The organism is Thalassovita taeanensis (genome assembly GCF_900110775.1).
Lineage (GTDB): Bacteria > Pseudomonadota > Alphaproteobacteria > Rhodobacterales > Rhodobacteraceae > Litorimicrobium > Litorimicrobium taeanense.
This window is the reverse complement of record NZ_FOEP01000010.1, coordinates 1-110830: the sequence shown is the minus strand read 5'-3', so window position 1 is coordinate 110830 and position 110830 is coordinate 1. Positions and strand designations below refer to the sequence as shown.

112 protein-coding genes, 1 tRNA gene and 1 pseudogene are annotated in these 110830 nt (G+C 61.2%); 69 read left to right on the top strand and 45 right to left on the bottom strand.

The genetic code is table 11. The annotated features are described in order from the left end of the window. Window positions 1-67 precede the first annotated feature (67 nt). On the top strand, window positions 68-934 hold the full coding sequence (locus BSF79_RS13830; RefSeq protein ID WP_090270416.1) for a calcium-binding protein: 867 nt from the start codon (window positions 68-70) through the stop codon (window positions 932-934). Here the strand turns inward: BSF79_RS13830 and BSF79_RS13825 are convergent, their stop codons facing one another. From BSF79_RS13825 to ccmI, 3 genes are read right to left on the bottom strand one after another with little or no spacing between them, the layout of a single operon-like run. After that, the gene (locus BSF79_RS13825; RefSeq protein WP_090270415.1) at window positions 935-1168 is read right to left on the bottom strand and encodes a DUF1289 domain-containing protein; all 234 of its coding nucleotides are present in this window, start codon (window positions 1166-1168) and stop codon (window positions 935-937) included. It lies immediately after the preceding gene. Beyond that, the gene (gene ruvX / locus BSF79_RS13820; RefSeq protein ID WP_090270414.1) at window positions 1165-1641 is read right to left on the bottom strand and encodes a Holliday junction resolvase RuvX; all 477 of its coding nucleotides are present in this window, start codon (window positions 1639-1641) and stop codon (window positions 1165-1167) included. The genes BSF79_RS13825 and ruvX overlap by 4 nt, the downstream gene beginning before the upstream one ends. Beyond that, on the bottom strand, window positions 1638-2867 hold the full coding sequence (gene ccmI / locus BSF79_RS13815) for a c-type cytochrome biogenesis protein CcmI (RefSeq protein ID WP_090270413.1): 1230 nt from the start codon (window positions 2865-2867) through the stop codon (window positions 1638-1640). The genes ruvX and ccmI overlap by 4 nt, the downstream gene beginning before the upstream one ends. Window positions 2868-3055: 188 nt before the next feature. Here ccmI and BSF79_RS13810 point away from each other — a divergent pair, with 188 nt between their 5' ends. From BSF79_RS13810 to rarD, 8 genes are all read left to right on the top strand, one after another. Continuing rightward, window positions 3056-4300: a sarcosine oxidase subunit beta family protein gene (locus BSF79_RS13810; protein WP_090270412.1), complete on the top strand. Its 1245-nt coding sequence runs from the start codon at window positions 3056-3058 to the stop codon at window positions 4298-4300. A gap of 115 nt (window positions 4301-4415) precedes the next feature. After that, a complete protein-coding gene (locus BSF79_RS19805; RefSeq protein WP_175545330.1) occupies window positions 4416-4592 on the top strand; it encodes a hypothetical protein in 177 nt (58 codons plus the stop codon). A gap of 210 nt (window positions 4593-4802) precedes the next feature. Then, window positions 4803-5132 carry a sarcosine oxidase subunit delta gene (locus tag BSF79_RS13805; RefSeq protein ID WP_090270411.1) on the top strand — a complete coding sequence of 110 codons (330 nt, stop codon included), beginning with the start codon at window positions 4803-4805 and terminating at the stop codon, window positions 5130-5132. A 76-nt stretch (window positions 5133-5208) separates the two neighbouring features. Further along, complete coding sequence (locus BSF79_RS13800) at window positions 5209-8220, top strand: sarcosine oxidase subunit alpha family protein (protein ID WP_090270410.1); 3012 nt, start codon at window positions 5209-5211, stop codon at window positions 8218-8220. Beyond that, window positions 8213-8794, top strand: a complete 582-nt coding sequence (locus BSF79_RS13795; protein ID WP_090270409.1) for a sarcosine oxidase subunit gamma — start codon at window positions 8213-8215, stop codon at window positions 8792-8794. Before BSF79_RS13800 ends, BSF79_RS13795 begins: the two co-directional genes overlap by 8 nt. A 125-nt stretch (window positions 8795-8919) precedes the next feature. Further along, window positions 8920-9522: a superoxide dismutase gene (locus BSF79_RS13790; RefSeq protein WP_090270438.1), complete on the top strand. Its 603-nt coding sequence runs from the start codon at window positions 8920-8922 to the stop codon at window positions 9520-9522. Window positions 9523-9667: 145 nt separating this feature from the next. Further along, a complete protein-coding gene (locus BSF79_RS13785) occupies window positions 9668-10126 on the top strand; it encodes a host attachment family protein (RefSeq protein WP_090270408.1) in 459 nt (152 codons plus the stop codon). Window positions 10127-10193: 67 nt separating this feature from the next. After that, window positions 10194-11144, top strand: coding sequence for an EamA family transporter RarD (gene rarD, locus BSF79_RS13780; RefSeq protein ID WP_090270407.1), 951 nt, complete (start codon window positions 10194-10196; stop codon window positions 11142-11144). Here the strand turns inward: rarD and BSF79_RS13775 are convergent. Beyond that, a complete protein-coding gene (locus BSF79_RS13775; protein WP_090270406.1) occupies window positions 11051-11602 on the bottom strand; it encodes an LOG family protein in 552 nt (183 codons plus the stop codon). The two genes, rarD and BSF79_RS13775, sit on opposite strands and share 94 nt — an antisense overlap. 109 nt (window positions 11603-11711) lie before the next feature. On the opposite strand from BSF79_RS13775, the gene BSF79_RS13770 reads away from it, so the two are divergent. The 3 genes from BSF79_RS13770 (at window position 11712) to BSF79_RS13760 (ending at window position 16670) form a co-directional block, all read left to right on the top strand. After that, window positions 11712-13163 (top strand): LysM peptidoglycan-binding domain-containing protein, encoded by a 1452-nt coding sequence (locus tag BSF79_RS13770; protein WP_139246444.1) that lies wholly within the window; start codon window positions 11712-11714, stop codon window positions 13161-13163. Window positions 13164-13236: 73 nt separating this feature from the next. Continuing rightward, window positions 13237-15039, top strand: coding sequence for an ABCB family ABC transporter ATP-binding protein/permease (locus tag BSF79_RS13765; RefSeq protein WP_090270437.1), 1803 nt, complete (start codon window positions 13237-13239; stop codon window positions 15037-15039). A 530-nt stretch (window positions 15040-15569) separates the two neighbouring features. After that, on the top strand, window positions 15570-16670 hold the full coding sequence (locus tag BSF79_RS13760; RefSeq protein WP_175545329.1) for a leishmanolysin-related zinc metalloendopeptidase: 1101 nt from the start codon (window positions 15570-15572) through the stop codon (window positions 16668-16670). 192 nt (window positions 16671-16862) lie between these two features. On the opposite strand, the gene BSF79_RS13755 is transcribed toward BSF79_RS13760, so the two are convergent. Then, the gene (locus BSF79_RS13755; RefSeq protein WP_090270403.1) at window positions 16863-20450 is read right to left on the bottom strand and encodes an efflux RND transporter permease subunit; all 3588 of its coding nucleotides are present in this window, start codon (window positions 20448-20450) and stop codon (window positions 16863-16865) included. Then, a complete protein-coding gene (locus BSF79_RS13750) occupies window positions 20447-21685 on the bottom strand; it encodes an efflux RND transporter periplasmic adaptor subunit (RefSeq protein WP_090270402.1) in 1239 nt (412 codons plus the stop codon). Before BSF79_RS13750 ends, BSF79_RS13755 begins: the two co-directional genes overlap by 4 nt. Before the next feature lie 204 nt (window positions 21686-21889). Here BSF79_RS13750 and BSF79_RS13745 point away from each other — a divergent pair, with 204 nt between their 5' ends. From BSF79_RS13745 to der, 3 genes and pseudogenes are all read left to right on the top strand, one after another. After that, on the top strand, window positions 21890-22573 hold the full coding sequence (locus BSF79_RS13745) for a hypothetical protein (protein ID WP_245776410.1): 684 nt from the start codon (window positions 21890-21892) through the stop codon (window positions 22571-22573). Between the two features lie 58 nt (window positions 22574-22631). After that, window positions 22632-23966, top strand: coding sequence for a PQQ-like beta-propeller repeat protein (locus BSF79_RS13740; RefSeq protein ID WP_090270401.1), 1335 nt, complete (start codon window positions 22632-22634; stop codon window positions 23964-23966). A gap of 50 nt (window positions 23967-24016) precedes the next feature. Continuing rightward, window positions 24017-25375: pseudogene (gene der / locus BSF79_RS13735) on the top strand (ribosome biogenesis GTPase Der); the annotation flags it as partial. Here the strand turns inward: der and BSF79_RS20315 are convergent. Continuing rightward, on the bottom strand, window positions 25329-25490 hold the full coding sequence (locus BSF79_RS20315) for a DUF3039 domain-containing protein (protein WP_425443244.1): 162 nt from the start codon (window positions 25488-25490) through the stop codon (window positions 25329-25331). The pseudogene der and the gene BSF79_RS20315 overlap by 47 nt on opposite strands. Window positions 25491-25557: 67 nt before the next feature. Between BSF79_RS20315 and BSF79_RS13730 the strand changes: the two genes are divergently transcribed. The 3 genes from BSF79_RS13730 (at window position 25558) to BSF79_RS13720 (ending at window position 28271) form a co-directional block, all read left to right on the top strand. Beyond that, the gene (locus BSF79_RS13730; RefSeq protein WP_090270399.1) at window positions 25558-26688 is read left to right on the top strand and encodes a DUF2235 domain-containing protein; all 1131 of its coding nucleotides are present in this window, start codon (window positions 25558-25560) and stop codon (window positions 26686-26688) included. Between the two features lie 148 nt (window positions 26689-26836). After that, window positions 26837-27073, top strand: coding sequence for an EF-hand domain-containing protein (locus BSF79_RS13725; protein WP_090270398.1), 237 nt, complete (start codon window positions 26837-26839; stop codon window positions 27071-27073). Between the two features lie 208 nt (window positions 27074-27281). Next, the gene (locus BSF79_RS13720) at window positions 27282-28271 is read left to right on the top strand and encodes a fatty acid desaturase (protein ID WP_090270397.1); all 990 of its coding nucleotides are present in this window, start codon (window positions 27282-27284) and stop codon (window positions 28269-28271) included. A 149-nt stretch (window positions 28272-28420) separates the two neighbouring features. Here the strand turns inward: BSF79_RS13720 and serS are convergent, their stop codons facing one another. Continuing rightward, on the bottom strand, window positions 28421-29713 hold the full coding sequence (gene serS / locus BSF79_RS13715) for a serine--tRNA ligase (protein WP_090270396.1): 1293 nt from the start codon (window positions 29711-29713) through the stop codon (window positions 28421-28423). A gap of 138 nt (window positions 29714-29851) precedes the next feature. Here serS and BSF79_RS13710 point away from each other — a divergent pair, with 138 nt between their 5' ends. From BSF79_RS13710 to BSF79_RS13660, 11 genes are all read left to right on the top strand, one after another. Then, on the top strand, window positions 29852-30547 hold the full coding sequence (locus BSF79_RS13710; protein WP_090270395.1) for a VIT1/CCC1 transporter family protein: 696 nt from the start codon (window positions 29852-29854) through the stop codon (window positions 30545-30547). A 146-nt stretch (window positions 30548-30693) separates the two neighbouring features. After that, entirely contained in the window at window positions 30694-30981 is a 288-nt protein-coding gene (gene yajC / locus BSF79_RS13705) for a preprotein translocase subunit YajC (RefSeq protein ID WP_090270394.1), read from the top strand. A gap of 34 nt (window positions 30982-31015) precedes the next feature. Beyond that, window positions 31016-32680 carry a protein translocase subunit SecD gene (gene secD, locus BSF79_RS13700; RefSeq protein ID WP_090270393.1) on the top strand — a complete coding sequence of 555 codons (1665 nt, stop codon included), beginning with the start codon at window positions 31016-31018 and terminating at the stop codon, window positions 32678-32680. A 1-nt stretch (window position 32681) separates the two neighbouring features. Further along, window positions 32682-33650, top strand: coding sequence for a protein translocase subunit SecF (gene secF, locus BSF79_RS13695; RefSeq protein WP_090270392.1), 969 nt, complete (start codon window positions 32682-32684; stop codon window positions 33648-33650). Next, window positions 33643-34395 carry a sulfite exporter TauE/SafE family protein gene (locus BSF79_RS13690; RefSeq protein WP_090270391.1) on the top strand — a complete coding sequence of 251 codons (753 nt, stop codon included), beginning with the start codon at window positions 33643-33645 and terminating at the stop codon, window positions 34393-34395. Before secF ends, BSF79_RS13690 begins: the two co-directional genes overlap by 8 nt. 10 nt (window positions 34396-34405) lie before the next feature. Then, entirely contained in the window at window positions 34406-34759 is a 354-nt protein-coding gene (locus tag BSF79_RS13685; RefSeq protein ID WP_090270390.1) for an Mth938-like domain-containing protein, read from the top strand. Window positions 34760-34866: 107 nt separating this feature from the next. Next, the gene (gene ccmA / locus BSF79_RS13680) at window positions 34867-35484 is read left to right on the top strand and encodes a heme ABC exporter ATP-binding protein CcmA (RefSeq protein WP_090270389.1); all 618 of its coding nucleotides are present in this window, start codon (window positions 34867-34869) and stop codon (window positions 35482-35484) included. Continuing rightward, window positions 35481-36137: a heme exporter protein CcmB gene (ccmB, locus tag BSF79_RS13675; protein ID WP_090270388.1), complete on the top strand. Its 657-nt coding sequence runs from the start codon at window positions 35481-35483 to the stop codon at window positions 36135-36137. The genes ccmA and ccmB overlap by 4 nt, the downstream gene beginning before the upstream one ends. Before the next feature lie 26 nt (window positions 36138-36163). Then, window positions 36164-36895, top strand: a complete 732-nt coding sequence (locus BSF79_RS13670) for a heme ABC transporter permease (RefSeq protein ID WP_090270387.1) — start codon at window positions 36164-36166, stop codon at window positions 36893-36895. Next, entirely contained in the window at window positions 36895-37050 is a 156-nt protein-coding gene (ccmD, locus tag BSF79_RS13665; protein ID WP_425443243.1) for a heme exporter protein CcmD, read from the top strand. The genes BSF79_RS13670 and ccmD overlap by 1 nt, the downstream gene beginning before the upstream one ends. Continuing rightward, window positions 37043-37582, top strand: a complete 540-nt coding sequence (locus BSF79_RS13660; RefSeq protein ID WP_090270385.1) for a DsbE family thiol:disulfide interchange protein — start codon at window positions 37043-37045, stop codon at window positions 37580-37582. The genes ccmD and BSF79_RS13660 overlap by 8 nt, the downstream gene beginning before the upstream one ends. Window positions 37583-37588: 6 nt before the next feature. Here the strand turns inward: BSF79_RS13660 and BSF79_RS13655 are convergent, their stop codons facing one another. The 3 genes from BSF79_RS13655 to acnA all read right to left on the bottom strand — a co-directional run bounded on the left by BSF79_RS13655 (window position 37589) and on the right by acnA (window position 42353). Continuing rightward, complete coding sequence (locus tag BSF79_RS13655; RefSeq protein ID WP_090270384.1) at window positions 37589-39034, bottom strand: TrkH family potassium uptake protein; 1446 nt, start codon at window positions 39032-39034, stop codon at window positions 37589-37591. A gap of 317 nt (window positions 39035-39351) precedes the next feature. Further along, the gene (locus tag BSF79_RS20105; protein ID WP_245776409.1) at window positions 39352-39522 is read right to left on the bottom strand and encodes a hypothetical protein; all 171 of its coding nucleotides are present in this window, start codon (window positions 39520-39522) and stop codon (window positions 39352-39354) included. 80 nt (window positions 39523-39602) lie between these two features. After that, on the bottom strand, window positions 39603-42353 hold the full coding sequence (acnA, locus tag BSF79_RS13650) for an aconitate hydratase AcnA (RefSeq protein WP_090270383.1): 2751 nt from the start codon (window positions 42351-42353) through the stop codon (window positions 39603-39605). A 383-nt stretch (window positions 42354-42736) separates the two neighbouring features. Here acnA and BSF79_RS13645 point away from each other — a divergent pair, with 383 nt between their 5' ends. Continuing rightward, window positions 42737-43435, top strand: a complete 699-nt coding sequence (locus BSF79_RS13645) for a DUF1223 domain-containing protein (RefSeq protein ID WP_090270382.1) — start codon at window positions 42737-42739, stop codon at window positions 43433-43435. Between the two features lies 1 nt (window position 43436). On the opposite strand, the gene BSF79_RS13640 is transcribed toward BSF79_RS13645, so the two are convergent. The 9 genes from BSF79_RS13640 to BSF79_RS13605 all read right to left on the bottom strand — a co-directional run bounded on the left by BSF79_RS13640 (window position 43437) and on the right by BSF79_RS13605 (window position 51178). Then, a complete protein-coding gene (locus BSF79_RS13640; RefSeq protein WP_090270381.1) occupies window positions 43437-44342 on the bottom strand; it encodes a lysophospholipid acyltransferase family protein in 906 nt (301 codons plus the stop codon). A gap of 9 nt (window positions 44343-44351) precedes the next feature. Beyond that, entirely contained in the window at window positions 44352-45239 is an 888-nt protein-coding gene (locus BSF79_RS13635) for a DMT family transporter (protein ID WP_217650076.1), read from the bottom strand. Beyond that, window positions 45236-45871, bottom strand: a complete 636-nt coding sequence (gene nthA, locus BSF79_RS13630) for a nitrile hydratase subunit alpha (RefSeq protein ID WP_090270380.1) — start codon at window positions 45869-45871, stop codon at window positions 45236-45238. The genes BSF79_RS13635 and nthA overlap by 4 nt, the downstream gene beginning before the upstream one ends. Next, window positions 45861-46151, bottom strand: coding sequence for an SH3-like domain-containing protein (locus tag BSF79_RS20280; RefSeq protein ID WP_090270379.1), 291 nt, complete (start codon window positions 46149-46151; stop codon window positions 45861-45863). The genes nthA and BSF79_RS20280 overlap by 11 nt, the downstream gene beginning before the upstream one ends. Beyond that, window positions 46129-46467 carry a ScnB-like protein gene (locus tag BSF79_RS20275; protein WP_342741876.1) on the bottom strand — a complete coding sequence of 113 codons (339 nt, stop codon included), beginning with the start codon at window positions 46465-46467 and terminating at the stop codon, window positions 46129-46131. The genes BSF79_RS20280 and BSF79_RS20275 overlap by 23 nt, the downstream gene beginning before the upstream one ends. A gap of 48 nt (window positions 46468-46515) precedes the next feature. After that, complete coding sequence (locus BSF79_RS13615; RefSeq protein WP_090270377.1) at window positions 46516-47595, bottom strand: flagellar motor switch protein FliG; 1080 nt, start codon at window positions 47593-47595, stop codon at window positions 46516-46518. An 87-nt stretch (window positions 47596-47682) separates the two neighbouring features. Beyond that, window positions 47683-47835, bottom strand: a complete 153-nt coding sequence (locus tag BSF79_RS19510) for an adenylosuccinate lyase (RefSeq protein ID WP_139246443.1) — start codon at window positions 47833-47835, stop codon at window positions 47683-47685. A gap of 64 nt (window positions 47836-47899) precedes the next feature. Beyond that, window positions 47900-49207 carry an adenylosuccinate lyase gene (purB, locus tag BSF79_RS13610; RefSeq protein ID WP_090270376.1) on the bottom strand — a complete coding sequence of 436 codons (1308 nt, stop codon included), beginning with the start codon at window positions 49205-49207 and terminating at the stop codon, window positions 47900-47902. Window positions 49208-49360: 153 nt separating this feature from the next. Then, window positions 49361-51178: a hypothetical protein gene (locus BSF79_RS13605; protein ID WP_090270375.1), complete on the bottom strand. Its 1818-nt coding sequence runs from the start codon at window positions 51176-51178 to the stop codon at window positions 49361-49363. Window positions 51179-51495: 317 nt separating this feature from the next. Between BSF79_RS13605 and BSF79_RS13600 the strand changes: the two genes are divergently transcribed. Continuing rightward, window positions 51496-52236: a heme-dependent oxidative N-demethylase family protein gene (locus BSF79_RS13600; protein WP_090270434.1), complete on the top strand. Its 741-nt coding sequence runs from the start codon at window positions 51496-51498 to the stop codon at window positions 52234-52236. Here BSF79_RS13600 and BSF79_RS13595 read toward each other — a convergent pair. The 5 genes from BSF79_RS13595 to BSF79_RS13575 all read right to left on the bottom strand — a co-directional run bounded on the left by BSF79_RS13595 (window position 52231) and on the right by BSF79_RS13575 (window position 56791). Beyond that, complete coding sequence (locus BSF79_RS13595; protein ID WP_090270374.1) at window positions 52231-52674, bottom strand: glyoxalase superfamily protein; 444 nt, start codon at window positions 52672-52674, stop codon at window positions 52231-52233. The genes BSF79_RS13600 and BSF79_RS13595 overlap by 6 nt on opposite strands. Before the next feature lie 220 nt (window positions 52675-52894). Next, window positions 52895-53704 carry a lytic murein transglycosylase gene (locus tag BSF79_RS13590; RefSeq protein WP_090270373.1) on the bottom strand — a complete coding sequence of 270 codons (810 nt, stop codon included), beginning with the start codon at window positions 53702-53704 and terminating at the stop codon, window positions 52895-52897. 117 nt (window positions 53705-53821) lie between these two features. Continuing rightward, window positions 53822-54673, bottom strand: a complete 852-nt coding sequence (locus BSF79_RS13585; RefSeq protein WP_090270372.1) for a hypothetical protein — start codon at window positions 54671-54673, stop codon at window positions 53822-53824. A gap of 341 nt (window positions 54674-55014) precedes the next feature. Then, window positions 55015-56421 carry a type I glutamate--ammonia ligase gene (gene glnA, locus BSF79_RS13580; RefSeq protein WP_090270371.1) on the bottom strand — a complete coding sequence of 469 codons (1407 nt, stop codon included), beginning with the start codon at window positions 56419-56421 and terminating at the stop codon, window positions 55015-55017. Between the two features lie 31 nt (window positions 56422-56452). Further along, window positions 56453-56791, bottom strand: a complete 339-nt coding sequence (locus BSF79_RS13575) for a P-II family nitrogen regulator (RefSeq protein WP_090270370.1) — start codon at window positions 56789-56791, stop codon at window positions 56453-56455. Window positions 56792-56964: 173 nt separating this feature from the next. Between BSF79_RS13575 and BSF79_RS13570 the strand changes: the two genes are divergently transcribed. After that, window positions 56965-58542 (top strand): NAD(P)H-hydrate dehydratase, encoded by a 1578-nt coding sequence (locus BSF79_RS13570; protein WP_090270369.1) that lies wholly within the window; start codon window positions 56965-56967, stop codon window positions 58540-58542. Here BSF79_RS13570 and BSF79_RS13565 read toward each other — a convergent pair. Beyond that, window positions 58539-59033 carry a Hint domain-containing protein gene (locus BSF79_RS13565; protein WP_090270368.1) on the bottom strand — a complete coding sequence of 165 codons (495 nt, stop codon included), beginning with the start codon at window positions 59031-59033 and terminating at the stop codon, window positions 58539-58541. The genes BSF79_RS13570 and BSF79_RS13565 overlap by 4 nt on opposite strands. Before the next feature lie 177 nt (window positions 59034-59210). On the opposite strand from BSF79_RS13565, the gene BSF79_RS13560 reads away from it, so the two are divergent. The 3 genes from BSF79_RS13560 to BSF79_RS13550 all read left to right on the top strand — a co-directional run bounded on the left by BSF79_RS13560 (window position 59211) and on the right by BSF79_RS13550 (window position 61218). Beyond that, a tRNA-Leu gene (locus tag BSF79_RS13560) sits at window positions 59211-59294 on the top strand. A gap of 23 nt (window positions 59295-59317) precedes the next feature. Then, window positions 59318-60652, top strand: coding sequence for a trigger factor (gene tig, locus BSF79_RS13555; RefSeq protein ID WP_090270367.1), 1335 nt, complete (start codon window positions 59318-59320; stop codon window positions 60650-60652). Window positions 60653-60801: 149 nt separating this feature from the next. Beyond that, the gene (locus BSF79_RS13550; protein ID WP_090270366.1) at window positions 60802-61218 is read left to right on the top strand and encodes a DUF1330 domain-containing protein; all 417 of its coding nucleotides are present in this window, start codon (window positions 60802-60804) and stop codon (window positions 61216-61218) included. Between the two features lie 69 nt (window positions 61219-61287). Here BSF79_RS13550 and BSF79_RS13545 read toward each other — a convergent pair whose 3' ends face one another. The 6 genes from BSF79_RS13545 to rpsF all read right to left on the bottom strand — a co-directional run bounded on the left by BSF79_RS13545 (window position 61288) and on the right by rpsF (window position 64555). Further along, on the bottom strand, window positions 61288-62163 hold the full coding sequence (locus BSF79_RS13545) for an acyl-homoserine-lactone synthase (RefSeq protein ID WP_090270365.1): 876 nt from the start codon (window positions 62161-62163) through the stop codon (window positions 61288-61290). A 99-nt stretch (window positions 62164-62262) separates the two neighbouring features. Continuing rightward, on the bottom strand, window positions 62263-62964 hold the full coding sequence (locus BSF79_RS13540) for a LuxR family transcriptional regulator (RefSeq protein ID WP_090270364.1): 702 nt from the start codon (window positions 62962-62964) through the stop codon (window positions 62263-62265). After that, window positions 62965-63090 (bottom strand): hypothetical protein, encoded by a 126-nt coding sequence (locus BSF79_RS20240; RefSeq protein WP_281248644.1) that lies wholly within the window; start codon window positions 63088-63090, stop codon window positions 62965-62967. It abuts the gene before it with no gap. 218 nt (window positions 63091-63308) lie between these two features. Next, window positions 63309-63923, bottom strand: coding sequence for a 50S ribosomal protein L9 (rplI, locus tag BSF79_RS13535; RefSeq protein WP_090270363.1), 615 nt, complete (start codon window positions 63921-63923; stop codon window positions 63309-63311). A 12-nt stretch (window positions 63924-63935) separates the two neighbouring features. Then, window positions 63936-64163 (bottom strand): 30S ribosomal protein S18, encoded by a 228-nt coding sequence (rpsR, locus tag BSF79_RS13530; RefSeq protein WP_090270362.1) that lies wholly within the window; start codon window positions 64161-64163, stop codon window positions 63936-63938. Window positions 64164-64192: 29 nt separating this feature from the next. After that, complete coding sequence (rpsF, locus tag BSF79_RS13525) at window positions 64193-64555, bottom strand: 30S ribosomal protein S6 (protein ID WP_090270361.1); 363 nt, start codon at window positions 64553-64555, stop codon at window positions 64193-64195. 247 nt (window positions 64556-64802) lie between these two features. Between rpsF and BSF79_RS13520 the strand changes: the two genes are divergently transcribed. Both BSF79_RS13520 and BSF79_RS13515 read left to right on the top strand, forming a co-directional pair. After that, entirely contained in the window at window positions 64803-65288 is a 486-nt protein-coding gene (locus BSF79_RS13520; protein WP_090270360.1) for a hypothetical protein, read from the top strand. Between the two features lie 108 nt (window positions 65289-65396). Then, on the top strand, window positions 65397-65975 hold the full coding sequence (locus tag BSF79_RS13515; RefSeq protein WP_090270359.1) for a YceI family protein: 579 nt from the start codon (window positions 65397-65399) through the stop codon (window positions 65973-65975). Window positions 65976-66041: 66 nt separating this feature from the next. Here BSF79_RS13515 and BSF79_RS13510 read toward each other — a convergent pair whose 3' ends face one another. Further along, complete coding sequence (locus tag BSF79_RS13510) at window positions 66042-67265, bottom strand: cytochrome b/b6 domain-containing protein (protein WP_090270358.1); 1224 nt, start codon at window positions 67263-67265, stop codon at window positions 66042-66044. Between the two features lie 185 nt (window positions 67266-67450). Between BSF79_RS13510 and fabD the strand changes: the two genes are divergently transcribed. The 3 genes from fabD to BSF79_RS13495 all read left to right on the top strand — a co-directional run bounded on the left by fabD (window position 67451) and on the right by BSF79_RS13495 (window position 69613). Next, a complete protein-coding gene (gene fabD / locus BSF79_RS13505; RefSeq protein WP_090270357.1) occupies window positions 67451-68392 on the top strand; it encodes an ACP S-malonyltransferase in 942 nt (313 codons plus the stop codon). Window positions 68393-68401: 9 nt separating this feature from the next. Next, window positions 68402-69139 carry a 3-oxoacyl-[acyl-carrier-protein] reductase gene (gene fabG / locus BSF79_RS13500; RefSeq protein WP_090270356.1) on the top strand — a complete coding sequence of 246 codons (738 nt, stop codon included), beginning with the start codon at window positions 68402-68404 and terminating at the stop codon, window positions 69137-69139. Between the two features lie 240 nt (window positions 69140-69379). Further along, window positions 69380-69613, top strand: coding sequence for an acyl carrier protein (locus tag BSF79_RS13495; RefSeq protein WP_090270355.1), 234 nt, complete (start codon window positions 69380-69382; stop codon window positions 69611-69613). Window positions 69614-69635: 22 nt separating this feature from the next. Here the strand turns inward: BSF79_RS13495 and BSF79_RS13490 are convergent, their stop codons facing one another. Next, a complete protein-coding gene (locus BSF79_RS13490; RefSeq protein ID WP_090270354.1) occupies window positions 69636-70526 on the bottom strand; it encodes a PilZ domain-containing protein in 891 nt (296 codons plus the stop codon). Window positions 70527-70701: 175 nt separating this feature from the next. Here BSF79_RS13490 and fabF point away from each other — a divergent pair, with 175 nt between their 5' ends. Both fabF and mltG read left to right on the top strand, forming a co-directional pair. Beyond that, complete coding sequence (gene fabF, locus BSF79_RS13485; RefSeq protein WP_090270353.1) at window positions 70702-71961, top strand: beta-ketoacyl-ACP synthase II; 1260 nt, start codon at window positions 70702-70704, stop codon at window positions 71959-71961. Further along, complete coding sequence (gene mltG, locus BSF79_RS13480) at window positions 71961-73115, top strand: endolytic transglycosylase MltG (protein WP_090270352.1); 1155 nt, start codon at window positions 71961-71963, stop codon at window positions 73113-73115. Before fabF ends, mltG begins: the two co-directional genes overlap by 1 nt. Before the next feature lie 346 nt (window positions 73116-73461). Here mltG and BSF79_RS20350 read toward each other — a convergent pair whose 3' ends face one another. The 4 genes from BSF79_RS20350 to BSF79_RS13460 form a co-directional block, all read right to left on the bottom strand. Further along, window positions 73462-73800, bottom strand: a complete 339-nt coding sequence (locus BSF79_RS20350; RefSeq protein WP_483887645.1) for a GFA family protein — start codon at window positions 73798-73800, stop codon at window positions 73462-73464. A 157-nt stretch (window positions 73801-73957) separates the two neighbouring features. Continuing rightward, window positions 73958-75127: a YbfB/YjiJ family MFS transporter gene (locus tag BSF79_RS13470; protein WP_090270351.1), complete on the bottom strand. Its 1170-nt coding sequence runs from the start codon at window positions 75125-75127 to the stop codon at window positions 73958-73960. A 247-nt stretch (window positions 75128-75374) separates the two neighbouring features. Beyond that, window positions 75375-76613 carry a saccharopine dehydrogenase family protein gene (locus BSF79_RS13465; RefSeq protein ID WP_090270350.1) on the bottom strand — a complete coding sequence of 413 codons (1239 nt, stop codon included), beginning with the start codon at window positions 76611-76613 and terminating at the stop codon, window positions 75375-75377. A 42-nt stretch (window positions 76614-76655) separates the two neighbouring features. Further along, window positions 76656-77753, bottom strand: coding sequence for a carboxynorspermidine decarboxylase (locus BSF79_RS13460; RefSeq protein ID WP_090270349.1), 1098 nt, complete (start codon window positions 77751-77753; stop codon window positions 76656-76658). A 344-nt stretch (window positions 77754-78097) separates the two neighbouring features. Here BSF79_RS13460 and BSF79_RS19800 point away from each other — a divergent pair, with 344 nt between their 5' ends. The 18 genes from BSF79_RS19800 (at window position 78098) to cysE (ending at window position 93023) form a co-directional block, all read left to right on the top strand. Beyond that, window positions 78098-78439, top strand: a complete 342-nt coding sequence (locus BSF79_RS19800; RefSeq protein WP_175545328.1) for a hypothetical protein — start codon at window positions 78098-78100, stop codon at window positions 78437-78439. Then, window positions 78348-79718, top strand: coding sequence for a DNA-packaging protein (locus BSF79_RS13455; RefSeq protein WP_090270348.1), 1371 nt, complete (start codon window positions 78348-78350; stop codon window positions 79716-79718). The genes BSF79_RS19800 and BSF79_RS13455 overlap by 92 nt, the downstream gene beginning before the upstream one ends. Window positions 79719-79862: 144 nt before the next feature. Continuing rightward, window positions 79863-81053, top strand: a complete 1191-nt coding sequence (locus tag BSF79_RS13450) for a phage portal protein (RefSeq protein WP_090270347.1) — start codon at window positions 79863-79865, stop codon at window positions 81051-81053. After that, a complete protein-coding gene (locus BSF79_RS13445) occupies window positions 81043-81276 on the top strand; it encodes a GTA head formation protein, RCAP_rcc01685 family (protein ID WP_090270346.1) in 234 nt (77 codons plus the stop codon). The genes BSF79_RS13450 and BSF79_RS13445 overlap by 11 nt, the downstream gene beginning before the upstream one ends. A 23-nt stretch (window positions 81277-81299) precedes the next feature. Further along, window positions 81300-81854, top strand: coding sequence for an HK97 family phage prohead protease (locus BSF79_RS13440; RefSeq protein ID WP_090270433.1), 555 nt, complete (start codon window positions 81300-81302; stop codon window positions 81852-81854). A 33-nt stretch (window positions 81855-81887) separates the two neighbouring features. Next, window positions 81888-83069, top strand: coding sequence for a phage major capsid protein (locus BSF79_RS13435; protein ID WP_090270345.1), 1182 nt, complete (start codon window positions 81888-81890; stop codon window positions 83067-83069). A 152-nt stretch (window positions 83070-83221) separates the two neighbouring features. Further along, on the top strand, window positions 83222-83818 hold the full coding sequence (locus BSF79_RS13430) for a head-tail connector protein (protein ID WP_090270344.1): 597 nt from the start codon (window positions 83222-83224) through the stop codon (window positions 83816-83818). Continuing rightward, the gene (locus tag BSF79_RS13425; protein ID WP_090270343.1) at window positions 83818-84156 is read left to right on the top strand and encodes a head-tail adaptor protein; all 339 of its coding nucleotides are present in this window, start codon (window positions 83818-83820) and stop codon (window positions 84154-84156) included. Before BSF79_RS13430 ends, BSF79_RS13425 begins: the two co-directional genes overlap by 1 nt. Further along, window positions 84153-84563 carry a DUF3168 domain-containing protein gene (locus BSF79_RS13420; RefSeq protein WP_090270342.1) on the top strand — a complete coding sequence of 137 codons (411 nt, stop codon included), beginning with the start codon at window positions 84153-84155 and terminating at the stop codon, window positions 84561-84563. The genes BSF79_RS13425 and BSF79_RS13420 overlap by 4 nt, the downstream gene beginning before the upstream one ends. 26 nt (window positions 84564-84589) lie before the next feature. After that, the gene (locus tag BSF79_RS13415; RefSeq protein ID WP_090270341.1) at window positions 84590-85006 is read left to right on the top strand and encodes a phage major tail protein, TP901-1 family; all 417 of its coding nucleotides are present in this window, start codon (window positions 84590-84592) and stop codon (window positions 85004-85006) included. Between the two features lies 1 nt (window position 85007). Continuing rightward, window positions 85008-85334 carry a gene transfer agent family protein gene (locus tag BSF79_RS13410; protein WP_090270340.1) on the top strand — a complete coding sequence of 109 codons (327 nt, stop codon included), beginning with the start codon at window positions 85008-85010 and terminating at the stop codon, window positions 85332-85334. Next, a complete protein-coding gene (locus BSF79_RS13405; RefSeq protein WP_090270339.1) occupies window positions 85331-85534 on the top strand; it encodes a rcc01693 family protein in 204 nt (67 codons plus the stop codon). Before BSF79_RS13410 ends, BSF79_RS13405 begins: the two co-directional genes overlap by 4 nt. Further along, a complete protein-coding gene (locus BSF79_RS13400) occupies window positions 85527-86186 on the top strand; it encodes a phage tail tape measure protein (protein ID WP_090270338.1) in 660 nt (219 codons plus the stop codon). Before BSF79_RS13405 ends, BSF79_RS13400 begins: the two co-directional genes overlap by 8 nt. 21 nt (window positions 86187-86207) lie before the next feature. Continuing rightward, a complete protein-coding gene (locus BSF79_RS13395; RefSeq protein WP_090270337.1) occupies window positions 86208-86840 on the top strand; it encodes a DUF2460 domain-containing protein in 633 nt (210 codons plus the stop codon). Next, entirely contained in the window at window positions 86840-87724 is an 885-nt protein-coding gene (locus BSF79_RS13390; RefSeq protein ID WP_090270336.1) for a DUF2163 domain-containing protein, read from the top strand. The genes BSF79_RS13395 and BSF79_RS13390 overlap by 1 nt, the downstream gene beginning before the upstream one ends. Continuing rightward, a complete protein-coding gene (locus tag BSF79_RS13385; protein ID WP_090270335.1) occupies window positions 87721-88161 on the top strand; it encodes an NlpC/P60 family protein in 441 nt (146 codons plus the stop codon). The genes BSF79_RS13390 and BSF79_RS13385 overlap by 4 nt, the downstream gene beginning before the upstream one ends. Continuing rightward, a complete protein-coding gene (locus tag BSF79_RS13380; RefSeq protein WP_090270334.1) occupies window positions 88161-92081 on the top strand; it encodes a baseplate multidomain protein megatron in 3921 nt (1306 codons plus the stop codon). Before BSF79_RS13385 ends, BSF79_RS13380 begins: the two co-directional genes overlap by 1 nt. Window positions 92082-92216: 135 nt before the next feature. Next, complete coding sequence (gene cysE, locus BSF79_RS13375; RefSeq protein ID WP_090270333.1) at window positions 92217-93023, top strand: serine O-acetyltransferase; 807 nt, start codon at window positions 92217-92219, stop codon at window positions 93021-93023. A gap of 68 nt (window positions 93024-93091) precedes the next feature. On the opposite strand, the gene BSF79_RS13370 is transcribed toward cysE, so the two are convergent. The 4 genes from BSF79_RS13370 to BSF79_RS13355 all read right to left on the bottom strand — a co-directional run bounded on the left by BSF79_RS13370 (window position 93092) and on the right by BSF79_RS13355 (window position 97200). Next, the gene (locus tag BSF79_RS13370) at window positions 93092-94387 is read right to left on the bottom strand and encodes a pyruvate dehydrogenase complex dihydrolipoamide acetyltransferase (RefSeq protein WP_090270332.1); all 1296 of its coding nucleotides are present in this window, start codon (window positions 94385-94387) and stop codon (window positions 93092-93094) included. Between the two features lie 10 nt (window positions 94388-94397). Continuing rightward, the gene (locus BSF79_RS13365) at window positions 94398-95768 is read right to left on the bottom strand and encodes a pyruvate dehydrogenase complex E1 component subunit beta (RefSeq protein WP_090270331.1); all 1371 of its coding nucleotides are present in this window, start codon (window positions 95766-95768) and stop codon (window positions 94398-94400) included. Between the two features lie 14 nt (window positions 95769-95782). Then, the gene (pdhA, locus tag BSF79_RS13360) at window positions 95783-96778 is read right to left on the bottom strand and encodes a pyruvate dehydrogenase (acetyl-transferring) E1 component subunit alpha (protein WP_090270330.1); all 996 of its coding nucleotides are present in this window, start codon (window positions 96776-96778) and stop codon (window positions 95783-95785) included. A gap of 122 nt (window positions 96779-96900) precedes the next feature. After that, complete coding sequence (locus tag BSF79_RS13355; RefSeq protein ID WP_090270329.1) at window positions 96901-97200, bottom strand: FtsB family cell division protein; 300 nt, start codon at window positions 97198-97200, stop codon at window positions 96901-96903. A 167-nt stretch (window positions 97201-97367) separates the two neighbouring features. Here BSF79_RS13355 and BSF79_RS13350 point away from each other — a divergent pair, with 167 nt between their 5' ends. Further along, window positions 97368-98981, top strand: a complete 1614-nt coding sequence (locus tag BSF79_RS13350) for an acyl-CoA dehydrogenase family protein (protein WP_090270328.1) — start codon at window positions 97368-97370, stop codon at window positions 98979-98981. A gap of 85 nt (window positions 98982-99066) precedes the next feature. Here BSF79_RS13350 and BSF79_RS13345 read toward each other — a convergent pair whose 3' ends face one another. Next, the gene (locus BSF79_RS13345) at window positions 99067-99960 is read right to left on the bottom strand and encodes a fructose bisphosphate aldolase (RefSeq protein ID WP_090270327.1); all 894 of its coding nucleotides are present in this window, start codon (window positions 99958-99960) and stop codon (window positions 99067-99069) included. Between the two features lie 118 nt (window positions 99961-100078). After that, a complete protein-coding gene (locus tag BSF79_RS13340) occupies window positions 100079-101272 on the bottom strand; it encodes a phosphoglycerate kinase (protein WP_090270326.1) in 1194 nt (397 codons plus the stop codon). A 125-nt stretch (window positions 101273-101397) separates the two neighbouring features. Between BSF79_RS13340 and BSF79_RS13335 the strand changes: the two genes are divergently transcribed. Together BSF79_RS13335 and BSF79_RS13330 are read left to right on the top strand one after the other, a co-directional pair. Next, complete coding sequence (locus BSF79_RS13335; RefSeq protein ID WP_090270325.1) at window positions 101398-101904, top strand: peptidylprolyl isomerase; 507 nt, start codon at window positions 101398-101400, stop codon at window positions 101902-101904. Further along, window positions 101897-102445 carry a peptidylprolyl isomerase gene (locus BSF79_RS13330; protein ID WP_090270324.1) on the top strand — a complete coding sequence of 183 codons (549 nt, stop codon included), beginning with the start codon at window positions 101897-101899 and terminating at the stop codon, window positions 102443-102445. The genes BSF79_RS13335 and BSF79_RS13330 overlap by 8 nt, the downstream gene beginning before the upstream one ends. An 80-nt stretch (window positions 102446-102525) precedes the next feature. Here the strand turns inward: BSF79_RS13330 and BSF79_RS13325 are convergent, their stop codons facing one another. Further along, on the bottom strand, window positions 102526-103704 hold the full coding sequence (locus tag BSF79_RS13325) for a pyridoxal phosphate-dependent aminotransferase (RefSeq protein WP_090270323.1): 1179 nt from the start codon (window positions 103702-103704) through the stop codon (window positions 102526-102528). A 235-nt stretch (window positions 103705-103939) separates the two neighbouring features. On the opposite strand from BSF79_RS13325, the gene cysS reads away from it, so the two are divergent. The 6 genes from cysS to BSF79_RS13295 all read left to right on the top strand — a co-directional run. Continuing rightward, window positions 103940-105322: a cysteine--tRNA ligase gene (gene cysS, locus BSF79_RS13320; RefSeq protein WP_090270322.1), complete on the top strand. Its 1383-nt coding sequence runs from the start codon at window positions 103940-103942 to the stop codon at window positions 105320-105322. A gap of 121 nt (window positions 105323-105443) precedes the next feature. Continuing rightward, the gene (gene cimA, locus BSF79_RS13315) at window positions 105444-107072 is read left to right on the top strand and encodes a citramalate synthase (protein ID WP_090270321.1); all 1629 of its coding nucleotides are present in this window, start codon (window positions 105444-105446) and stop codon (window positions 107070-107072) included. After that, entirely contained in the window at window positions 107072-108058 is a 987-nt protein-coding gene (locus tag BSF79_RS13310; RefSeq protein WP_217650075.1) for an alpha/beta hydrolase, read from the top strand. The genes cimA and BSF79_RS13310 overlap by 1 nt, the downstream gene beginning before the upstream one ends. Beyond that, entirely contained in the window at window positions 108048-108827 is a 780-nt protein-coding gene (locus BSF79_RS13305) for a squalene/phytoene synthase family protein (protein WP_090270320.1), read from the top strand. The genes BSF79_RS13310 and BSF79_RS13305 overlap by 11 nt, the downstream gene beginning before the upstream one ends. 180 nt (window positions 108828-109007) lie before the next feature. Beyond that, on the top strand, window positions 109008-109895 hold the full coding sequence (locus BSF79_RS13300) for a glycosyltransferase family 2 protein (protein WP_090270319.1): 888 nt from the start codon (window positions 109008-109010) through the stop codon (window positions 109893-109895). 384 nt (window positions 109896-110279) lie between these two features. Then, window positions 110280-110830, top strand: a 551-nt coding sequence (locus BSF79_RS13295) for an acetyl-coenzyme A synthetase N-terminal domain-containing protein (RefSeq protein WP_139246442.1), incomplete at its 3' end; no start/stop codon positions are given.

Below are 110830 nucleotides of genomic sequence, written 5' to 3'. Positions count from 1 at the left end.
AGAAAATCCTTGTGCCCCCCTGCGCACGGGCGCTACTCGCTCACTAACACTTTGTGAGGGCTGTATTATGATTGAACTCCTGTTGATTTTTGGTGTTGCTGCTTTGGCCTCGGCGTTCGGCTTTGGGGATGATGACGATGACGATAGCACCACACCCGATGAGGACAGCGGTGATGACATCATCGAAGGCAGCGATGGCGCCGACCTGATCGATTCCGGGACGGGCGACGATGTGATCTTGGCCCGCGGCGGCGACGACACCGTGCAGGGCGGCGATGGCGACGATGTGCTCAAGGGCGGCTATGGCGACGATTATATGACCGGCGGCAACGACGATGACGACCTGCGCGGTGGCGCGGGCGATGATAGCATCAACGGTGAAGACGGCGATGATACGATCGACGGCGGCACCGGCATTGACCTGATGGTGGGCGGCGCCGGCGACGACCTGATTCTGGGGCAGGAGGATAACGATTACATCTCCGGCCAAGCAGGTGCCGACACGCTGGATGGCGGCGACGGCAACGATTTTATCTCGGGATATTACGACGGCTCTGACGAGACCGGGTACGAGCTGCGCGACGAACTGGACCCGGATCAGATCGACGGCGGCGCGGGCAGCGATTTCCTTCTCGTCGGCAGCGGCGACACCGTCACCGGCGGCGCGGGCATGGATGTATTCGCCCCCGGTATCTGGATCGACCCCGAAAACCCTGCGGTGATCGAGGATTACAGTCAGGACGAAGACCAGATCGTGATGGCCTATCCCACAGACTATGCTGGTGATCTGAGCATTGAGATTGGCCAATCCTCCGACGATCCCGCTGACGCGACCGTGCTGGTCGGTGGGCAGGTCGCGCTGCTGGTGACGGGCGGCTATGGCACGCTGTCGGCGTCCGATGTGTCGCTGGTGGCGGTCGACGAATTCGCCTGATCAGCTGCGGTTCAGCCGCGCGGCCCGTCCACCCCGGCGCTTTTGCAACAGCGGCGCGCGCGCGGGCAGGGCCTCCATGACCTCGCGCCGGGCCTCGTGGCTCATCCGCGACCATTGCGCGATTTCATCCAGCGATCGCAGACAGCCGGTACAAATCCGCTCCTGCGGGTGAATAACGCAAATCTTGATGCAGGGCGACGCAATCTCGTCGCGCTTCCAGATGTCATCGCTCACGTCGTTGCCCTCAAGTGCCTCAGCCGGTCCAATACCCCTTGCAGGATATACGAGGCCGCAACGTGGTCGATCACCTCGGCGCGACGTTTGCGCGACGTATCCGCCTCCAGCAGCGCCCGTTCGGCGGCCACCGTCGACAGGCGCTCGTCCCAGAACCCGATCGGCAGTTCGGTCAGGCGGCTCAGGTTGCGGGCAAAGGCGCGGGTCGATTGGCACCGCGGCCCTTCAGAGCCGTCCATGTTGCGCGGCAGGCCCAGCACGATGCCGCCAATGCGCCGCGCCTCGATCAGCTCCAGCAGGCGGGCCGCATCCAGCCCGAATTTCTTGCGCCGCACGGTCTCCAGCGGCGTTGCGACCGAATGCATCAGATCCGACACCGCCACACCGATGGTCTTGTCGCCCAGATCCAGCCCCATCAGCGCCTGATGCGCGGGCAGGGCGGCGGCGAACTCGGTGATCTCGTCAAAGATCATTCCGCCACCCCGGCGCGCGCGGCACCGGCGCGCACCTCGGCCAGGGCGTTGGGTTTGTCCGCAAACACCTGCTGCGCCTCGGTCCAGATTTCGCGGGCGCGATCCGGTTCGCCCAGCACGCCGTACGCCCCGATCAGCCGTGCCCATTCCGCAGGCGTGCCGCCCTCGGTCGCCAGCCGCTCCGACAGCGTGCTCACCATGCCCCGGATCATCTCCTGCCGGTCCTCGGCCGACATTTCGCCCGCCGCCTGCACATCGGCCGCATCCGGCCCCTTCAGACCCTCTTCGGGCGGCAGGGTGAATTCGGCTCCCGCCAGCATCGCCAGCTCCTGGATCTGGCCGCGAATGGGCGCGATCCACGGCGCATCCGCTGGCCCTTCGCGCAGCAATTCTTCCCAGATCCGGAACGCCGTGTCGGGTCGCCCGGTCTGGGCAAACATCAGCCCCATGTAATATCGCGCAGCCCCCTGACGCGGATCGCGCGCCAGCGCCGCCAGCAGCGCCGCCTCGGCCTCGGGCGAGACATAGCCCCCCGTCGCCAGAATCAGCGTATCGGCATAGTCGACATAATCGTTTGCGGTCGCAGCATCGCCCAGCAGCGTCAGCACACGCGCCTGCGCCTCTTGGGCGGCAACGAAATTGCCCAACGCAGCCTCGTTGCGCGCCAGCAGCTTCACGCCCTGCAAATCATCCGGCCGCTCGGCCACGGCCTTGCGCAGCTTGTCCATCAGCGCGGCGTATTCTGGCGCGGGCTGGCCCAGCGGCGCATCAAGTGTCGCCCGGTTCGCCTCGACCTCAGCCTGCGAGGGGCGGTTGGCGCGGGTGTCCTTGGCCATCTCGATCCGGGTCTTCAGCGACAGATCATCATACCCCGGCGCGCCCAGCTGCCGGTAAAGCAGAAACGACCCCGCCAGCAGCCCCACAACCGTCAGCCCCGCAACGCCCATCGCCAGCGCCTTGGGCTGCCCGCCCGTGCGCCCGCCTTGCTGCAACTGCGCATCCGCCGCCAGAATCCGGCGTGAAATCTCGGACCGGGTGCGCTCGGCATCTTCCGCCGCAATCACCCCGCGCGCCAAATCACGCTCTACTTCCTTCAGTTGATCGCGGTACACCCGCAAGTCATACGCCGCCGGTGCCTCGTCTTCGCCGCGCCCGCGCGTCAACGCCAGCGCCAAAAGCACAGCAACAGTCAACGCCAGCGCGCCAGTGATGATCCAAAACAGCATGAGGCCTCCTGCAAGTTGGACAGACATGTATATGCGGCAGGCCTCTGGAAAAAGGGCAAACTGACGCAATGCCCCACCATGTCGCAACCGGGCGCCATTGTGACGTTTCAAAACGGGGCTGGACTGGCGTCCCGGTTCATTTATCTGATGCAGTACCCCGCACCGGATTCGAGGCTTGAGAGACGCAGATGAAACGCTATTCCGCCTTCGCCATCGCCCGAGAGGCCGCACGCTATCACTCCGGCTGGGGGCGCGCCTGGGCCGCACCACAGCCCAAAGCCAAATATGATGCGATCATCGTCGGCGCTGGTGGCCACGGGCTGGCGACGGCCTACTACCTTGGTAAAAACTTCGGCATCACCAACGTGGCCGTGCTCGAAAAAGGCTGGCTGGGCGGCGGCAATACCGGGCGCAACACCACCATCATCCGCTCCAACTACCTGCAAGACGCCTCTGCCGCGATCTATGAAAAAGCCCGCTCGCTCTATGAAACCATGAGCCAGGACCTGAACTACAACGTCATGTTCAGCCCGCGCGGCGTGATCATGCTGGCCCAGACCCATCACGAGGTCCGCGGCTATCAGCGCACCGCCCACGCCAACGCCCTGCAAGGCGTTGAAACTCAATACATCGGCCCCGACAAGGTCAAGGAACTGGTGCCGATCATCAACATCGACGGCCCGCGCTATCCGGTGCTGGGTGGCCTGTGGCAGCCGCGCGGCGGCACCGCCCGCCACGATGCGGTGGCCTGGGGCTATGCCCGCGCCTGTTCGGACATGGGCATGGACATCATCCAGCAATGCGAGGTCACCGGCGTGCGCCGCGATGGCGACCGCGTCATCGGCGTCGATACCACCAAAGGCGCGATTGATTGCGACAAGCTGGGGCTTGTGGTTGCGGGCCACTCCGGCGTGCTGGCCGAAAAGGCCGGCTTTCGCCTGCCGATCGAGTCGCTGGCGCTTCAGGCGCTGGTGTCCGAGCCGATCAAACCCTGCATGGATGTGGTCGTCATGGCCAACACCGTGCACGGCTACATGTCGCAATCCGACAAGGGCGAGATGGTGATCGGCGGCGGCACCGACGGCTTCAACAACTACACCCAGCGCGGCAGCTTCCACCACGTCGAGGAAACCGTGCGCGCCCTGATCGAAACCTTCCCGATGATCAGCCGCCTGAAAATGCTGCGCCAATGGGGCGGTATCGTCGACATGACCGGCGACCGCTCGCCGATCCTGTCCAAAACCCCGGTGGATGGCATCTTCGTCAACTGCGGCTGGGGCACCGGCGGCTTCAAGGCCATCCCCGGGTCGGGCTGGGCCATGGCCGAACTGATGGCCAAGGGCCACTCCCCCTTGGCTGCCGAATTCTCCCTAAACCGCTTCGCCGAAGGCCGCTTCATCGACGAAAGCGTCGCGGCAGGGGTGGCGCATTGATGCCCACGCTCTTCCCCTCCATGCCCACAAACGCGCACAAGACCGATATGGCCGGGAACCTTTTGCCCTCCGTCGCCGTTGTTTTGTCAGATCGACAGAACAAGGAGACAGAAAAATGGCCGACTTCAACCCTACCTCTTCGGGGCGCAGCACCACAGGCATGGCCTTCGTCCTCGGCGCCGTCGTCGTCGTCGTGGCCGGGCTTGCCTGGTATGTGGCAGGCGGCGACATGCCGGGCGACCAAGCTGAAATCCAGATCAACGTGCCGGACGAGCTTGTTCCGGGCGACTAAGCCCCGCCGCCCCACCTCTGACCTGCTCAACGCCGGGTGCCGTATGGTGCCCGGCTTTGGCGTTGGCAGACCGGCCAACACGCATCGCAAATTCGCGCAAAACTCCGGCGCGTACGCTGGATTTGTGCAAAAAACGCGCATGCATCAGATGTGCATGCCCCGTGCATGCCCTGTGCCCCCCTCCCTCCGCTCCAAAACCACAGGTGCATCATGCTGACCCTCCAATGCCCCTACTGCGGCGTTCAGGCCGAGGAAACCGAGCTTCACGCAGGCGGCGAGGCGCATCTGAAACGCTTCGGCCCCGGTGCGTCGGACGAAGATTTCGAGGCCTATCTGTTTATGCGCGAAAACCCCAAGGGGGTGCATTTCGAACGCTGGCGTCACGTCAACGGCTGTGGCAAGTGGTTCCACGCCGCCCGGTGCACCATGACGCTTGAAGTCTTCGGCACATACTCTGCCCAGACCTCCGAGCCGCCGCAATCCATCCGCGCCGCGATCAGCGCCAAACGCCCCGGCTGGCAGTGGAAAGACTTCGCATGAGCTTTCACATTTTCAAAATATCCACGCCGCTCCCCCGACCACAGGCGACCACACTGGCAACCAGAAGGGCACTGACATGAGCACCCGCCTCGCACACACCGGTCGCCTGTTGACCAAGGCCCGCCAGATTGCTTTTACCTTCAATGGCAAGCACTTGACAGGCTTTGAAGGCGACACGCTGGCCTCGGCGCTGCTGGCAAATGACCAGATGCTCGTGGGCCGTTCGTTCAAATATCACCGCCCGCGCGGCATCATCGCCAGCGGCGCCGAGGAACCCAACGCGCTCGTCGGCCTTGGCACCGGCGCCAGCTTCGAGCCCAACCAGCGCGCCACCACGACCGCGCTGTTTGACGGTCTCGCCGCCGCCAGTCAGAACCACTGGCCCAGCCTGGACTTCGACGTGGGCGCCATCAACAACCGCCTCGCGCGGTTCTTCCCGGCGGGGTTCTACTACAAAACCTTCATGGCCCCGCGTGCGGCGTGGAAACACCTGTTCGAACCGATCGTGCGCCACTCTGCCGGTCTCGGCAAAGCGCCCCGCGACCGCGATGCCGACACCTATGAACATTTCTATGCCTTCACCGATGTTCTGGTGATCGGCGGCGGCGTCGCCGGGCTTCAGGCCGCCCTCGCCGCAGGCCGCGCCGGCGCACAGGTTCTGCTGCTGGAACAGACCCCACACTACGGCGGCCGCGCCCCGGTTGATGGTGGTAAAATCAATGACTTACCTGTGGATAAGTTTGTGGAACAAATCGTTGCCGAATTGGAAACGATGCCCAATGTCACCCTGCGGCTGCGCTGCATGGGGGCAGGGGTTTACGACCACGGTTACGTGCTTGGGTACGAACAACTCAGCGATCACACCCCCGGCATACCGGGTCCGCGCCACCGCTTGTGGAAGATCCGCGCCAAACAGGTGATCACCGCCACCGGCGCGATCGAGCGGCCTTTGTCCTTCGCCGGAAACGATGTTCCCGGCGTCATGCTGGCCGCTTCGGTGCGCGATTATGCGGTCAATTACGGCGTTTCCGTCGGGGATCGCACCGTGGTTGTGACCAACAATGACGATGCGTATCGCACCGCGATCACCCTTAAAACACTGGGGCTCGAGGTGCCGGTCATCCTTGACGCCCGCACCAAGGGCGGCGGCGATCTGATGGTGCAGGCCCGCGCGCTGGGCGTCCGGGTCGAAACCGGCAAAGGCATTGCCAAGGTGCTGGGCACCAAGCGCGTCACCGGCGTGGCGATCTGCACCCAAGCAGGCGAAGGCGCCGTGCTGGAAGAGATCGCCTGCGACGCGGTTGCCATGTCGGGCGGCTGGTCGCCGGTCGTGCATCTGTGGTCGCATTGCGGCGGCAAGCTGATCTGGGACGCCGCGCAAGCGATGTTCCGCCCGGATGTGGACAAAGCCCCGACAGGGGCCAGTGGAGAAGCCTTTGTTCTGGCAGCAGGAACCGCCAATGGCGCCTTGTCGCTGGGCGCCGTTCTGTCCGACGCCGACGCCGCAGGCAAGGCCGCCGCCACCGCCACGGGCCACAAGCCAAAATCTGACAGCGCCCCGCAGGGCGAAACCCCGGCCGAGGCTCTGATTGAACCCGTCTGGATGATGCCGCAGGGCGCGGGCGTCAAACTGCGGATGAAATCTTGGCTCGATTTCCAGAACGACGTGAAAGTCAGTGATGTCCAACTGGCGGCGCAGGAAGGCTACGAAAGCGTCGAACATACCAAGCGCTACACCACGCTGGGCATGGCAACCGATCAGGGCAAACTGAGCAACATCAACGGGCTGGCCACGCTGGCCCGCGCGCTGAACGCTGATATCCCCGCCGTGGGCACCACCACTTTCCGCCCGCCCTATACGCCGATCAGCATGGGCGCGATCGCAGGCGAGGCGCGCGGCGAGATCTTCCAACCGCTGCGCCGCTCGCCGATGCACGCGTGGCACGAGGAAAACGGCGCCTATTGGGAACCGGTCGGCCACTGGCGGCGGCCCTATTGCTATCCGCGCAGCGGCGAAACCCATGCCGACGCGGTCGCGCGTGAGGTTAACCAGACCCGCGCCTCGCTGGGCCTGCTTGATGCCTCAACGCTGGGCAAGATCATCGTCAAAGGCCCCGACGCGGGCCGTTTCCTCGATATGCTCTATACCAATATGATGAGCACGCTGGCCGTGGGCAAATGCCGCTATGGGCTGATGTGCTCTGAGAACGGCTTTCTCAGCGATGATGGCGTTGTGGCCCGCATCGACGATGACACATGGCTGTGCCACACCACCACCGGCGGCGCCGACCGCATCCATGCCCATATGGAGGAGTGGCTGCAAACCGAATGGTGGGATTGGCAGGTCTATACCGCCAACGTGACCGAGCAATACGCCCAGATCGCCGTTGTCGGCCCCAACGGCCGCAAGCTGCTGGAGAAGCTCGGCGGCATGGACGTCAGCCGCGAAACGCTGCCCTTCATGACTTGGGCCGATGGCGCGCTGGCTGGCATCGGCTGCCGGATCTACCGGATCTCGTTCTCGGGCGAACTGAGCTATGAGATCGCCGTGCCCGCCAGTCAGGGCCGCGCACTCTGGGACAAGCTGCTGGCGGCGGGGCAGGAATTTGGCATCACCCCCTATGGCACCGAAGCGCTGCACGTGATGCGGGCCGAAAAGGGCTTCATCATGATCGGCGATGAAACCGACGGCACCGTGATCCCTCAGGATCTGGGGCTGAACTGGGCGATTTCGAAGAAAAAGTCCGACTATCTGGGCAAACGCGCGCAAGAGCGCAGCCATATGGCTGATCCCAACCGCTGGAAACTGGTGGGTCTGGAAACCGTCGATGGTTCGGTCCTGCCGGATGGGGCCTATGCGGTGGCCGAGGGCGTGAATGACAACGGCCAGAAGGCAACGCAGGGCCGCGTCACCTCGACCTATCATTCGCCGACGCTGGGCAAGGGGATTGCCATGGGGCTGGTGCTGCATGGCCCGGACCGGATGGGCGAGGTGCTGGATTTCCCGCGCATCGATGGCAGCGTGGCGCAGGCGCGGATCGTTGATCCGGTGTTCTTTGACAAGGATGGGGAGAAACAGAATGTCTGACGCAGTCAGCGCGCTGGATGGCGCCACCTATGACGGCCTTGTCCGCCTCGAGGATCTGGGCCTGCGGGGCATGATCACCCTGCGCGGCGATCTGGCCTCGGTCGCGTTGAAAAACGCGGCAACCGGCGTGGCAGGCGTGGATATGCCCGCACAGCGCCGGGCCAATACGGTCGGCGAACGCGGGCTGCTGTGGATGTCCCCGGACGAGCTGCTGGTGCTGGTGCCCCATGCCGAGGCCGATCAAGCCACGCGCACCATGCAGGCCACGCTGGCGGGCACGCATTTCCTGACCGAAAATCTGTCGGATGCGCGGGCGATGCTGCGGATCACCGGCACGCCGACCGCCGTGCGCGAGGTCATGGCCAAGCTGACCCCGGTCGATCTGTCCCCCGATGCCTTCGGTCCCGGCGATGTCCGCCGCACCCGTCTGGCGCAGGTCGCTGCCGCATTCTGGATGCCAGACCACAACACCTTCTGCATCATCTGCTTCCGATCAGTCGCATCCTACGTCTTCGACCTGCTGAAAGCCGCCGCAGCCCCCGGCAGCGCGGTCGGGTATTTCGACCAAAGCTGAGCGCCTAAATTCGCCCCGCCGCAGCTGTGGCGGGGGGCGCAATCCGCCATTGGGGGTTGACCTTGGGCGCGGAAGGCTACCATCTACGGCAGACCGAAACGCATGAACCAAAAGGGGGCCGTACCATGGCTTTTGAACTTCCTGATCTTCCCTATGCCCACGATGCGCTGGCCGATCTGGGCATGTCCAAGGAAACATTGGAATACCACCACGACCTGCACCACAAAGCTTATGTCGACAACGGCAACAAGCTGATCGAGGGCACCGAGTGGGAAGACCGCCGCCTTGAGGATATCATCACCGGCACCTACGCGGCTGGCTCTGTGGCGCAAAATGGCATTTTCAACAACGCCTCGCAGCACTGGAACCACACGCAGTTCTGGGAAATGATGGGGCCGGGCGGCGCGGCAATGCCCTCCGAGCTGGAAAAAGCCATCACCGAAAGCTTCGGCTCGGTTGATAAATTCAAGGCCGATTTCTCGGCCGCCGGTGCGGGTCAGTTCGGCTCGGGCTGGTGCTGGCTGGTCAAGGACGCCGATGGCGGCCTGAAAGTCACCAAGACCGAAAACGGCGTCAACCCGCTGTGCTTTGGTCAGACCGCGCTGCTGGGCTGCGATGTGTGGGAGCATTCCTACTACATCGACTTCCGCAACAAGCGCCCGGTCTACCTGTCCAACTTCCTGGACAAGCTGGTCAACTGGGAAAACGTGGCCGCGCGTCTGGGCTAAGCCCTCGCGATTCCACTAACTTATCAGGCAGCCTCGCATCATTCATGCGGGGCTGTTTTTTTATGCGCGCTTGACCCGTATCAAGGCGGCCCCCCTGATTAACCTATTTTGTCGTCCTCAATGAATACCAGCGAGGAGAGATACGATGACCAAACTGACGCAAGGCACATGGGTTCTGGTGGCCGATGGAAAAAAAGCACTGTTTCTTGAAAATATCACCGATGAAAAAGATCCGAACCTGAAGGTTGTCCGGGTTCAGCAGCAGGACAATCCCCGCGATGGCGAACAGACATCGGATCGTCCGGGGCACACCGTGACCGCTGGCGGGGGCGGGCGTCGCGCGGCGATGGAAGGGGCGGATTGGCACCAGATCGCCGAAGATACCTTCGCCGCCGAAATTGCCGATATTCTCTATCAGCGGGCACATGCCGGGGCCTTCCGGCACTTGGTTCTGGTCGCGCCGCCCAAAACACTCGGCGAGTTGCGCAAGCACCTGCACGCCGAGGTGACGGCCTGCGTCGTCGCCGAGATCGCCAAGGATCTGACAAACCATCCGATGCCCGAGGTTGAAAAACTGGTCAAAGCCGACATCGCCGAGGCCTAATTGGCTTGTGCCCATCCTCTGTTTCCTTCAGCACTAAGGCAGGACAACAGGGGATGGGCACGGGCGCATGACAGACCAAAGCAAAGGCGTTCTGGCCATGATCGCCTGCTGTACCGTGTGGGGGCTGTCACCGCTCTACTACAAGATGCTGGCGCATATCCCACCGCTCGAGGTGCTGTCACACCGCACCCTGTGGTCGCTGGTGTTCTTTGCGGTTGTGCTGGCCGTGCAGGGGCGGATGGGGCCGTTGCGCTCCGCGCTGTCCAGCCCGCGTTCCGTCGTGATCATCCTGATCGCGGCGCTGGCGATTGCCACAAACTGGTTTTTCTTCATCCTGTCGGTCCAGATCGGCAAGGCGGTCGAGGCATCGCTGGGCTACTACATCTTCCCGCTGGTCGCGGTTCTGATCGGCGTCGTCGCCTTTGGCGAGCGGCTGAACCGGGCGCAGGGGCTGGCGGTCGCGCTGGCGGTTCTGGCAGTGGTCGTGCTGACGCTGGGCTTGGGTGTGGCGCCTTGGATCGCCCTCATATTGTCTGTCAGCTTTGGTCTTTATGGTCTTGTAAAGAAAAGCCTTTCCATCGGCCCGGTCATTTCGGTCACAGCCGAGGTGCTGCTGCTCAGCCCCATTGCGCTGATCGTGATCGGCATGGCGTGGCAGCAGGGGCACGGGGCGTATGGCGCCTCATTGGGCGACAGCCTGCTGTTGATGGTCTCAGGCCCGCTGACCGCCACACCGCTGATCCTGTTTTCCTATGCGACCAAACGGGTGTCGATGGCCACCGTCGGGCTGGTGCAATACCTCAACCCGACGCTGCAATTCATGTGTGCGGTGGTGATCTTTGGCGAACCGTTCGGGCAATGGCATGTCATCGCCTTCAGTCTGATCTGGGCGGCGCTGGCGATCTACTCGCTCGCCAGCCTGCGTCAGGACAGGGCCGCCCGCAAAGCCAGGGTCAGATCCGAGGCCGAAGCAATCGGCCTGACCAGCTCGCGCAGCGACTCATCGGCAAACCCCTGATCAATCACATGATCCAGCAGCGCAATCAGCGGCTGCCAGTATCCTTCGGTGTCCAACAGGAAAATCGGCTTTTGATGCAGGCCAAGCTGGCGCCAGGTCAGCACCTCGAAAAACTCGTCCAGCGATCCCGCGCCGCCCGGAAGCACGACAATCGCATCGCAGTTCATGAACATGACCTTTTTGCGCTCGTGCATGTTTTCGGTCACCACAAACCGTGTCAGATCGGTCTTGCCGACTTCGGCCCGCAGCAGATGCACCGGGATCACGCCAAAGGTGTCCCCACCCGCCGCCTGCGCCGCGCGGGCCACCGTGCCCATCAGCCCGACATCGCCCGCGCCATACACCAACCGCCAGCCATTCTCGGCCAGCGCCTCACCAACGGCCTCTGCCTCAGATGTGAACGCGGTGCTTGCTCCGGGGCGCGAGCCGCAAAAAACGCAGACAGAGGGGCTGTTCATCGTGATTTTCCTTGGTCAAAAAAGGGAAAAGTGATTTTGACCCGTGATAGCCTTGTTGATAGGGTCGCTCAACCGCCGAACGAACAAAAGGCGGGCTGGAAGGAAGCGGATGACTAAGCTGAACGGGCTGGCAGGAAGCCAGACCATGACAATTGCTGCCGTCGCAGGGGGCGCCTTGGTGGCCACCGCTGTTGGGCTGTATATGACGGGGGTCTTTGATCGGGCCGCGCCCGGCAACCCGTCCGGTGATGTGGTGACCGCCGCGCAGCCGATACTGAGCCAACCTGCCACAGCGGTCGAACCCGCATCCGACGCTTCTAATCCCGCGCCCGAACCCGCCATGACCGCGCCAGAACCACCGCGGTTTGACGTGGTGCGCGTCGAAGCAGATGGCACAACGCTTGTGGCCGGGGTTGCCGCCAGCGGCGCCACGGTCGATGTGCTTCTGGATCAACTGGTGCTGGCCGCCGCCGACCCCGGATCAGACGGAAAATTCGCGGCGTTCCTCAGCATCGAGCCGTCAGAGCAGCCCCGCGTTCTGAGCCTTGTGATGCATCTGGGCGATCAGACCATCGCTTCTCTCGATCAGGTGATCATCGCCCCGGCCCAGCAACCACAGGTCGTCGCCGCCGTTCAACCCGCGCCGCAACCGCCAGTTCAGACCGCCCCAGCGCAGACCACCCCGACACAAACTGCAACCGCAGGGGCACCGATCTCTGACGCCGGGTCCGCGCCGCCACAACCAACCGCCGGTACGGCGGGCGAAGCGACCGCCGCGCAGCCAACACAGGCGCCGGAACAGGCGCCGACAACCCCATCTGTGGCAGCGGTCACACCCAACACGGCAGGGGCCGCCGCGCCCCCCCCGCAGACCGCTCAGGACCAGCCGGCGGAAACAACCATCGCGACGACACAGCCGACCACCGCAACCGAAGCGCCGACACCCGCCCCGGCGGCAACCCCCACCACTGCGGCCCCCGCGCCAAAGGCCCCGGTGGTCATTCTGTCCAACGCCGACGGCGTTACCGTCCTTCAGTCACCCGCAGACGACACCGCCCCCCCCGAGGTCATGGCCTCGGTCTCGATCGACGCTGTCAGCTACTCGGATACTGGCGAGGTCGAGGTGTCAGGGCGCGGCGCCAGCATCGGAATGGGCACAGGGTCTGGTTTCGTCCGCGTCTATCTGGACAACACCCCCATCACCACATCGCGAATCGCTGCGGATGGCCGTTGGCACACGGAATTGCCGGGCATTGATACCGGCGTTTATACCCTGCGCGTCGATCAGGTCAGCGAGGATGGAAAAGTCACCTCGCGCGTCGAAACCCCCTTCAAGCGCGAGGCCGCCGAAAAAGTCGCCGCCGTGCTGCCCGCAGCCTCTGCCACCGGGCAACCGCAGGTGCAGGTGGTGACGGTCCAACCCGGATCAACGCTCTGGGCGATTGCCCGCGACAAATACGGCGAGGGCCGGATGTTCGTGCGGGTATTCGAGGCCAACAAAGATCGTATCCGCGACCCTGATCTGATCTATCCGGGGCAGATTTTCGCCGTGCCCGACTAGGCTGGCCATTGGCGGCAAAGCGCCTTATCTCTGGGGCCTGACCAAAGAAAGGGCCCCGATGCGCCGCCTTCAGATGACAGACGAAAACCTGAGCAATGAACGGATTTCGGGCCTGCGCACGATCCGGCGCGTGATCCCCTACCTGTGGCCCAAAGGCGAGGCCTGGGTCAAACGCCGGGTGGTGCTGGCAATGCTGGCGCTGCTGGCGTCCAAATTGATCGCCGTATCCACGCCGATGCTCTATAAACAGGCGGTCGATGCGCTGGCGCACGAAGGCGTGCCGGTGCTGGCGCTTGGGGCGGTTGGCCTGACCGTGGCCTACGGTCTGGCGCGGCTGATGTCGAACGGGTTTCAACAGCTGCGCGATGCGATCTTCGCCGCCGTGGGGCAGCGCGCCCTGCGCAGCCTGGCGCTTGAAACCTTCGTCCACATCCACCGGCTTTCGATGCGCTATCATATCACCCGCAAGACCGGCGGGCTGAGCCGGATTATCGAGCGCGGGGTCAAAGGCGTCGATTTCCTGCTGCGGTTCCTGCTGTTTTCCATCGGGCCGCTGGCGCTTGAATTGCTGCTGGTCGCGGGCATCCTGTTCTGGTTGTTCGATGTCTGGTATCTGGCCGTGGTGGTCGTCACCATCGCCGCCTATGTCTGGTTCACCTTCGCCGTCACCGAATGGCGCGTGAAACTGCGCAAAGAGATGAACGATCAGGACACCGATGCGAACCAAAAGGCCATCGACAGCCTGCTGAACTTCGAAACCGTCAAGTATTTCGGCGCCGAGACGCGCGAGGCCACCCGCTATGACAGCGCGATGGAGCGCTACGCCGCCGCCGCGCTCAAGACCTCCTACTCGCTGTCGTTTCTGAACTTCGGTCAGGCTTTCCTGATCACCGGCGGGCTGGTCGTGGTCATGGTGCTGGCCGCGATGGGGGTCGAGCAGGGCAAGCTGACCGTGGGCGATTTCGTCATGGTCAACGCCTATATGATCCAGATCACCATGCCGCTGAACTTCCTCGGGACAGTTTACCGCGAAATCCGTCAGGCGCTGGTCGATATGGGCCAGATGTTCGACCTGCTGGAACAACCCGCCGAGGTGTCAGATAAACCCAACGCCAAGCCCCTCGCGGTTGCAGGCGGCACCGTGCGCCTGCGCGATGTCTACTTCGGCTACGATCCCGAACGCCCGATCCTCAAAGGCGTCAGCCTCGAGGTGCCCGCCGGGCAGACCGTGGCCATCGTCGGCTCGTCTGGCTCGGGGAAATCCACCATTGGGCGGCTGCTGTTCCGGTTCTATGATGTGCAAGGCGGCGCGGTCCAGATTGACGGTCAGGACCTGCGCGACGTGACCCAGACCAGCCTGCACGACGCCATTGGCGTGGTGCCGCAGGATACGGTGCTGTTCAATGACACCATCGGCTATAACATCGCCTACGGGCGTGATGGTGCCACGCAGGCGGACGTTGAAAAGGCCGCCAAAGACGCGCAGATCCACGACTTCATCGTCTCGTTGCCGCAGGGCTATGACACCACCGTGGGGGAACGTGGCCTGAAACTCTCGGGCGGCGAAAAGCAACGCGTCGGCATTGCCCGCACCTTGCTGAAAAACCCACCGATCCTGTTGCTGGACGAGGCGACAAGCGCGCTGGATACCGAAACCGAACAGGACATTCAGGGCGCACTGGCCCGCGCCGGGCAGGGCCGCACGGTCATCACCATCGCCCACCGCCTGTCCACCATCGCCGACGCCGACCGCATCATCGTGCTCGAAGACGGGCAGATCACCGAAGAAGGCAGCCACACCGACCTTCTGGACCGCAAAGGCCGCTACTGGAGCCTGTGGCAACGCCAAGCCAGCGAACGCAACGAAGCCGCCTGAGGCCAACCCCGCCCAGTTCACGCGGTAGATACAACAGCACCCACCCGACGCGCACAAAAGGCAAGAGCGGGGCGCCAAACAGCCCCCTCCACAAAACGCTGAGACTGCATTTTGGGAGCGTCGGATATAAACACAGGCCACAACCGACTGATATCTTTGGCGATGACCACAGATCGCGAGGCTCCAGCCTGGAACACGTTCCATTTTTCTACACGTAACCATATCGGAAGCGGGAAATCGCTGCTACGCTTCGCGCTGTATTTCATATTCAGGTTGTATCAATGGGTTTTCAAAGGTCAGCTAAATCGATTTTCCCCGCAGCGTCTGCGCCATTCAGGCAGTCACAGGAAAATGACGGACGAGCCAGAACCGCCTTCGCTGAGCGCGTCGTTTTTGAGCCTCAACATGATCGGCCCGGCACGTTTGACCGACACCAAGCGGATCGGGCTCTCTCTGCCGAGGGACCAAGTCAAAAGACCGCCTTCGCAGAGTTGGAAAGGGGGGCTGAGACCGGCGATCACTTTGAATTCATGCATGCCTCGGACCGCAGTACATCATCATCCACCGAAGGCCGGGGCGCCCCCGAGCGGGCAACGAGTATAGATGCCGCCAGGGCCGCTGTCGACGACGAGGGCCGCCCAGACACAGGGGCCGGTCCAGACGACACGACGCCGCCCGAGGATACAGATCCCGATCCGGCGCCGCTGCCGGTTGATCAGCCAGAACAACCCGCAGCCCCCACCAACCAAGGCCGCCCCACCGGCGCCGTACCCGGCCTGCCGCAGGATTCGCCGCCAAGCCCGCCGCCGGGCGATGACAACGCCGAGTATGGTCGCGCGCCGGGGGATTTGCCTGACCTACCGCCGGATATCGGCCCGGTGACCAGCTATACCAGTGGCGGCTTGGCAAGCACATCCTACAACGTCGCGATCGAGTTCGTCGGCGTCTGGTCAACCCAATTGCAGTCAGCCTTCACCGAAGCCGCCGATTATCTCAGCTCGATCATCCTTGCTGAACTTCCCGACGCTATTGTCGATGGCGTGTTGATTGACGACATTGTCATCACCGCCACTCTTGAGGGAATTGACGGTGTCGGCGGGACGCTTGGCAGCGCGGGCCCACGCGAAATTCGCGGCGACGGCACGTTCCTGACCGCGACGGGTGCCATGACCTTTGACAGCGCAGACGCCGAAAATCAGCTTGGTCTGGGGAACTGGGAAAGCATCGTTCTGCATGAAATGATGCACGCGCTCGGCTTCGGCACGCTGTGGACTTTGATGGGGCTGACCAGCGGTTCTGTCGCCGGCGGGGATCTTCGCTTTGTTGGCGTGAATGCCACCGATACCTATCAGACCGAATTCGCGGGCATCGCGGGGGCCGATGCTGGCTCTTTGCTCGGTGTGCCGGTTGAAACCGATGGGGGGCCGGGAACGGCAGGCGGTCACTGGGACGAGCTTCTGTTCGATGAGGAAATCATGACGGGCTATGTCGACACGGGCAGCTATGTCTCGGATATGACCATCGCCGCACTCGAGGACATGGGGTACGACACCGTGTTCGACAATCCTTACAGTGCAACCGATCTGACCGGACCGATACCAGCGGATCCGCTTCTGGATTTGTTCGCCTGACGGCATGGATGCAGAAGCCGCGCGACCGCGCTCGACCTAGCGGCGAACGCCCGCTGCAAACGCCCGCTGCAAACGCCCGCTGCAAACGCCCCCTGTGCGTCGGAAGCGGTGAAAGCCTGACAGGTTTGGGGGCGAAATGGGCCACGCCCCCGTCACCCCCACCCCAAAAGGGCAGGGCGCTTGCCCAGCCCTTTATTCCGCCGCCTTCAGCCGGGCTTTTGCCACCGCGGCCTGATCCGTCACCACACTGTCCGCATCGGGCACGCCATCGTCCCAGATGATCTCGGTCGCGGTCTGCCGCCGGGCCGCGCGTGCCAGCGCCCAATCCTGTGCCGCCTGGCTGGACCGGCCCAGCGACATCGCCTTCAGCGCCCGTGCGATCCAGTGCACATAGGTGGTGAACCACACCCGCAGCGCCAGCATCGACGGGGTGAAAACAAGCGTCAGAACCGTGGCGATGCCCAGTCCGAACACCACCGCCGTCGCCAGCTGAATCCACCACAGCGCGGTCGGGCTGTTGATCGAATATCCGCCGTTGATGAAATCAAGGCTCAGCCCGAACATCATCGGCGCCAGCCCCGCCATCGTCGTGATCGTCGTCAGCAGCACCGGGCGGATACGATCCTCGGCAGTGCGAATGATCGCCTCGATCCGCGGCATATACGCGGAATATTCCTGATAGGTATCAATCAGAACGATATTGTTGTTCACCACGATTCCGGCCAGCGCCACGATCCCGGTGCCGGTCATGATGATCGAAAACGCCTGATCCATCACCAGCATGCCGATCAGCACCCCGACCGTTGACAGAACCACCGCCAGCAGCACCAGAACCGAGTTGTAAATGCTGTTGAACTGCGCCAGCAGGATGATGAACATCAGCGCCAAAGCCGCGCCAAACGCCTTGGCCAGAAATGCCCCGGATTCCGCCTGATCCTCTTGGTCGCCGGTCCATTCCCAATCGATCCCCGGACCAAACGGATCGGTCTTCAGCCACGTGGTCAGAAACTCGGTCCGCTCATTCGCATTGATCGGAATGGCGTGGGTGGTGCCGTCCTTGGCAACCACGGATTTGCTCAGCCCTTCGGTAACGGCGGCCTTGATGTCAAAATACCGCTTCTGATCCACGCGCTTGATCTGTGCCAGCTTCGGCACCGGCCGCCGGGTGATGAAATTCGCCAGCGGCACCAGCCCGTCCGTGGTGCGCACCTTGAGCGTATCGAGCGTGGACAGCACGCGGTCATCCTCGGGCAGGCGCACGCGGATCTCGATCTCTTCATCCGAACTGTCGACCCGCATCGTGTCCAGCAAAATACCGCGCGTCACCAGCTGCACCATCGCGCCCACGGTCGCCACGTCCGCACCGTAAAGGCCGGCCTTTTCGACATTCACGTCGATCTGCCAGTCGATGCCGGGCAGGGGCAGCGTGTCCTCGATCAGCTCAAGCCCGTCCGTTTCGTCAAACTTGGCGCGCGCCAGCTTGGTCGCGGCCAGCAAATCGTTCCAGTTGTCGCCCTTCAGCCGCAGATGCACCGGCTTGGCCGAGGCCGGGCCCATTGCCTGCGCCAGAATTTCGACCCCGATACCGGGGATCTCGGACAGGCTCTGCGTCAACTCGGCAATCACAAGATCCCCGTCCAGATCGGGCCGGTCGCGCCGGTCCTCCCACGGGATGGTTTCCAGCTGGACCTGACCGATCGTGTCCAGCGGCGGTTGCGCGCCGCCGGTATTGTTGTCCAGCCCGCTATCGCCGACAAACGCAAACGCGTTCAGAACGCCGGGGTGTTGCAGCACGATCTTCTCAGCCTGCGCGACCAGAGCATCCTTTTCCGTCAACGACAGGTTGCCGCGCGCCCGGACATAAACGATCGCCTGTTCCGGCTCGCTGTCCGTGAAGAACTCCACGCCCTTGCTGTTCTCGGAAAAAGTCGTGAACGTGACGGCGATGAACACCCCCACGGCGGCAATGGTCACCAGTGGCATCACCGGGTTGCCCGTTATGAACTTGATGAAATGGCCGAAGGGCGTGCGACGGTGGCCTGCCTTGATCCGGTTTCGGGTCCACTTGATTTCGGCTGCGCCCAGCGTGACCGACGCGGCAAACGCCCCCGCCAGAAACAGAACGCCGCCAACGGCCAGCCCTGCCATGGGCGGCACATTGCCCGGCAGCACATAGGCCGGGTTCAGCGCCTGCATTGCGCCCACAAACATCAGATACAGCGAGGGCAGCACCAATGCCGCACGCGCCCACCACGGCAAACGCCGCTTGAGCGCCTGCGACGCCCGATCAAAAATCCGGCTCAGCCGCCCCGACAGCCCGCCCACAATCGGCAGATAAATCAGCGCCACCACCAACGAGGCCGACAGCACGAAAATCAGGGTGATCGGCAGCATCCCCATGAACTGGCCGGGCACACCGGGCCAGAACAGCATCGGCAAAAACGCGCACAGCGTGGTCGCGGTGGAACTGACGATGGGCCAGAACATCCGCTTGGCCGCCTCGACATAGGCGTGCATCGGGCCTTCGCCCTCGGCAATGCGCTTGTCGGCGTATTCCACCACCACAATCGCGCCATCCACCAGCATCCCCACCGCCAGAATCAGGCCGAACATCACGATGTTCGAAATCGTCACGCCCATGATCGCCAGCAACACAAAGCACAGCAGGAACGAAGCCGGGATCGCAAACCCCACAAGCAACGCCGCGCGGCTGCCCAGACTGGCCAACACCACGATCATCACCAGCGCAATCGCCGTCAGAACCGAGCCCTCAAGCTGACTGACCATCGAGCCCACAACACGGCTTTGATCGTTCGAGGTGCCGGCGCTGACCGCCGCCTTCAGCTCCTCGGGCCAGTTTGCGCTGGCCTCGTCCAGCACCCGGCGCACCTCGGCTGTGGTGTCGATCAGGTTGAACCCTTTGCGTTTGACCACCTGCAACGCCACCGTGGGGCTGCCATTGAACCGCGCCACGCCGGTGCGGTCCTCGAAGGTCAGGCGAATTTCGGCCAGATCGCCCAGCGTGACCACGCGCTGGCCATTGATCTTCACCGGCAGTGTGTAAATATCGCGCGGCTCGTCGAATGATGACGGGATCTTGACCGAAAACGTGCCCTGCGCGGTTTCAACTTCGCCCGCCGCAATCAGCATGTTGTTGTTGCGCACCACGTTGATCAGCTCGGCTGCCGTGACGTTATAGGATTCCAGCCGCAGCGGGTCGATCACCACCTCGACCATTTCCTCGCGGTTACCCGCGATCCCGGCCTCCAGCACCGCATCCAGCGCCTCGATCCGGTCCTGCAGATCCTGCGCCACCTTCGCCATGGTGCGTTCCGGCACATCGCCGGTCAGGTTGATGATCAGGATCGGAAATTCCGAGAAATTGATCTCGTTCACAGTGTATTTGTCGAACCCTTCGGGAAACTTCCCCTCGGCGGTGGACATCGCTTCGCGGACATCGGCCATGATCTTGGTCTTGTCCCAGCCGAACTCGAACTCCAGCGCCACCCCGGCATAGCCTTCGGCGGCGGTCGAGCTCATCGTCTTCAGCCCGTCCAGATCGCTCAACTCGGTTTCCATCGGCTTGACCAGCAGGGTCTCGCTGTCTTCGGCGGAAATGCCGGGGAAGGGGACCGATACGAACAAAGCCGGGATTTCGATATCCGGCTCGCCTTCCTTGGGCAGGCTCCAATAGGCATAGCCCCCCGCAATCAGCGAAACGAGGATAAACGCCATCACCATCCGCGCGCGTGACGCGGCCCAATCCACCATTCCGGTCATTGCGTGGCCTCTTCTTGCCAGGTTGGCACCACCGCAACACCGTCAGTGACATATTCCTGGCCGACCACGATCACATCGACCTGATCGTCCAGCCCGGTCACCCAGACGCCCTTGACCGTATCGCGGATCAGCTGCACCGGCGCAAACTGCGCCACGCTGCCCGTTGCGACCAGCCGCACCCCCAGCCGCCCGTCGTCATCCAGCGTCAGCGCCGATTGCGGCAGAAGATGCGCGTTCGCCCCATCCGAGGCGATCATGATTTCGGCCGTCTGCCCGTCGCGGATGTTCAGGTCAGCATTGGGCACATCAATATCAACGCGAAACGTGCGGGTCTGCGGATCGGCCGAGCGTGACAAAAACGTGACCCGGCCCCGCACTTCGGCTCCGGTCGCCAACCGTGCTCCGGCCAGCGCGCCGACCGAAACCCGGCTTACCTCGGTTTCAGGCACATATCCCACCAGCTTGATCGGATCGAGCTGGATCACCGTGGCGCACAGCCCGCCAGATTGCAGCAGGCTGCCCAGCTCGGCCGCGTCGCTTTCCAACAACCCGCCGAACGGCGCCTTGATCGTCAAACGCTGCATTTCGGTTTCCGCCGAGGCCACCGCCGCCTCCGCAGACTGAATCCCCGCCTGCGCGCTCTGCACGCCCGAGCGTGCGGATTCCACGCCCGCCTCGGCCCCGCGGGCCGCCGCCTGCGTTGCCGCAACGCGGGTATCTGCGGCATAGCCATCCTTGGACAGCTTGCTGGCAACCGTATCGTTGATCACCGCCTCGTCCAGCCGCGCCTGCGCCTCTTTCAGCCGGGCCTGTGCTTCGGGAACACGGGCCTCTGCCTCGGCCAGCGCCGCGCGTGCCGTTGCCAACGATGCCGGGCGCGTGCCCGGATCAAGCTGGCACAGCACCTGACCAGCCTCGACATAGCTGCCTTTGCGCAGCGGCTCTGATATCACCTGCGCCCCGGTTTCTGCCCGCACCTCGACCGCGCGCGCCGCCTGGGTTTCCCCGCGCAGCACCACCGCGCTGTCAATCGCCTGCGCGCCCGAATGCACCGCAACAACCCCAATCGGTTTCAGCGCCTGCTCGGGCGCCACAGCGACCTCTTCGGTTGTTGCATCGATCTCCGCCGGGGCATCCTTTGACAGCGCAAACGCCATCAACGCGTCGCGCTCCATGACCAGAAGATACAGGACAGCGCTCACCAGAACGGCTGTGAGGATCGGAACAATTTTCATGGGTGGTCCTTTTCGCGCGACAGGGCCTGTTGGAATCCAGATGGGCAAGGGTATCGCGATTACAAGTGCAACAAGGCAATACCCCAAGACCACGGCACTCAGACTAAACTTTTCCACAGGCCCGCGCAAGGCGGCGCTGCCGGGCGTTCCTCGCGTGGCAAGGCCTTGGCAGCCGGGGGGCTTCGCGCTAAGAGGGGGCAAATCATGAGGGGCACCGGCGTGAGCGATACCGACAGTTTCATCGAAGAAGTCACCGAAGAGGTCCGCCGTGACCGCCTGTTCGCCCTGATCCGCCGCTATGGCTGGATCGCGATCGTGGCGGTTTTGCTGCTGGTCGGCGGCGCGGCGTATAACGAATGGCGCAAAGCGCAGGACATCGCAACCGCACAGGCGCTTGGCGATTCCATCGTCGCCGCGCTGGAACAGGACGACGCCCCCGAACGTGCGACTGCCCTGGACGGCATCGGCGAAACCGGCACCTCGGCCGAAGTTGTCGTGGCCCTGCTGCGCGCTGCCGAACTGGCCGACGCGGGCCAAACCCCCGAGGCCGTCGCCCAGCTTGATGCCATCGCCCTGAATGGTGACGTCCCCGAGATTTACCGCCAGATCGCGGGCTTCAAGTCGATCCTGTTGCAAGGTGACAGCCTGGAACCCGCCGAACGCCGCCTGCGGCTGGAAAGCGTGGTGCAGACCGGATCACCGCTGCGCCTGCTGGCAGAAGAGCAACTGGCCCTGCTTGACAGCGCCGAAGGCAAGCCCGAGGCGGCCATTTCCCGGCTTGAGCGGATCATCGCGGACTCAGAGGTCACTGCAGGCTTGCGTCGCCGCGCGTCTCAGTTGATTGTGGCCCTTGGTGGCGGCACGCAAGAGGCCGAACAAGGGAATTGAGGGCACGCGCCCGGATCTTGGACAACCACCACGGAATGAATGAAAGAGGGCAGGATCGGTGAAACGCAGTTCAGTTGTTTTTGGCTTGATCGGGGTGACCCTTCTGGCAGCCTGTGCCGAACGCGAGGTGATCCTGCCGGGCAAGCGCGAAGATATTCGTGCGATTCTGGCCAATCAGGACACTGGCCAAGACAGCGAGGCGCCGCTTGACGCGGTCAGCAAACCCACCGCGCTGCGCCTGCCTGCACAATCGGTGAATGCCGAATGGACCCACCGCATCGGCAGCCCCAAATACCGCGCCTCCAACCCCAGCCTGCGCGCCACCCCGGCGCTGGTCTGGAGCGCCGAAATCGGCGCGGGGGATGGCCGCCGCAACCGCATTACCGCCGATCCCGTGATCTCGGGCGGGCGTATTTTCACGCTGGACGCCGAAGCCAAAGTCACCGCCACTTCGACCGAGGGCGCCACGCTGTGGCAAAGCGATCTGACCCCGGCACGCGATAAATCCTCCGAGGCCACCGGCGGCGGGCTGGCTCTGGGCGAGGGCAAGCTGTTTGTCTCGTCCGGCTTTGGTCGCCTGACCGCGATGGACCCGACCACCGGCGCCGTGCTGTGGACCCAGAACCTTGATGCCACCGGCTCAGGCGCGCCCACCGTTTACGGCGGGGTGGTCTATCTGGTGGGCGGCGACGATACCGCATGGGCGCTTGAGGCCGATACCGGCCGCATCCGCTGGCAGCTGACCCAGGCTGGCGATATCAGCAACGTGCTGGGCGCCGCGGCCCCCGCGGTCACCGACAAGTTCGCGTTGTTCGCCTATGGTGATGGCTCTGTTCAGGCAGCATTCCGCAAGGGCGGCCTGCGGGTCTGGGCCACGCAGGTCTCTGGCCAGCGCCGCTTCAAATCCATCGCCAAGGTCAGCGACATCACCGGCGATCCGGTGGTCGATGGCAATGTGGTCTATGTCGGCTCGCATTCCGGGCGCCTCGTGGCGCTGAACATTGATGATGGCGAACGGATCTGGACCGCCCGCGAAGGCGCGATCAGCCCGGTCTGGCCTGCGGGCGGCGCGGTGTTCGTGCTGACCGACCAGAACGAACTGGTCCGGCTGAACGCCTCGGATGGTCGCCGCGTCTGGGGCACCAAACTGCCGAATTTCGTCAAATACACCCCGCGCAAAGCCGCCGAGGTCTATGCCCACTACGGCCCGATCCTTGCCGGTGGGCGGCTTGTGGTCGCCTCGAACGACGGCCTGCTGCGCTTCTATGATCCGGCCAGCGGCGCGCTCTTGAGCACGATCGAGGTGCCCGGCGGCGCCACCACCGCGCCGATCGTTGCGGGTGGCACGCTCTATGTCGTTGGCACGCGCGGGCAATTGCACGCTTTCCGTTGACGCCACAATGGTGTATCTGAGCGGCTTGATCCGTCTTGGAGCCTTGAAAGATGACATTCACCCTGGCCATTGTGGGCCGTCCCAATGTGGGAAAATCCACGCTTTTCAACCGCTTGGTTGGTCGCCGCTTGGCGCTGGTCGATGACCAGCCCGGTGTGACGCGCGATTTGCGCGAAGGCGAGGCGCGGCTGGGCGATTTGCGTTTTACGGTGGTTGATACCGCCGGGCTGGAAGAAGTGACCGACGACAGCCTTCAGGGGCGGATGCGTCGCCTGACCGAACGTGCGGTCGATATGGCCGATATTTGCCTGTTCATGATCGACGCCCGCGTCGGCGTCACCCCCACCGATGAACTCTTCGCCGAGATCCTGCGCAAACGCGCCAAACACGTCATCCTCGTTGCCAACAAGGCCGAGGGCAAGGCGGGCGAGGGCGGCTATCTCGAAGCGTTCGGTCTGGGCCTGGGCGAACCGCTGCGCCTGTCCGCCGAGCACGGCGAAGGCATCTCTGACCTGCTGACCGTGCTGATGCCGCTGGCCGATGGCTTTGCCGCCAACGCCACCGAAGACACCCCCGAAACCGATGTTGATCTGTCCGAGGACGACGAAGACGAAGACGCCGTGCGCGTGCCGACCATGGACAAGCCGATGCAGATCGCTGTCGTCGGTCGCCCGAACGCGGGTAAATCCACGCTGATCAACGCCATCATGGGCGAAGACCGCCTGCTGACCGGCCCCGAGGCCGGGATCACCCGCGATGCGATCTCGCTGACCATCGACTGGAACGGTCTGCCGATCCGCATCTGGGACACCGCCGGCATGCGCAAACGCGCCAAGGTGCAGGACAAGCTGGAAAAACTCAGCGTCTCTGATGGCCTGCGCGCGGTCAAATTCGCCGAAGTGGTGATCGTGCTGCTTGATGCGGAAATCCCGTTTGAACAGCAGGACCTGCGCATCGCCGATCTGGCCGAGCGCGAAGGCCGCGCCGTCATCGTCGCCGTCAACAAATGGGACGTCGAAGAGAACAAGCAGGAAAAACTCAGGGCCCTGCGCGAATCCTTCGAACGCCTGCTGCCGCAGCTGCGTGGCGCACCGCTGGTTACCGTGTCTGCCAAAACCGGCAAGGGCCTTGATCGGCTGCACGCCGCTGTCGAAAAAGCCTATGATGTCTGGAACCGCCGCGTCACCACCGCGCAGCTGAACCGCTGGCTCGCGGGCATGATGGAGGCGCATCCGCCACCCGCCCCCGCCGGCAAGCGGATCAAACTGCGCTACATGACGCAGGCCAAAACCCGGCCCCCCGGCTTTATCGTGATGTGCTCGCACCCCGAAAAGATGCCCGAAAGCTATTCACGCTATCTGGTCAACGGGCTGCGTACCGACTTCGACATGCCGGGCACACCCATCCGCCTGACCATGCGCGGGCAGGGGGAAAAGAACCCCTATAAAGGCCGCAAAGAGCGCAAACCCGGCGCCCTCGGCAAGCACCTTGCCAAGAAACGCGGCCCCGCCAAGTAAGCTGCACCAAGCACGCGCGCGGTCCGGGCTGAATTTGAGTCCGCTTTCGCGCGCGTTGCGGCTAGACTGCTGGCATGAAGCGGATCGTATTCTTTTGTGACGGCACCTGGAACCGGCTGGATGCGGGGCGGCCCACCCACGCGGTGCGCCTGGCGCAGGCGGTCACGCCCTCGGCCGTCGATGGCCGCACACAGGTGGTGTTCTACCAACAGGGTGTCGGCACCGGGCGCGGCAGCAACATGGTGGCGCGGCTCACCGACAGGTTTCTCGGCGGCGCGTTCGGCTGGGGGCTGGATGACAATATCATCGACGCCTACCGCCATCTGGTCTTTTGCTACGAACCGGGAGACGAGATTTTTATCTTCGGCTTCTCGCGCGGCGCCTATACCGCGCGCTCGCTGGCCGGGTTGATCCGCAGCGCGGGCATCCCGCCGCGCGACCGGATCGCCCGTATCAACGAAGCGATTGCCCAATACCGCGCCCGCGGCCCCGATACCCACCCCGACAGCAAGGCGTCGAAACGCTTCCGCGCCGATTTCGCGCCGATCACCGCTACCAGCCAACAAGATTTCGACTGGCGGCTGGCGCAGGGGATGGATGACACGCGCTTGCTGACACTCGCCTATCTTGGTGTGTGGGACACGGTCGGCGCCCTTGGCCTGCCCAGCTTTCTGGGGGTGCTCGCCAAGCTGATCAACCACAAATACACCTTCCACGATGCCGCGCTGTCGCGCTCGGTCCGCTCGGCCCGCCACGCGGTGGCGATTGACGAACGCCGCCGCCTGTATCCGCCGACCCTGTGGGACAATCTCGATACCCTCAACGACGGCGCCACCGATCCCGAACCGCCCTATCGACAGCTCTGGTTCCCCGGCAACCACGGTATCGTCGGCGGCAGCGGCACCGTGCCGCAGCTTTCCGCAGGCACCGCCGACTGGATCGCCGAGGGCGCGCGCATGGCCGGGCTGGAATTCGACCGCGTGCTGCTGCGGCAACTGGTCGGCCCCGCTGATTCGGCCGCCCCCCTGCCAGATACGCTCAAAAAAGCGGGCCTGTTCTCGCTTGGCGGCCTGCTTTTACGCGACCGCTCCGGGCCCGCGCGCCCTTCCGAGGTCTCGATAAACGCCGCCGACCGGGTGCGCGCGGTATCCGGCTACCGCCCGGCGTCCCTCAGCAGGGTTCTGGCAGCTATTCTGGCGAAATGATCGGCGCCTTTTGGCCGATTTTTCACCGCGCCACAGGGCGGCTCATCTTATCCCTCTTGTGGGTTTCAAAATTTCTGACATGTATCTCGTCGAGGGCAATATCGCCTTTGTTTCAGTGGCTTAATCGTCACTTTTGGAGTAATCCTGAATGAAAAACCTTGTTCTGACCCTGGCCGCCGCACTGGCGCTGACGACAGTTCAGGCTTCTGCCGAAACCATGCTGGCAGACATCGACGGTAACGGTACCTATTCGATGGAAGAAATGACCGCAGCCTACGCTGACCTGACCGCCGAGACCTTCGCCGAAATCGACACCGACGCCGATGGCGAAATCAGCGAAGACGAGCTGGCCGCCGCAATCGAAGCTGGCGTTATCGAAGGCTGATCCCGGTTCCGACTGTCTGCCTCGTGACATGTCGGTAAGCCCCCGGTTTGCCCCCGGTGCTTTTGCGCCGGGGGTTTTGTTTTGCCCGGATTACCTTCCGGCGCCCGCTGATTTGGTCAAATATCTGTCGTGAAACCGCACTAGTGGTTGCAACAATCCGTTTGTGCCCCATCTTAAAGAGGCGCGAAGAAGAACTCCGGGGGTTATTATGTCGGTCAGGGACTTTACGCAGAATTACATTGAGAAAGACAACCGGCTGGCCAATGTCAGCTACTTCGGCACATTCGCCGTCTACTTTTCCTCGCTCTGGATCGCGATCCACTGGGCGTCGGTCTGGTGGGTGGTCGCGCCGATGGTGGTGATCAATGCCTTCGCCGGTGTGCGGCTCTATGTGCTGCAACACGATTGCGGCCACGCCTCACTGTTCGAAACGCGGGCACAGAACGACTGGGCGGGTTACGGCCTGTCGGTGTTCACGCTGACGCCCTACAAGGCGATGCGCTATAATCATAACGTCCATCACGCCCATATCGGCAACCTCGAACACCGCGAGGCTGGCGAGGTCAACACCATGACCCTGCGCGAGTGGCAACAAGCCGGACCGTGGCAACGGCTCTACTACCGGCTCTACCGCAACCCGGTGATCCTGCTGCTGGTCGGCGGCGTGTTCGTGTATTTCCTGCGCTACCGCTGGCCGAAAAACACCCTGCGCACCGGCGTGGCCGAGGTGCTGGCGCATAATCTGGGCATCGCCCTGTGGCTGGCGCTGATCTATGCACTGTCGGGCTGGGTCGGCATCTGGGTCTGGGTGGCCACCGCCATTCTGGCCGGGGCAATCGGGGTGTTCCTGGTCTACCTCCAGCATAATTTCGAGGACACATATTGGGACCGTCGCCCCGATCTGGACCCGCAGATTGCCGCCCTCAAAGGCTCCTCGGCGCTGGATCTGGGCTGGTGGTGGGATCTGGGCACCGGCAATATCGCCTATCACGACATCCACCATTTCGACCCACGCATCCCATCCTACCGGCTCCGGCGTTGCCATCGCGAGATCAGCCATGCACTGGCCCCGCAAACCAACATCGTCCGCTGGCCGCAGGCTCTGGGCGCGTTCCGGCTCAAACTGTGGGACGAGGAGCGCGGCAAACTCGTGCCGTTCCCCAAAGCCGCTCAGTCAACAACTAGCGCAACAGCCTAAGCCCATCTAAGCCCAGCCGCACACGAATACCGACGCGCGCGGTCACGCGCTTCTGAACCCAAACCCCGGCTTCTTTCTGATGAAAATACTCCGGGGTTTGGGGCAGCGCCCCAATCCACCCGAAGATGAAATGCCCACGCTTCGCCGGATCAGATCAGCGTGCTGTCTTGGCTCAATGTGGTTTTGCCGCCCAGATAGGGATGCAGCACCTCGGGCAGGCGCACCGACCCATCCGCCTGCTGCCCGTTCTCCAGAACCGCAATCAGACAGCGCCCGACCGCAAGCCCCGACCCGTTCAGCGTATGCACGAACTCGGGCTTGCCACCCGCTGCGGGCTTATACCGCGCGTTCATCCGCCGGGCCTGAAAATCCCCACAGACAGAAACCGACGAAATCTCGCGGTAGGTATCCTGACCCGGCAACCAGACCTCGATATCGTGGGTCTTTGTCGCGCCAAATCCCATATCCCCGGTGCACAGCACCACGGTGCGATAGGGCAGGCCCAACCGCTCAAGGATGCCTTCGGCGCATTTGGTCATGCGATCATGTTCCGCCTGGCTGTTTTCCGGCTTGGTGATCGACACCATCTCGACCTTCTCGAACTGGTGCTGCCGCAGCATGCCTGCGGTGTCGCGCCCGGCGCTGCCCGCCTCAGAGCGGAAACACTGCGTCTGCGCCACATAGCGCCGCGGCAGGTAATCCTCCTCCAGTGTTACCCCGTTGACGATATTGGTCAGCGTCACCTCTGCCGTCGGCACCAGCCACCAACCATCCGTGGTCCGATAGCTGTCTTCGCCAAATTTCGGCAACTGTCCGGTGCCCAGCATCATCTCTTCGCGCACCAACACCGGCGTCCAAGCCTCGGTCAGCCCGTTCTCATCCACATGGGTGTTCAGCATGAACTGCGCCAGCGCCCGGTGGATCCGTGCCACAGCGCCCGAAAGCACCACAAACCGCGCCCCCGACAGCTTCGCCGCCGTCTCGAAATCCATCCCCGGCACAACGCCGGTCAGCTGGTAATGCTCCTTGGGCGCGAAATCGAACACGCGCGGCGTGCCCCAACGGTGGATCTCGACGTTGTCCGCCTCATCAGCACCATCCGGCACGCCGTCCAATGGCGTATTGGGCAGCGTCATCAACAGATCGGTCAGCTGCTGGTCCAGCGCCTTGGCCTCGGTCTGCATCTGCGCCACTTCGGCCTTCTTCTCGGCCACCAGCGCCCGCAGCCGCTCGAACTCGGCCTCATCACCGCGGCCTTTGGCGGCGCCCACTTCTTTGCTGGCCTTGTTCTGATCCGCCTGCGCCGTTTCCGCCGCATTGATCATCGCACGCCGTGCCTCGTCCAGCGCAAGGATTTCCGACGACATCGCCGACGCCCTACGCCGGGCCAAAGCCGCATCAAAAGCGGCGGGGTTTTCGCGGATGGCGCGGATGTCGTGCATTGTCGTCTTCCTTGCAATGAGTCGTCAGTTGATCAGGTTCTTACTGCCTTTTTGTTCAAGGTGTAACCGATTGCTGCACGGCGGTGGCATCGGCGGTTAAGCTGACACCACAAAATAACGAATCGGTAAGGACACAGCATGAGCAGGCTACATACGGAATCCCATAGTGTGCATCGGGTCGGCTGGCTACGCGCAGCGGTACTGGGCGCGAATGACGGGTTGGTTTCGACCGCCAGTTTGATCGTGGGTGTGGCCGCATCAGCCGCAAGCACCGGTGAAATCCTGACTGCCGGAACCGCAGGGCTCGTGGCCGGCGCAATGTCGATGGCCGCAGGCGAATATGTGTCGGTCAGTTCGCAGTCGGATACAGAAGCCGCAGATCTGGCCCGCGAGAGCCTGGAACTGAAAGAGCAGCCCGCGTTCGAGCTCGAAGAGCTGGCCGCAACCTTTGTCGATCGTGGCGTGACACAGGAAACCGCGCTGGACGTGGCGCGCCAGCTGACAGCGCACGACGCGCTGGGGGCACATGCGCGCGAGGAGTTGGGGATCTCTGACATGACAACGGCGCGACCACTACAGGCGGCACTCACCTCGGCGGTGACCTTTGCGGTTGGGGCGTCGCTGCCACTGGCGGTGGTTCTGCTGGTGCCCGCATCGGCGCTGTTGATCACGGTTACGATTTCGACCCTGATCTTTCTGGCGCTGCTGGGCGCGTTTGGGGCTCGGGCCGGCGGGGCGCCGATGCTGCGCGGGTGTCTCCGCGTGACCTTCTGGGGGGCGGTGGCAATGGCGGTGACGGCTATTGTTGGGATGATGTTCGGGGCGGTGGTCTAGGCACCACGCTGCACCGACGTGATACCGACGCAATACCGACGTGATACCGACACCTGTTTGTCGCCTTGCAAATGCCGATCTTGGCACATAGGTTCCGTGCAAAATCGCGGGGCCGGTCCCCGCCATAGTCAACAAGGACAGACCCGATGCAAGCTTACGGCCAGTTTCTCCCCCTCATCCTGATCTTCGCAATCATGTATTTCCTGCTGATCCGTCCCCAGCAGAAAAAGTTGAAAGAGCATCAGTCGATGGTCACCGCCCTGCGTCGCGGCGATCAGGTGATCACTCAGGGCGGCCTGATCGGCAAGGTCAGCAAAGTCAAAGATGACAACGAGATCGAGGTGGAACTGGCCGAAGGCGTCAAGGTCCGCGTCGTCAAGTCGACCATCGCTCAGGTGATCAGCAAGACCGAGCCTGCTGCTGCAAATACCTGATTACGAACGACAATTCCTAGCGAAAGTCGGATAAATGCTACAGATCGATCTGTGGAAGCGAGTGGTGATCATCGGGCTTTGTGTCCTTGGTCTGCTGCTGGCGCTTCCGAATGCCTTCTACTCGCGGGTTGAAGCGCGCAACGATGCCGTGGCCGCGATTGAGAATGGCGCATCCGGCAACGGGCTGGAAGAACAGGCGGCGCGCTGGCCGTCTTTCCTGCCCTCCGGTCTGGTCAATCTGGGTCTGGATCTGCGCGGTGGTGCGCATCTTCTGGCCGAAGTTCAGGTGGCCGATGTCTATGAGGCGCGGGTGCAGGGCATGTGGCCCGAGGTCCGCGACCTGCTGCGCGAAGAGCGCGACAGCATCGGCACCATTCGTCTGCAACGTTCCAACGGCCCGGAACTGCGCGTTCGTCTGAACCAGCATCCCGACATGGCAGACCGCGCCGCCGAACTGGTGCGCGGTCTCGCGCGTCCGGTGGTCAGCCTGACCGGGGCAGGGGCCAGCGACATTGACGTGACCGTGGACGGGGCAGACGTGATTGTCACGCTCAGCGAGGCTGAAATGCTGGCCACTGACGAGCGTACGGTGAAACAGGCGCTGGAAATCATCCGTCGCCGGATCGACGAGGTCGGCACCCGTGAGCCCACGATTCAGCGTCAGGGCTCGGACCGGATATTGATTCAGGTGCCGGGTGTCGGATCGGCGGCCGAGCTGAAAGGCATCATCGGCACCACCGCGCAGCTTACTTTTCAGCCCGTGGTGACCCGTACCGGCAATGCGGACATGCCGCCGGGCGCCGGGCGCGAACTGCTGCCTGCTCTGGACGAAGAAGGCCTGTACTACGTTCTTGAGCAAAACCCCGTTGTCACCGGCGAAGAACTGGTCGATGCGCAGCCGACGTTTGATCAGAACGGTCGCCCCGCAGTGTCGTTCCGCTTTAATACCTCGGGCGCCCGCAAGTTTGGCGACTATACTGCGGAAAACATCGGCAACCCCTTTGCCATCGTGCTGGACGACGAGGTGATCAGCGCGCCGGTGATCCAAAGCCACATCGGCGGCGGATCGGGGATCATCACCGGGTCTTTTTCCGTTGAGGAAAGTACCAATCTCGCGGTTCTTCTGCGGGCCGGTGCCCTGCCTGCCGGGCTGGAGTTCCTTGAAGAACGCACCATCGGGCCGGAACTGGGCGCTGACAGTATCGCGGCGGGCAAGATTGCCTGTATCGTGGCCTTCCTGGCCGTGCTGGTCTTTATGCAGCTAAGCTATGGCCTGTTCGGGACCTTTGCCAACATTGCTTTGATGACCAACGTCGGGCTGATCTTTGGCGCGCTCAGCCTGATCGGCGGCACGCTGACCCTGCCGGGGATCGCGGGGATCGTGCTGACCATCGGTATGGCCGTCGACGCCAACGTGCTGGTGTTCGAGCGTATCCGCGAAGAGTTGCGGACCGCCAAAGGCCCGGCCCGCGCGATCGAGTTGGGCTATGATCGGGCGCTGTCGGCGATCATCGATGCCAACATCACCACGTTCATCATCTCGGCGATCCTGTTCATGCTGGGCTCTGGTCCGGTACGGGGCTTTGCCATTACGCTGGGGCTGGGTATCCTGACCTCGGTCTTCACGGCGATTTTCGTGACCCGCCTGCTCATTGTTCTGTGGTTCGAGCGCCGCCGCCCGAAAACGATTGAGGTCTGACATGCGCCTGAAACTGTTCCCCGAAGTCACCAACTATGACTTCTTCGGCTATGCCCGGATCACCTTCGGGGCATCTGTGGTGGCTATGATCCTGTCGCTGATCGCCTGGGGCGTGATGGGGCTGAATTTCGGCATCGACTTTCAGGGCGGCACCACGATCCGCACAGAATCCTCGCAAGCGGTCGATGTCGGGTCTTATCGCGCTGCAATCTCGCCGCTTGATCTGGGGGACGTGTCGATCACCGAGGTTTTCGACCCCTCGTTCGGCTCAGACAAATTCGTTTCGATGATCCGCATTCAGGCCCAAGACGGGCAGGAAAGTGTTGCGGCGGATACGATCCAGTCGATCGAGGATGTGCTGAAGGCGGTGGACCCGTCGATCACCTTTCCGTCGGTCGAATCGGTCGGCCCGAAAGTGTCGGGCGAGCTGATCCAAACGGCGTTCATCGCGGTCGCAGCATCGCTTGCGGCGATCCTGTTCTATATCTGGCTGCGGTTCGAATGGCAGTTCTCGGTCGGGGCGGTTGTGGCATTGTTCCATGACGTGATCCTGACAATCGGGATTTTCGCAGCGCTGCAAATCCGCTTCGATCTGGCGACGATTGCGGCGATCCTGACCATCATCGGGTATTCGATCAACGACACGGTGGTGATCTTTGACCGGCTGCGCGAGAACCTGATCAAGTTCAAGACAACGCCGCTGCGCGACCTGATGAACCTGACGGTGAATGAAACCCTCAGCCGGACGGTGATGACCAGCGGTACCACGCTGGTCGCGCTGATTGCGCTTCTGGTGCTGGGCGGGGACGTTATCCGCGGGTTTGTTTTTGCCATTACCTGGGGTGTGGTCGTGGGCACGTATTCGTCGGTCTATGTGGCCAAGAACATCGTGCTGTTTCTTGGGGTCAAGCGTGACTGGTCCAAGCCCGATGGCAATCAGGGCAACCAATTCGCCAACATAGATGCCTGAGGCGGTGTCGGCCCTGCTCGACTTCGACGGGTTGGGCTGGCTGATCGCGGGCGTTTTTCTTGCAGGGTTCGTGCGGGGCTTTTCCGGCTTCGGCACGGCCCTTGTTTATTTACCGATCGCCGGGCAGTTCATGCCGCCGGTCTGGACGCTGATCACGCTGGTGGTGATGGATGTTTTTGGCCCGCTGCCAAATCTGCCCCGCGCCAAGGCAGACGGGCGGCTGGCCGATGTGGGGCGGATGTGGCTGGGGACGCTGGTTGCACTGCCGTTCGGCTTGATGGTTCTGTATGCGGTGCGCCCCGAGGTGTTTCGTTATCTTGTCAGCGGCATCGCATTGGTGGTGCCGCTGCTGCTGGCCGCAGGATGGCGCCTCAGGGGGCAGATCACCGCCCTGATGCAACTGGGAACCGGTGCTTTGTCGGGGTTTCTGGGCGGGGTGGCGGGCCTGCCGGGGCCACCGGTGATCTTGCTGCACATGGCTTCGACGGAACCGACGCAGGTGATCCGCGCGAATATCATGATGTACCTTTTTGCATTCGATGTGACATTGCTGCTTTTGCTGGGCGTGCAGGGGCAGCTTGAGCAGACGCCGATCCTGCTGGGACTGATGCTGGCGGTGCCCAACCTGTTGGGCAATATGGCAGGGGCGGCCGCGTTCCGACCGGACCGGCAGCGACTGTATCGTGCAGTAGGATATGGTATTACCTTTGTGGCGGCGCTAAGCGGCTTGCCGCTGTGGGATTAAGGAGTGCTTCATGCAGATGAACGAGATCACGTTCCGCGATGCGGTGCCGATTGACGGCTATGGTCCAGGCTTTTTTCGCGTGGCGGGCCAAGTCTTGACGGGGGCGATCATCGTTACGGCTGAACGCGCAAGCGTTTGGGGTGGGCTGGAGGATCTAGCCGCACTAGAGGCGTTGGCCGGGCAGGTAGATGTGTTGTTTTTGGGCATGGGGTCAGAGATTGCCCACCCGCCTGCCGGTCTTCGTACGCGGCTTGAGGCGCTGGGGATCGGGGTTGAAACCATGAATTCGCCGTCGGCCTGCCGGACGTACAATGTGCTTGTGTCCGAAGGGCGCCGCGTCGCCCTGGCGGTGCTGCCGGTCTGAGGACCTGGCCGCGTTTGCGCCTTGTTTCAGGCAAGGTGGAACGGGCGATGTGACGCGGCTATCGGATCGCGCTTTTCCGTTGGCAGGCAATCGGATAGGAGGGGCATATGGAACTTGTTGTCACCGATTTATCCGTGGCCAGAGGGGGCGTTCCCGTGCTGGAAGGCGTTGCCTTCACAGTGCGGGCGGGCGAGGCTTTGGTGCTGCGTGGTCCGAACGGATCGGGCAAGACCACGCTATTGCGTACGATTGCGGGCTTGCAGCCTGCGCTGGCCGGGCACGTGGGGCTTGAGCGTGAGGCGATGGCCTATGCCGGGCACGCCGACGGGATCAAGGCGGTGCTGAGCGTGCGCGAAAATCTGCAATTCTGGGCGGATGTCTTTGCCACAGGCGGGATCGACCCGGCCTTGGCCGCGTTCGAGCTTGAGGGATTGGCCGAGCGTCCGGCAGGCGGGCTTTCGGCTGGGCAGAAGCGGCGGCTTGGGCTGGCGCGAATGGTTGTCACCGGTCGCCCGGTCTGGGTGCTGGACGAGCCGACCGTGTCGCTGGACGCCGCCGCAGTGGGGCTGTTTGCACAGGCGGTACGGGCGCATCTGGCGGGTGGAGGGCTGGCTTTGATGGCGACGCATATTGATCTTGGATTGGCCGAGGCGCGCGTGTTGGATGTCGCACCGTTCCGGGCCAAAGCTCCGGCCTTGGATGATTTCGACGGGGCGTTCCTGTGATTGCGCTGCTGATCCGGGATCTGCGTCTTGCAGTCCGCGCCGGGGGCGGTTTTGGTCTTGGGCTGGCGTTTTTCCTGATTGTGGTGGTTCTGGTGCCCTTCGGCGTTGGCCCCAACAGCGGGCTGTTGTCAAAAATCGCGCCGGGTATCCTGTGGGTCGGGGCGCTGCTGGCGTGCCTGCTGTCGCTGGACCGGATTTTTGCGCTCGACTGGGAGGACGGCAGCCTTGATCTGCTGGCCACCGCGCCATTGCCGATGGAGGCGATTGTCAGCATCAAGGCACTGGCGCATTGGCTGACGACGGGCCTGCCGCTTGTGCTGGCGGCTCCGGTCTTTGGCTTGCTGCTCAGTTTGCCGGAAGCGGGATATCAGCCGCTGCTGATCTCGCTTTTGTTGGGAACGCCCGCGCTGAGCGTGATCGGAACGTTTGGCGCGGCGCTGACGGTCGGGCTGAAACGCGGCGGGCTGCTGTTGAGCTTGCTGGTCTTGCCGCTGTATGTGCCAACGCTTATTTTTGGTGCCGAAATGGCGCGGCGCGGAATCGAGGGGCTGGAGACCACGACCCCTTTGATGATGCTGGCCGGAATCACTTGCGGCGCTATCGCGCTGTTGCCTTTTGCATCGGCTGCGGTACTGAGGGTCAACCTGCGCTAAGGCGCATGCTTAGGAGAGGGAGAGACATGGGCTCGATCTGGGAATATGCCAATCCGCGGAAATTTATCGCCACCACGGACAAGCTGTTGCCTTGGGTGTCGGCGCTGGCCGTTGTGGCGCTGGCGGGCGGGCTGATCTGGGGGTTCTTTTTCACGCCAGAGGACTATCGTCAGGGGGCGACGGTCAAGATCATCTATCTGCATGTGCCTGCCGCTTTGATGGCCATCAATGCTTGGATGATGATGCTGGTCGCTTCGCTGATCTGGATTGTGCGGCGGCATCATGTCAGCGCGCTGGCGGCACGCGCGGCGGCCCCGATCGGGGCGACGATGACCGTCATCGCGCTGATTACCGGCGCAATCTGGGGCCAACCAATGTGGGGCACTTGGTGGGAATGGGATCCGCGCCTGACCTCTTTCTTGATCCTGTTCCTGTTTTATCTGGGCTATATGGCACTGTGGGCCGCGGTCGAAGACGATGACACTGCGGCGGACCTGACCTCGGTCCTGTGCCTTGTCGGATCAGTTTTTGCGATCCTCAGCCGCTATGCGGTGAATTTCTGGAATCAGGGGCTGCATCAGGGGGCATCGCTGTCGTTGGACAAGCAGGAAAACGTGGCGGATGTGTTTTACTATCCGTTGTTGGTCAGCATCGCCGGGTTCGTCCTGTTGTTTGTGGCTTTGGTGTTCCTGCGGACACAAACCGAAATTCGGGCACGGCGGACACGCGCCTTGCTGGCACGTGAGAGGGTGAGCTGATGCCGGAACTGGGAAAATATGCCGGGGCGGTTCTGTCGTCCTATGCGGTGTCGATTGCGTTGATTGTGGCGCTGGTCGTGGTCAGTGTCATTCAATCGCGCCGCGCCAAGGCGGCGCTGAACGACGTCGAAAAACGGAGCAAGCGCAATGGCTAAGCTGTCACCGATGATGCTGGCGCCGCCGGTGATATTTGCCGGGTTGGCGGTGATGTTCTGGGTCGGGATGAGCCGGGAAAACCCCGACGAACTGCCCACCGCGTTGGCAGGTAAACCTGCGCCTGCGGTGCAGGTGACGTCGCTGGGCGATCTGCCGGTGTTCACCGATGAAACCCTGCGCGATGGTACTGTGAAGCTGGTGAATTTCTGGGCCTCGTGGTGCGCGCCCTGCCGGGTCGAGCACCCCAATCTTGAGGCGCTGGCACAAAGTGGCGTGACGATTTATGGCGTGAACTATAAGGACAAGCCGGAAAATGCGCTGAGGTTTCTGGCAGAACTGGGCGATCCGTTTGCCGCCATTGGTGCTGATGAGGGGGGTCGGATGGGTCTGAACTGGGGCGTGTATGGCGTGCCTGAGACCTATGTGATTGACGGGAACGGCCAGATTGTGGCGCGCCACGCCGGGCCTATCACGCAGAGGGTGATCGAGACGACGCTGGGCCGCGCGATCGCGCAGGCCAAGGGGCAATAAGCCAAGTCAATCCTGCCAGAAGGTCCGGGTAAACAGCACGAAGACCGACAGCACTTCGAGCCGCCCCACCAACATACCGAAAATCATCAGCCATTTTGCGGCGGCTGGAAAGGCATCCAGCGCGCCCGAGCCTGATACTTCGGGCCCGTAAGCCGGACCGACATTCGCGATCGAGGTCCAAGCGGCGGTGATCGCGGTCGAGATATGCAGCCCGGTCAGATCCAGCGCCACGGTCAGCAGACCGAAGGTGAGCGTAAACAGCGCGAAGAAGGCGATCACCGAATCGAACACGTCTGGCGGGATTGGTTGCGCACCCAGACGGGGTTTCAGAATGGCATTCGGGGACTGGATGCGGCGCACCTGCGTCTTGATCGCTTCGATCAGCACCAGCCAGCGGAACACCTTGACCGAACACCCGGTTGACGCGGTGCAACCGCCGATCAGCCCGACGATGAAAATCACGCTCAGGGGAAAACTACCCCAAGCAACCACATCGGCGCTGGCAAACCCGGTGCCGGAAAACAGCGTGACGATGTTGAAGGTGGTTTCACGCAGCACCACCCAAAAGCCCGTGGTTTCATGCAGCAGGCGCCAGACCACCACCGAGGCGATCGCATACCCGGTCCAACGCAGATAGCTGCGTACCTGCACGTCCTGCCACAAGGGCTGCACCTGTCCACGCGACAGTTGGATAAAGCGGATGAATGGCATCGACGCGATCAGCATAAATACGGATGAGACGTATTCCAGAGGCCCCGAGTAGGCCGCGAAGGAGGCATCGGACGTGGCGAATCCCCCGGTTGAAACCGTGGTCATGGCCACCACGGCAGCATCGAAAATCGGCATTCCGAACAGGATATAGGAAAACGTACAGACAAGCGTCAGCAGGATATACAGCTCCAGCAGAGAGCGCGCGATATCCGGCGCGCGCGGCATCACCTTGCCCAGTGTGTCAAACCCCTCGGAGCGGAAAAACTGCATGCCGCCCACACGCATCACCGGCAAAAAGATCATCGCCACCACAACAATGCCCAGCCCACCCAGCCATTGCAGGATACCGCGCCACAGTTGCGTCCCGGCTGGCAGGTCCTCGATCTTTTCAAACACCGTGGCTCCGGTGGTGGTCATGCCCGAAACTGCTTCGAAATAGGCATCCAGAAAGTTCACCTCCGGCGCGCCGAGGATGAAGGGCAGGGCGCCGACCACCGGCAGATAGAACCACGTGCCGCTGGTCAGCAGGAATGCTTCGCGGATGCTCATGGTGTTGTGTTTGTTGTTGGAGGTGGCGATCACGACCAACACGCCGATCAGCAGCGCCAATCCAGCGGATTGTCCGAAAATCGCCGGGCTTTGCTGCCCGGTCAGAAGGTCGACCATCAAACACGGCAGCATGGTCACGCCCATGGCGATCGTAAGATAGCCGTTGACCCGGACGACTTGACCGTAAAGCATATCTACCTGCCCGCTCCACTTTCGCGGAGTTAACGCCTGCGCATAGGGAACGTCCAGAGGGAAAGAGCCGTGTCCCGCATCATCATAGCCGGTAGCTCCCTGAAACAGTCAGTCCCTCGCCGGTGATGAAATCAGCCTCAAGGGAGCAAGGACGCGGACAGCCTTGGCAATGTCCTGCGGGGGTGCCGATGCGGCCAGGTGCGGTCTGATTGATAAATTGCGCGGTCAGGTCAGCGTCGCGATGCGGCTCGGGGGTGTATTGATTACGCTGGGGGCGATTGTCCGTCTGACCACCTGCGCGGCGCTGCCATCCGGTGTCAGGTCTGTGTGGCGTGGAGGTTCAGCAGGTCAGGATGGGCAGCATCCAGCAGCGCAGTGGGATTGATGCCGAGGCTGGTGAACGCGACGTCATGATCCGCCGCAAGGTTTTCGACAATGGCTCGGTCAATTCCACGCGCGCCACCGGTGACCAGCACCACTTTTTCCATGGCGTCACCCCATTGGACGGTCCCAAAGAAGAAGGGCACCCCGAAGGGTGCCCGTCAAGTCACGGCAATGTGGCGCGGTCTTACGACTTGGCCAGGTTGCGCAGCACATAGTGCAGAACGCCGCCGTTTTCGATGTACTCAACCTCAACTTCGGTATCGATCCGGCATTTTACCTGAATCTCTTTCACCGTGCCGTCGGCATAGGTGATTGTGGCCGGTACGTTGGACAAGGGCGTCAGATCGCCTTCCAGCCCGGTGATCGACACGGTCTCATCTCCGGTCAGACCCAAGGTCTTGCGAGTGTCGCCACCTGTGAACTCGAACGGGATCACGCCCATGCCCACCAAGTTGGAGCGGTGGATACGCTCGAAGCTTTCAGCGATCACAGCCTTGACGCCCAGCAGGTTGGTGCCCTTGGCCGCCCAGTCACGCGACGAGCCTGCGCCGTATTCGATGCCGCCAAAGATCACCAACGGAGTTCCGGCTTCCTGATAGGCCATGGACGCATCGAAAATCGTTGTTTGGGCGCCATCGGGCCCTTTGGTGAAGCCACCTTCGACGCCATCCAGCATTTCGTTCTTGATGCGGATGTTGGCGAAAGTGCCGCGCATCATGATCTCATGGTTACCACGACGCGAGCCATAGGAGTTGAACTCGCGTACCGGAACCTGACGGTCGATCAGATACTTACCGGCAGGCGTGTCAGCCTTGAACGAACCGGCGGGGCTGATGTGGTCAGTGGTGATCATATCGCCCAGCACCGCCAGCACCTTGGCGCCGGTGATGTCTTTGATTGTGCCAGCTGTTGCGCTCATCCCGCGGAAATAGGGCGGGTTTTGGATATAGGTCGATGTCGCGGGCCAGTCATAGGTTTCGGCCTCTGACGTCTCGACGGCTTGCCACTTTTCATCGCCCTTGAACACGTCGGCGTATTTTTTCAAAAACGCTTCGCGGGTGACGGTCTGTTCGACCAGAGCCGAGATTTCGGCATTGGTCGGCCAGATGTCTTTCAGATAGACAGGTTGACCATCCTTGCCGGTGCCCAAAGGCTCGGTTGTGATGTCGACGTTCATGTCACCGGCCAGCGCATAGGCCACAACCAGTGGCGGCGAGGCCAGATAGTTAGCGCGGACATCGGGGCTGATCCGGCCTTCGAAGTTGCGGTTGCCCGACAGAACCGACGTGGCGATCAGGTCGCCTTCGGCAATCGCTTCGGACAATTCGGGCTGAATCGGACCCGAGTTGCCGATGCAGGTGGTGCAGCCATAGCCAACGAGGTTGAAACCGATGGCGTCCAGATCCTCTTGCAGGCCAGCGGCCTCAAGATATTCGGAAACCACCTGCGAGCCGGGGGCCAGCGAGGTTTTTACCCAAGGTTTGCGATTCAGGCCCAACGCGCGGGCTTTGCGCGCCACAAGGCCGGCGCCGATCATCACATAGGGGTTCGACGTGTTGGTGCACGACGTGATCGAGGCGATCACGATCGAGCCGTCACGCAGTGCGTAATCTTCGCCCTTGACGGGCTGCGATTTGCGCAGGTCCAGCGGGGGTGTGGGGGCAGGGCCTTCGGCGGCCATGTCTTTGGCGGCTTCGGTTGCATCCACGCCACGGTAGTCAGACACGACCTTCAGGAATGCCTCTGACGCGGTGTCGAGCGGCAGATAATCCTGCGGGCGCTTGGGGCCGGAAATGGCAGGCACAATCGTGCCCATGTCCAGATGCAGCGTGTCGGTATAGATCGGAGCGTATCCGGCATCGCGCCACAGACCGTTTTCACGGGCATAGGCTTCGACCAGCGCGATACGCGCTTCGTCACGGCCGGTGTTGCGCAGATAACGCAGGGTTTCGCCGTCAATCGGGAAGAATCCGCAGGTCGCGCCATATTCCGGCGCCATGTTGGCAATCGTGGCCCGGTCTGCCAGCGGCAGGTGATCAAGACCCGCGCCATAGAATTCAACGAATTTTCCAACCACGCCACGCGCGCGCAGCAGTTCGACAACTTTCAGGACCAGATCGGTGCCGGTGGTGCCTTCGACCATCGCGCCGGTCAGCTCAAACCCGATGACTTCGGGGATCAGCATCGAAATCGGCTGTCCCAGCATCGCGGCCTCGGCCTCGATCCCGCCAACGCCCCAACCCAGAACAGCAAGGCCGTTGACCATCGTGGTGTGGCTGTCGGTGCCCACCAGCGTGTCGGGGTAAGCGACCTCGGCCCCGCTTTGGTCGGTGTCGGTCCAGACGGTTTGCGCCAGGTATTCCAGGTTCACCTGATGGCAGATGCCTGTTCCCGGCGGGACAACGCGGAAGTTGTTGAACGCGCCCTGACCCCATTTCAGGAACTGGTAGCGTTCCATGTTGCGTTCATATTCGCGGTCGACGTTCATCTGGAACGCACGCGGATTGCCAAACTCGTCGATCATGACCGAGTGGTCGATGACCAGATCAACCGGGTTCAACGGGTTGATCTTCTGGGCGTTGCCACCCAGAGCCTTGATGCCGTCGCGCATGGCGGCAAGGTCAACCACGGCGGGAACGCCAGTGAAATCCTGCATCAGAACGCGGGCCGGGCGGTAAGCGATCTCGCGCGGGTTTTTGCCGCCGTTGGCGCCCCACTCGGCAAACGCTTTGATGTCATCGACCGACACGGTGCGCCCGCCGTCTTCGAAGCGCAGCATGTTTTCCAACACCACTTTCAGCGCTGCGGGCAGCTTGGCGAAGTCGCCAAGACCGGCAGCTTGCGCGGCGGGAATCGAGTAATAGGAAACGGATTGACCGCCGACCGTAAGGGTCTTGCGGGTCTTGGCAGTATCTTGTCCGACGATGATGGGCATCTGGTGGCCTCCCTCTGTGCAGGAAAATAAGGGGTTGTGCTGGCTTGCTTCTGCCGCATCGCGCGGGCGCAATCAAGAGGGGTGTCGTGAAAATTGTATACCATCGCACACAATTCACCGAATTCCGCCGCTGCCGACGTGTAAACACAGGGGGAAAGGCGGTAAATGCGGCAAGCGTAATATCGCTTCGCGGAATATGCCCCGCCCGAAAATTCAGCAACGGTCTGCAACGGTCGGTCCGACTGTGGCAGTGCCGCACTCAGCGGTATTGCGTGAATAGCGCAGGTCAGGGGATCACCCGCGTCTCGCAAAACCTTGATTGGTTATTTCAACCTGAACCACCTAGAACTCGGGCATCAAAGGATTTGGGGAAGTCAGGCGATATGCGTCAGTTGGTGATTTGGGCGGCTGCCCTTTGGGTCGGGGCAATGGCGGCGGCGGCTGCGGACACGCGGCCAGTCGTGGTCGAGCTATATACCTCTCAGGGGTGTTCGTCTTGCCCGCCGGCCGATGCGTTCCTGACAACGCTGGCCCCGCGTGACGATGTGATCGCGCTCGCGCTGCACGTGGACTACTGGGATTATATCGGTTGGAAAGATGTGTTCGCCAGTCCGCACCATACCAGACGGCAAAAGGCTTATGCCGTGGCTGCCGGGCGGCGCACTGTTTACACGCCGCAGATGATTGTGGGCGGGAAGGAGCATGTGGTTGGCAATCATCCGGTTGATGTGGGTGATCTGATCCGCAAACACGCCGACCAACCCGCGGCAGTAACGCTGACCCTGAAACGCAATGGCGCACAGGTTATGATTTCGGCGCGGATGCAACGCCCGATGGACGAGCCTCTTCTGGTGCAACTGGTGCGGTATACTCCCGAAGAGCGGATCACAATCCGGTCTGGCGAAAACGATGGCAGGCATCTGACCTATTCCAACATCGTGACCGAATGGCGGAGACTGGAGGAATGGGATACCCGGCGGCCACTCGCACTGACCGCCGCCGCTGCAGGGACCCAACCGATTGTGGTGATCGTTCAACGCAAGGGCCCTGGCGAAATTCTGGCCGCTGCACGGTTGCGCTGAGTCACGCCTTCCGGTCAGCGTTTTTCCAGCGCCGGTGAATCCAGAACCATTGATCCATGTGTTCGCGCACCAGCGCTTCCAGTCGGTCATTGGCTTCCCGCGTCATGGTCTCGGGGTCGGATGGGGCGATCGGCTCTTGCAGGATGACGGTGAAATCCAGCCCGTTTTCCGCCCGCAGCACGAAAGTGGGGATCAGCGGCGCGTTATATTTCAGCGCCAGTTCCGCCGTGACCAGTGAGGTCAGCGCAGGTTTGCCAAAAAACGGCAACGGCACACCATCAGCCGCGTAGAGATCGGTCAGAATGCCCAGAACGCCACCACCGCGCAGGTGTTTGACCAACTGCATCATGCCGCGCCGTCCCTGTTGAAACAACGGCAGGCCAATGCGCCCGATCGACCGTACATAGTGGGCGTTAAAATAGGGGTTATTCATTGCGCGGTACAGCGCGCCCATATTGTGACCCCGTGCGATCAATGCGGCGCGTGCGACGTCGTAATTGCCAAAATGCGCGGTCATCAGGATCACCGGGCGACCTTGATCGCGCGCTTGCTCCAACGCGGCAAGACCGGGACCTTCGATTGGTGCGCGTCTGGCGCGGGCGGTGAAATCGTCGCCCGAATAGATTTCGATCAGAGTGCGGCCTGCATTGTCGGGGACAGCACGCGACAACCGCTCAACCTCGGCCTGCGGCAGGTCCGGCATCACGTGCGCAAGGTTCTGCCGCACGCGCCGACGCCATCCGGTGATCGGTGCCAGAACATGCGAAGCCAGCCAGCCCATCATCGGCACGCGCCAGCGATAGGGTAGCGATAGCGCAAGCCCGAACAGCGCGCGCAACACCAGATTGCTAAGGAAATACCGGGCACGGGTGCCAAAGGGCAGGGCGCTGGTCGGGCTGTCGGTCATCGGGCTCAGTCAGGTTGAACGGGGGGCCACATTGGTGGCCTTGCCGAAGGTTTCTCGGTGCCAGACATAAATCCCTGAGATCACAATCACAAGCGCGCCCAGAATGGTCCATTGATCAGGGAACTCATCGAAAAAGACGATGCCCCACAGCGTGGCAAAGATCAGCCCGACATAGGCATAGGGGGCAAGCATTCCCGCCTCACCCAGTGACAAGGCCCGGATCAACAAAAGCTGCGACAGCGTGCCGAACAGCGCCAGCATCGCCATCAGCCCGACTTCTGTCCAGTTCAGTGGTTGCCAGTAGAACGGCACCACCGCCGACAGGATCACCGTGCCAAACAGCGACGTGTAAAACATTGAGGTCCATGTATCTTCATTCTTGCCAAGGTACCGTGTCACCAGATTGTAGGCCGAAAAGCTGAAAGCCGCGATGAGCGGCAGTAGCGCGTAGGGGGAGAAAACTCCCGAACCAGGGCGGATCACGATCAGGGCACCGATCATGGCCGCTGCAATGCCGATGGCCCGGCGCAGGCCGATCTTCTCTCCCAGAAACAACGCGGCGCCCAGCGTGATCAGAACCGGGTTAATATCCATGATTGCTGTCGCTTCGGCCAGACCGATATTGGCGATGCCGAAGAAGAAAAAACCGGTGCCACACATCAGCAGGATCGAACGCGCCAGCTGGAACCAAGGATAGCGTGTCCGCGCAACCTGACCCAGGCGGGGCGCAACGAGGATCAGCACCACCAGGCTTTGCCCGGCATACCGGGCCCAGATTGCGGGCACCGGGCCAATACGCCCGCTCAGTTCTTTGGCGGTTGCATCCATGGCTGAAAAGAAAAAGATCGCCCCGATCATCAGGACGATCGCCAAGGCCGTGTCGGACAATTTGTTCATTCAAGCGCCCGAGGCAGCCCCGTGCCGATCATGGAATCTCGTGTCACCAACTGCGCCAGCGCCGCTTCATCCAACCCTTCGGTGCCCGCAGGGCGCGCGGGCAGCACGATATAGCGCATATCCGCAGTACTGTCATGCACGCGCAGCTGCACGGTCTCGGGCAGGGTTATTCCGAATTCCGCCAGAACGGCACGGGGCTCGCGTACGGCGCGACTGCGATAGGCTCGCGTTTTATACCAGTCTGGCGGCAACCCCAGCAGATTTCGCGGATAACAGGAACATAAGGTGCAGACGATCAGATTGTGCACCATATCGGTGTTTTCCACCGCGATCAGATGCAGGACGCCGATGTCAAACCCCATCTCGCGCGCCGCATCACCTGCATTGTCCAGTAGCCGCGCCTTGAAATCCGGGTCTGTCCAAGCGCGCGCGACAACTGCGGCACCGTTGGCAGGGCTTCTGCTGTCCATCAGATCAATCTGGGCGGAAACCTCGGCCGCCGTCAGGATGCCTTTTTCGATCAGCAACTCGCGCAGCGCAATTTCCATTTGCTGCCAATAGGTCAGAGGGCCATCGTTATCCGTCCTGTAGGGATGTCCAGAGGGGCTTAGGTCGTGGTGATCATGGGGCATCGCTCAGCTCCTCCAGCCAGTGCGCGAAGATTTCGGCGTCAATTGTGTCGATGGGCGATTCCGCCTGCTCACCCCAGATATCCTGCATGGTGAACCGCACACGATAGAGCGGTGTTTTGTCTGCTGGCAGCCCATAGGCAAGTTGTTCGGGGTTGCTGAAAGCACCAAGTGCGCGCTCAATCACCCCGGTTTTACCTCGCAAATAGGCAGGCACCCGAACATGGCCTGGCGGCATAATCGCCCGCACCCGCACGCGATTATGCACCTGATGCATCGCCATAGGTGCGTCCTCGTGCTGCGACCACCTGCATCCGCGTGCCAAGTTCTTCAAGCGTGTACAGCCCGGCCTCGATCAGGTTTTGGTTGATCGCGGCGACCCAGCGTTCATAGTAACTGTGGTTCTCAAACGCGTCTTCGCCCATATCTTCGAGCGCGCGGCGCAGCCCGTCAACGGTGAAATGTCCCTTGGCCGAGCACAATGCCATCAAAGCATCTACACGCTTTTCCCACAGAGCAAAATCATGCCCTTCCATCGGGACCGGCCCTGCCGCGTCCCCGCCCATGTCGTGCCAGCGGCGTCCTGAAATATCGCTCATGACATCAGGTTAGGCGCGCCGGGGCAGGCTGTCCATAGGCGCGGGGCGTCAATCAGCGTCTTCGTCTTCTCCCAACAGCTCTATATCTCCGGCTGATTGCAGCTGGCGGATTTCATTGACGATCTCGCCCATCGCATCTTCACCGGCTTTGACTTTGATTTTGCCCATTTCTCCGATCTCTTCACGCAGGCTATCGGCCATACGCGCCGACATGTTGGACAGGATGAACTCTGCAACCTCGCCCAGATCGCTATCCGGGGCGGCGGCCAGGGCGGTCACCAGAACGGTCTGATCGACGCCGCGGACGATTTTGGGCACGTCGCGGGGGGCGATGCGGGCAGGGATGTTGGCGAACGTGAAAATTGCCTTGCGCACCCGACCAGCGAATTCCGCATCTTCTTGATCCAGCCCATTCAGCAGCTCTTCTCGGGTGGCAGAGGGCGAGTAATTCAGGATCGCGCCGATCCGCTCCTCGGGATCAGCATCAAAGGCACGTTCTGGCCTGGCATCCAGCTGGCTGGCCAACGACAGGCCGATCCGGTCCACGGCATCGGGTGTGACGGCACCGGTCAGCGATACCGCATATGTAATCCGCCGCGCCTTGTCACCGGGCAACAGCGCCAGAACCTCGGCTGCACGAGCGACATCAAGTTTCGATAGAACCACCGCAGCCACTTCGGTCGCTTCCGCTTCGAAGATTGGCAGCAGGGTGGGTGCCGTCATGGCGCGGATCCGGTCCCATGGGTCGGAATATTGTCGCACGCCCGCCTGTTTGCGCAGTTTGGCGGCTGTCCGCGGGTGAATACGCCCATCCAGAACCGACAATGCCCCCGCCAGATCATGCGGAAAGGTCACGCCGATCTGCTCCAGCTCGTCGGCGAACTCTGCGACCACACTCGCAAGTGTAGAGCGGTCGACCACGCGCATGTCGCCCAACTGCAGCGTAAGCCCTGCCTGAAGATCCTCGGGTAGGTCAGAAAAGCTCAGATCTGCCCCCTCGTTCAGTAAAAACCGCACGATGACGGCGGCTTTTTGACGACGTGACAAGGATCTGGCCGGGCTGACCCGTTCTTTGCCCGAGGCCGTGTTCGGTGGGGCGATCCGGGCAAGCGGTGTCAGGTTGGTCATCCGTCCCTCATTGGTGCGATTTGCACCAGATACGCAGGGAAGGGTAAACAAAGGCTGAAGGCGCGCTGTTCTGGTCGCCGGTTTCTATTAGCCAGTCAGCTTTTTGCAGCTTCCGCTTTGGCTGTCCCAGACCGTGCCGCTGGCGCAGGACAGGGCTTGTTGGTGCCCGGCTGAACATTCGGCAATGGCAAGCGCGGGGGCGGCTGATAGGGCCAGCGCAGTCAATACAATCTTAAACATGAAAAAGCTCCCTCCAGTGGGTTACACTGGAAAGAGCCTAGCACAGATGCGCGAAATTCAGAAATCACGCTTCGCCGAACACCCGCCGGAAAATCGTGTCGACGTTCTTGGTGTGATAGCCGAGATCGAATTTCTCTTCGATCTCTTCTGCGGACAGCGCCTTGAGAACATCTTCGTCGGCCAGAAGCTCGGTTTTGAAATCCTTTCCCTGCTCCCAGACCTTCATCGCGTTTCGCTGCACCAGCTTATAGCTGTCTTCACGGCTGACGCCCGCTTGGGTCAGTGCCAGAAGCACGCGCTGCGACATCACTAGACCACGGAATTTGTTCATGTTGGCCAGCATGTTGTCGGGATAGATCACCAGCTTGTCGATCACGCTGGTCAGGCGCGACAGGGCGAAGTCGAGCGTTACGGTAGTGTCGGGGCCGATGTTGCGCTCGACCGAGCTGTGCGAGATGTCACGCTCGTGCCAGAGGGCAACGTTTTCCATCGCGGGCACAACGGCCATGCGCACCAGTCGGGCCAGACCGGTCAGGTTTTCGGTCAGGACCGGGTTACGTTTGTGCGGCATTGCCGACGAACCCTTTTGACCGGCGCTGAAGAATTCTTCAGCTTCCAGCACCTCGGTACGCTGCATGTGGCGAATCTCGATCGAGACGTTTTCGATCGACGAAGCCACAACGCCAAGTGCCGCAAAAAACGCGGCGTGGCGGTCGCGCGGGATCACCTGCGTGCTGATCGGTTCGGGGGTCAGGCCCAGTTGGGCGCAGACATGTTCCTCGACGCGCGGATCGATATTGGCGAAGGTGCCGACCGCGCCGGAAATCGCGCCGGTGGCGATCTCGTCGCGGGCGGTTTGCAGGCGGGCAAGATTGCGGTCCATCTCGGCATAAAAGCGTGCGAAGGTCAGGCCCATCGTCGTCGGCTCGGCATGAATGCCGTGGCTGCGGCCGATGCGGATGGTGTCTTTGTGCTCAAACGCCCGACGCTTCAGTGCGGCCAGAAGGCCTTGCATGTCCGCGATCAGGATGTCGGAAGCGCGCACCAACTGGACGTTGAAGCAGGTGTCCAGCACGTCGGACGATGTCATGCCCTGATGCACAAAACGGGCTTCATCGCTGCCGACATGTTCGGCCAGATGGGTCAGAAACGCGATCACATCGTGCTTGGTCACGGCCTCGATCTCATCGATCCGGGCGACGTTGAATTCCACGTCTTTGGCTTTCCATACGGCGTCGGCGTTTGCGCGCGGAATCACGCCCAGATCGGCCATCGCATCGCAAGCGTGGGCCTCGATCTCGTACCAGATGCGGAATTTCGTCTCGGGCGACCAGATGGCAACCATTTCGGGGCGGGAATAGCGGGGGATCATGTCTGAGGCCTCTTCGCGTCTGCTTGGGTTGGGCGCGGTTTAAACCGCGCGGTGCCGCGCGGCAAGGCGGGTCTATGGCGGTTTTGCACAAAAGCGGCCGGGGACCGCAGGTAGGTCATGCAAAATGCAGGAATTTTGGCGGCAGCGCCGCCGTCACCCCAACATCAAGAGTGGCAGAAGCAGAAGCGCCCCGATCATCCCGCCGAAGCCACCGTCATCGCCTGAGCTTTCGTCGTCGCCCTCGTCTGAGGTGTCCTCCGTGTCGGGGGCTTTGTCGGACGGGGCCAGCATGACGGTGGCAAGGAAGGCGTCAGTGCCGTCTTCTTCGGGGCTGTCTTGCGCGACTGCGGGGGCGAAGGTGGCGGGTGTGGGCGCGTCGACCGTAGCATCTGTCTGGTTGAAAAGGGCAGGAGCCTCGTTATCCATCAGAGCGGTCATGGTCATTTCCGGAGCAAGGTCAGCCGCCATCTCTTCTGGCGGCTGGTCGAAAAATCCGTTCGCCTCCAAAAATCCACTGTAGTTGTCAGTGAGGGTCGGTGCCTCGAGCACGACCTCAAGGATTTCGTACGCATTAAGATCGGCCATCAGCACACCGTCTTGCAGGACCGCGTCTTGGCTCAGGCCGGTGACAGCCGCCTGCGACGCGCCATCGCCCGGCGCCTCACCGGGGGCCACGCCCAGCCGGGTTGCAGTGACCTGGCCTGGGTCGGTCACGATGCCGGACAGGTCGATCATCGTTTCCGCCTGTTCACCGGTTGTTGAGGCGACATAGAACACGATCCGGTCCTGCCCCTGAAACATATGAATGTCTGCGTCCGGGGTTTGCTCTTCGGTTTCGCGCCCAGCCCCACCGGTCAGATCAACAGGCCGGGTATCGGTCAGGTTCTGCTTCATCATGCGGAACATTTCACCCGGCACGCGCAGGTCCAGATCGCCCTCGTCTCCGCTGAGTGTGGTGTTGTTGTTCTGTTGCACCGGCCAGACATAGGCCGCCTCGACATCAAAGAGGTTCATCGCCTCGGCGACGTTCAGAATTTCATGCGCCTGAAGCAGCCCAAAATCCTCGCCCCGCTCGAATGCCGCAGAGCGGGACGAGACATTCCACTCGGTAACGTGGCGTTCCAGATCGGGAATCGCTTTTTCCCAAGTGCTTTCAACTGTCGCAAGATCGAAGTAGCGACTGTTAGGGATCTCTGGCCCGCGTGAATAGATGTGACTGACCACACCATCGATGGCCATCTGTTCCGATGAAGTGTCGAACTCACCAATGATGATTTCATTGGCGACCCGCGCCCATACGATCTGACCCGAGTTGGACACATGGCTGTCGTCCAGTGCCAGGCCGTAGTCCTCATTCAACGCGGCGATCTGGTCCTCAACATTGGTAAGATGGGCATAGTCACCATCAAGCCCGGCGGTGCCGTAGTTCGTGCCCATCTGCACGATCACATCCGTTTCAGTGAAAAGGATCGCATTGGGATGACTGTTGAGTTCTTCATCGATAATTTCCGACATCCGCGCCGCAACCCGACCATATTCGAGCGAGCTCATCCCGACGCCCCAATATTCGTTGCCGATCTCGAACGACCGGATGTCGGGCGCGCCAAACTCTCCATTCAGGGTGCTCTGAATGAACCCGCGCACTTCGGCCTCGTCTATCTGAGCAAAACGGTGGCCATTTGCATCGGTTTCTTCGGACAGGTACGACGTGGTTGGCAGCACGATATTGACCGCAATGTCGGCATCCTCAGCATAGGCCATGAATTCGCCATAGGGCAGCAGGGGGATCTCATTGCCGTTTGTGACGTCGACCGCTGTGTCCTGATTGGGATTGGACAGGTCGAAATAACGCTCGGTCAGCGTGCCTCCGGGATAGCGGATGACGCTTATGCCGAGGCTTTCGCAGATATCATCATAGGTGCCAGCCTCGCCCAGATCGTCGCGGGTGGACAGAATATTTGCACCAAACATATCGGCGCCGAATTGGTATGGTGAAATACCTGTTGGTGTCAAAACTGGCAAAACTGGCCCCCTAAAATCACTTTTGCGACGTGCCGGATAGCGGCGGGGTCACGGTCGGTCAGATTGGGGGCAGGGGCCTGTGTGCATCAGCGTAAAGCGATGGTCATTTTGACTATGACCAGACAGGAGGAATAGGGCGAACTATGCCAATGGTCATGCGGGGCTGGTCTTTTTGGGGGCGCCGTTGGGGTGGATATTCGGGTTTCAAAACCTCCCGCATGTGGTTCTGGCTTGTTTTAGCGGGCGTTTTGCGCCACCGCTGGTGCATGTCGGAAATATTGCAAAACACGATCCCCTATGATGTGCACTCCCCGCGACCGTTACCTGGGATAGCGCCCCTGCCGCCCAAGGACTGGTTGCTGATCGACGAGGCGTATGGCCCGCAAATGGCCGAGCGTACCCGCCTGCTACGTGATCATCGTGCGGCTGTTCTACGGTTGGACGAGACCGCACGCCCCGCGGCTGAGGAACTGCTCGAGGTCGTGTTGGAACAGCTGCGTCAACGCGCCGATTTTTCTGTACAGGCAGGGCAGGTGGTGCGCCCCGATGGGCAGCTGGTTCAGATCGACCGCGCCGATCCTTTGGCGACACTGGGGCAGCTGGTGCAAGATGACTTGTGCTTGTTGGAAAAACGTGGAGAAGAGCATGTGCTGACCGGCGCGGTTCTGTGCTTTCCGGCCAGCTGGACTCTGGCCGAGAAATTCATGCGTCCTCTGATCGGTATCCACGTCCCCGTCGACGTATATGATGCAGAACTGGCCAAGCGCGTTCAGCGCCTTTTCGACGGGGTGCAGCCGGGGCGACCGCTTTGGCGTTTCAACGCGCTATGGTATGCTGACGCCTGCCTGCACCAACCTCGCCCCGAGGCGGGACCGCGCAGACAGGATACTACGAAAACCTACTTGCGCAGCGAACGGCAGGCCCTGATGCGCCTGCCGCTTAGCCGGGCCGTGGTGTTTTCCATCCACACTTTCGTACTGTCAGCGCAGGATGCCGCGCGGCTATGATCCGCCACTTCGGGCGCGCAACACCACGTGCGGCTGCCCGTCCGATGTGGCCGCGACCGTCACGCCTTGCGAATTCACCGTGCAGTTGATCTGCTTGCGGAACGAGCTGAACAGCGGCGACGTCACCACATCCACCGGCGTGTCAAATACCAAGGTCAGTCTCCAATACCCGCCGCCAGACTGGTGTGCGGCCTTGATTCGCCCGGTAAAGCCTTGGCCCAGATAATGCCCCTGAACCGCTTGCCCGATCTGCCAGCGTATCGCTGGCGCGGCTTCAGCTCGGGCTGACAGGGTGTTCCAGTCACGGTACCCCCATTGTTGCGCCACGGCTTCCAAAGCCAACGCATGAGAAATCGGCGTTCCGGCAGCATCCATCGAGTTGCGCAGCCGTTTTGCGTGCGCCTTCAGCGCTTCGCGGGAAGGAAGAGACGTGTCCATCAATTGTAGCCCTTTGCATGGGTCAATTCTACCTGACAGCGCTCGCTTTGCTGCCGTGTCATGACCCATAGGACAGAACAACGGAAAGACGTATCAGGGCTTCACCATGGCCAAAGGCCGCGAGCGGCAGGTGCCTGAACCTTGCCCTCAAATAGAGGTAGCTTCCGATGCGTTCAAGCCCCTGGTTTCTTTCTGACCCAAATACTCACCTTGCTCAGGTCTAGCGGTCGATCCGCTCGGCCATGATGGCTATGGCCTTCTGATACACGCCCGCCGCGTTCCACTGCTTGATTACAGCGAAATTCGGCTGTCCCTGCTGATACCCTTTGCCGGGCTTCCAGCCTTTACTGGCGAGGAAATTCGCGGTCGAGGTCAGCGCATCGGCCTGATTGGTCAGATCCAGCCTTCCGTCGCCATTTCCATCAACGCCATAGCTCAGCACATTGCCCGGTAGGAACTGGGTATGGCCCAACTCACCATGCTTTGCCCCAACAGAACCGGATGAAATCACGCCGCGATCCACCAGTTGCAGGGCGGCCAAGGCATGCGGGGTAAAAAAATCCGAGCGGCGGCAGTCATAGGCCAAGGTGGTAATGGCCGACACCACGTTGCTGTCCCCCATGAAATGACCAAATGCGGTTTCCATCCCGTGAATGGCGATCACGACCCCAGCGGGCACACCATAGCGTTTTTCCAGCGCAGCATAGAACCCGGCGTCTCGTGCCTTACGTTTTCGCCCCTGTGCAACGATCGTATTCGCACCGCGCACCTGCATGAATTTCTGGAGGCTGTATTTGAAGGATTTCTGATTGCGATCGGCGGCGATCGTCCGACTGGCATAGCGCGCTCCGGATAGAGCAGATAACCCTCGTTGTCCAACACCAGCGGCGGCGGCCTCGCGGGAAAATGCCTGTTTCCAAGCGTCATACCCGGCGGATGTGGACCCGCAGGGGGCAGCCGCTGCGCCGGTGCAGAGGCTTGAAATAACGGCGGCAGACAAAGCAAGGCGCTGAAAAAAAAGTCGGGGCATGAGGCTCTCCGGCATATATAAATGTCAGAAGCCTAGCCTGTCCTATATTGCACGCCAACAATTATTGCTGCGTGGTCACAGTCACGCGCCGCCAAACGATCTGCCCGCGCACTTGGATCAGCCAGTAATCGCCTGCAACACCTGTGCGGTCGCACCCGACGCGTTGAGCGTCACCAACAGTCCCGTCAGCGCAAGTGACTGGCCAGCAAGTCGCAGATCTTCACCCCTGAACAGATTGATGATCGCCAAGCTTACTGCGACAGGCAAAGAGAATACACCAACCGTCAGCGCTACCATCCAAGTGGCAAGCCGGATCGTTGAACTCTGATCCTTGGATTGCGGCGCGGTGGTCACATTGGGGCCCGTATCATAAATCGCAGCCCGAATATCTGACAGATTCTGCGCCCCTTGTTCGGGCGACTTGATTGTCTTGAGGCGGCGTTTGTATTCGGACTCGAGCATGTGGGTCGTCTCTTCAACGGTCGGAAACCGCGCCTTGTCCACCGTCACCGTGGTTTCGGACGCTGTGATCGCGGGCTGAAGCTGCATTACCGGGCGTTTGCTGCGTGTCGCGTTGCGTTGAGCCGTGTTGCGCACACGCCGCGGCATGACACGGGTCACGGCCTTGATGAATTCGTCGGTGTCGAGAATGGTGTCAGGGCTAAGCCACTGCACATGCTCCGGGCGCATCCAGACGGCCATCTGACAGACCAGCGTTGCAAGGCAGGCCTGCGAGGTCCGTTTTGCCGCCAGTGCATCGGATTTCGCGGCGCCAGACAGCTGCGTCAGGGTCACTTTTATGATCAGTTCGGCCTGATCGAGCACTTGTTGGGTTGCGTTGCTGTCCGCGGTGGCTTGATCGCGCGCCGCGTTGTGATAGTCCGCATGATCGCTCGCGTTCGGTTTGTCGGGGACCGAAAGGTCCACAACCAACAAATCGGATGTGATCCGGAAGTGGGTTTCTGACATTGCGTCGACGGAGCAAATGCGCTGGCCGTTTGCTTCGAGAATGCTCTGAAGCCGATTGCTCAAGCTTAGTGTATCGCAGTGCTTTTTACCAAGAAATACTAGTCCCGCAGAGTACCGGTTGTCTTCCGTTTCCATAACAGACCTCCAGTTTGATGTTCTGTTTACTCAACCTGTCGGTGAAAAAAGGAGTTTGTGTGGCAGAAATCAGAAGAGGCAGGGGCAATCCCACAATTCTAGCGAAATAAACAATGGAATTGTGAAGTTGAGTTGGGCCTAAGCACAAAAAAGGGGCACTCGTGAGCGCCCCTTGATCTTCCTATACGTGTAGACGCGCGCTGCAATTAGCAGCTGTAATACATCTGGTACTCGACCGGGTGCGGAGTGTGCTCGTACATTTCCAGCTCTTCCATTTTCAGGTCGATATACCCTTCGATCTGGCTTTTGGTGAACACGTCACCGGCCAGAAGGAAGTCCATATCTTTCTGCAGTTCGTCCAGAGCCTCACGCAGCGAGCCACAAACGGTCGGGATATCGGCCAGTTCTTCGGCAGGCAGATCATACAGGTTCTTGTCCATGGCTTCGCCCGGATCGATCTTGTTTTTGATCCCGTCAAGGCCAGCCATCAGCAGAGCCGCAAAGCACAGATAGGGGTTCGCCGACGGATCGGGGAAACGTGCTTCGACGCGTTTTGCCTTGGGCGATTCCGCCCACGGAATACGAACGCAGCCCGACCGGTTACGTGCCGAGTAAGCGCGCAGAACCGGGGCTTCGAAGCCAGGGATCAGACGCTTATAGCTGTTGGTCGACGGGTTGGTGAAAGCATTCAGTGCTTTGGCGTGGGTCAGGATCCCGCCAATGAAATACAGCGCTTCGGACGACAGATCGGCATATTTGTCACCTGCGAAAAGCGGCTTGCCGTCTTTCCAGATCGACATGTTTACGTGCATGCCGGTGCCGTTGTCGCCTTTGATGGGTTTCGGCATGAAGGTCGCCGATTTGCCATAGGCTTGAGCCACGTTATGGATCACGTATTTGTATTTCTGGATCTCGTCAGCCTGCTTGGTGACCGAACCGAACACCAGACCCAGCTCATGCTGGCAAGACGCCACTTCGTGGTGGTGCTTGTCAACCTTCATGCCCATGCGCTTCATCGTGCTGAGCATTTCCGAACGCAGATCCTGCGCATCGTCGGTCGGGTTGACCGGGAAATAGCCGCCTTTGATGCCGGGACGATGGCCGGTGTTGCCCATCTCGTAATCGGTGTCGGTGTTCCAGGAGGCGTCCAGAGCGTCCACTTCAAAGGACACTTTGTTCATGCTGTTCGAGTATTTGACGTTGTCGAACAGGAAGAACTCGGCCTCAGGGCCCATGAACGCGGTGTCGCCAATACCCGAAGAGATCAGATAGGCTTCGGCTTTCTGCGCCGTGCCACGCGGGTCGCGGTCATAGGCTTCGCCAGTGTCCGGCTCGACGACCGAGCAATGGATACACAGGGTTTTTTCGGCATAGAAAGGGTCGATATAAACGCTTTCGGTGTCGAAAATCAGTTTCATGTCGGAAGCTTCGATCGACTTCCAGCCCGCGATCGAAGAGCCGTCGAACATGAAGCCGCCTTCGAGGAAATCGGCATCGACTTCGTCGCAGATCACGGTCACGTGCTGCAGCTTGCCGCGCGGATCGGTGAAGCGAACGTCGAGATACTCGATCTCTTCGTCTTTCATGAGTTTGAGAACTGCGTCTATGCTCATTCCCTTGTCCCTTTCGTTTTATTTTGGATAATTACAGTGCGTCCGAGCCGGCTTCGCCGGTACGGATGCGGATCGCTTGTTCGATCGGGCTGACGAAAATCTTGCCATCACCGATCTTGTCGGTTTTTGCCGCATCAATGATTGCCTCGATGGCGCCATCAACCAGATCATCGTCCAGAACGACTTCGATTTTCACTTTGGGAAGGAAATCGACCACATATTCTGCGCCGCGATACAGTTCGGTATGGCCTTTCTGACGACCAAAGCCCTTCACTTCGACAACGCTGAGGCCTTGAATCCCTGCTTCTTGCAGAGCTTCCTTGACCTCATCAAGCTTGAAAGGCTTGATGATCGCTTCGATCTTTTTCATCGCTGGGTCTCCTCGCCAAGACGTGTTGCAGAGCGACAGAACACTTTCCCAAGGGGGGCTCAATTGACTAGGGTCAAGCCAAGGGCGGACAGCCTTTGGAATCTCGATGCGTGGCTAAATATTAGGCGTGTTGATTAAATAATGATCGAAATTGAATCGCATAGTGGGGTGGTATGACCGAATTGCTGACATCTGCTCAAATGCGCGCCATCGAGCGCGCCGCGATTGAGTCGGGTGCCGTCACCGGGCTGGAGCTAATGGAGCGCGCCGGGCATGGCGTGGTTGATGCCGTGTTCGCCGAATGGCCGGAGCTGTCTTTGACGTCACATAGGGCGATTGTGCTGTGTGGTCCGGGCAATAATGGTGGTGACGGATTCGTGGTGGCGCGGCTGCTCAATGGCTGGGGGTGGGAGGTTGAGGTTTACCTTTACGGTGATCCAGAACGGTTGCCGCCGGATGCCAAGGCGAACCACGCGCGATGGTGCGCTTTGGGAGAGACGATTCCCTGGGATGACCAAAAGCAAAGAGATCATTTTGAAGATGAGGACACGTCGTTTGATCTGGTCGTCGATGCTTTGTTCGGAACGGGCCTGACACGCCCGATGCCGGAAGACACTTGTGCGACATGGTACGGCCTTATGCCGGGACCACTGCAAGACATGCGCGCAGAAGGCGCCCCAAAATTTGTGGCTGTGGATATCCCAAGCGGCATTTGCAGCGATAGCGGGCGTGATTTCGGCGCGATGCCTGCACATCTGACTGTCACCTTTCACCGGGCCAAAGTCGGTCACTATCTCAGCCAGAACTGCGAAAATTATGGTGGGGCCTACGGTTGCGGTCGGCTGAGGGTCGTCGATATCGGTCTGGGTCCGACCTGCCCATCCGATGCCGTGTGGAAGGTTTCGGGGGCGCGTGAAAGGCTCGAAAAGCTTAGCACCGGCCATAAATACTCACACGGTCATGCGTTGATCCTGTCGGGCGGTCCGGGGCAAACGGGCGCGGCACGGCTGGCGGCGCGGGGCGCGTTGCGGATCGGGGCGGGGCTGGTCACCGTGGGCGTGCCGCCCGCAGCGCAGCAAGAGGTGGCAAGCCAGATCACTGCGTTGATGTTGAAGCGCGTTTGCGATGGTGCTGCATTGCAGGCTTTGTTGCAGGACCCGCGCTTCAACGCGCTATGCCTTGGACCGGGGTTGGGGGTTGAACGCGCGCGTGAATTGGTTCCGGTGGCGTTGGCGGCGCAACGTGCAACGGTTTTGGACGCGGACGCGCTGACTGCATTTACACAGGATCCAGAGGCGCTGTTTGACATGCTGCACAAGGACTGCGTTCTGACCCCGCACGGGGGCGAGTTCAAACGCCTGTTCCCCGACATTGCCGCGAAATTCGATGCGAGGCCAACTAAGGGCCCAGCCTACTCCAAGGTTGATGCTACGCGCGAGGCGGCCGCAAGGGCCGACTGTACCGTGTTATATAAAGGAGCGGATACGGTGATCGCCGGACCGGACGGGCAATGTAGCATCAGTTCGGCCCTCTACGACCGTACAGCGCCTTGGTTGGCGACGGCGGGGTCCGGTGACGTGCTGGCCGGTTTTATCGCCGGACTTCTGGCACGTGGGTTTTCCCCGATCGCGGCGGCGGAAGCAGCAGCCTGGCTGCATGTGGAATGCGCGCGCAGCTTTGGTCCCGGCTTGATCGCCGAGGATATGCCGGAGGAGTTACCGAACGTGTTCAGGCAGGTCGGTGTGATTTAGCGAACGACCGCAAGGGCAGGGTGGTGAGATGCCAGTTCAAGGCCGCTGGCATAGATGACTTGAGGCGTGTCAAACACCAGCGTGAAAACGGAATGCCGGGCCTCGGGCTGCAGCGTCAGAAAAGCGCCGTCGACCAGTCGCGCGGCGGCGACCAACGCTTGCTCTTGTCCGAACATCGCCTTTGCACGCCAGTCGCGGATCAGGATCATCTGCCCGACGGGCAGATCCACATCACCCTCAGGCCGGGTGTGCCCCAGCGTGCCTGCGCGAATGCGGACGGTTTCACAGGTTAACACGTGGTGGTGAATGTTGCGCAGCGCCACAAATCCTGCGCCGCGGGTAATGATCTTGTCACCCGCACTGAGCGCTTCGACGGGAAACTCGCCATCCTGCGTCAGTATTAGTGTTCCGGCCAAAAGGCCCTCTGGTGTGGAATTACGACGCGTCGCGGGCTGTTGCCCGTCGTTGCGCCCGACCGTATTCGGTTTCATGGGCGTGTCCTGCTGCTGCCTGCTCTTTTTCTACAACCTTAGCGTCTGCACATATTTTTGTCGCGCCCTTTTTTGCGAAGGTGTTTTTCCTCTCGCTTCCCCTCAAAGGGTTTGCTAGACAGCGCCGGAACAGCGGGCGGCCCCCATGAGGCAATGGGCGTTGCCTGTGAGGTTTTCGCGGGTGTGGCGGAATGGTAGACGCACCAGATTTAGGTTCTGGCGCCGCAAGGCGTGGGGGTTCAAGTCCCTTCACCCGCACCAGAGACATGGAAAAGGACGAATAAATGCAGGTCACCGAGACCCTGAAAGAAGGCCTGAAGCGCGGCTACGAGATCACCGTCGCGGCCACCGAGCTGGACGCGAAAGTTGCCGAAAAGCTGAAAGAGGCGCAGCCCGAGGTCGAAATGAAGGGCTTCCGTAAGGGCAAGGTGCCGATGGCGCTGCTGCGCAAGCAGTTTGGTCAGCGTCTGCTGGGCGAAGCCATGCAGGAAACCATCGATGCCGCAATGGGCCAGCATTTTGAAGACAGTGGCGATCGCCCCGCGCTTCAGCCGCAGGTGGTCATGGTCGATGGCGATAACTGGAAAGAGGGTCAGGACGTTCTGGTCTCGATGACCTATGAAGCGCTGCCTGAGATCCCTGAAGTTGATTTCAAAGCAATCTCGCTGGAGCGTCTGGTGGCCAAGGCCGATGATGCGTCGGTCGACGAGGCGCTGGCCTCGCTGGCGGAAACCGCACAGGATTTTGCTGATCGTGATGAAGGCGCTGCGGCCGAAGAGGGCGATCAGGTTGTGATCGATTTTCTGGGCAAGGTTGACGGCGAGGCGTTCGAGGGCGGCGCGGCGGATGACTACCCGCTGGTTTTGGGCTCGGGTTCGTTCATCCCCGGATTCGAAGAGCAGCTGGCCGGCGTGAAGGCCGGTGACGAAAAAGAAGTCAGCGTGAAGTTCCCCGAGGAATATGGCGCGGCCAACTTGGCTGGTAAAGACGCAGTATTTTCCTGCACAATCAAAGCAGTGAAAGCGCCCAAAGCGCCCGAGCTGGATGATGAGCTGGCCAAGAAATTCGGCGCCGAGGATCTGGCCGGTCTGAAAGCTCAGATCGCCGAGCGTCTGGAGGCCGAGTACAAAGGTGCCGCACGCGCGGTGATGAAGCGCAAGCTGCTGGATATTCTGGATGGCATGGTGTCGTTTGACCTGCCGCCGTCGCTGGTCGAAGCCGAGGCAACTCAGATCGCGCATCAGCTGTGGCACGAAGAGAACCCTGATGTGCACGATCACAACCACGACAAGATCGAGCCGACCGAAGAGCACAACACTTTGGCTGGCCGCCGTGTGCGTCTCGGACTGCTTTTGGCCGAACTCGGACGCAAGGCCGAGGTTGAAGTAACCGACGCAGAGATGACCCAGGCGATCATGGCGCAGGCGCGTCAGTATCCGGGGCAGGAGCGTCAGTTCTTCGAGTTCATCCAGCAGAACCAGGAAATGCAGCAGCAGCTGCGTGCGCCGATCTTCGAAGACAAGGTCGTGGATTACATTGTCGAGCTGGCAGACGTCACCGACAAGGAAGTCGGCAAAGACGATCTTCAGAAGGCCGTTGAGGCGCTGGACGACGAATAATCCCACAGGGTTTTCAACGAATTCAAAGGGCTGCCCGGAAACGGGTGGCCCTTTTTCGTATGTGGCGATGCTTCGGGCGGGATGTGGGCGCGCTTGACCGGGCTCGAGGGCAGGGGCACTCTGGTCGGGTATGATCAGGGAGGATCGGCATGGAATACACAGGCTTCAGTAGGGACGATTTTGACAGGTTTCGCGCCAATGACCGGTCTGGGCCGATCCATATGCTTAATCTGGTCAAGTTGCGCGATGTCGCCGTGTATCCTGACGGGCGCAAGGCCACGGGTGCCGAGGCCTATGCCGCGTATGGCACGGGCAGTCAGCCAGTTCTGGAACGATTGGGCGGGCGGGTGGTTTGGCGCGGCGACATGGAGCAGATGCTGATCGGCCCGCAGGACGAGATTTGGGATCTGTGCTTTATCGCAGAGTATCCGGGACCGCACGTGTTCGCTGATATGATCAAGGACGCGCAATATCGCGAGGCGATGGTGCATCGGCAGGCGGCGGTTCAAGATTCGCGGTTGATCCGAATGGCTCCGCTACCGTCCGGCGCCAATTTCGGATCATGAGATACCACCACTGTTGCCTTTGAACGGGAGAGATTCAAAGGCAACAGCCGTGAGTGGTGGTCGGTCGTATCAGGCGTCGAGGCGACGCGGTGCCGCGCCTTTCAGAAGGTCTGCCAATTCGCGTTTCAAAGCGACAGCGGCGGCATACTCCTCTGGGGTTGAAGCGTTGGCAATCTGCTCTTCACAGTAGCTGCGCAGATGGTCGCTGCGATAGGCTTCGGTCGGAGCGGGTGCTGCAACCGGGGCATCGGTGGCGGGAAGCGCCGAACGGGCAGGTACACCGGTTTCGCGGTCGACGCGCGCGTTGAACAGGGCCAGCGCTTCGTCTTCATCGGCAAAAACATCGTGGGAGATCCCGGCGTAGTTGCGGATCTCGTTGATGCGTTCGTCTGTGCAGTCCAGCAAGGCGGCCATGGCTTTGACCTTGCCCATCGGCACGGTCGCGCCGACATAGCCGTAAGGTGCGGCCCCCGAGCGTTTCAGCACGCGGTTCATGACCGGGTCGATTACGGTCACAATATCGGTGATCCCCGCGTTCTGCGCCCATTGCAGCGAGCCGATCATCACCTCACAGGTAACCTGCGAAATCGTGCTGGTTGCATCTTCGCGGCTCAGGCGTTTGGTATCGACGCAGAACCGTGTGGATTCCCACAAGGTCGAGCTGCGCAGTGGCGGCTCGCCGTTCAGGATCGACTGAAATACGTCTGACAGCATATGCGGCCCGGTCGTTTGCAGCGCCCGAACGCAGCCAACAACATGGCCATCGTCATCCAGGCAGATGAAATAAGCCGGATCAAGGCGGTCGAACTGGTCAATCTCAAGACCATTCGTGATATCGACTTCCCATCCCAACCGGCCGCCAAACACGCGCGCCCGAAGTTGGAACATTTCTGTCAGAACGTCTGCGAATTTTTCTCTGTTAAGTGCATCTACGACAATAATCATGGCAATTTCCCCAAATTTGCGACTAAGGGAACGCTACCAAGGATTTCGCGCTAAGGTTATTGGGGGTTTCCCGTAGTCTGAGTTGACGTTCTGGTAACCTTAGCCCGGGTGGATTATTCCGAAACTTATTGCGCGACCGATGGCCTGAGCCGTCGTCAGGGCCGCCAGCTTGTCGCGAGAAGAGCGGATATGTACCTCGACCGTGCGGTGCGAGATGCTGAGGATATCGCCGATATCCTGCTGGGATTTGCCCACGGCCACCCATTGCAGGATCTCGCGCTCGCGCGCCGAAAGGGCAGGGCGGCGCAGGATGCGCGACAGGGAATCTGTTTGCATAACCGAGTCGTGCAAGACAACTGCGGCCATCTGCAAATCCGAAGCGTGGTGGCGTGTATGCTTTTCCCAATCGCTATCTCCGCAATTGAGGGTCACGCTGAGCAGCCCGCATTCACCGTAAGGCCCGCGGACTGGAATCGTCAGGCCGCGGTCCGAGATGCCAAAATCATGCGCATGACTGAAAACAGACAGGAATTTCTTGTCGCGGTCCAATCGGTCCCAGTTGACCGGCGCGATACTGCGGGCTGACATGTGCAGAGTCGGATCAATCCGGTGAAAACCGCTTTCAGCATAGTGTGTTTTCCACTCGTCCGGGTACGTGGCGTAGCCCTGCATCGTGCCGACAATCGGATTTGCGGTGGCATAGGCGGCATAATCGAACCCATATTGATCACACAACGTATCAAGAAAGGTGACGAAACCTTCGTCCTTTCCATCCAGAAGACTGAGATCGATCAGATCCATTTATACGATTCCTCTGACCACAAGGTCATGGCGGTGTGGCGGTGTCGAGCGGATACACTGGATGATCGACAGATCCCGCACGCGGGTGTCAGAGATGTGATCAACATACATGTTTGTCCTGCTCATTTTCCTCTCCCACCGGGGCCGCCCCTTCAGAAAAGGGCCGGATGAACGAAGGGTATTCGTGTTGGCGTCCTAACGGAGAAGAAGCAACGAGGAAAATAACGCTAAGTCAGCGTGCCCCAAATCTTTTCCCGAATCAATGGGGAAGGAAGAGAAACGTCGAATGCCGCGCAGGGTTAGCTGCGCGGCATTCTTTGCATCAGAAGGTCTGAACCTTGCGATTAGTCTTCGTCCGAAGCTTCTTCGGAAGGCGAACCGCCTATGTCGTCGTCATCCGACGCTGCAGCCCCTATATCGTCGAACAGTTCGGCGATCTCGAATTCGGCTTCAGCTTCGGCTTCGGCTTCCAGTTCCTGAATCGACTTGCCCGAAGCTTGCAGCTCGGCTTCTTCGGTCGAACGAGCAACGTTCAGCTGGATCGTCACTTCGACTTCAGGGTGCAGCACAACGCGAACGTCATGCAGACCGAGATCTTTGATCGGGTTGATCAGGACGACCTGTTTTTTGTCGACAGAGAACCCACCGGCGGTGGCGGCATCGGCCGCGTCACGCGTGGTAACCGAGCCATACAGCGCGCCACCATCAGAGGCCTGACGAATCACGATGAACTGCTGGCCACCCAGCTTTTCACCCATTGCTTCGGCTTCTTTGCGGGTTTCCAGGTTCTGCGCTTCAAGCTGCACTTTGCGGGCTTCGAAGTCGGCGATGTTACGCTGCGACGCGGTCAGCGCCTTGCCCTGCGGAAGCAGGAAGTTGCGTGCAAAGCCGGATTTGACGTCAACGACGTCGCCCATCTGACCAAGTTTGGCCACGCGTTCCAGAAGGATAACTTGCATTGTCTGCTCTCCTTATTTCACAGCATAGGGCAGCAGGGCGAGGAAGCGGGCGCGTTTGATGGCGCGAGCCAGTTCACGCTGCTTCTTTGCCGAGACGGCGGTGATACGCGAAGGCACGATCTTGCCACGCTCAGAGATATAGCGCTGCAGCAGTTTCGTGTCTTTGTAGTCGATCGCAGGCGCATTGTCGCCCGAGAAGGGGCATACTTTGCGACGGCGGAAAAACGGTTTAGTTGCCATGGTTTAGCGTCCTTTCTTGAGGCTAGGGATCAACGACGCTCGCGGCGGTCGCCACGATCACCGCGGTCATCACGTTTCTGCATCTGGACCGAAGGACCTTCTTCGTGGCCGTCGACCTTGATGGTCAGAACGCGCATTACGTCGTCATGCAGGCGCATCAGACGCTCCATTTCCTGTACTGCCGTCGCCGGGGCGTCGGTTTTCAGGAAGGCATAGTGACCCTTGCGGTTCTTGTTGATCTTGTAGGCCATCGTTTTGACGCCCCAGTACTCGCTTTCGACGACTGCGCCGCCGTTGTCCGCGAGGACGGTGCCGAAATGTTCGATAAGCCCTTCAGCCTGCGTGTTGGACAAATCCTGACGCGAGATGAATACATGCTCGTAAAGCGGCATGTGCACTCCTGTTCATGTTCAGGCGCATTTCATAGGATGGGCTGACCTTCCGCGACCCATCCACGAGAGACTGCGCGGTTCAAAAAGAAAACTGCGAAAGGAGGTGCCCCTTTACGCTTCTTCGCACATCAGCGCAACCCTGCCATGTTGGCGCAATACCAGTCCCCCGCGCCTTGTTTTGCCCATTCTAAGACAAATTTGTGCCTTTATTCCTTTGCACTGTGAAATCAGTCATGGAGGCGGGCAGATGAACACACCGACACAGAGTATCGTTTTGGGGCAGCCGGATGAACCGATCAGCCGCATTGGCCAACTTGCACGCGGCACTTTGGTTTTCGCGGGCGTTGTTTTATGCTTGTCAGCCTTTGGTCTTTGGCTGGTCCCCACCGAGAGCCCGGATTCAGGCAAAGCGCTGATGCGTTGTCTGGTGTCTGTCTTGTTCAGTGGCACAGGACTTGCCTTGTTCTTTGCAGGCCGCTCACCGGGCGTTGATGAGTTCCGTCTGGATGCCAAGACCGGGTATCTAAGTCATATTCTACGCGGCGGCGACGGAATCGCCCGGCTGCAACGCCGCTATGCGCTGTCCGAGCTCGAGGAACTGAGCCTCACCGATGATGTGCTGATCGTTCGGGCGCCGGGCGGGCGAGAGCTTCTGCGCGTGGCACTATCGGGGGCAGCGGGGATGCCTGACCTGAATTTGCTGAAATCAAAGTTCGCGCAAGTCTCGCTCTGACCCTGTTCATCGGTCCACAGTCGGTGTGGGATTGTGCGGAATTGCTATCTTTCGGGGAAAAGAGGACCATTTCGGCATCTGTAAATGGCCACACACAGGAGTGCCCAAATGAAATCTGCTATTTTTGCCGGTCTTGCTGCCACCATGCTGAGCGCGGGCGTTGCCCAAGCCGAAGCTGAGAAATACGTTCTGGACGCAAGCCACAGCCAGATTGTCTTCACCTATAACCACCTTGGCTTTTCGACCGGCGTCGGCATGTTTTCGGGTTTCAGTGGCGAAATAATGTTTGATCAGGCCGACCCCGCGTCGTCTTCGGTTACGGTGTCGATGCCTGTGATGTCGATGATCACCGGCTGGCAAGAGCGTTTCGACCATTTCATGTCCCCCGACTTCTTCGCCGCAACCGACGACGAGATGGTAACATTCTCGTCCACGGGTATCGAGGTGACGGGTGAAACCACTGCCATGATTACCGGCGATCTGACGCTGAACGGCGTGACCAAGCCGGTCGTGCTGGATGCCAAGCTGAACCAAGCGGGCGATCACCCGATGGCGGGCAAGCCATGGGCGGGTTTCGACGCAACCACAACTCTGATCCGCAGCGACTTTGGTCTGGGCATGTTTGCCCCCTATGTTAGCGATGAAGTTGAGGTGATTATCTCGATCGAGGCCATGAAAGCCGAATAATTCCGGCCTTTTGAGAACAAAAAAACCGCCGGGCAGTGTCCCGGCGGTTTTTATTTGCGAAATCGGTCAGGGCGCTTTGTGTGCCACCAGGGTGAATTCCACCAGGACCGAAAACGCCAGCGTCCCTTCATCTTCCACCTTTGCGCCAATCCCGAAGGCGCGCCGATCCAGCGTGACCTGACCTGATGCGGTGGCGGTGTCGTCTTGGACGTCAAGCACAAAGGGCAGGCTGATCGGAACGCTGTGGTCCTTGATTGTGAGTGTTCCATCAGCCCGCAAGTCATCCCCATCGCGCAAGATATCGGCCTCGAAAACGGCGGTGACAAAGCTGTCGGCATCGAAATAGTCCGGCCCCATCGCCTGTGCTGTGACCGAGCCCAGCGTAAGAGAAGGGATCGAGACCGTGACCTTGACCGCGCCGTTGCGATCTGCGGTCAGATCCTCGGCATAGGTGATGCTGGCGGTCCAATCGGCAAAGCTGCCGGTCACAGGATGACCAAGTTGGGTTGCGGTCAGGGACAGGGTGCCGTTTTCAACCTGCCAGTCGCTTTCAACGGCTTGCAATGCTGCGGTGGTCGCGGGCGGGGTATGCGGCGAAAACAGACCCGCCGCGCCGCCAGCCCCCAGTGCCCCGGCCCAGATCACCAGCGCGCTGAGGACAGAGACAAGATGCGAGGGCTGCGCCGTTGTGGGCATGCCTGATGTCCCGGAAAACAGCATCCGTCGCAGGGTGGCATCGCGCTCAATCAGGTGATGCTTCAGCGCGCCCGCCACATGCAGCGCAATAGCGCCCGCCAGAACCAGCTGAAACACGAAATGCAGCGTGGAGAACAGCTCGGACAGGCTCGGGCTTTTTGGGATGAAGGGCAGGGATTGCCCAAACGGCCACCAGATCGGGGCGAAGCCATCGGCTGCGGCATGGTGGATCCATCCGGTCAGTGGAACAAGCACCAGCGATCCGTAAAGCAGCCAGTGCACGGTTTCCGCCAGCCAGGCCTCGGTCCGTTCATCGCCATTCAGCAGGCCGGGCTTGGGCTGTGCCAGAGTCCACAGAATGCGCAAGATGGCCACGGTGAACAGGCTGACTCCGATGGTTTTATGCAGCGAAAACAAAGTTGTCGCGCGGGCAAGGTCGATATCTGTGCTGGAAATTGCCGGGTCGGCGATACGCTCGGCCAAGCTGCTGGCCAGCCACCCGAGCGGAAAGGCTGTGAAGATCAGTAGGGCGGACAGCCAGTGAAAGGTTTTGGTGACTGCACCATAGCGCGTGGCGGTATTGGTCAGGGGCATGGTATCGCTTTCAAAATTGAACTGATTTTATGCTAGGGTAAAAAGACGCTGCCGGAAATGCGGCTGGCTGCACAAATGCCCTGCGTAATTTGACAGAGCGGTGCACTGCGCGCCGACGCCGTTTCACTTGTGAACATGTCTTGGGCCGTTTACACCACCGCAAACTTTAAAGGGATGAGGGCCACATGACCAAAGCATTCGTTTTCCCCGGACAGGGGGCGCAAACCATCGGTATGGGCAAGGCCCTGGCCGACGCATATCCAGCGGCCAAGGCCGTGTTCGACGAGGTCGACAATGCGCTCGGGGAAAAGCTGAGCACGCTGATCTGGCAAGGCGAACAGGACCAGCTGACCCTGACGCAGAATGCGCAGCCCGCGCTGATGGCCACGTCGCTGGCCGCACTGCGTGCGCTGGAGGCCGAGGGCGTGGTTCTGGCGCGGGATGCGGCGTTTGTCGCGGGCCATTCACTGGGCGAATATTCGGCGTTGGCGGCGGCGGGGGCGCTGAGCATTGCAGACGCGGCACGGCTGTTGCGCACGCGCGGGTTGGCAATGCAGCAAGCGGTGCCGGTCGGGCAGGGCGCGATGGCGGCGCTTCTGGGACTGGACTTCGCCACCGCACGCGAGGTGGCCGAGGCCGCAGCGCAGGGTGACGTGTGTCAGGCCGCGAATGACAATGACCCGGCGCAGGTTGTGGTGTCCGGTCACAAGGCCGCCGTTGAACGCGCGGTCGAACTGGCAAAGGAAAAAGGTGCTAAGCGCGCCGTGTTGCTGCCGGTAAGCGCACCGTTTCATTGTGCCTTGATGGCACCGGCGGCCAAAGCAATGGCCGAGGCACTGGATGACGTGGATATCTCTGCCCCCGTCGTGCCATTGGTGGCGAATGTGCGCGCCGAAGCGATCAGTGATCCGGCCGTGATCCGGTCGCTGCTGGTTGAGCAGGTGACCGGTTCGGTTCGGTGGCGCGAAAGCGTGCTGTGGATGGCCGGACAAGGCGTGACCGAAGTGTGGGAGATCGGCGCAGGCAAGGCGCTGTCGGGGATGATCCGCCGGATTGACAAGACAATCAGCTGTAAGGCCGTGGGGATGCCCGAGGACGTGAAAGCCGCCACGGCGGCCGGAGAATAAGGAGCAGACATGTTTGATTTAACAGGAAAATGCGCGCTGATCACCGGGGCATCCGGGGGGATTGGCGGTTCGATCGCGAAGGCACTGCACGGAGCGGGAGCCACCGTTGGGCTAAGCGGAACGCGTGTTGAGCCGCTTGAGGCGTTGGCGGCCGAACTGGGAGAGCGGGCACATGTGCTGCCGTGCAACCTGAGCGACAAAGATGCGCTTGAGGCGCTGCCAAAACAGGCTGCTGAAGCCATGGGTGCGGTCGATATTCTGGTCAATAATGCGGGCATCACGCGTGATCAGCTTTTCATGCGGATGTCGGACGATGAATGGCAATCGGTCATCGATGTGAACCTGACGGCAACGATGCGGCTGTGTCGGGGTGTGATGCGCCCGATGATGAAGGCGCGTTGGGGCCGGATCATCAATATCTCATCCGTTGTGGGCGCGATTGGCAACCCCGGTCAGGCGAATTACGCGGCCTCCAAGGCGGGTGTGGTCGGGATGACCAAATCCATCGCTTATGAGGTTGCAAGCCGGGGGATCACCTCGAACGCGGTGGCGCCCGGGTTTATCGCCACGGCGATGACTGAGAAGCTGACGGAAGAGCAGAAAACAGCGATCAACGTCAAGATCCCTGCTGCGCGCATGGGCCTGCCGGAAGAGATCGCAGCAGCGGTTTTGTATCTGGCCAGCCCCGAGGCGGGGTATGTTACCGGCACTGTGCTGCATGTGAATGGCGGCATGGCGATGGTCTGAGGACCGAGAATCGCCGGGCAGAGACCGCAGATGCGGTTTCTGCATTTGCGAAACCGTTTGCCTTGTGCGCACCATGTGCTATAGGCCACGCAGATTTTCCGGGGGCCGCAGTTTTTGGCCGATGGAAGTCCCATCTTGCGGGACAGGAAGCCGCCCGATAGACAGGGCACTTGAGACGCCATGCCCGAGGGCGAGGGCAACAAACGGGCCAAAGCGCCCAAAACGGTATGAGGACTTGATATGAGCGATATCGCAGACCGCGTGAAGAAGATCGTTGTAGAGCACCTTGGTGTTGAAGAAGACAAGGTGACCGAGAACGCCTCGTTCATCGACGATCTGGGCGCGGACAGCCTGGACACCGTGGAACTGGTGATGGCCTTCGAAGAGGAATTCGGTATCGAAATCCCCGACGATGCAGCTGAAACCATTCAGACTTTCGGCGACGCAGTGAAATTCATCACTCAAGCTTCGTAAGCAGAACCGGCTTTATGCCGGTTCACTCAGATATTTTTTTGGAAAACGGCGCCTTTCGGGCGCCGTTTTCTGTTTTGCTGATGCGGTTGGCTGGCGATGGACGGACCACAGATTGAATCAGGTCGGAGTCCAGATGATGGGCGAACGACAGGCCGGCAAAATTCGCGTTCTGCCACGTCAGATGGGCGGGGTATGGCCGGTTCTTGATCCGTACCATCATCTTGTGCCCGGCGTGTAAAGGGATGTGCAGGCGAAGCTTCGCTCCCAGCTGACTTAGATCTATGATCTCGGCATCATAGATCAGACCGTCCTGTTCAACCTGACATGGCACCGCGCAGACGAAGCGCCGGGACCTGCGTTGCTTTAGATAAAACCGCTTGGACAGCACATATCCAACGCAGCCAGCGCTGACGCCAAGTGCGGTTAGAATCGCCCCCAGACGCGACAAGGGAATCGCCCCGCCGGGAACCTGCGCATATGCGCGGGCGCGCCACTCTTCATCCTCGTTGCAGCGCATTCGCGACACGATGTTTTGCAAAGCCGCCAACTGGCTGGCCAATCCGGCGTTCTGTGCGACGGATCTGGCATATTGCGGCCCGCCACGGTTCAGCGCGGACAGAACAAGGTTCTGCGTGGTCAGAAACTGGCTGATTTCAGCCGCGTCGCCGGACATGCCGCTGTCCCGCAGTTTCAGCCGCACATCAAGCAAAGAGTAGCGGTCGGCGTGTCTGGCGGTGATCAAGGCCACCTGTTCGGTATCGAGGGGCCCGCTCAACTGGCCCGAGAGGGCGGTCCCGTTGTAGTACAGCGTCGCCAGCCATGTGTTGATCTGGCAAGGTGCCTCGGACAGCGCCCGATTGCCCCAGAACGCGATGAGACAGGTAACCAAAAATATCTGAGGGTATCGTTTCATCGCATCCGAATCTGGCGGTCAGTTCGCACCAAACTCACACAGCCGAGTTAATGGGGGCTTATCCTGAGCGAAACCCGACCGCTGTGATGCAGGACACACTGCACGGTCTTGCGCCTTTTGGGCAATACAAGCTAATGAGGGGGGCGCGAAAAGCCGAGGCGAAGGAGAGCAGAACATGCGTCGAGTTGTTGTAACCGGACTGGGGCTGGTGACTCCGTTGGCATGTGGGGTCGAGGAAACCTGGGCACGTCTGTTGGACGGGCAATCAGGGGCGGGCACGATCACGCGCTTTGACGCCAGCCATCTGGCCACGGATTATGCTTGCGAGGTGCCCTATGGCGATGGGTCCGACGGTACGTTCAACGCAGATGATTGGATGGAACCGAAAGAGCGCCGCAAGGTGGACGATTTCATTCTCTACGGTATGGCTGCTGCGACGCAGGCCGTGCGCGACGCGGATTGGATGCCGGAAGACGAAGAAAGCCGTCTGCGCACAGGCGTGATGATCGGATCGGGCATCGGCGGTTTGCAGTCAATTGCCGAAACGGCGCTGCTGATCAAGGAAAAGGGGCCGCGCCGTGTGTCGCCGTTCTTTATCCCCGGCGCGCTGATCAACCTGATCTCGGGTCAGGTCAGCATTCGTTATGGTTTCAAAGGCCCGAATCACGCGGTGGTGACGGCGTGTTCGACGGGCGCGCATGCGATCGGCGACGCGGCACGGTTGATCCAGTGGGGCGATGCCGATGTCATGGTTGCGGGCGGTGCCGAAGCGGCAATCTGCGAGATCGGGATGGCCGGGTTCAACGCCGCCAAAGCCCTGTCGACCAAGCGCAAAGACGATCCCAAGGCCGCCAGCCGCCCCTATGATGCCGACCGTGATGGTTTCGTCATGGGCGAAGGCGCGGGCGTGGTTGTGCTTGAGGAATACGAGCACGCCAAGGCGCGCGGCGCAAAGATTTACGCCGAGGTTCTGGGCTATGGCCTGTCGGGGGATGCCTATCACATCACGGCGCCTGCGCCGGATGGCGATGGCGGGTTCCGTGCGATGATGGCGGCACTGAAACGTGCCGGGCTGGAGCCATCGGCAGTGGATTATATCAATGCGCACGGCACTTCGACCATGGCGGACGTGATCGAGCTGGGCGCGGTTGAGCGGATGCTGGGCGATGCGGCAAGCACCGTGACGATGTCCTCGACCAAGTCGGCCACGGGGCACCTGTTAGGCGCTGCCGGTGCGATCGAGGCGATCTTCTCGATCCTCGCGATCCGTGATCAGGTGGTGCCGCCGACGATCAATTTGGATACCCCGGCGGTCGAGACATCGATTGATCTGGCGCCCAATGCCAAGCGCGCGCGTAAGGTCAATGTGGCTCTGTCCAACAGCTTTGGCTTTGGTGGCACCAACGCGAGCGTGCTGTTCGGAAAGGTCGACTGATGTGGCGGGCTGTTGCCTCGAATGCGCTGACGGTTCTGCTGGTTGTCCTGTTCCTGGTGGGGGGGGTGATCCTTTGGGGGCAGCGCCAGTTCAGCGCTGAAGGTCCGTTGACGCAGGCGATTTGCGTTCGGGTCGAGCGTGGGTCTAGCATGTCGCGGGTCAGCCGCGATCTGGAAGAGCGTGGCGCCATTTCCAGCGGGGTCGTTTTCCGACTGGGCGCAGAATACACTGAGAAATCTGAGAAGCTGAAAGCAGGTAGTTTTCGTGTTCCCGAAGGCGCCACGATGGAGGAGATCATCGATATCGTGACCCGCGGAGGGGCCAGCAGCTGCGGCACCGAAGTGGTCTATCGGATCGGTGTGACGACAAGTGCCATTCTGGTGCGTGAGTTGGATCCGACCACCAACCGCTATGAGGAAAAGGCAGCTTTCGACCCGGCAACCGAAGAGGCGCCAGAGGCGTTCACCACGGTGCGCGCGCAGGCCGATACCCGGTACCGGATTTCGATGGTGGAGGGCGTGACCAGCTGGCAGGTGGTGGATACGCTGAAGCGCGTTGATGTGCTGGAAGGCGAGGTGAAAACTGTTCCGGCAGAGGGTGTTTTGACGCCGGACAGCTATGAAGTTTCTGTTGGAGATTCAAGGGTTTCCGTTCTGGAGCGCATGCAGGAAGCGCAGGGTGAGATCCTTGCGGCGGCCTGGCAAAACCGGATGGATGGGCTGCCTTTGAAGACGCCCGAGGAAGCGCTGATTCTGGCCTCGATCATCGAGAAGGAAACCGGGGTTCCAGAGGAGCGGCGACAGGTTGCCAGCGTCTTTATCAACCGGCTGGAAAAAGGCATGCGGCTGCAGACCGACCCGACGGTGATCTATGGCATCACCAAAGGCGAGGGCATTCTGGGGCGCGGGTTGCGGCAAAGCGAACTGCGGCGCGCAACCCCTTGGAATACATATGTTATTGAGGGCTTGCCGCCGACGCCGATCGCCAATCCGGGGCGGGCCAGCATCGAGGCCGCATTGAACCCCGACAGCACGGATTACGTGTTCTTCGTGGCGGATGGGTCGGGCGGACATGCCTTTGCCGCAACGCTGGAAGAGCATAACGCCAACGTCGCCAAATGGCGCCGGATCGAGGCGGAACGGGTCAATCAGTAAGTCTGATTTGGGCATGTGATTTCTATGCACAAACCATGCACATAACATGCATATAAGCCGGGCGCCTTGGTGCCCGGCTTTTTGCAACAAATGGTGCAGTCTTGTTTGGTCGACGCCAGCGTTGATCAAGGTCGGCTTCGAGCTCATGCCGACCGATGCGTGACGCGTGAACTACAGCTTTCGAAATGGCGAAGTGTCGGTTCGCTCAAACCTTCTGAACCGCGAAGCCGAACTCACCGTTCGGAATACTCGTCCATTAGTGCCTGTAGCTCTTCGAGCGAATCTGGATATTGAGCAAAATTGTGAACGACAGGAACACTTGCCTACGGCATTCTTTCGTCTGTCATCAATTCAACGAACGGTTCAAACAACGCGGCTTCGTTGAGTACCGATGTGCGTACGTTGTCCGCTGATCTGCTCCGTGAATCTGAGGGAAGACAAAATTTAAGCATGATTTGCAAAAGTGATGCGTTCGCCCGCTTGAGCCGAGGCCGCCTTTGACTAGTTCCCTAGTGTAGGAAAAACCGTGGCTTGGGAGCATTGTGGTCAATGAGTACGCGCTCGCGGATAACTTCTGACAGTCGCGACAGTGGCACGCCAGCGTCAGAAGAGGTGATGCGGTCAGGTTGATCTGCACTGATCCACAAAGGCATGCACCCGCTAGGGGAGGCTCAGGAAGTACCATTGGGGGGCATTCTTTTATGGTCTCTGAAGGATTGCAGACATTTGAGGGAGAGAGCCAGATAACCGCTTCGTCCGCATAGCCGTCAAAGATTTCTTCGGGAGCCATCGGGCGCCCAATGCCAGGAAATGTTTTGATCGCCGAGCGCCCCGGTTGGCGGTTAGCGTGGCAGGGGCTTTTGTAGCAGCGCCAGCGCTGCACCGAGGGCGAGGATGGCCCCGCCGCAAAGCAGGCTGACTCCGATGTTGCCGGAAGCGTCGCCGATCAGGCCGGCGGCGACGGGGCCGATGGTTTGACCCACAGCAAAGACCACGGTGAACAGGCTGACCGCGCGGCCCCAGGCGGCGGGGGGCAGGTTGAGGCGGCAAAAGCTGGTGACAGCGCTGGGGGCCATGAAGACCGAGATGCCGAAGAGCGCGGCGGAGCTGAGCAGGCCCAGCGTGCTGGGCAGCGCCAGCGGCAGCAGTGCGCCGGTGGCCATGGTCAGCAGGATCAGCGCCAGCGGCAGGCCAGAGGAGAAGCGCGCCAGCACCCGCCGCCAGACAAAGGGCGAGGCCATGATGCCGAGGCCCATGGTGATCCAGACCGCCGAGATCAGCAGCGGCGTGTCGAAGCCGGTTTTCATCCAAGCCACCAGGAAGGTGACATAGACGATATAGCCGAGGCCAAAGCCGAGGTAGCCGAGGATCTGGAACAGCATCGGAGCGAGAGGCGTGGCGACGGGGGACTGTTTGCTCTGGGTCGGGGGGCGCAGGCGTTGGGCGGCCCAGAGGCAGAGCGGCAGGAACAACAGCGAGGCGGCGGCCATCAGCAGCCAAGCGGAGGGCCAGATGCTGGGGGCGGTACGGGCGAAGAGTGTGGGCAGCACGGCGCCGCTGAGGACCATTCCGAGGCCGCCGCCGACGCCATAGTAGATCGCAATGGCCAGCGCGTTGCGGTGTTTGTCGTCGGGGTGCAGGGCGGCGGCCAAGGCGCCGCCGGCGATAAAGGCCATCGCTCCGCCGATGCCGGTCAGGATGCGCCAGAGGGTCAGGGCCCAGAAGTCATGGGTCAGCCCGGTGGCGAGCAGAAAGGCGGTGGTGGTGAGCATTCCGGCCTGAAACAGCCGCGCGGCCGAGACATGGCGCACCAGAGCGAGGGTCAGCAGGGCTCCGGCGATATATCCCAGCGCGTTGGCGGTATTGATCCAGCCGGCCTGAGCGTAGGTCCAGCCGAGGTCGGCACGCATGGCGGGCAGGATCAGCCCATAGGCGAAGCGGGCAAAGCCATTGGTGATGCAGACGCCGAGGGTCAGGCCCAGCAGGAGGAGCCCGGTGCGGGTGGGGGTCATGCGGCTCTCTCTCCCTTGATTGCGGGCAGAGTAGCGGGGTTTGGCGTGTCGTCAATTGGTATGGGGGCACGGGGCCAGAGGCCCGCCTGCGGCGGGCGATCCTTGCGGGGCGCTGTTGCGGGCAATGGGGTGGTGCGGCGTCAGGATCGCCACCGCGTGCGGTGGCCTCTGGCTGTTTGGCTGGATATGGTAAAGCCCGCCTTTTTGGGGCGGGCTTTGGGTCAGGGTTTGGGGCAGGCGGGCCGGGTCAGGCGTTCCACGGGCGGTCGCCGTTGGCATCCTTGACGCGGGTGGGCAGGCCGATCTGGTCCAGCAGGGTGAGGAAGGGCTTGGGGTCCAGTTCCTCGACGTTGACCATGGTGCCGGTGTCCCAGGTGCCGTTGGCGATCAGCATCGCGGCGGCGACGGGCGGCACGCCTGCGGTGTAGGAAATGCCCTGCGAGCCGACCTCGTTATAGGCGTCCTTGTGGTCGGCAATATTGTAGACGAAAACCTCGGTCGGTTTGCCGTCCTTGGTGCCTTTGACCAGATCACCGATGCAGGTTTTGCCGGTATAGTCGGGCGCGAGGCTGGAGGGGTCGGGCAGCACGGCCTTGACCACTTTGAGCGGGATGACTTCCAGCCCCTCGGCGGTTTTGACTGGTTGTTCGGACAGCAGGCCGAGGTTTTTCAGCACAGTGAAGACGTTGATATAGTGATCGCCGAAGCCCATCCAGAAGCGCACGTCGGCCTGGGGGTAGTTGGTGGCGAGGGAGTGCACCTCGTCATGGCCGGTCATATAGGCCTTTTGTTGGCCCACGACGGGCAGGTCCCAGGTTTTGCCGACCTCGAACATGGTGTTGGTCTGCCAATTGCCATTTTGCCAGCTGTAGACGGTGCCGGTGAATTCGCGGAAGTTGATTTCCGGGTCGAAGTTGGTCGAGAACCAGCGGCCATGCGACCCGGCGTTGATATCGACGATGTCGATGGATGTGACCTCGTCAAGGTAGTCATCAATCGCCAGTTTGGCGTAGGCGTTGACGACGCCGGGATCGAAGCCGATGCCGAGGATCGCGGTGGTGCCGGTTTTGGCGCAGCGGTCGCGGCGTTGCCATTCGTAGTTGCCGTACCACGGCGGGGTTTCGCAGATCTTGGTCGGATCTTCGTGAATCGCGGTGTCCATATAGGCGGTGCCGGTTTCAATGCAGGCTTCGAGCACGGTCATGTTGACGAAGGGCGAGCCGACGTTGATCACGATCTGAACGCCGGTGTCGCGGATCAGTTGAGCCACCGCAGCGCTGTCCATCGCGTCGAGCGCATGGGCGGCCAGCACGCCGTCGGTCTTGAGGCTGGATTTTTCGCGGATGCTGTCGATGATCGCGTCGCATTTGGCGCTTGTACGGCTGGCGATATGAATGTCGCCAAGCACATCGTTGTTTTGAGCGCATTTATGCGCCACGACCTGTGCCACGCCACCGGCGCCGATGATGAGAACATTGCGTTTCATTGACCCGCGAAACCCCCTTTGGTTGTTGAATATTGAGCTGAGTTAAGACAAGGCGGATGCGAAATCGGTGTAGTCAAAGTCTCGCACCAGCCGCTCGGTGCCATCCAGTTCACGGATGGCGATGGATGGCATTTTCACGCCATTGAACCAGTTCTTCTTGACCATTGTGTACCCTGCGGCGTCCTGAATGGACAGCCGGTCACCGGATTTGAGCGGGTTTTCGAAGTGAAACTCGCCGAAGATATCACCCGCGAGGCAGGATTTGCCGCAGACCATCCAGTCATGCGCACCGGTGTTGGGGCTGATTTTCGCGGATTCGCGATAGATCAGCAGGTCGAGCATATGCGCCTCGATCGAGCTGTCGACGATAGCGAGGTTCTTGCCGTTGAACAGCGTATCCAGAACGGTGACCTCGAGCGTGGTCGAGTTGGTGATCGCGGCCTCGCCGGGTTCCAGGTAAACTTGGATTTCGTTTTCACCGGCAAAGCGTTTCAGGCGTTCTGCCAGTTTTTCCAGCGGGTAATCGGCGCCAGTGAAATGAATGCCGCCGCCGAGGCTGACCCATTTCATGCGCTTGATCAGCGCGCCGAAGCGGGATTCGATCAAGGTGAGCATGTCATCGAAGCGGTCGAAGTCGGCGTTTTCACAGTTGTTGTGAAACATGAAGCCGGAAATCAGATCGGCCACGGGTTCGATGGTTTTGGGGTCGTGTTCGCCAAGGCGCGAGAAGGGCCGGGCGGGATCGGCCAGATCAAAGCTGGAGGTCGAGACGCCGGGATTGACCCGCAACCCGCGGGTATGGCTGCGCGAGATTTCTTCGAAGCGCGCGAGCTGTCCGACGGTGTTGAAAATGACCTTGTCGGAGGAGGCGAGCACCTCGGCGATTTCGTGATCGGCCCAAGCGACGGAATAGGCGTGGGTTTCGCCGGGGAATTTCTCGCGGCCCAGTTTGACCTCGTAGAGCGAGGAGGAGGTGGTGCCGTCCATATACTCGGACATGAAATCGAACACCGACCATGTGGCGAAGCATTTCAGCGCCAGCAGCGCCTTGGCACCGGAGGCCTCGCGCAGGTGGGCGATTTTTTCCATGTTCGGCAGAAGCCGGGATTTGTCGATCAGGTAATAGGGGGTCTGGAGCATCTGGGCAGCTTCCCGGGCAGGTTTCGGCGCAGGGTATCGGCGGGGCGGCAAACGCAGCGCGTGCTTAGCGGGTTGGGCCATATGACGCAAACCCCAAATGCGCGGGCACGGCATTTATTGCCGGTTGGCGGCGAGGTGTGTGATGGGGCGCGTTAAGGATTTGTTAATGATACCGTACGGTTATGGTGCGGTGTTGAGGCGATTTGGCTTGACTCAGCGAACGGTCTCGCGTATAAGTTGTGACATGCTAGAAGAGGTGGGCAAACGGCCGCGGGGAAACCCGAGGGCCGTTTTTCTGTTTCTCTCGTGCGGAGCAATCAGCGCATGAGGCAGAGCGAGCAAACATGACAATGATCACATCTGAAGAAGACGCTTTCCCCCTGGGCGGCGCCCTTAACACTGTTGAGGCGCAACTGAGGGATATCACGTCTGAGCTGAGCGCATTGCAGACCCGCCTGAGAGAGGGCGATCTGGGGGCGGTCAAGGACGCCAGTAAAGTGTCTTCGGAACTCCGCCAGTGGCTGCGGATCGCATTTGAATTGGAGGCCGGTTTTGAAGAGCGAAAGAAAAGGCAATCAGGAGTCGTCCGGGACTATGCCCTCGATTTCGAGGACGCCAGGACTAAGATTGGGTGCCGACTGGATCGCCTCCGCAAGTGCGGAGGTGCAACGCGCCTTTCTGGATGAGCTGAGCGAGGGCGAGCTGTTGGCGTTGCCCTATTTGTTCGAATTCTGGGCACTGGATCATCAGTTGCCACCCGAGGGCGATTGGCGCGCCTGGGTGATCATGGGGGGGCGTGGCGCGGGGAAAACCCGCGCCGGGGCCGAGTGGGTGCGCGCGCAGGTCGAGGGCGCGCGGCCGCTGGATGCGGGGCGGGCCAGCCGGGTGGCGATCGTCGGCGAGACGATTGATCAGGCGCGCGAGGTGATGGTGTTCGGCGAGAGCGGTATTCTGGCGTGCTCGCCGCCCGACCGGCGGCCCGACTGGCACGCGGGGCGGCGGATGCTGATCTGGCCGAACGGGGCCACGGCGCAGATATTCTCGGCGCATGACCCCGAGGCGCTGCGCGGGCCGCAGTTTGATGCGGCTTGGGTGGATGAGCTGGCGAAGTGGAAGAAGGCGCAGGACACCTGGGACATGTTGCAGTTTGGTTTGCGGTTGGGTGAGGCGCCGCAGGTTTGTGTGACGACAACGCCGCGCAATGTCGGGGTGCTGAAGGAGCTGCTGAAGTTGCCCGCAACTGTGGTGACCCATGCGCCGACCGAGGCGAACCGGGCCTATCTGGCGGAGAGCTTTCTGGAGGAGGTTCAGGCACGGTACGCGGGGACGCGGCTGGGGCGGCAGGAGTTGGAGGGGGTGTTGCTGGAGGACGCCGAGGGCGCGCTGTGGACCAGCGCCATGCTGGAGGGATTGCGGCGCGATATGGCCCCAGAGATGGACCGGATCGTTGTGGCGGTCGATCCGCCGGTAACCGGACATGCGGGATCGGATGAATGCGGGATCGTGGTTGTGGGCGTGCGCAGTGGCGGCGCGGTGTCGGACTGGACGGGTTATGTGTTGGAGGACGCCAGCATCAGTGCTGCCAGCCCGACGCAATGGGCGCGCAGAGCGGTTCAGATGATGGAGAAGTGGGGCGCCGACCGGATGGTGGCCGAGGTCAATCAGGGCGGTGATCTGGTCGAGGCCGTGGTGCGGCAGGTCGATCCAATGGTGCCGTTCAAGAAGGTGCATGCCTCGCGCGGGAAGGTGGCGCGGGCCGAGCCGGTGGCGGCGCTGTATGAGCAGGGGCGGGTCTGGCACTTGCGCGGGCTGGGGGCGTTGGAGGACCAGATGTGCGCAATGACGGCGCAGGGGTTCGAGGGCAAGGGCAGCCCGGACCGGGTGGATGCTTTGGTGTGGGCATTGCACGAGCTGATCCTTGAGCCGAGCGCGAAATGGCGGCGTCCGCAGGTGCGTGCGCTCTAGTTCATAATTGTTAAACTTTTCAGCGGATTGTTCTGAGCAAGGTCGGAACAGTTTCGACGGACCAATGGAAATGGCGAGCAGAAGGTGACGGGCCCGGCGGGGCGCGACCGCCGGAGGCTTGCCCGGATCGAGGAGCATCACGGGATGGCATTTCAATTCTTTCGGCGCGAGGCGGCAGTGGCGGTGCCCGAGGTCAAGGCCAGCGCCACCGGGCCGGTCGTGGCAATGCAGAGCGCCGGGCGCGTGGTCTGGAGCCCGCGCGATACCGGATCGCTGACGCGGACCGGCTTTGCGGGAAATCCGGTCGGGTTTCGCTGTGTCAAGATGATCGCCGAGGCGGCGGCGGCGTTGCCGGTGGTGTTGCAGGACCGTGTGCAGCGCTATGACGTGCATCCGATGCTGGAACTGGTGCAGCGCCCCAACCCGGTGCAGGGGCGGGCCGAGCTGTTCGAGGCGCTGTTTGCGCAGCTGCTGTTGACGGGCAATTGCTATGTCGAGGCGGTGGGCGGGGATGCGGGGGTTCCGGTGGAACTGCATGTTCTGCGCTCGGACCGAATGTCGTTGGTGCCGGGCAATGACGGCTGGCCGGTGGCCTATGATTACACGGTGAACGGGCGCAAGCACCGGTTCGATGTGACCGGGGCAGTGCCGCTGATCTGCCATATCCGCAATTTCCATCCGCAGGACGATCATTACGGGTTTTCGGCGATGCAGGCGGCGGCGCAGGCGGTGGATGTGCACAACAGCGCCAGCCGCTGGTCCAAGGCATTGTTGGACAATGCGGCGCGGCCCTCGGGGGCGATTGTGTACAAGGGGGCCGAGGGCCAGGGCAGCCTGAGCACAGATCAGTATGACCGGCTGGTGAGTGAGATGGAGAGCCATCATCAGGGCGCGCGCAATGCCGGGCGGCCGATGTTGCTGGAAGGCGGGCTGGATTGGAAACCGATGGGGTTCTCGCCCTCGGATATGGAATTCCAGAAAACCAAGGAAAGTGCCGCGCGCGAGATCGCGCTGGCGTTCGGGGTGCCGCCGATGCTGCTGGGGATCCCGGGCGATGCGACGTTTTCGAATTATCAGGAGGCGAACCGGGCGTTTTACCGGCTGACGGTCTTGCCGCTGGTGTCGAAGGTGACAGCGCGGGTGTCGGACTGGTTGTCGGGCTTCGCGGGGGCGCCGCTGGATCTGCGGCCCGATCTGGATCAGGTGCCGGCGCTGTCGGGCGAGCGCGATGCGCAGTGGCGCCGGGTGAGCGAGGCGGATTTTCTGACCGATGCCGAGAAGCGCGCGATGCTGGGGTTGCCTGCGCTGAGCGAAGGCGGCGTCGATGCGGGATGAGCGCGAGCGGGTGGGGTTCGAGGCGTTCGATTGCGCGCCCGCCCTGCGGCTGGAGGCGCACGAGCGGGTCAGCTCGTTGCATTTCGACGGGCTGAACCGGCGTCTGGAGAAGCTGGAGGAGATGATGGAGCGGCTGGAAAAGCGGCTGTGGCTGACGGTGTACGGCGTGGTCGGGGTGATCCTGGCGCAGGCGTTCCAGTCGCTGTTGCAGGCGGCACCTTAACGGGGTTTTGCAAAGGAATGGATATGGAGATGGACACAGGGTTGGAGCGCAAGTTTGCCCGGTTTGACGGCGATCTGAGCGTGACCGATGGCACCCGGATTGAAGGCTATGCAAGTTATTTCGGGGCCTGCGATCAGGGCGGTGATGTTGTGCAGAAGGGGGCCTATGCGGTGTCTTTGGCGGCATTGGCGCGCGACAGGCGGCAGGTGAAAATGCTGTGGCAGCATGACCCGGCGCAGCCGATCGGGATCTGGGACGAGGTGCGCGAGGATGCGCGCGGTCTGTATGTCAAAGGCCGGTTGCTGGACAGCGTCGAGAAGGGCCGCGAGGCGGCGGCGCTGATTGCGGCGGGGGCGATTGACGGGCTGTCGATTGGATACCGCACCAAGCGGGCGGGCAAGACTGACAGGGGCCAGAGGCTCTTGACTGAACTGGAGCTTTGGGAGGTGTCACTGGTGACCTTTCCGATGCTGCCCAGTGCGCGGGTAGCGGCGAAGGGCGAGAGCCTGACCGACGACGCTTTGCGCGAATTGGCGGCGGCGTTTGACGGCGCTCGTCAGGAGTTGGCGCGCGGCTGACGCGCCAGCTCATCACAGCATCAAGGAAAAGCGATGACAATGACCGAGAGAAATTCTCGGGCCGGGGAAGATCTGTCTCCGGTCGCCGAGGTGAAATCCGCCGTTGCGGGTTTTGTAAGCGAGTTCAATGGCTTTCGGGCCAACATTCACAACCGACTTCAACAACAGGAAGAGCGACTGACCATGCTTGATCGTAAATCTTTTGCCCCCGCACGTCCCGCACTGGCCGCCGGCGGCGACCTTGAGGCCCCCCATCAGAAGGCGTTCAACGCCTATGTCCGCACCGGCGACGACGACGCGCTGCGCGGTCTGGAGCTGGAGGGCAAGGCAATGTCCACGGCGGTGGCTGGGGATGGCGGGTATCTGGTGGACCCCGAGACCACGGCCAGCATCAAGAGCGTGCTGAAGTCGGGCTCGTCGATCCGTCAGGTTGCCAATGTGGTGACGGTCGAGGCGACCTCGTTCGATGTGCTGGTGGATCATTCCGACGTCGGCCACGGCTGGGCCACCGAGGCGACCGCAACCACCGAGACCGGCACGCCGAGCATCGACCGTATCACCATTGCGCTGCATGAGCTGTCGGCGATGCCGAAGGCGAGCCAGCGTCTGCTGGACGACAGCGCGTTTGATATCGAGGGCTGGCTGGCCGGTCGGATCGCCGACAAGTTCGCCCGCGCCGAGGCCTCGGCCTTTGTGAGCGGCGACGGGGTGGACAAGCCCACGGGGTTCCTGACCCATCCGAGCGTCGACAACGATGTCTGGGCCTGGGGCAATCTGGGCTATGTGCCGACGGGTGTGGATGGTGATTTTGGTTCTGCCGATCCGATCATCGATCTGGTGTATGCTCTGGGGGCGGAATACCGCGCCAACGCGTCTTTCGTGATGAATTCCAAGACCGCTGGCGCTGTACGCAAGCTGAAGGACAACGACGGCCGCTTCCTGTGGTCTGATGGTCTTGCTGCGGGCGAGCCTGCGCGTCTGATGGGCTATCCGGTGCTGGTGGCCGAGGACATGCCCGATATTGCCAGCGGTGCCGATGCGATTGCCTTTGGCGATTTCGCCGCCGGGTACACCGTGGCCGAGCGCCCCGATCTGCGCATCCTGCGCGATCCGTTCAGCGCCAAACCGCATGTTCTGTTCTTTGCCACCAAGCGTGTGGGCGGCGACGTGAGCGATTTCGCCGCGATCAAGCTGCTGAAATTCGCCGTCGCGTAAGCGGGGGTGAAGGGGGGCTGGCCTGACGGTCAGCCTCTGGGGTGCGCGCTGCCGTAAGCATTTGCGTTGTCTAGCTGCTCCCTCCGTCCGAGCAACGCTGGTGGCGCGCACCTGAGGATCGGAGAGGGGGCCGGAATTTTCGGAGTAAGTCCATGATGTTAGTCGAAGAGACCACCGTGCCGCTGGCGGCACTTCCGGTCACGGAATTCAAGGCCCATCTGCGGCTGGGAAGCGGGTTTGCCGAGGACAGCGTTCAGGACGCGGTTCTGGAAAGCTTTTTGCGGGCTGCGATGGCTGCGATCGAAGCGCGAACAGGCAAGATCCTGATCGAGCGGGAGTTTTCCTGGACGCTGAGCCGTTGGCGCGATGTAACGGGGCAGGTGTTGCCGGTGGCCCCGGTCAGCGCGATCGCGTCAGTGGTGCTGATTGATCGGGGCGAGGTGGAAACTGTGCTGGACAGCGCGGTGTACCGGCTGGTGCCGGATCTGCAACGTCCCCGGATCAGCCCGGTGGGCACTTTGTTGCCGCAGGTTCCCAGCGGTGGATCGGTTCGGGTGGGGCTGCTGGCGGGCTATGGCCCGGAATGGAGCGATCTGCCTGCAGATCTGGCGCAGGCGGTGCTGCTGCTGGCGGCGCATTATTACGAATATCGCCATGATACCGGGCTGAGCAGCGGCTGCATGCCGTTTGGGGTGACCAGCCTGTTGGAGCGCTATCGCACGGTGCGGATTTTCGCGGGGTCGCTGTGATGGCCGGGGTTCAGTTGAACCGGCGGTTGGTGCTGGAGAGCGCCGAGCGGGTGGCGGATGGCGCGGGGGGCTTTGCGCAAAGCTGGGGCGCGCTGGGCGAGCTGTGGGCGGATGTGACGCTGCGCAGTGGACGCGAACGGGCGAGCGCGGGTGTTCAGGTCTCGCGGGCGGCGTTTCGGATCGTGGTGCGCGGCGCGCCAGAGGGATCGACGATGCGGCCGCGGCCGGACCAGCGGTTTCGCGAAGGCGCGCGGATTTACCGGATTGAGGCAGTCGCAGAGCGGGACCCCGAGGGGCGGTATCTGACCTGCTTTGCAACCGAGGAGGTGGTGGCATGAGCTATGGCGTATCGGCGGCGCTTCAGGCGGCGGTGTATCAGCATCTGCTGGCGGATGCGGCGGTGACAGGATTGGTGGGCACGGCGGTTTATGACGCGCTGCCTGCGGGCACGTTGCCGTCTACTTACGTGAGCCTGGGGCCGGAGGTGGTCAGGGACCGCTCGGACAAGACCGGGGCCGGGGCCGAGCATGAGGTCACCGTTTCGGTGGTGACGGATGCGGCGGGGTATCAGGGCGCCAAGGCGGTGGCGGGCGCGGTCAGTGATGCGCTGGTGGATGCGGATCTGGTGCTGAGCCGGGGCAGCCTTGTGGGGCTGTGGTTCGTGAAGGCGGTGGCGCGGAGCGACGGCACGAGCGGGCGGCGGCGGATCGATCTGAAATTCCGTGCGCGTGTGGATGACAACTGAAATTTCTCAAGAATGGAGTGACTGCTATGGGTGCCCAGAACGGCAAGGATCTGTTGATCAAGGTGGATCTGACTGGCGATGGCCAGTTCGAAACAGTGGCGGGTTTGCGCGCCACGCGGGTGAGCTTCAACGCGGAGAGCGTGGATGTGACCAGCCTGGAGAGCCAAGGCGGGTGGCGCGAGCTTCTGGCCGGGGCCGGGGTGAAGTCGGCGGCGATTTCGGGATCGGGTGTGTTCAAGGACGCGGCGACGGATGAACGCGCGCGGCAGATCTTCTTTGACGGGGAAACCCCGGATTTTCAGGTGATCATCCCTGATTTCGGCGTGGTCGAGGGGGCGTTTCAACTGACCTCGATCGAATATGCGGGCAGCCACAATGGCGAGGCGACCTATGAGGTGGCGTTGGCTTCGGCCGGGGCGCTGAGCTTTACGGCGGCGGCGTAGAATGGCGAACCCCTGGGCCGGAGAGGTGGGGTTGGTCATTGATGGCCAGCACCATGTGCTGAAGCTGACGCTGGGTGCGCTGGCCGAGTTGGAGGCCGGGCTGAAGGCGGGGACTTTGCTTGGGTTGGTGGAGCGGTTCGAGGCGGGGCAGTTTTCCAGCCGCGACGTGCTGATGCTGATCGTGGCGGGGTTGCGCGGTGGCGGGTGGCAGGGACATGCGCCCGACCTGATGCAGGCCGACATCGAAGGCGGACCGATGGCGGCGGCGCGGGTGGCGGCAGAGCTTTTGGCGCGGGCCTTTACTGTGCCGGGCGAGCGCGCGGGGTGAGCCGGTTTGACTGGCCAGCCCTGATGCAGGCCGGGATCAGGGGATTGCACCTGAGCCCGGCAGCGTTCTGGGCGCTGACCCCGGCAGAGCTGATGCTGATGCTGGGGGCGGGATCGGGGGCGGCGCCACTGAACCGGGCGCGGCTGGATGAATTGCTGCAGGCCTATCCTGACGACAAAGGAGAGACAGACGATGAGTGATATCGAAGGGGTGGAGACGCTTCAGGATCAGGTTGAGGCGTTGGAGACGAGCCTTGGGGCGGCCTCGGCCATGACCAGCGGGTTTGATGCGGAGTTGCGGCGGGTGCGCGAAACGCTGGCCTCGACCTCGCATGATGTTTCGACGCTGGAAAAGGGCATGAGCCGCGGGCTGCGCAAGGCGTTTGACGGCGTGTTGTTGGACGGGGTGAAGCTGTCGGATGCGTTGCACACGGTGGCGCAGTCGATGGTGAACACGGTCTATGCGGCGGCAGTCAAGCCGGTGGCCGATCACTTTGGGTCAGTCTTGGCGCAGGGAGTGGGCGGTTTGGTGACGGGGCTGTTGCCATTCGAGAAGGGCGGCAGTTTCAGCCAGGGCCGGGTGATGCCGTTTGCCAATGGCGGAGTTGTCTCGGGGCCGACGACATTCCCGATGCGTGGCGGCACCGGGTTGATGGGGGAAGCGGGGCCAGAGGCGATCATGCCGCTGACACGCGGGGCCGATGGCAAGTTGGGCGTGCGCGCACAGGGCGGGCGGGCCACCACGGTGGTGATGAATATCTCGACGCCGGATGTGGAAGGGTTTCGCCGTTCGCAAAGCCAGATCGCGGCCCAGATGGGGCGTGCGCTGGGGCGTGGGCAGCGGATCCGCTAAAGCAACAGAGGGAGAAGCAGGATGCAGTTTCATGAGGTGCGGTTTCCCGCAAACCTGAGTTTCGGCGCCGTTGGTGGGCCGGAGCGGCGCACGGATGTGGTGACGTTGGCCAATGGTTTTGAAGAGCGCAATACGCCCTGGGCGCACTCGCGCAGGCATTATGATGCCGGGATGGGGATGCGGTCGTTGGATGACATCGAGATTCTGATCGCGTTTTTCGAGGCGCGGGGCGGGCAGATGCATGGCTTTCGCTGGAAGGACTGGTCGGATTTCAAATCCTGCCGCCCCTCGCGCGAGGTGAGCTATGAGGATCAGGTGATTGCGATGGGGGATGGAGAGCGCGTGAGCTTTCCCTTGGTGAAGAATTACCGGTCCGGTGAGCAAAGCTATGGCCGGTTGATCGGTAAGCCTGTGGCGGGGACGGTGCGCATCGGCGTGGACCGCGATCAGTTGCAGGAAGCGGTGCATTTCGCGGTCGATGTCACCACCGGGATCGTGAGTTTTGACGAGCCGCCCAATACCGGCGCCGAAATCACTGCGGGGTTTGAGTTTGATGTGCCGGTGCGGTTTGACACTGACCGCATCCGCGCCAGTGTCGCCAGCTTTCAGGCGGGGGAAGCGCCGGATGTGCCTGTGGTGGAGGTGCGTGTGTGATGAAGCTGGATGACGCGTTTCTGTCGCATCTTCAATCGGGGGTGACGACACTGTGCCGCTGCTGGTCGATCCGCCGCAAGGATGGCGAGACCTATGGGTTTACCGACCATGATCTGGATCTGAAGTTCGAGGGGATCCGCTTCAAGGCGGATACCGGGTTGTCGGCGATGGCATTGCAGCAGGGCACCGGCCTGTCGGTGGACAATACCGAGGCGCTGGGCGCGCTGTCGGATGCGGCGGTTTCCGAGGAGGATATCGAGGCGGGGCGGTTCGATGCGGCCTCGGTGCGGTGCTGGTTGGTGAACTGGGCCGATGTGGCGCAGCGTGCGCTGCAGTTCAACGGGATGATCGGCGAGTTGAGCCGCGCGGCGGGCGGTTTCCAGGCCGAGCTGCGCGGATTGACCGATATGCTGAACCAGCCGGTGGGGCGAGTGTATCAGCGGCCATGTACCGCCGTTTTCGGCGATACCGAGTGCGGGTTTGATGCGGAAACGTCGGGGTATACGGCGGAAATCGCGGTGGAGCAGGTCGACGAGGCGCGGGTGTTCCGCTTTGCTGAGTTGGCCGGGTTCGACTTGGGCTGGTTCCAGCGGGGCAGTTTGGCGGTTCTGGACGGGGCCGCGGGCGGGCTGAAGGGGGCGATCAAGCAGGATCATATTGATGGCGGCCAGCGGGTAATCGAGCTGTGGGCACCTTTGCGGGCCGAGATTGCGGCGGGGGATCATATTCGCCTTACGGCAGGGTGCGACAAGCGGTTCGCGACCTGTCGGCTGAAGTTCGACAATGTGATGAACTTTCAGGGGTTCCCGGACATTCCGGGGGATGACTGGACTGTCGCTTATCCGGGGAGCAGTGCGGCGGCTGGCGGCGGGAGCCGAAGATGAGGGGCGCGCAGGTAGTAGGCGCCGCACGCGGGTGGATCGGGACGCCCTATCGGCATCAGGCTTCGGCCAAGGGGGCGGGAACCGATTGCCTTGGATTGCTGCGCGGAGTTTGGCGCGAGTTGCTGGGGACGGAACCCGAATATGTGCCGTCTTACAGTCGGGACTGGTCCGAACCACAGGGCGAGGAGCGGTTGCTGGCGGCGGCCTTGCGGCATCTGGTGCCCAAGGCGCTGGGCGACGAGGCGGCGGGCGATGTGTTGCTGTTTCGGATGCGAGACAGGGGCGTGGCCAAGCACGTGGGCATCGCGGGCGAGATCGGGGCGAAAGCCACATTCATTCATGCGTATTCCGGCCATTCGGTTGTGGAAAGCCCTTTGAGTGCGCCTTGGCGCCGGAGGGTTGTGGCGCGGTTTACCTTTCCTGAGGGGAGTTTCTGATGGCGACCATTCTTTTGTCGGCGGCCGGTGCGGCGTTGGGCGGCTCTGTTGGTGGAACGGTTCTTGGGTTGTCAATGGCAACGGCAGGGCGGTTTGCGGGGGCCTCGATGGGGCGGGTGATTGATCAGCGGTTGCTGGGGCAGGGCTCGGACGCGATTGAGACGGGCCGGGTGGACCGGTTCCGACTGACGGGCGCGGGCGAGGGCGAGGCGGTGTCGCGCGTGTTTGGCCGGATGCGGGTAGGGGGGCAGGTGATCTGGGCCAGCCATTTCGAAGAGCATACGCAGAAGTCTGGTGGGGGCAAAGGGGCCGCGCCAAGGCCAACCACGCAGGAGTATAGCTATAGCGTCAGTCTGGCGGTGGCGCTGTGCGAGGGCGAGATCAGCGGCGTGGGACGTATCTGGGCCGATGGCAGCGAAGTGTCGGCTGTGGATCTGAACCTGCGGGTTTACCCTGGGAGCCGGACGCAATTGCCCGATCCGAAGATCGAGGCGGTTGAAGGCGCTGGGCAGGTGCCTGCCTACCGCGGGACGGCCTATGCGGTGCTGGAAGATCTGGACCTGTCGCAGTTTGGCAACCGGGTGCCGCAGTTCACATTCGAGGTGATGCGCCCGGATTTTGAATACGACGGCGGCGCGGATGAGGAACCGGCCCATGCTATTCGCGGCGTGGCTTTGATGCCGGGCACGGGCGAATATGCGCTGGCGACGGACCCGGCGGTGTTTGACTTTGGGCTGGGGGCGTCGCGGACGGCGAATGTGAATTCGCCATCGGGGAAGACCGATTTTGAAACCTCGTTGGATCAACTGACGCAGGAACTGCCGAATTGCGGGGCGACGTCGTTGATTGTCAGTTGGTTCGGCGACGATCTGCGCTGCGGCAATTGTGCGGTTCAGCCGAAGGTGGAGCAGGCCGAGCATGATGCCGAAGACATGCCTTGGCAGGTGGCCGGGGTGTCGCGGGAGCAAGCTTTGATCGTTCCGGCGGCGGACGGTCGCCCGGTTTATGGCGGCACGCCGAGTGACATCTCGGTAGTGCAGGCGATCACACGGCTGAATGATCTGGGGCAGAAGGTGATGTTTTACCCCTTCCTGCTGATGGAGCAGGTGGCGGGGAACACGCTGACGGACCCATGGACCGGCGAAGAGGGGCAGCCGTTTCTGCCTTGGCGGGGGCGGATCACCGGGGCATTGGCGCCGGGGCTTGAGGGCTCGTCCGACGGCACGGCGATGGCCGAGGCCGAGGTGGCCGCGTTTTTTGGCACAGTGCGGGCGGCGGATTTCGCAATTGCGGAGGGGCAGGTCACATATTCGGGCCCGGACGAGTGGAGCTATGGCCGCTTCATCCTGCATTGTGCAGCGCTGTGTGTGGCGGCGGGGGGCGTGGATGCTTTCTGTATTGGGTCGGAAATGCGCGGACTAACGCAATTGCGCGGGGCCGAGGGCGGTTTTCCTGCGGTGGCGCAGCTTCGGCAGTTGGCTGCCGAAGTGCGCAGCCTTTTGGGCGCTCAGACACGGATCGGCTATGCGGCGGATTGGACGGAATATTTCGGCTATCAGCCGCAGGATGGCAGCGGAGACGTGTATTTCCATCTTGATCCGCTGTGGGCCGACCCCGAGATCGATTTCATCGGGATCGACAACTATATGCCGTTGTCAGACTGGCGCGATGGCGAGGCCCATGCAGACGCAGAGTGGGGCGCGATTTACAATCTGGACTATCTGCGGGCCAATATCGAAGGCGGCGAAGGCTATGAGTGGTATTACCATTCGCAGGAGGCAGAGCTCGCGCAGATCCGCACAGCGATCAGCGATGGTGCATATGACGAGCCTTGGGTTTACCGCTACAAGGATATTCGCGGTTGGTGGTCAAACCCGCATCACGAGCGGATTGGTGGCGTGCGCGCTGCGGATGCAACCAATTGGGTGCCGGGGTCAAAGCCGATCTGGTTCACCGAGTTGGGCTGTGCGGCAGTCGACAAGGGGACAAACCAGCCGAACAAGTTTCTTGATCCCAAGTCGTCCGAATCTAGCCTGCCGAAATATTCAACTGGGCGGCGGGACGAGCTGATTCAGATGCAGTATCTGCGCGCGATGTATGGCTATTGGGGCGCGCCTGAAAACAATCCGGTGTCAGAGGAGTACGGCGGCGCGATGATTGATATGTCGCATTCTTTTGTCTGGGCATGGGATGCGCGGCCCTATCCGTTTTTTCCCAGCAATGCTGAGTTGTGGAGTGATGGCGAGAACTATCCCAAGGGGCATTGGTTGTCCGGGCGCGGGTCGGGGCGTTCGCTGGCATCGGTTGTGACCGAAATTTGCCGGTTGGGAGGGGTCAGGGATATCGAAACCACGCAGCTTTTTGGCTATGTGCGCGGCTATGTCGTGGCGGACGTGTCCGATGCCCGCAGCGCGTTGCAGCCTTTGATGCTGCGCTATGGCTTCGACGCGATTGAGCGCGATGGGGTGTTGGTGTTCCGCACACGCAATGGCAAGGCGAATTGGACCCTGTCGGCAGATGCGTTCGCGTCGACGGATGAGCTGTCGGGCACGGTCGAGGCGACGCGTGCGGGCGAGAGTGATCTGGCAGGGCGGGTAAGGTTGCGGTTTGTGCAGGCGGATGGCGACTATGACACTGTGGCCGAGGAAGCGGTTTTACCGGATGAGGCGACACATGCGGTATCGTCTTCGGAAGTGCCGTTGGTGATGACGCGAGGTGAAGGGCGACAGGTTGTCGAGCGGTGGCTGAGCGAGGCGCGGATCGCGCGCGACAGCGTCAAGTTTGCGTTGCCGCCCTCGGCGCTGAATGTCGGGGCCGGAGATGTTCTGAGCATTGAAGATGGCGGGACAAAGGGCTTGTTTCGTGTTGATCGGGCCGAAATCGGGACGTCGCAATTGATCGAGGCGGTCAGAATTGACACGGAAAGCTATCGTCCGGTGGACATGGAGGAGGACACAGCCACGATGCGGGCGTTTTCTTCGCCGGTGCCGGTGTTTCCGTTGTTCATGGACCTTCCGATGCTGAGTGGCGACGAGGTGCCCTATGCGCCGCATCTGGCGGCGACGGCGGATCCGTGGCCCGGAAGTGTGGCAATATACGGCGCGCCGCAGGATGCAAATTACGAGTTGCTGGGGACGACGACGGCGCGGGCCACAATCGGGCAAACGGAAACGGTTCTGTTGCGTGCGGATCCCGGACGGTATGATCGGGGCGATGCGCTTCAGGTGCGGCTTGCGCACGGAAGCGTGGAAAGCATTGGCGAAGAGGCGCTTCTTGCGGGCGGAAATCTGGCGGCGATCGGCGATGGCACGCCGGAAAATTGGGAGCTGATACAGTTTCAGATGGCGGAGCTGATTGATACGGATACCTATCTTCTGTCGGGGCGCTTGCGTGGGCAGCGCGGGAGCGAAGCGAATATGCCTGACGCCTGGCCTGCCGGATCCTATTTTGTTCTGCTGGACGGGGTGCCAAAGCAGCTGGATCTGGCATCCTCAACGCGCGGGTTGGCACGGCACTATCGCGTGGGCGCGGCGCGGCGCGGATATGATGATCCGTCCTACAAGCATTTTGCCTTGGCATTTTCGGGTGTTGGGTTGAAGCCTTATGCCCCGGTTCACATGAAGGCTCTGCGTGATGTCGGGGGGGATCTGGCGCTGAGTTGGGTACGGCGAACACGGGTTGACGGCGACAGTTGGGACGCGCTGGAGGTGCCGTTAGGGGAAGAGAGCGAGGCCTATCTTGTTCGGGTATTGAGTGCTGGGCAGGTTGTACGTGAGATAAGTGTGAGCAATCCGGAATGGATGTATTCTGCGGCTGAGCAAGCCTTAGATGGGGTTGAGGCGCCGTTTGAGGTATCGGTTGCACAAGTCTCGGCCCCTTATGGCGCGGGGTATTTCGGGGCTCTGACGATCACGGCATGATCAGACGGTCGGGTGGGGTCAAATTGGCATCGCCCGGCTGAAACCTATGTGAATTACAAATCTGGCTCATCACAGCTTTGCATTTTGTTAAACGCGCCTATCTGATATAGAGAAACGGACCGGAGGGCGTAAGTCATGGCAAAAACTAAGACACAACTGACAGAATTTGACCCGGTTTGGGACAAGATCATAACCGAAGCCGAGTTGGCCGTGCGTGATGAGCCGCTGTTAGGCGGGTTGATCCATTCCAGTATTCTGCACCATGCGTCAATCGAACGGGCGCTGGCGTATCGGACATCATTGAAACTGGCATCGGGTGAGATGTCGGAGCAGTTGATCCGCGAGATTTGTGATGCGGCTTATGCCGACGATCCCTTGCTGTCGCTGTCGGCACGGGCAGATATCACTGCGGTTTACGAGCGCGATCCGGCCTGCCATCGCTTTCTGCAACCGCTGATGTTTTTCAAAGGCTTTCAGGCGCTTCAGGCATATCGTATCGGCCATTGGCTGTGGCAAAATGGGCGTCAGGACATGGCGTATTTCTTCCAGATGCGGGTGTCAGAAGCATTTGGTGTCGATATTCACCCCGCAGCGACGATCGGCAAAGGGATCATGATCGATCACGCTCATTCCATCGTGATTGGCGAAACGGCTGTGGTTGGCGACAATGTGTCGATGCTGCATTCGGTGACACTGGGCGGGACTGGTAAAGAAGAAGAGGACCGGCATCCGAAGATTGGCGATGGAGTGCTGATCGGCGCGGGGGCCAAGGTGTTGGGCAATATCCATATCGGTCATTGCTCGCGGATTGCGGCGGGTTCGGTCGTGCTGCACGATGTACCGCCGAAAAGCACGGTTGCGGGCGTACCGGCCAAAGTGGTGGGGGCGGCAGGTTGTGCGACGCCTTCGATCACCATGGATCAGTTGCTGGGAACGCAGTGACTTCTGGTATTTATGTGAAAACCCCCCGAGCGTTGCTCGGGGGGGGGGGTCGTATTTTGAAGGGTCGATCAAGCCAGCATGACCATCGGGTTTTCAAGGTTTTCGACGATGGCTTGCAGCAGTTCCGCCCCAAGCGCGCCATCGATCACCCTGTGATCGACGCTGAGCGTGACCGTCATCACCGTGGCGACAGTCAGTTCGCCGTCCAGACCAACAACGGGTTTTTTCACCCCAGCGCCCACGGCCAGAATGGCCCCGTGCGGCGGGTTGATTACCGCGTCGAAATTGTCGATTCCGAACATGCCGAGATTTGAAATCGCGAAGCTGCCGCCCTGATACTCATGCGGAGCGAGTTTACGATCCCGGGCGCGGGTGGCGAGGTCTTTCATTTCGGCGGACAGCGCCGAAAGCGACTTCATTTCGGCGTCTTTCAGCACTGGCGTGAACAGCCCGCCCTCAATGGCAACGGCCACAGCTACGTCCGAAGGCTTCAGCTGCAGAATACGGTCGCCAGCCCAGACGGCGTTTGCCGCAGGCACCGATTGCAGGGCCAGAGCGCAGGCCTTTATGATGAAATCATTCACCGACAGCTTCACGCCGCGGCCTTCCAGTTGCTTGTTCAGCTGGCCACGGAATTTCAGCAATGCATCCAGTTTGATATCGCGACGCAGATAGAAGTGCGGGATGGTTTGCTTTGCCTCGGTCAGGCGGGCGGCGATGATTTTGCGCATACCGTCCAGCTTGATTTCGGTGAAGCTGCGATCGGCATAGGTTTTGAGCACAGCATCTGTCGAAGGGCCGGTTGGCGCTGCGGCTGCGACCGGGGTTGGTTGCGATTCCGGGGCTGAAGCAGCGACGGCGGCGGGGGTACTGGCTGTGGCGTCTTGCACATCCGCTTTTACGATCCGCCCACGCGGGCCAGAGCCCGCAATCTGGCTCAGGTCGAGACCCTTTTCCGCAGCAATCCGACGAGCCAGAGGCGAGGCAAACACGCGACCGCCGTCCGCTGCTTTAGGGGCCGCCGGGGCAGCCACAGGGGCAGGTGACGCCGTTTCGACCGTGACCGGTGCGGCGGAGGGCGCGGCTGCTGGCGCGGCTGCGCCGATATCATCCGCGCTTTCGCCGTCTTCCAGCAGCACGGCGATCGGGGTGTTTACCTTCACGCCCTCACTGCCTTCGGCGATCAGGATCTTGCCGATCACACCTTCGTCGACGGCTTCGAATTCCATCGTCGCCTTATCGGTTTCAATCTCGGCTAGCAGGTCGCCAGAGGATACCGTATCGCCCTCTTTGACCAGCCATTTCGCCAGTGTTCCCTCTTCCATCGTGGGGGAGAGAGCAGGCATTAGAATTTCTACAGGCATAACGCTCTCCTCAGCGATAGGTCACTTGTTTGACAGCGTCGATCACCTCGTCGGTTGTCAGCAACGCATGCTTTTCCAGATTGGCGGCATAGGGCATTGGCACGTCCTTGCCGGTGCAGTTGATGACCGGCGCGTCCAGATAATCAAACGCGCGCTGCATGATCACCGCCGACAGATGGTTGCCGATTGATGCGACCGGAAAGCCTTCTTCCACAGTCACGCAACGGTTTGTTTTCATGACGGAGTTGAGAACGGTTTCGTAATCCAGCGGGCGCAAGGTGCGCAGGTCGATCACTTCGGCACTGATGCCTTCGGCGGCCAGCATTTCACTCGCCTCAAGCGCATAGCTCATCCCGATGCCGAAGCTGACGATGGTGACATCTGTGCCCTCGCGGCAGATCTTGGCCTTGCCGAAGGGGATGGTGAAATCATCCATAACGGGCACGTCGAACGAGCGGCCATAGAGGATCTCGTTCTCAAGGAAGATCACCGGGTTCGGATCGCGGATCGCGGTTTTCATCAGGCCTTTGTAATCCGCCGCCGAATAGGGAATGACCACTTTCAGACCGGGGATTTGTGCGTACCAGGCCGAATAGTCCTGACTATGCTGGGCGCCCACACGCGCGGCGGCGCCGTTTGGACCACGGAACACCATCGGTGCCCCCATCTGACCGCCGGACATATAAAGCGTCTTGGCGGCCGAGTTGATGATATGGTCAATCGCCTGCATGGCGAAGTTGAAGGTCATGAATTCGACAATCGGGCGCAACCCGCCGAACGAGGCACCAACCGCGATGCCGGCAAAGCCATGCTCGGTGATCGGCGTGTCGATGATGCGTTTGCTTCCAAATTCGTCTAGCAAGCCCTGGCTGACCTTATAGGCCCCCTGATATTCGGCGACTTCTTCACCCATCAGGAACACGTTCGGGTTGGCGCGCATTTCCTCGGCCATCGCATCACGCAGCGCCTCGCGCACGGTCTGCTTTTTTACCGGCGTGCCTTCGGGCCAGTCCGGGGTCAGATCGCTTTGGGCAGAAGCTGGAGCTGCCACAACGGCGGGGGCCTTATTGACCGGGGGGGCAGCAGGCACGGGGGCCGCTGCCGACGCAGGCGCCGCGGCCATGTCATCAGCGCTTTCGCCCTCTTCCAGAAGAACCGCGATGGGGGTGTTAACCTTCACCCCTTCGGTGCCTTCGGCGATCAGGATCTTGCCGATCACGCCTTCATCGACGGCTTCGAACTCCATCGTGGCCTTGTCGGTTTCGATTTCGGCCATGATATCGCCAGAGGACACGGTATCGCCCTCTTTGACCAACCATTTCGCCAGCGTTCCCTCTTCCATGGTGGGGGACAGGGCGGGCATCAGAATCTCGGTTGCCATTGGTGTCTCTCCCCTCAAGCGTCAGCGTAAATGTCGGTCCAGAGCTCTTCGAGCGCTGGTTCCGGGCTGGTTTTGGCGAAGTCCGCCGCGTTGTTCACGATCCCTTTGATCTCTTTGTCGATTGCCTTCAGATCGTCCTCGCTGGCGTGCTTTCCGCTCAGCAAAAGGTCGCGCACATGTTCGATGGCGTCTTTTTCCTCGCGCATTTTCTGCACTTCCTCGCGGGTCCGATATTTCGCCGGGTCCGACATGGAATGGCCGCGATAGCGATATGTTTTCACTTCAAGGATGTAGGGGCCTTCGCCCGACCGGCAGTGCGCCACGGCTTTTTCGCCAGCGGCCTTCACTGCCAAAACATCCATGCCGTCCACCGCTTCGCCGGGAATTCCGAATGCCTCGCCACGCATGTAAATCTCGGCGGAAGAGGTCGAGCGTTGCTGCGACGTACCCATGGCGTATTGGTTGTTTTCGATCACGAAAATCACCGGCAGTTTCCACAGCGCGGCCATGTTGAAGGTTTCGTATACCTGGCCCTGATTGGCTGCGCCATCGCCGAAATAGGTAAACGTGACCCGCCCATTGTCTTTATACTTGTCTGCAAAGGCCAATCCGGCCCCTAGCGGCACCTGCGCGCCGACAATGCCGTGCCCGCCATAGAAATGCTTCTCTTTCGAGAACATGTGCATCGAGCCGCCTTTGCCTTTGGAGTACCCGCCTTCGCGACCGGTCAGTTCGGCCATCACCCCATCAGGGTTCATGCCGCACGCCAGCATATGGCCGTGATCGCGGTATGAGGTGATGCGCTTGTCGCCTTCTTCAGCGGCGGCTTCCAGCCCGACCACAACGGCCTCTTGCCCGATATACAGATGGCAGAACCCGCCGATCAGGCCCATGCCATACAGCTGGCCCGCCTTTTCTTCGAATCGCCGGATTAGCAGCATATCGCGATAAAACTGTTTCAGCTCATCGGCGGAAACATTTGTTTTGCTTTGGGTTTTTCTGGTGGCCATGCGGCGTCCCCCTCCCGGAAACAATAATAGTTTAGCGTTAAACTATCTTATACAGCATGAATCAATTTGGTGCGAGTGCAAATTGCCGCCGCGCATTCCGACTGTAGTCTTGAGGGGAAGGGCTAGCGGACGACGATTTCGTCGCTGCGCAGCATGCCAAGGACAGAACGCGCCTGTTCGTCCAGTAAATCCAGATCCAGATAGGTATCAGACAGCCGCAGGGTCAGGTTTTCCATCCGGGTGACCTTCAGCTCCAGCGCGGCCAGATCTGTGCGCAGGGTTTGTGCCTCGGCGTTGATCTCCACCCGACGAAACACACCATAGCTGCCCTGAACCGCAGCGAAGGTAAAATAGGCGCCAAGGCTGAATGCAATGGCGAAATAGGCCCAAACGCCTAAGGCGGGTCTTCTGCGGGATGTCATCTGTTTTGCCTCTATGTCCGCGTCTGACGGGCGGTGCATACAGAATGCCACAGGCGAATCATTTTGTGAATCCCCCTTTTTGAAAAACCCAGCGTCGTGACGTCACACTGGATCGGGCGACCGTTGCCGCGCATCCTGATGCAAACCCGTTTCGAGGAGGAGACGACATGACGAACCCCCACAGCAATTTACCGACGCATGAGGTCAGCAACCAACCGACCCCGCGCGGCGCGCGCAACCTTTGGGCCGAGGACCAGCCGCTGCGCGAATGGGTTGCCGCGACTGGTGCCGATGCGCAGGCCCTGACCGATGCCGGTCAGGCATTCGGCACGGCGAACACGCTTCAGGATGCTGAGGATGCCCGGCGCGATCCGCCTCGTTTGGTGTTGTTTGATCGCTCGGGCCGCCGGGTGGATGAGGTGAGGTTCCATCCCGGATATCACAATCTGATGTCATTGGGGATTGAACACGGCTATGCCGCCGCAGCGTGGGAAGATCGGCCGGGCGGTCATGCCACCCATGCCGCGCTGACTTATTATATGGCGCAGGTCGAGCCGGGTATTTCCTGCCCCCTGACGATGACCTATGCCGCCGTGCCTGCCTTACGCAACGACGCCAAGCTGTCCGCCGCGTGGGAGCCCAAGCTTGCCGCCCGGCACTATGATCCGTCGGTGGCGCCGCTGTCCGCGAAACAAGGCGTGACCATGGGCATGGCGATGACTGAAAAACAGGGGGGCTCGGACGTGCGTGCCAACACGACCCGCGCCGTGGCGGATGGCGAGGATTATCGTTTGACCGGGCATAAATGGTTCTGCTCGGCCCCAATGTGTGACGGGTTTCTGACGCTCGCGCAGGCCCCCGGCGGGCTGACCTGCTTTCTGGTGCCGCGCTGGCTTGAGGATGGCAGCCGCAACACCATGTATCTGCAACGGCTGAAGGATAAACTGGGTAATCGCGCCAATGCCTCGTCCGAGATCGAGTACAGTAACACCTTCGCGCATCGTCTGGGCGAGGAAGGGCAGGGCGTGAAAACCATTATCGAGATGGTGCATCACACAAGGCTGGACACGGCCATTGCGCCCGCCGGGCTGATGCGGGCGGCGCTGGCCGAGGCAAATTGGTGGATCAGCCACCGTACCGCCTTTCAGCGCCGACTGATCGACCAGCCGCTGATGCGTACGGTGATCGCTGATCTGGCACTGGATTGGGAGGGGTCACTGGCGCTTGCCATGGGCTGTGCCCACGCCTTTGATAGCGACACCGAAGAAGACCGCGCCTTTGCCCGCATCGCAGTGGCGCTGGCGAAATACCTGTCCAACAAACGCGCCCCCGGCATGATTTACGAGGCGATGGAGGCCCTTGGCGGCATGGGCTATATTGAGGAAACGCCGATGCCGATGCTGTATCGCGAGGCGCCTCTGAACTCGATCTGGGAAGGGTCGGGCAACGTGATCTGCCTGGATATCCTGCGGACATTGGCGCGGGCGCCGCTGGCGGCACAGACGCTGACGGCCCGGCTGCAAAGCGTCACGGGGGCCGATGCTCGCTATGACGCGGCGTTGAAGGCGCATCATGCGCGCTGGCCAACGCTGCCAGAGGAGGCCGAAGCGCGCTGGTTCACCGAAAGCCTGGCCACGCTTCTGGCGGCGTCTTTCCTGATCGAAACCGCGCCACATGCGGTGGCTGATGGCTATGTATCCACCCGCGTAGACGGGCAGCGCGGCGCGACGGCTGGTGCGGTTTCAGGGCTGGATGCCGCGGCTATCCTTGCTCGGATCTGAATTGAACAGGGGCGGTGCTTGAACACCGCCCCAATTATTTTGCAGACACGCGTGCTACACGCCTGCACAAAGGTGCGCGCGACTCTTAGCCCGCAACCGATGCCGCATAGATGCTGGCGATGGTATTGCTCAAGGTGGCGTCGAACTCTGCATCGTTTTGCTGAGCGGTGAGGCCTTCGGTCAGAGCGCGCGAGAAGCTGGCGATGATCCCGGTGTTCTGCGACAGTTTGGTATTGGCAACATCGCGCGGATACCCGCCCGATAGTGCGACAACCCGCATCACGCGCGGGTGGTCAACCAGTGGCTTATAGGCGTTGGCTGTTTCGGGCAGGGTCAGTTTCAGCATCACCTGCTGGTCCTCGGGCAACGCATCCAGGTGCTTGAGGATCTCGGCCAGAAGAATTTCTTCGGCTTGAGCCTTGTCTGCAATCGAAATGGTCACTTCGGGTTCGATGATCGGTACCAGCCCATGCGCCAGAATCTGCTTTCCGACCTCGAACTGCTGCGCGACAACTGCGGCGATGCCGGTGGGCGAGGCTGCGTCAATCACCGAGCGCATTTTGGTGCCGAAAATCCCGGCTTTCACGGCCTTTTCCAGCAGCGCGTCCAGCCCGTCGTTCGGTTTCATCAGGCGCACGCCGTCGACCTCGTCCATCAACCCTTTGTCGATCTTCAGAAACGGCACGACACGACGCTCTTCCCACAGATAGGTAGCCGAGGGTTTGCCGTCGATCTCGCTGTCCATCGTGCGTTCAAACAGAATCGCGCCAATGATCTGATCGCCAGTGAAGGCGGGCGATTTGACGATCCGCGCGCGCATGTCATGGATCAGGCCGAACATTTCCTCGTCCGAGCCATAGGCGTCTTCGCCGATGCCATAAAGGCCGAGCGCCTTGGGGGTCGATCCGCCGCTCTGATCAAGAGCGGCGATAAAGCCGTTTCCCGTGCGCATCTGGTCTGCTTGGTTCTGTTTTGACATTTTGAATTCCGTCCAAAGGCGTTAAATACATGGGGGCTGCCCGTTTCGCGCCGACACTAGGCGAGAGGCCGCCGGGTTACAATTATGGTGGCGCTAACGATCTGCGGCGCAACGGTTTTCAGGCATTTGACGCTTCAAGTGCCGCAACACCGGGCAGGGTTTTCCCTTCCATCCATTCCAGAAACGCGCCCCCCGCCGTGCTGATATAGGTGAAATCATCTGCGGCTTCGGCCTTGTTCAGCGCCGACACTGTGTCACCGCCCCCCGCGACCGAAATCAGCTTGCCCGCACGGCTGAGGGTTGCGGCGGCGCTGGCGGCGGCATTGGTGGCGGCATCGAACGGTTCGATCTCGAACGCCCCCAGCGGTCCGTTCCAGATCAGCGTTTTGGCTTGACCTAGAATGTCGCAAATCCGTGCCACGGCTTTGGGCCCGGCATCCAAAATCATCGCGTCGGCGGGGCATTCATCGGCCCCAACCACTTCGTTGGCGGCGCCAGCTTTGAACTCACGCGCCACGACGACATCCGAGGGCAGCACAATCTCGCACCCCAGGTCCAGCGCTTTCAGGCGGATCTGTTCGGCGGTTTCCGTCATCTCATGTTCGCACAGGGATTTCCCCACGTCGATACCGCGCGCGGCCAGAAATGTGTTGGCCATGCCGCCACCGATCACCAGATAATCCACCTTTTCAACCAGATTGCCCAACAGCTCCAGCTTGGTCGAAACTTTTGCGCCTCCCACAACGGCGACAACCGGGTGTTCCGGGTGGCCAAGTGCTGTTTCCAGCGCTTCCAGTTCGGCCTGCATCTGACGTCCGGCGCAGGCGGGTAGCAATCGCGCCACGCCCTCGGTCGAGGCGTGCGCCCGATGAGCCGCCGAAAACGCATCATTGCAATAGACATCGGCCAGTGCGGCAAGACGCGCGGCAAAGGCCGGGTCATTCTGTTCCTCGCCGGGATGGAAACGGATGTTTTCCAGCAGCACAACCTCGGCGCCCTTCACCTCGTCGGTCAGCGCCTCGGCGCCTTCCAGTGTCTCGACAAAGCCCACCGTGTGGCCAAGCGCCTTTTCTAGCGCCTTCAGCACTACCCGCAGGCTGAGATCCAGCACGACCTTGCCCTTGGGGCGCCCGAAATGCGCGACGAGCAGGGGGCGACCGCCCTTGGCCAGAATGTCGTTTATAGTTGGCACGATCCGCTCGATGCGCGTGGCATCTGACACGACACCGTTTTCCAGCGGCACATTGATGTCCACGCGTACCATGACACGTTTGCCGTTCAGGTCGATGTCATCCAATGTCTTCCAAGCCATGCCTTGATCTCCAAATGTTTTGCGCACTTGTCTTGGCGCGAAGCCGCCCTTCCGTCAACCTCCGGCTTGGCAATCGCGTGGCTTGCGCTTAGGTATCTTGCGACACAAGTTGAAGGAGCCCCCAGATGGCCGAGATCAAAGACCCCGAAAACACCATCCTGATGGAGCTGAAAGACGGCACCGTCACCATCGAACTGCTGGCCGACGTCGCGCCCAAGCACACCGAGCGGATGAAAGAGCTGGCCCGTGCCGGAGCGTATGACAACGTCGCCTTTCACCGGGTGATCGACAGCTTCATGGCGCAGACTGGCGATGTTCAGCACGCCAATATGGAAAAAGATTACAATCCGGGCCGCGCTGGCACCGGTGGGTCGGATTTGCCGGATCTTCCGGCGGAATTCTCCAAGCTGCCGCACGACCGTGGCACGCTGGGCGCGGCGCGTTCGGCGAACCCGAATTCGGCTAACTCGCAGTTTTTCATCAACTTCAAGGACAACCATTTCCTGAATGGACAATACACGGTCTATGGTCGGGTGATTTCCGGGATGGAGCATGTGGATGCGATCGTGCGCGGCGAACCCGCGCCGAATCCTGACCGCATGATTTCGGTCAAGGTTGCGTCCGATGCGTAAGCTGGCCTTTGTTCTGGCGTTGCTGGCTAGCCCGGCCGCAGCAACCGGGCTGAGCATTCAGATCGAGGGCGACGGGGCCAATGGCACCGTGGTCATCGATCTGGCGGACGATATCGCACCGGGTCATGCGGCTCAGATCGCGGCACTGGCGGCTGAGGGCGCGTATGATGGGGTTGTCTTTCACCGGGTGATTGACGGCTTCATGGCGCAGACTGGTGATGTGGAATTCGGCAAGATGGGCGGCAACATGTCGCGCGCTGGCACGGGGGGCTCGTCGCGCCCTGACCTGAAGGCCGAGTTTTCCGACGTCCCGTTTGAGCGCGGCGTGGTCGGCATGGCCCGGTCGAAGGATCCGAACTCGGCCAACTCGCAATTCTTCATCATGTTCGCGCCGGGATATTTCCTGAACGGGCAATATACCGTCGTCGGTCACGTGACCGAAGGTATGGATGTCGTGGATGCGATCAAGCGTGGCAAAGGCCGCACCGGCGAGGTTGTGGGTAAGCCCGATGTGATGACCAAAGTCACAGTCACTGATTAGTCCGCTTCGGCGGTGCAGCCTTAATTGCAGATATCAGGCCCGGCCATCGACTGTCGGGCCTGATATATTTGCACAAGCCTTCACGCCGGGATCGTGAGTTCAGTTGCAAAGGCAACAAGCTGCTCCAACGCAGCAGCAAATGGCGCATCTGGGATCGTCATGGCGATGCGGATGTGCCCTGCGGCAGCCTGTCCAAAACTTTCGCCCGGCATCACGGCGATGTGGTGGGCGTCCAGCAGGCGATAGGCGAAGTCTTCTCCGCTCAGGCCAGTCGGGCGAATATCCAACATCAGATACATCGCTCCTTCGGGGGGAACCGCGTGCAGGATATTCTGGCGTGACAGAATATCCAGCGCCAAAGCACGGCGGCGACGGAACGGGGCGGCGATGCCTTCTTCGGTCGCGGGGCCCTGATTGAGGGCAAACAGGCCCGCATCCTGAATATATCCGGGCACGCCATAGTTGGTGTTGGTGGCCAGATCAATCAGGTGCGCAATCGCGGGCTGCGGTCCGATGATCCAGCCCAAGCGGCTGCCGGTCATGGCGTGGGATTTAGACATTGATCCGACCACCAGCGTACGCTCGGCCATTCCGGGCAGGGCGCGGGGCGACAGGTGGCTGCCGTGCCAGACCTGCGTGTCATAAACCTCGTCCGAGATCAGCCACATGTCATGATCCTGCACCACCCGCGCGATCCCGGCCAGCGTGTCATCGGAATAGACCACGCCGGTGGGGTTGTTGGGCGAGTTGATCAGCAGTGACCGCGCGCGGCTTGCAAGGGCCGCGATCGCCTCGGCGCGGGGTTGGAAGCCGTCTGCGGGCGCGGTAAGCACCGGCACCGGAACGGCGCCATTGGCGCGGATCGTACCGGGGTAGGTGGCGTAATATGGATCCATGAACAGTGCCCGGTCGCCGGGATCGCAGACTGCATGATGGGCAGCAAACAGCGCCGCCTGGCCGCCTGCGGTGATCAGCACGTTGTCGCGCGTCGTGGAAACGCCGGTACGCGCCTGCACCCGCGCCGCGACCGCATCGCGCAGCGCCGGGATACCGGGAACCGAGGCATAGCCGGTATGCCCGGCCAGCGCGGCGCGGTGCATTGCGGTCAGAATGTCGGGTGAGGTGGGAATGTCATGCTCGCCGATGGTCAGTTCGGTCACGTTTGTGCCTGCGGCTTTCATGGCGCGCGCGCGATAAAATACGCCCCACCCGTCCGAGCCGCCGCCATTAATATGAGTGATCCGGTCTGATAGCCGCATGTCGCCCCCTTTGTCCCTGTGATGAGTTGCGGGGCCATGGGCACCGCAATTTCCGGCAATGTCAATTCAGTGATTGTGGCAGAGGCGATCACGGTTTATTATGATCGCCATGAAACGGAACATCTGCATTATTTGCTGCATTACCGGCTGAGATTCTCAGGCGGGCCGTTCTTTCTTTCAAACGTGAGATGAAATTGTTAAGCCCGCCCGCGAAGCTGTCGCGTGTGAGGGACCTATGACGACGATCAAGCTGCACAACACCAGGACCCGCAAGAAAGAGGTCTTTACCCCCATCGATCCCGACAATGTGCGGATGTATGTCTGTGGGCCGACGGTTTATGACCGCGCCCATATTGGCAATGCCCGCCCGGTGGTGGTGTTCGATACATTGTTCCGGTTGCTGCGGCATGTGTACGGGCCGGATCATGTTACATATGTGCGGAATTTTACCGACGTAGATGACAAGATCAACGCGCGCGCCGCGGCCAGCGGGCGCTCGATTGGGCAGATTACAGAGGAGACCACGCGGTGGTATCTGGAGGATATGGCCGCGATTGGCGCGCTGGAGCCCACACAGATGCCGCGCGCAACGCAGTATATTCCGCAGATGGTAGCGATGATCGAAGACCTGATCGCCAAGGGGCATGCCTATGCCGCTGAGGGGCATGTGCTGTTTTCGGTCGAAAGCTATAAGGATTACGGCGCCCTATCTGGCCGCGCGGTGGATGACATGATCGCTGGAGCGCGGGTTGAGGTGGCTCCCTATAAGCGCAATCCGATGGATTTTGTGCTGTGGAAACCCTCGGACGCGGCCACACCCGGTTGGGACTCGCCTTGGGGGCGGGGCCGTCCGGGGTGGCATATCGAATGCTCGGCCATGAGCTATGAATTGCTGGGGGCGTCGTTCGATATTCACGGGGGCGGCAATGATTTGATGTTCCCGCACCACGAGAATGAAATTGCGCAAAGCTGCTGTGCGCATCCCGAGGGGCATTTTGCGAATGTCTGGCTGCACAACGAGATGTTGCAGGTTGAAGGCAAGAAGATGTCCAAGAGCCTTGGTAACTTCTTCACCGTGCGCGATTTGCTGGACGGGCATGATGGGATGCCGGGAGTGCCGGGCGAGGTGATCCGGTTTGTGTTTCTGAGCACGCATTACCGCAAGCCAATGGACTGGACGGCTGAAAAGGCGGCAGAGGCTGAGGCAACCTTGCGCAAATGGCGCGGGATGGTCGAGGGTATCGAGGCGACCGAGGTGGCAGAGGGTGTGCTTGCTGCGTTGGCGGATGATCTGAACACTGCGGGGGCAATTTCGGAACTGCACCGACTGGCAGGTGAGGGTGACTTTGGCGCATTCAAGGCGTCGGCTCTGCTTTTGGGCTTACTCGGGGCCAATCTGGGGGATTGGGCCAAGGCCGTCGATGTGGATCTAAGCGGTTTTGTGGCGCAGCTTACAAAGGCGCGCGATGTCGCGATGGCAAGCAAAGATTTCACGCATGTGGACCGGCTGAAGGCGGGGCTGCTGGAGGCCGGGATTGAGGTGCGAATGAGCAAGGCGGGGGTGGAGCTATTGGCCGGGCCAGAGTTTGACGCGGTCAAGCTGGAGGCGCTGCAATGATGCGGGTTCGCCTGCGGCGGGCGGGGCGCGGGGGGCTGTCCGCCCCCCATATTGACACCCTTGCGGGCTTTCAATGTTCCCCCCGAGAGTATTTTCATCAGAAAGAAGCAGGGGGCAGGCCATGACCCGCGAGCGGCTTTATTTCTATGATACGACCCTGCGCGACGGGCAGCAGACGCAAGGGGTGCAGTTTTCAACTCCAGAAAAGATGCAAATCGCGGCGACGCTGGATGCTTTGGGGGTGGATTACATCGAAGGGGGATGGCCGGGGGCCAATCCTACGGATTCAGAGTTTTTTGACGCCAAACCACAGATGGACGCCACGTTTACCGCCTTTGGGATGACCAAGCGGGCCGGGCGCTCGGCTGAGAATGATGATGTGTTGGCGGCCGTGATCAATGCGGGCACGGCGGCGGTGTGCTTGGTGGGCAAGACGCACGATTTTCATGTGGATAAGGCGCTGGGAATCACTCTGGCCGAGAATACGGACAACATCGCGCGCTCGATCGAATACCTGGTCGCGCAGGGACGTGAGGCGCTGTTTGATGCCGAGCATTTCTTTGACGGCTACAAATCCAACCCCGAGTACGCGCTGGAAGCGGTGCTGGCCGCATATATGGCGGGGGCGCGTTGGGTGGTGCTGTGTGATACCAATGGCGGCACCCTGCCGCATGAGATTTACGCGATCACCAAGGCAGTGATTGCGGCGGGCATTCCGGGCGACCATCTGGGGATTCACACCCACAACGATACCGAAAACGCGGTGGCGGGGTCGCTGGCGGCGGTGGATGCGGGGGCGCGGCAGGTGCAAGGCACACTGAACGGGCTGGGTGAACGCTGCGGCAATGCCAATCTTACAACGCTGATCCCGACACTGTTGCTGAAACAGCCCTATGCCAGCCGGTTCGAGACCGGGATAAGTCAGGATGCATTGAAAGATTTGGTGCGGGCCAGTCGTCAGCTCGATGATATCCTGAACCGTGTGCCGTTCCGACAGGCGCCGTATGTAGGGGCCAGCGCCTTTGCTCATAAGGCGGGGCTGCATGCCAGTGCAATCCTCAAGGATCCGTCGACCTATGAGCATATCGACCCGGCGGTGGTCGGCAATGCGCGCATCATTCCGATGTCGAACCAGGCGGGTCAATCGAACCTACGCCGTCGTCTGGCAGAGGCCGGGCTGGAGGTCGCACCCGGTGATCCGGCGCTGGCGCGCATTCTGGATCTGATCAAGGCACGCGAGGCCGAAGGATATACCTATGACAGCGCGCAGGCCAGTTTCGAACTGCTGGCGCGGGTCGAACTGGGGCAGATTCCACAGTTTTTCGAGGTCAAACGCTATAAGGTCACGGTCGAGCGGCGGAAGAACAAATACAATAAAATGATCAGCCTGTCCGAGGCCGTGGTCGTGGTGAAGGTGGATGGCGAGAAAAAACTGTCGGTTTCTGAATCGCTTGACGAGCATGGCTCGGATCGCGGCCCGGTGAACGCGTTGTCGACGGCGCTGGCCAAGGATCTGGGCCGCTATTCCGAGGCGATCGGGGATATGCATCTGGTCGATTTCAAGGTGCGCATCACCCAAGGCGGGACCGAGGCCGTGACGCGTGTCATTATCGACAGTGAGGATGGGCAGGGGCGGCGCTGGTCGACGGTGGGCGTGTCGCCCAACATAGTCGATGCCTCGTTCGAGGCACTGCTGGACGCTATCAACTGGAAACTGCTGCGCGAATACCATGCGGTGGGGGCGGGTTGATGTTGGGAAAAGTTCTGGGGTTTGTCGGAATTTCCGCAGGGATCAGTCTTAGCATCGCTTTGGGGTTGATTGCGTCGCAGCGCCCCGGAAGTGTTTCGGCGCGTGCAATGGGCGAAGGTGGTCTGGATTTCACCCGACAGATGTCGGGCGGGGCCGGGGTTTTGCAAGTCACGCCGGTTTCGATGCGCGACGGATTTGACTTGACCACCCGCCATCTGCCGGGGCCCGAGGGTGCGCCGCTTTTGGTGCTGGTGCATGGGTCGGGCTGGTATGGCGCGCAGTTTGATGGGCTGGCGCGGGCTTTGTCGGATCAGGCCGAGGTGTTGGTGCCCGATCTGCGTGGCCACGGTGCGGCGCCTAGGCGGCGCGGCGATGTGGATCATATCGGGCAATTGGAAGAGGATCTGGCGGATCTGATTCGCGCCTACGCCAAGACGGGTCAGAAGGTGATAATGCTCGGGCACAGTTCGGGCGGGGGGCTGGTCGTGCGCTTTGCAGGTGGTGCCTATGGTGATCTGCTGGGCGGGGCGGTTTTGCTGGCGCCGTTCCTAAAATATAACGCGCCCACGACGCGGACCAATTCCGGCGGCTGGGCACGGCCGCTGACCCGGCGGATTATCGGGCTGACCATGCTGAATGCCGCCCGTATCCGCATGCTGAACCACCTGACGGTGATCCAGTTCGCGATGCCGCAGGCGGTGCTGGATGGGCCGTTGGGGCATATGGCAACGACCGCTTATTCTTACCGGATGAACACGTCCTATGCGCCGCGCCCGGCCTATGAGAAAGACATCGCCGCCCTGCCGCCGTTTCTGTTGATCGCAGGCACCGCGGATGAAGCTTTTGTCGCCGACGCCTATGAGCCGCTGATGACACAGTATTCCAGCAAGGGCCGGTATCACCTGATCGAAGGTGTGTCGCATCTGGACGTGGTGAATGCCCCGCAAACCCAGACCCTGATCCGGGGCTTTCTGAATGAGCTTTGATGATCCCGACCTGAGCGGTTGTGCCGCATTGGTTCAGCGCGCCGATCCTGACCGGTTTCTGGCAACCATGGCTGCACCACTATCTGCGAGGGTCGTGCTGTTCCCGATTTATGCCTGCAACGTGGAAATTGCGCGTGCGCCCTGGGTCACCAAAGAGCCAATGATCGCCGAAATGCGCCTGCAGTGGTGGCGTGATGCGCTGGAAGAGATTGCCGCAGGCGGAAAAGCGCGGCGGCACGAGGTGGTCAGCCCGCTGTCACGGGCGCTGGACAAGGCGGGCGCGGAGCTGTTGGACAAGCTTGTTCAGGCCCGGCGCTGGGATATCTACAGCGACCCGTTCGAGGATGCGGCGCATTTCGAAGACTATCTGCAATCTACCTCCTCCAACCTGATGCTGGCGGCTGCCCGCGCGCTTGGTCCGGCGGATGAGGACGTGGTGCGCGACTTTGGTTACGCTGCGGGGTTGGCGAATTATCTGTGTGCGATACCGGCGCTGGAACAGGCCAAACGCGTGCCGCTTTTGGACGGCCGACCAGAGGCGGTCTCAGGCCTTGCGCAAAACGCACTGATCCGCCTCAAGCGTGCGCGTGCCAACCGGGCTCGCCTCTCGGCCCCGGCGCGATCTGCTTTGCTGTCGGGCTGGACGGCAGGCGCGATCCTGAAGCAGGCAGCTTCTGAGCCAGACCGCGTTCTTGCAGGGGCACTTGGCAAGTCGCCGTTTGCCCGGAAATTTGGGTTGATGGTCCGTGCGACGTCGGGCCGGTGGTAGCTCGCTTGTTTCTTTCTGAGGCAAATACTCAGCCTTACCCTCCCAACTCCGCAGCGCTGCGGGTGGGGATAATCCTCCGCCGACTGCCGAGTTTCCCACAGACGTAGCCATTGGAAGGACACTCTAGGAGAGCCTCGCGCATTTGTGCTAAGCAAGGCCGAGGCATAGAGGAGACCGGACATGAGGCTGGCGTTTGTCACGATGGTGTGGCGCGATTATTGGTTGCTGGACAAATGGGTGCGCCACAATGCGCAGTATGTTGACCGGCGCAGCCTGTATGTCATCAACCATGGCGGCGATCCACGGGTCGAAGAGATTGCGGCGGGGTGTAACATCATCAACATCCCGCGCGACGAGGTCACTGTGGATCTGACCCGGCGGCGTTGGGATCTTTTGGGCGGGCTGACCAACGGCTTGCTGGGCTTTTACGGTTGGGTAATCTGCACAGATGTTGACGAACTGATTGTCTATGCTGGGACCGATGGCACGTTGTTGGACCATCTGGCCAACAGCACGGCTGAAACGACGGCACTGTCGCCGGTTGGGCTGAACCTGATACCGACGGGCGAGGGGGATGTGAACGACGGCGTGCTGAACTTGCACCACAACGCGATGCTGAGCGCCAAATATACCAAACCGTGTATTGCGCGATCTCGGGTGGTTTACACGATTGGTGGGCATGGGCTGGTGCGGGGCAAGTTTACCATCGATCCGCAGATCCTGCTGTTTCACCTGCACTATGTTACGCCCGATTACGCCGACCGCATGGCGCAGCGCAAAGATATCGTGGCGGAATCCGTCGAGCGGAATGAGACGGCGGCGGATCCGGTTTCGGTTGGCAAGCGATTCTGGATCAACTGGTCCAATCCCGAAATGATCCGCGAGAAAGAACTGTCGATCTTTGCCCAAGCAAGCGAACTGCCGGTGGAGCAGGGTTTTGATCACGCAGCAGAACTGCTCAGAGCTGCGGTGCGCCACACTGACAAAAAGATGGTTGTCGATCACGCTGTGATGAACAAGTCCCCGCAGCGCGTGACCGTGCCAGAGCGCTTGCGTGATTTGATCTAAGACCGTTGAACTGACCGAGTCGGGCGCAAGGGCGAGCAAGCGCCGCGGCTGCATACTATCGCATACTGAAGCGAAATGTCGCACCAACGCTTGGGCGTGTGATGGGCCTTGTCCTGATCAGATAGCAGTAAATCTGTGAAATTTATGTTGCCAAGCTTGACATCAATTCATGTGGAGTTTGAGGTTGTTACCTAACGTCATATTGACTCAATTTACAAAATTAACCTAATATTGGAAATATATTTACACCTTAATTGTTGCTTATCAAATAGTTATTTATTCGTTTTCAGTTTTCTCTATTATCTCTCTAAGCCGTTCACATTCTTGTGTGTAGCGGCCGGGCTGCCAGCAGCCCGTTGTGAATATCAAGGGAGGAGCCTTGCCATGTCTGCCGATAAATCCACCGAAACCAGTGCGCCCGCCGCGCACGCAGTTCCTTCCGCTTTTGCGGGTGATGCGCATGTTGATGCGTCTGGTTATGCGTCGCTTTATGCGGCGTCGGTTTCGGATCCTGAGGGGTTCTGGGGCGAGCAGGGCAAGCGTCTGGACTGGATCACGCCCTATACGAAGGTCAAGAACACCTCCTTTGCGCCGGGTCAGATTGATATCAAATGGTACGAAGACGGCGTTCTGAATGTCGCTGCCAATTGCATTGACCGTCATCTGGCGACGCGCGGCGATCAGACCGCGATCCTGTTCGAGCCTGACGATCCCGCCACTCCGGCGCAGCATATCAGCTATAAAACGCTGCACGAAAAGACCTGCCGGATGGCCAATGTGCTGTTGTCGCAGGGCGTGATGCGCGGCGACCGGGTGGTGATTTACCTGCCGATGATCCCCGAGGCGGCCTATGCGATGCTGGCCTGCGCCCGGATCGGTGCGGTGCATTCGATTGTTTTTGCGGGGTTTTCCCCCGATGCCCTGGCCAACCGGAT

Excerpts from the sequence above, each read along its gene's own strand:
- BSF79_RS13830 (WP_090270416.1), top strand. The coding sequence starts at position 68 with ATGATTGAACTCCTGTTGATTTTTGGTGTTGCTGCTTTGGCCTCGGCG.
- ruvX (WP_090270414.1), bottom strand. The coding sequence starts at position 1,641 with ATGATCTTTGACGAGATCACCGAGTTCGCCGCCGCCCTGCCCGCGCAT.
- ccmI (WP_090270413.1), bottom strand. The coding sequence starts at position 2,867 with ATGCTGTTTTGGATCATCACTGGCGCGCTGGCGTTGACTGTTGCTGTG.
- BSF79_RS13810 (WP_090270412.1), top strand. The coding sequence starts at position 3,056 with ATGAAACGCTATTCCGCCTTCGCCATCGCCCGAGAGGCCGCACGCTAT.
- BSF79_RS19805 (WP_175545330.1), top strand. The coding sequence starts at position 4,416 with ATGGCCGACTTCAACCCTACCTCTTCGGGGCGCAGCACCACAGGCATG.
- BSF79_RS13805 (WP_090270411.1), top strand. The coding sequence starts at position 4,803 with ATGCTGACCCTCCAATGCCCCTACTGCGGCGTTCAGGCCGAGGAAACC.
- BSF79_RS13800 (WP_090270410.1), top strand. The coding sequence starts at position 5,209 with ATGAGCACCCGCCTCGCACACACCGGTCGCCTGTTGACCAAGGCCCGC.
- BSF79_RS13795 (WP_090270409.1), top strand. The coding sequence starts at position 8,213 with ATGTCTGACGCAGTCAGCGCGCTGGATGGCGCCACCTATGACGGCCTT.
- BSF79_RS13790 (WP_090270438.1), top strand. The coding sequence starts at position 8,920 with ATGGCTTTTGAACTTCCTGATCTTCCCTATGCCCACGATGCGCTGGCC.
- BSF79_RS13785 (WP_090270408.1), top strand. The coding sequence starts at position 9,668 with ATGACCAAACTGACGCAAGGCACATGGGTTCTGGTGGCCGATGGAAAA.
- rarD (WP_090270407.1), top strand. The coding sequence starts at position 10,194 with ATGACAGACCAAAGCAAAGGCGTTCTGGCCATGATCGCCTGCTGTACC.
- BSF79_RS13775 (WP_090270406.1), bottom strand. The coding sequence starts at position 11,602 with ATGAACAGCCCCTCTGTCTGCGTTTTTTGCGGCTCGCGCCCCGGAGCA.
- BSF79_RS13770 (WP_139246444.1), top strand. The coding sequence starts at position 11,712 with ATGACTAAGCTGAACGGGCTGGCAGGAAGCCAGACCATGACAATTGCT.
- BSF79_RS13765 (WP_090270437.1), top strand. The coding sequence starts at position 13,237 with ATGACAGACGAAAACCTGAGCAATGAACGGATTTCGGGCCTGCGCACG.
- BSF79_RS13760 (WP_175545329.1), top strand. The coding sequence starts at position 15,570 with ATGCATGCCTCGGACCGCAGTACATCATCATCCACCGAAGGCCGGGGC.
- BSF79_RS13755 (WP_090270403.1), bottom strand. The coding sequence starts at position 20,450 with ATGACCGGAATGGTGGATTGGGCCGCGTCACGCGCGCGGATGGTGATG.
- BSF79_RS13750 (WP_090270402.1), bottom strand. The coding sequence starts at position 21,685 with ATGAAAATTGTTCCGATCCTCACAGCCGTTCTGGTGAGCGCTGTCCTG.
- BSF79_RS13745 (WP_245776410.1), top strand. The coding sequence starts at position 21,890 with ATGAGGGGCACCGGCGTGAGCGATACCGACAGTTTCATCGAAGAAGTC.
- BSF79_RS13730 (WP_090270399.1), top strand. The coding sequence starts at position 25,558 with ATGAAGCGGATCGTATTCTTTTGTGACGGCACCTGGAACCGGCTGGAT.
- BSF79_RS13725 (WP_090270398.1), top strand. The coding sequence starts at position 26,837 with ATGAAAAACCTTGTTCTGACCCTGGCCGCCGCACTGGCGCTGACGACA.
- BSF79_RS13720 (WP_090270397.1), top strand. The coding sequence starts at position 27,282 with ATGTCGGTCAGGGACTTTACGCAGAATTACATTGAGAAAGACAACCGG.
- serS (WP_090270396.1), bottom strand. The coding sequence starts at position 29,713 with ATGCACGACATCCGCGCCATCCGCGAAAACCCCGCCGCTTTTGATGCG.
- BSF79_RS13710 (WP_090270395.1), top strand. The coding sequence starts at position 29,852 with ATGAGCAGGCTACATACGGAATCCCATAGTGTGCATCGGGTCGGCTGG.
- yajC (WP_090270394.1), top strand. The coding sequence starts at position 30,694 with ATGCAAGCTTACGGCCAGTTTCTCCCCCTCATCCTGATCTTCGCAATC.
- secD (WP_090270393.1), top strand. The coding sequence starts at position 31,016 with ATGCTACAGATCGATCTGTGGAAGCGAGTGGTGATCATCGGGCTTTGT.
- secF (WP_090270392.1), top strand. The coding sequence starts at position 32,682 with ATGCGCCTGAAACTGTTCCCCGAAGTCACCAACTATGACTTCTTCGGC.
- BSF79_RS13690 (WP_090270391.1), top strand. The coding sequence starts at position 33,643 with ATGCCTGAGGCGGTGTCGGCCCTGCTCGACTTCGACGGGTTGGGCTGG.
- BSF79_RS13685 (WP_090270390.1), top strand. The coding sequence starts at position 34,406 with ATGCAGATGAACGAGATCACGTTCCGCGATGCGGTGCCGATTGACGGC.
- ccmA (WP_090270389.1), top strand. The coding sequence starts at position 34,867 with ATGGAACTTGTTGTCACCGATTTATCCGTGGCCAGAGGGGGCGTTCCC.
- BSF79_RS13670 (WP_090270387.1), top strand. The coding sequence starts at position 36,164 with ATGGGCTCGATCTGGGAATATGCCAATCCGCGGAAATTTATCGCCACC.
- ccmD (WP_425443243.1), top strand. The coding sequence starts at position 36,895 with ATGCCGGAACTGGGAAAATATGCCGGGGCGGTTCTGTCGTCCTATGCG.
- BSF79_RS13660 (WP_090270385.1), top strand. The coding sequence starts at position 37,043 with ATGGCTAAGCTGTCACCGATGATGCTGGCGCCGCCGGTGATATTTGCC.
- BSF79_RS13655 (WP_090270384.1), bottom strand. The coding sequence starts at position 39,034 with ATGCTTTACGGTCAAGTCGTCCGGGTCAACGGCTATCTTACGATCGCC.
- BSF79_RS20105 (WP_245776409.1), bottom strand. The coding sequence starts at position 39,522 with ATGGAAAAAGTGGTGCTGGTCACCGGTGGCGCGCGTGGAATTGACCGA.
- acnA (WP_090270383.1), bottom strand. The coding sequence starts at position 42,353 with ATGCCCATCATCGTCGGACAAGATACTGCCAAGACCCGCAAGACCCTT.
- BSF79_RS13645 (WP_090270382.1), top strand. The coding sequence starts at position 42,737 with ATGCGTCAGTTGGTGATTTGGGCGGCTGCCCTTTGGGTCGGGGCAATG.
- BSF79_RS13640 (WP_090270381.1), bottom strand. The coding sequence starts at position 44,342 with ATGACCGACAGCCCGACCAGCGCCCTGCCCTTTGGCACCCGTGCCCGG.
- BSF79_RS13635 (WP_217650076.1), bottom strand. The coding sequence starts at position 45,239 with ATGAACAAATTGTCCGACACGGCCTTGGCGATCGTCCTGATGATCGGG.
- nthA (WP_090270380.1), bottom strand. The coding sequence starts at position 45,871 with ATGCCCCATGATCACCACGACCTAAGCCCCTCTGGACATCCCTACAGG.
- BSF79_RS20280 (WP_090270379.1), bottom strand. The coding sequence starts at position 46,151 with ATGGCGATGCATCAGGTGCATAATCGCGTGCGGGTGCGGGCGATTATG.
- BSF79_RS20275 (WP_342741876.1), bottom strand. The coding sequence starts at position 46,467 with ATGAGCGATATTTCAGGACGCCGCTGGCACGACATGGGCGGGGACGCG.
- BSF79_RS13615 (WP_090270377.1), bottom strand. The coding sequence starts at position 47,595 with ATGACCAACCTGACACCGCTTGCCCGGATCGCCCCACCGAACACGGCC.
- BSF79_RS19510 (WP_139246443.1), bottom strand. The coding sequence starts at position 47,835 with ATGTTTAAGATTGTATTGACTGCGCTGGCCCTATCAGCCGCCCCCGCG.
- purB (WP_090270376.1), bottom strand. The coding sequence starts at position 49,207 with ATGATCCCCCGCTATTCCCGCCCCGAAATGGTTGCCATCTGGTCGCCC.
- BSF79_RS13605 (WP_090270375.1), bottom strand. The coding sequence starts at position 51,178 with ATGTTTGGTGCAAATATTCTGTCCACCCGCGACGATCTGGGCGAGGCT.
- BSF79_RS13600 (WP_090270434.1), top strand. The coding sequence starts at position 51,496 with ATGTCGGAAATATTGCAAAACACGATCCCCTATGATGTGCACTCCCCG.
- BSF79_RS13595 (WP_090270374.1), bottom strand. The coding sequence starts at position 52,674 with ATGGACACGTCTCTTCCTTCCCGCGAAGCGCTGAAGGCGCACGCAAAA.
- BSF79_RS13590 (WP_090270373.1), bottom strand. The coding sequence starts at position 53,704 with ATGCCCCGACTTTTTTTTCAGCGCCTTGCTTTGTCTGCCGCCGTTATT.
- BSF79_RS13585 (WP_090270372.1), bottom strand. The coding sequence starts at position 54,673 with ATGTCAGAAACCCACTTCCGGATCACATCCGATTTGTTGGTTGTGGAC.
- glnA (WP_090270371.1), bottom strand. The coding sequence starts at position 56,421 with ATGAGCATAGACGCAGTTCTCAAACTCATGAAAGACGAAGAGATCGAG.
- BSF79_RS13575 (WP_090270370.1), bottom strand. The coding sequence starts at position 56,791 with ATGAAAAAGATCGAAGCGATCATCAAGCCTTTCAAGCTTGATGAGGTC.
- BSF79_RS13570 (WP_090270369.1), top strand. The coding sequence starts at position 56,965 with ATGACCGAATTGCTGACATCTGCTCAAATGCGCGCCATCGAGCGCGCC.
- BSF79_RS13565 (WP_090270368.1), bottom strand. The coding sequence starts at position 59,033 with ATGAAACCGAATACGGTCGGGCGCAACGACGGGCAACAGCCCGCGACG.
- tig (WP_090270367.1), top strand. The coding sequence starts at position 59,318 with ATGCAGGTCACCGAGACCCTGAAAGAAGGCCTGAAGCGCGGCTACGAG.
- BSF79_RS13550 (WP_090270366.1), top strand. The coding sequence starts at position 60,802 with ATGGAATACACAGGCTTCAGTAGGGACGATTTTGACAGGTTTCGCGCC.
- BSF79_RS13545 (WP_090270365.1), bottom strand. The coding sequence starts at position 62,163 with ATGATTATTGTCGTAGATGCACTTAACAGAGAAAAATTCGCAGACGTT.
- BSF79_RS13540 (WP_090270364.1), bottom strand. The coding sequence starts at position 62,964 with ATGGATCTGATCGATCTCAGTCTTCTGGATGGAAAGGACGAAGGTTTC.
- BSF79_RS20240 (WP_281248644.1), bottom strand. The coding sequence starts at position 63,090 with ATGAGCAGGACAAACATGTATGTTGATCACATCTCTGACACCCGCGTG.
- rplI (WP_090270363.1), bottom strand. The coding sequence starts at position 63,923 with ATGCAAGTTATCCTTCTGGAACGCGTGGCCAAACTTGGTCAGATGGGC.
- rpsR (WP_090270362.1), bottom strand. The coding sequence starts at position 64,163 with ATGGCAACTAAACCGTTTTTCCGCCGTCGCAAAGTATGCCCCTTCTCG.
- rpsF (WP_090270361.1), bottom strand. The coding sequence starts at position 64,555 with ATGCCGCTTTACGAGCATGTATTCATCTCGCGTCAGGATTTGTCCAAC.
- BSF79_RS13520 (WP_090270360.1), top strand. The coding sequence starts at position 64,803 with ATGAACACACCGACACAGAGTATCGTTTTGGGGCAGCCGGATGAACCG.
- BSF79_RS13515 (WP_090270359.1), top strand. The coding sequence starts at position 65,397 with ATGAAATCTGCTATTTTTGCCGGTCTTGCTGCCACCATGCTGAGCGCG.
- BSF79_RS13510 (WP_090270358.1), bottom strand. The coding sequence starts at position 67,265 with ATGCCCCTGACCAATACCGCCACGCGCTATGGTGCAGTCACCAAAACC.
- fabD (WP_090270357.1), top strand. The coding sequence starts at position 67,451 with ATGACCAAAGCATTCGTTTTCCCCGGACAGGGGGCGCAAACCATCGGT.
- fabG (WP_090270356.1), top strand. The coding sequence starts at position 68,402 with ATGTTTGATTTAACAGGAAAATGCGCGCTGATCACCGGGGCATCCGGG.
- BSF79_RS13495 (WP_090270355.1), top strand. The coding sequence starts at position 69,380 with ATGAGCGATATCGCAGACCGCGTGAAGAAGATCGTTGTAGAGCACCTT.
- BSF79_RS13490 (WP_090270354.1), bottom strand. The coding sequence starts at position 70,526 with ATGAAACGATACCCTCAGATATTTTTGGTTACCTGTCTCATCGCGTTC.
- fabF (WP_090270353.1), top strand. The coding sequence starts at position 70,702 with ATGCGTCGAGTTGTTGTAACCGGACTGGGGCTGGTGACTCCGTTGGCA.
- mltG (WP_090270352.1), top strand. The coding sequence starts at position 71,961 with ATGTGGCGGGCTGTTGCCTCGAATGCGCTGACGGTTCTGCTGGTTGTC.
- BSF79_RS20350 (WP_483887645.1), bottom strand. The coding sequence starts at position 73,800 with ATGGTACTTCCTGAGCCTCCCCTAGCGGGTGCATGCCTTTGTGGATCA.
- BSF79_RS13470 (WP_090270351.1), bottom strand. The coding sequence starts at position 75,127 with ATGACCCCCACCCGCACCGGGCTCCTCCTGCTGGGCCTGACCCTCGGC.
- BSF79_RS13465 (WP_090270350.1), bottom strand. The coding sequence starts at position 76,613 with ATGAAACGCAATGTTCTCATCATCGGCGCCGGTGGCGTGGCACAGGTC.
- BSF79_RS13460 (WP_090270349.1), bottom strand. The coding sequence starts at position 77,753 with ATGCTCCAGACCCCCTATTACCTGATCGACAAATCCCGGCTTCTGCCG.
- BSF79_RS19800 (WP_175545328.1), top strand. The coding sequence starts at position 78,098 with ATGACAATGATCACATCTGAAGAAGACGCTTTCCCCCTGGGCGGCGCC.
- BSF79_RS13455 (WP_090270348.1), top strand. The coding sequence starts at position 78,348 with ATGCCCTCGATTTCGAGGACGCCAGGACTAAGATTGGGTGCCGACTGG.
- BSF79_RS13450 (WP_090270347.1), top strand. The coding sequence starts at position 79,863 with ATGGCATTTCAATTCTTTCGGCGCGAGGCGGCAGTGGCGGTGCCCGAG.
- BSF79_RS13445 (WP_090270346.1), top strand. The coding sequence starts at position 81,043 with ATGCGGGATGAGCGCGAGCGGGTGGGGTTCGAGGCGTTCGATTGCGCG.
- BSF79_RS13440 (WP_090270433.1), top strand. The coding sequence starts at position 81,300 with ATGGAGATGGACACAGGGTTGGAGCGCAAGTTTGCCCGGTTTGACGGC.
- BSF79_RS13435 (WP_090270345.1), top strand. The coding sequence starts at position 81,888 with ATGACAATGACCGAGAGAAATTCTCGGGCCGGGGAAGATCTGTCTCCG.
- BSF79_RS13430 (WP_090270344.1), top strand. The coding sequence starts at position 83,222 with ATGATGTTAGTCGAAGAGACCACCGTGCCGCTGGCGGCACTTCCGGTC.
- BSF79_RS13425 (WP_090270343.1), top strand. The coding sequence starts at position 83,818 with ATGGCCGGGGTTCAGTTGAACCGGCGGTTGGTGCTGGAGAGCGCCGAG.
- BSF79_RS13420 (WP_090270342.1), top strand. The coding sequence starts at position 84,153 with ATGAGCTATGGCGTATCGGCGGCGCTTCAGGCGGCGGTGTATCAGCAT.
- BSF79_RS13415 (WP_090270341.1), top strand. The coding sequence starts at position 84,590 with ATGGGTGCCCAGAACGGCAAGGATCTGTTGATCAAGGTGGATCTGACT.
- BSF79_RS13410 (WP_090270340.1), top strand. The coding sequence starts at position 85,008 with ATGGCGAACCCCTGGGCCGGAGAGGTGGGGTTGGTCATTGATGGCCAG.
- BSF79_RS13400 (WP_090270338.1), top strand. The coding sequence starts at position 85,527 with ATGAGTGATATCGAAGGGGTGGAGACGCTTCAGGATCAGGTTGAGGCG.
- BSF79_RS13395 (WP_090270337.1), top strand. The coding sequence starts at position 86,208 with ATGCAGTTTCATGAGGTGCGGTTTCCCGCAAACCTGAGTTTCGGCGCC.
- BSF79_RS13390 (WP_090270336.1), top strand. The coding sequence starts at position 86,840 with ATGAAGCTGGATGACGCGTTTCTGTCGCATCTTCAATCGGGGGTGACG.
- BSF79_RS13385 (WP_090270335.1), top strand. The coding sequence starts at position 87,721 with ATGAGGGGCGCGCAGGTAGTAGGCGCCGCACGCGGGTGGATCGGGACG.
- BSF79_RS13380 (WP_090270334.1), top strand. The coding sequence starts at position 88,161 with ATGGCGACCATTCTTTTGTCGGCGGCCGGTGCGGCGTTGGGCGGCTCT.
- cysE (WP_090270333.1), top strand. The coding sequence starts at position 92,217 with ATGGCAAAAACTAAGACACAACTGACAGAATTTGACCCGGTTTGGGAC.
- BSF79_RS13370 (WP_090270332.1), bottom strand. The coding sequence starts at position 94,387 with ATGCCTGTAGAAATTCTAATGCCTGCTCTCTCCCCCACGATGGAAGAG.
- BSF79_RS13365 (WP_090270331.1), bottom strand. The coding sequence starts at position 95,768 with ATGGCAACCGAGATTCTGATGCCCGCCCTGTCCCCCACCATGGAAGAG.
- pdhA (WP_090270330.1), bottom strand. The coding sequence starts at position 96,778 with ATGGCCACCAGAAAAACCCAAAGCAAAACAAATGTTTCCGCCGATGAG.
- BSF79_RS13355 (WP_090270329.1), bottom strand. The coding sequence starts at position 97,200 with ATGACATCCCGCAGAAGACCCGCCTTAGGCGTTTGGGCCTATTTCGCC.
- BSF79_RS13350 (WP_090270328.1), top strand. The coding sequence starts at position 97,368 with ATGACGAACCCCCACAGCAATTTACCGACGCATGAGGTCAGCAACCAA.
- BSF79_RS13345 (WP_090270327.1), bottom strand. The coding sequence starts at position 99,960 with ATGTCAAAACAGAACCAAGCAGACCAGATGCGCACGGGAAACGGCTTT.
- BSF79_RS13340 (WP_090270326.1), bottom strand. The coding sequence starts at position 101,272 with ATGGCTTGGAAGACATTGGATGACATCGACCTGAACGGCAAACGTGTC.
- BSF79_RS13335 (WP_090270325.1), top strand. The coding sequence starts at position 101,398 with ATGGCCGAGATCAAAGACCCCGAAAACACCATCCTGATGGAGCTGAAA.
- BSF79_RS13330 (WP_090270324.1), top strand. The coding sequence starts at position 101,897 with ATGCGTAAGCTGGCCTTTGTTCTGGCGTTGCTGGCTAGCCCGGCCGCA.
- BSF79_RS13325 (WP_090270323.1), bottom strand. The coding sequence starts at position 103,704 with ATGCGGCTATCAGACCGGATCACTCATATTAATGGCGGCGGCTCGGAC.
- cysS (WP_090270322.1), top strand. The coding sequence starts at position 103,940 with ATGACGACGATCAAGCTGCACAACACCAGGACCCGCAAGAAAGAGGTC.
- cimA (WP_090270321.1), top strand. The coding sequence starts at position 105,444 with ATGACCCGCGAGCGGCTTTATTTCTATGATACGACCCTGCGCGACGGG.
- BSF79_RS13310 (WP_217650075.1), top strand. The coding sequence starts at position 107,072 with ATGTTGGGAAAAGTTCTGGGGTTTGTCGGAATTTCCGCAGGGATCAGT.
- BSF79_RS13305 (WP_090270320.1), top strand. The coding sequence starts at position 108,048 with ATGAGCTTTGATGATCCCGACCTGAGCGGTTGTGCCGCATTGGTTCAG.
- BSF79_RS13300 (WP_090270319.1), top strand. The coding sequence starts at position 109,008 with ATGAGGCTGGCGTTTGTCACGATGGTGTGGCGCGATTATTGGTTGCTG.